The sequence below is a fragment of the Planococcus sp. SSTMD024 genome (assembly GCF_041320495.1).
In the GTDB taxonomy this organism is placed as follows: Bacteria; Bacillota; Bacilli; order Bacillales_A; family Planococcaceae; genus Planococcus.
This window is the reverse complement of record NZ_JBGGNS010000006.1, coordinates 1-97515: the sequence shown is the minus strand read 5'-3', so window position 1 is coordinate 97515 and position 97515 is coordinate 1. Positions and strand designations below refer to the sequence as shown.

Below are 97515 nucleotides of genomic sequence, written 5' to 3'. Positions count from 1 at the left end.
TCGATGTTGTAGCCGACGTATGTAAGGGTATCATCGATGATCGAACTGATCGCCGATTGTGTTGCGACTACACCTTCTAAACCTTTTGATGATGTCATGTAAATCTCTCCTTCTACATTCTACTTCATCATTCCAAAAAAAAAACAGAACAATGAGCCATCTGCTTTCATGCACTTTTCCGTAAATAGACTTACCTAGTCATTATAATCAACTTTGTACAATTTGTGAATGAAAACGCTTGGTAAAATTTAAAAACGATTGCCTATTGATGAATGTACCCGGAATTATCCTACGATAATCCGGGTATTTTTCATCTTCTTCTGAAGCATCCGATAAACGAGCGGCTTGTAGAGCTTCTGTGTCGGTGTGAACAATAAACTGAACCCAACTGCATCCGAAATGAATCCCGGCGTCAGCAGCAAAGTGCCGCCGACCAGGATAAATGCTGCGCCGATCAGGCGGTCGCCCGGCGGCTGCATTTGGCTCATGCTCGACTGAATATCGCGTATTGCTTTAAGCCCTTGGCGTTTTGCTAAGAAAGCACCGAGCAGTCCCGTTGCAACAATCAATGCGAGCGTCCAGAAAAATCCAATCTGCCCGCCAGCCCAGATTAAAATCGCAAGCTCAAGAGTCGGTACGATCACCAATGCCAGAAAAATCCACTTCATCATAGTCAATCGACCTCCAAAATTTCTTTACGATACGCTTGCATGCCCGTGATAAATAACTCCTGCATCCGCATCGATTGTGATTTCCTGGCCGGATTCCACTTTTGTCACCGCATCTTTGACGCCGACGATCACAGGGATTCCAAGGCTCAGCCCAACTACTGCAGCATGGCTGGTCAAACCGCCTTCTTCTGTCACGATGCCTGCGCAGTTGTTGATGGCGTTCATCATATCGCGGTCAGTGCCGTAAGTGACGATGATCTTTCCTTCGGTATCCATCGCCAATGCTTCTTCAGCATTGCGCACGACCACTGCTTCACCAAAGCCGACGTTCTTGCCGATGCCTTGCCCTTTCGCCAAGATGTCACCGATGACGCGCAGTTTCATCAAGTTGGTCGTTCCGGCTTCACCGACTGGAACGCCAGCTGTGATGATAACCAGGTCGCCATGCTTAATCAAACCGTGTTTCAATGCTTCTTCCACTGCCAATTCAAGCATTTCATCCGTCGATTCAACACGTGTCCCGACGATCGGCTGTACGCCCCAGTTCAATGTCAACTTGCGTGCAGTACGGGCCGTGGATGTCACCGCAATGATAGGCGAGCCTGGGCGGTATTTGGAAATCATTTTTGCCGTATGGCCACTTTCGGTCGGCGCCAAAATTGCCTGTACGCGCAAGTTAAGTGCGGTGTAAGCGACTGCTTGGCCGATCGCTTCTGTCATATTCGACTCTTTTTCCTTCCGGCGGTTGGAAACGATTTGTTTATGGTTCAGCGCAGCTTCGGTCGTTTCGGCAATGCGATGCATCGTCTCGACCGACTCAACTGGGTAAAGCCCTGCTGCCGTTTCACCTGACAGCATGATCGCGTCCGTTCCGTCAAAAATGGCATTCGCTACATCGCTTGCTTCTGCGCGCGTCGGGCGCGGGTTGCGTTGCATGGAATCCAGCATTTGGGTCGCTGTAATGACCGGTTTACCCGCACTATTGCATTTGTCGATCATCGATTTTTGCACGATCGGCACTTCTTCCGCAGGAATTTCCACCCCGAGGTCGCCACGCGCAACCATTAGGCCATCTGAAACCATGATGATCTCATCTAGATTGTCGACGCCTTCCTGGTTTTCGATTTTCGGAATGATTTGGATGTGAGATCCACCGTTTTTTTCCAGCAAGCTGCGGATTTCCATCACATCTGAACGTCTGCGGACAAACGATGCAGCGACAAAATCGACGTCCTGCTCAATCCCGAACAATAGGTCAGCCGCATCTTTTTCCGTGATTCCCGGCAATTGAACTGAAACGCCTGGAACGTTGACGCCTTTTTTCGTCTTCAGCGTGCCGGCATTTTCAACGACCGTATGGATCTGGCCGTGTTCTTTATCAATACTCGTAACGCGCAATTCGATCAAGCCATCATCCAATAAAATCATAGAGCCTTCGTGGACGTCTTCAATCAATTTATCATAAGTGATCGAGAACATTTCTTTCGTGCCCAGCACTTCTGTCATGGAAATCGTGATTTCCTGGTCGGTTTCGAGTTCGATGGAATCGTTCTCCATTTTATGGGTTCTGATTTCCGGTCCTTTCGTATCCAGGAGAATCCCCACTGTGATGCCGGTCTTTTCGGACGCTTCGCGGATGCGCTTGATGCGCAAAGCGTGCTCCTCATGGTCTCCGTGCGAGAAATTCAAACGGGCGACATTCATGCCCGCCTTCATCAATTGTTCTAGTACTTCCGGTGATTCACTTGCCGGCCCGATGGTGCAGACGATTTTCGTTTTTCTCAATAGACTCACTCCAATTAACTGTTTAAATTGATAATTCTTTAGAAAGCTTGTACAAACTCATATCGGCATCGTGCTCTTTTTCGAACGCCGTTGTCATATCATAGTCTACCACCTGATGATTTTTCATGCCAATCGCCAAGCCGCCTTTTCCTTCCATCAGCACTTCCACTGCCCGTGCGCCGAACAAGCTGCCGAGCACGCGGTCGCGCGCAGTCGGCGAGCCGCCGCGTTGGATGTGTCCAAGAACCGAAACGCGCGTTTCCACGTTGGTCTTGTCCGCAATCAAATCGGCCAGCTCCCCGCCGCTCATGACACCTTCAGCGACGATGATGATGCTGTGTTTCTTGCCGCGCTTGCGGCCGCTTTCGAGACGTTCAAGCATGTCGTCAATGTCAAAAGGGTCTTCAGGGATGAGAATGGTTTCGGCGCCGCCGGCAAGCCCTGCCCATAAGGCCAAGTCGCCTGCGTCCCTGCCCATGACCTCGACGATGAACGTACGCTCGTGGCTTGTCGCCGTATCGCGTATTTTGTCGATCGCTTCGATGACAGTATTCAATGCCGTATCAAAACCGATCGTATAATCCGTTCCCGGGATATCGTTATCGATCGTTCCAGGAACCCCGACACTCGGGAACCCTTTTTTGGTCAACGCCATCGCCCCGCGGTACGATCCATCTCCGCCGATGACCACCAAGCCCTCGAGCCCTTTTGCCTTCATCTGCTCAATCGCTTTCCATTGCCCTTCGTCTGTGCGGAATTCGTCGCAGCGGGCAGAATAGAGCTTTGTGCCGCCGCGCTGGATGATATCGCCGACATCGCCGGCCTGCAAGTCTTCGATGTTTCCTTCGATCAAGCCTTGATAGCCATAATAGACGCCAGCCACTTCAACGCCATGGTAGATGGCTTTCCGGACCACTGCCCGAACTGCTGCGTTCATCCCGGGCGAATCGCCTCCACTTGTCAACACTCCAATTTTCTTCACGAGAACCGCCTCCTGCACTTCCTTTTTACTCTATTCACCTTACCACGCAAGTTCTGCGCTGTCAGTCCACAACCCCTGTTCAGCACGCGTTTTTTGATGAATCTCAAAAAATAAAAAGACCGCTTTACGCGGCCTGATTTTTATTCTGAAAAAACGCCAATTGCCCGGAATTTTTCATAGCGTTGTGAAATCAATTGTTCTGCGTTCATGCCTTCCAATTCCTTCAATGAATAACGAATGGCGCCGCTGATCAATTGTGCCTGGCGGGCCGTATCGTGATGCGCGCCTCCACGGACTTCGGGAATCATATGCTCGATGATGCCCATATCCAATAGATCGGGTGCCGTGATTTTCATGGCTTCGGCTGCTGTTTTCGCAAGTGCTGCGTCTTTCCAAAGGATTGACGCCGCCCCTTCAGGCGAAATGACCGAGAACGTCGAGTTTTCGAGCATCAAAATCTGGTTGCCGACGCCAAGCGCGAGCGCTCCGCCGCTTCCGCCTTCCCCGATGACAATTGACAGGACCGGCACCTCAAGGCCGGCCATTTCCACAAGGTTGCGGGCGATTGCTTCGCTTTGGCCGCGTTCTTCTGCAGCCTTCCCTGGATAAGCACCTTTCGTATCGATCAGGCAAATGACCGGGCGGCCGAATTTCTCCGCCTGCTTCATCAAGCGCAACGCTTTGCGATAGCCTTCAGGATGCGGCATCCCGAAATTACGGCGGACGTTTTCTTTCGTATCCTTGCCGCGCTGGTGGCCGATGATCGTTACCGGCTGCCCCTCAAAACTCCCGATGCCGCCAATGATCGCCTCGTCATCGCCATAAACGCGGTCTCCGTGCAGTTCAATAAAGTCCTTGAAGATGAGCGGCAGATAATCCAATGTCGTCGGGCGTTCGGGATGGCGCGCTACTTGGACGCGGTCCCACGGTTTCATGTTCTCATAGATTTCCTCTTCGAGCTTCGCGAAACGCTGTTCTAAAGAAGAGATTTCAGAACTGAGATCGACATCTGCCGTTTTCGTATATTCCTTCAGTTCGGAAATCTTTTTTCTCAACTCAATCAATGGTTCTTCAAACGCCATCGTCTTCATTTTCTTTTTAGACATGGGATCCAGCCCCTTTCACGTGCAATTGCACAATGGTCGACAGCGTTTCGCGCATTTTGGAGCGATGCACGACCGCATCGAGTTGGCCATGGGCAAGGAGGAATTCCGCTGTCTGGAAGTCTTCCGGCAATTTTTCGCGCACTGTCTGTTCGATGACACGGCGCCCGGCAAATCCGATCAATGCTTTCGGTTCCGCCAGGTTGATGTCGCCGACAGAAGCAAAGCTGGCTGACACGCCGCCAGTTGTCGGATGCGTCAAGATCGATACGAATAACAAGCCTTCATTCGAATGGCGCTTTAACGCAACACTTGTTTTCGCCATCTGCATGAGCGATAAAACACCTTCTTGCATACGCGCGCCGCCGCTCGCCGTGAAAATCAAAAACGGCACTTTCAGTTTGGTGGCCAGTTCAACGGCACGGGTGATTTTCTCGCCGACTACCGAGCCCATTGAGCCCATCCGGAAATGTGAATCCATCACAGCCACGACCACTTGCTGGCCTTTGATCGATCCGGACCCTGTGAGCACCGCTTCGTTCAAGCCGGTTTTTTCGCTATCGGCCTGGACTTTTTCGCTGTAGCCCGGAAAGTTAAGTGGGTTTTCCGATTTCAAATGATCATCAACCGATTCGAAACTTGAATCGTCCATAAGGTGGACGATTCGTTCACGGGCTGTCATCTTGAAATGATGGTCGCATTTCGGGCACACTTTGCCCAAATTCTCCAGTTCTTTCGTCAAGGTGATGTGTTTGCAGTTCGGGCATTTCGTCATCAAGCCCTCCGGCACATCCTTTGCCGCTTTAGAAGGGATCGTTGCTTCTTTTTCATCTCGTTTTCGCTTGAATATATCGCGTATCATCGCCATTGTTCATTCTCTCCTTTGATTAAGACGCTACTCCAGGCTTTAAAATCCCGGATGGCCGTTTCGGCATCTTGCTGCTCGATCGCCTGCAGAATGTTTTTCAGCAAGGGCCTCTCTTCCGGCATGACTTCGCCATCATAAGGATTGCCCCCGTATTGCTTTAATAAGAACCAAATTTTCAGCGACAGGCGGTTGCCGGACAGCACCATCAATTCACGGACAAAGTCTTCCCTTATGAATTCATGCCCACCTAGCCGCTCGCGTAAACTTTCCCATACTGGAAGTTTGGACGCATCGCTTGCGCAGATGGCCTGGATTGCCGCGGTTTCGTGTATACACATTGTCTCCCGCACATCTTCCAGGGTTTTATTGTCTTGCAAGATAAAGGTCGCCAGCAATTCGACGAGCCGGTGTTTTCTGGGGTCTGCTAAAAATGTCCCTTCCCCTCGCCGGGTTTCGATAAGCCCCAGCAATTCCAGGCTCCGGAGCGCCTCACGGATCGTCGAACGCCCGACCGCCAGCTTTTCAGCCAACTCCCGTTCGGAAGGGATTCGGTCTCCCGGCCGTATATTCTGTTCCCGAATCATGTCCCGCATTTCACTTACAATATTTAAATAGCGTTTAGGCTGATTCATGAAAACTCCTTTTGTTTCCATTTTTTTGAAAGTGGTCTGACCACTAATCTTTCTATACCTTACAAAAAATTTCGGCTGCCGTAAAGAAAAAACTGCATTTCTTTTTAAGAAATGCAGTCCAGCTTGTCTAGAAAGATAAAAAGCCGTATTTTCCGAAGCTTATCGCACGACTCCGTGGGCTCGCGCCCAAGCCTCCTCATCCGCTGCGCGTCTTGCGGGGTCTCGGTCGTCTCGCTGATCCACCGGAGTCGAGCGAACACTTCTCCAAATACTTAAATAACTCATTGATTTTTGAATGTCGAAAAGATCATCCCATTTTAATTCATGACGTATTAATAAACTTCTTTAACACTCTGAACTGCATTTCTTTTTAAGAAATGCAGTCCGTTGCCGATTCACTTATATGAAATTAGCTTATTCCATTGCTTCACAAAATGGTTTTGCAGATGATGGTCGTCTTGCCTTGTCGGGTTTCAGCTGTTCCTTGGATTTCGAGCAAGGCATCTTTATCCAGCAGTTCGTTGTATTGCGCATACTCTTTCGGGAACAGCGTAACCGATGCCACTCCGGTTTCATCCTGCAAGGTGACAAACGCCATCGCATCGCCTTTTTTCGTGCGGATGCGCCGTACGTCTTCCACCAGCCCGAGCACTTCCACACGCTCACGGTCTTTTTTCTTCGGCAACTCGTTAAGCGCTGTATAAGCTTTGTGGCGCTGCTCTTTTTCCCGCTCCACAGGATGTGTGCTCAAATAAAAGCCGAGCGCTTCTTTTTCAAAGTCGAGCTTGAGCCCGTCCGGCATCGGTTCGGCCTTGGTGTATTTCGGTTTCATGAAGCTGGAGCCCATGTCATCAAATAGCCCAGGGTCTTCATTCGGTTTGACCAGTTCTGCATGCTTGATCGCACTATCAAGAGACGCGAGCAGGACGGCCCGGTCTTTTCCAAGTACGTCCAAAGCCCCCGCTTTGATAAGGGGCTCGAAAGCTTTGCGGGTGAAATGGACCGCGGATATCCGTTCAGCGATATTGAACAGGCTTTGGAAAGGCCCGTCCTTTCGCGCCGCGAGAATGGCTTTGACGGTTGTTCCGGGAACGCCTTTTACGGAGCTCAGCCCCGTGCGGACTTGCTGTTCTTCCGATGAAAAACCGTAACGGCTCTTCGCGATGCACGGGGCGGCAAGCTGGATCCCGCGTTCTTTCATTTCACGCATGAACTGTGCCGTTTTCTCATTGTTCCCTTGGCTGTTCGATAACAGCGCGGCATAGAACTGCACCGGATAATGGGTTTTCATATAAGCCAGTTGATAGGAAATCATGCTGTAGGCGACGGCGTGGCTTTTCGGGAAGCCGTAATCGGCAAACCGCACTATCAAGTCATAGACCTCTCCCGCTTCTTTTGCGGTATAGCGTTTTTTTGTAGCGCCGCCGACAAAATGCGCTCGCTCTTCATCGAGGATTTGGCGGTTTTTTTTGCTGACGGCGCGGCGCAATAGATCAGCCTCGCCTAAGCTGAAGCCCGCCATCTCTGCGGCGATTTTCATGATCTGCTCCTGATAGACGATGACGCCGTATGTTTCCGATAAAATCGGCTCCAATACCGGATGGATATAAGCTACCGCTTCTTCGCCGTGCTTGCGGCGCGCATAAAGCGGGATGAACTCCATCGGGCCTGGACGGTACAAAGCATTGACTGCGACAATATCGCCGAATGCGCTCGGTTTGATGAGCATCAAAGCGCGCCGCATCCCCGGTGACTCCAGCTGGAAAATGCCGGCTGTATCGCCCTTCGCCAGTAAGCCGTATGTTTCTTTGTCGTCGAGCGGCAAGTTTCGGTAATCGATCGAGAAATTCAAATCGCGTTTCAGCATATGCGCCATGTTTTCCAGAATCGTCAAATTGCGCAAGCCGAGAAAGTCCATTTTCAATAAACCGATTGCTTCAAGTTCCTGCATCGGCCATTGGGTGATGAAAATATCGTCGTTGCCTTTTTCAATCGGCACATAATCCACCAACGGGCCCGGGCTCAAAATGACGCCGGCTGCATGAATCGAGGAATTTCGTGGCAGCCCTTCCAGCTTCAACGCCGTCTTGAACCAGCGCTCACGGGTTTCATTGCCGATGATCCAGCCCTCGAGCGCCTTCGATTCGCGAAGCGCTTCGCGCAAGGTGATACCCGGCCGGCTCGGGATGAGTTTTGAAACCTTCTCAAGTTCCTCTGCTTCAAAACCGAACACCCTCGCCGTATCTCTCGCAACCGCTTTTGCGGACAAAGTGCCGAAGGTGATGATTTGAGCTGTCTGTAAGGCACCGTATTTTTTTGCCACATACTCGACCACTTCGTGGCGTCGGTGATCTGCGAAGTCGATGTCAATATCCGGCAAAGTGACGCGCTCCGGATTCAGGAAGCGCTCGAACAACAATCCATGTGCAAGCGGATCGACATCCGTAATGCGCAACGCAAAGGCAACGAGCGATCCCGCAGAGGATCCACGGCCCGGACCGGTCAAAATGCCCCTGTTTCTGGCATGAGCCATGAAATCGGAAACGATGAGGAAATAATCGACATAGCCCATGGCCGAAATAACGCCCAATTCGTAATCGAGCCTCTCTGTATAGCTTTGAGCTAATTTGCCGACACGTTCTTCTATCCCTTTCAGGCACAGTGCACGGATGAGCCCACTTTTGTCGGTGCCTTCTTTTACAGGATAGTTCGGCAGCAATTGGCGGTTGAGCGGAATGGTGACGCGGCAGTTCATGAGCAGCGCATGGCTTTGGTCCAGCCATTCCGGATGGTCGGAAAACCATTCCGATAACTGTGCTTTTGTCGGCACGAACGCCGCTGAATGTTCGGGTTTCGGGCGTTCAGGGTCGCTCAGCTTGAAGCCGTCCCCGATCGACCTCGCCACTTCATAGGCAAAGGCATCTTCCTGTTTCACATAACGGCATTCGTGGCTCGCCATGAATTTGAGGCCGAATGTCGAGCAAAACTCCGTAAATGCTTCTTCGGTCTCCTGCACATTCCCTCCAGGCCGCTCAATGCTGGCACATAAGCGCTCGCCGAATAAACGCGACAAGCTGCCGAGCGCTTCGCTGCGGTCTGTCAGCACCCACGACGCATTGTCGGGAATCACGCACAATAAACCTTCTTGGTAAGCTGCCAGCCATTTTTGCGGGATGGCTTCCACATCACGAGTCGACAAGGCACTCGTCAGCTTCAACAACATATGGTAGCCAGTGTTGTTCTGTGCATACAGCACCACAGGCAATGCGGCACCGTCAAAGTCGACGGGCACGGAAAGGCCGAGCACCCCGTGGATGCCGGCCTTTTTGCAGGCGTCCCAAAATGGCAGGACGCCATATAATTTGGAATTGACTAAGGCTGCCGCGCTTGCGCCTTGCTCAGTGAGAACTGCAAACAGTTCTTCGAGGCGAATCGTGCTTTGCAGCGGATCAGCCGCGGTCACAATATGCGGGTAGACCATTTCAACACCTTCTTTCCTTATGCCTTCGCGCAAATTTCCTCCAGGCGCTGGATGACCCGGTCCGCCTCATCCCACGAATAAGCGACTGCGCCGGATGCCATCGGATGCCCTCCGCCCCCGAATTCTTTGGCGAGCGTATTGATGACTGGCCCTTTTGAACGCAGCCGGACGCGTATTTCATCATCTTCTTCTATTAAAATGACCCAGGCTTTGATGCCTTTAACGTTGCCGAGCGAACCGACCAGCAAAGACGTATCCGTCGGGGTCACATCGAATTTCGTCAAAATGTCCTGTGTGATCTTTACAAAAGCGGCGCCATTTTCATCTATTTGGAAATTTTGGTACATATAACCTTGCAAATGAAGTAATTTGCGATCCATCTCATACATGCCGTTATGAAGCTCGTTGCGGTCAAAATCATATTTGATCAATTCACCCGCCACATCAAACGTCTTCTGCGTCGTGCTCGGGAACAGGAAGCGCCCAGTATCCCCGATAATTCCTGCATAGAGCAATCTCGCTCCCGCATCAGGCATGGACCAGTTTTCTTCCACTTGGCCGTATGTAAATAATTCATAGATCATTTCAGAGGAAGAACTCGCTTTTGTATCCACTTGGCAAATATCCCCATAATTGTCATCGTTCGGATGATGGTCGATTTTCACCAATTTTGCCCCGCTGGGATAGCGTTGGTCGTCGATTCGGTCCGTATTCGCGGTGTCCGTCACGATGACCAATGCCCCTTCGAAATCTGCATCTTCGACTGTATCCGGAAAATCGAGAAAATCCATCGTGTAGTCGTGTTCTCCAGCTGCAAGCACGCGCTTGTTCGGGTAGTTGTGGCTCAGTATGTATTTCAGGCCGATTTGTGATCCATATGCATCCGGGTCGGGACGCACATGGCGGTGGATGATGATCGTATCGTATTGTTTAATTGTGTCGATGATTTGACTATACATTGCTTCAATCCTCCAGTGGACAGGGAAATCCATTCGCATTTTCTGATCATCCCCATTACAATGGAAATAGATTTGCATAACAGGAGGTTCCCCATGCTCATATTCGTATTTTTAATTATCATTTCTGCTGTATTTTATCTTTACTATAAAACGAAACAGATTCGCACGCGTCTGCCGGTGCGCAAAAATTGGTATGCGAGCCGCGCACAGATTGCGCTCGGCAGTTTCATCACCTTTTTCGGCATCAATCAGCTGTTCGTTTTCCAAACTGTCGTCACTTATATCATTGCCGGCATCTTTATCGTTCTTGGCTTGGCGCTGATCGTCCATAATTTCAAGGCGAACCGCCATTACCAAGCGTTTCTCGACGAAGAAACCCGCTTGAACCCATAAAACAGCCCCTCCCTTGCGGAGAGGTTGTTTTTTTTGTGGGCGATTATTGCATACCAGAGACCCCTGCCCTGTCAAGGTAGCGCTCGTTAGCGGTCGAGCAATTGGAAGGTCAGCATCGATTTGCCGATGACTTGCTGTTCATACAACACTTCGACATCGACTTTTGCTGATTTCCGGCTGATGTCCAAGATTGTCGGCCGGATGGTCAATGAAGCATCGAGCTGAACCGGTTTCAGGAAATAGACCGTGATGTTTTCCAACACGCTGTCTTTGCGGTTTTTCGTTTTGAGTGCCGTCGCAGCCGCTTCTGTCAGCACCATCGTATAAGCCCCGTATGACAGCGAGCCATACGCATTGGTCATTTGGGGAGTTACACGGAATTCCAGGCTGAGCGCGTCTTCCTGCACCAAGTTCAATTGGCTTTTGATGATGTCATCGATGGTTTCCCCTTGCTGCGGCTGTCGTTGCGCCGTTTGAATCGCTTTCAATACGTCCTGCCGGCTGATGATGCCCATCAAATTGTGATGGTCGTCGGTGATTGGCAGCAAATCGATTCCTTCCCAGATCATTCGGTGTCCTGCTGCCGCGACGCTCGTCTGCAGCGACACGGTGATCGGGTCTTTGGTCATCACTTTATCGATCGATTCCGTATCCGCTGCGCCGATGACATCACGTGACGTGACGATCCCGACCAGCCTGCCGTTGCTGTCGACGACCGGAAATCCGCCATGTGTCGTTTCATTGTTCAGTTCATTATAGCGGCTGATTGGATCTTTAACGTGCAGGAAATGCGTATTTTCCAGTGGAATCAAAATGTCTTCAATCAGCAGGATCTCTTTTTTGATCAATTGGTCGTAAATCGCCCGGTTGATCATTGTGGCTACCGTAAACGTGTCGTAGCTGGTGGAGATGACCGGCAACTCCAGTTCATCGGCCAGCTTTTTCACTTGGTCAGAAGCATCAAAGCCTCCTGTCACGAGCACTGCCGCCCCTGCCTGCAAGGCGTATTCATGGGCTTTGTAGCGGTTGCCGACAATGAGTAAATTGCCCGCTTCCGTATAGCGCATCATGTCTTCGAGCTGCATTGCCCCGATGACGAATTTGTTCAGTGATTTATGGAGCCCCGCACGCCCGCCGAGCACTTGGCCGTCGACGACTTTAACGATTTCCGCATACGTCAGCCGTTCGATATTCTCTTTTTTCTTGCGCTCGATGCGGATCGTGCCGACCCGTTCGATTGTCGAAACCAGCCGCTTGTTTTCCGCTTCTTTAATGGCCCGGTAAGCCGTGCCCTCTGATACTTGAAGCTCCTTGGCAATCCGGCGAACGGAAATTTTCTCCCCAACAGCCAAAGTCTCGATATAATCCAAAATCTGTTCGTGTTTCGTAGCCATTATTTCACCAATCTTTCTGCTATCCTCTATCCCTTAGTTTAGCATAATCCGAATGGAAGTCGACAATCCGTGCGGCCCCCTTTTAAAAAGCAAAGTTTGGCTTGCGGCAATAAAAAACAGGCAAGGGGGATTATTGCCCTCCCTTGCCCGTCTTCTGTTAATAGATTTTATAAATCGATGCTGTCTCCAGGCTCCATGATCTGCACTTCCGCCTGCTTGACCGCTTGCTTGAATTGCTCCGGGTCCTGCTTGATCGGCGGGAAAGTGTTGTAGTGAATCGGCACCGCCGTCTTCGGATTGATCAGCTCGACGGCGTACGCCGCATCTTCTGGCCCCATCGTGAAGAAATCGCCAATGGGGACAAACGCCAAGTCGATCGAATGGCGTTTGCCGATGATTTCCATGTCCCCGAACACCTCCGTATCGCCGGCGTGATACACCGTCTTCCCTTCCGCTTCGAAGAGAATTCCGGCTGGCATGCCGCCGTAGATCACTTCACCGTCTTCTGTCGTATAGGACGAGCTATGGAATGCTTTCGTGAATTTTACTTTCCCGAAGTCGAACTCTTTGGCGCCGCCCAGGTTCATGCCGACTGCATCCAGCCCTTGCCCGCTGAGGTAGTTTGCCAGTTCCACAGGGGCTACCACGACCGCGCCGCTTGATTTGGCGATGTCCACTGTATCGCCGACATGGTCGTTATGCGCATGCGTCAACAGAATCGCGTCCGGCTTTTCTTCGCTTGCTGTCAAGTCCGTCAATTCGTTTCCGGTAATGAATGGATCGATAAGGATCGTTTTGCCGCCGGTTTGGATTTTCACAACCGAATGACCGTGATATGAGATTTTCATGATATCCCTCCAATAGAGTTTTGGCTCCTTGCTTTCTGCTGTTTTATACCCTGATTTTTGATATGCTACACATGAAGGGGAGGAATACATATGAACAAATTGACCAATTTGCAAAGTTTTTTGAAGCAGCAGCAACTCGACGCGGCGCTCATCACCGACCCGCATAATGTCTTTTATTTGACCGGTTTCAATAGCGACCCGAAAGAGCGCTTGCTCGCCGTCATGGTGTTTGCTGATGCTGAGCCGTTCCTCATCTGCCCGGCAATGGAAGCGCCCGATGCGAAAGCAGCCGGCTGGACTGGCGAAATTGCAGGACATGCCGATACGCAAAACGCGATGCAAGTGCTTTACGAAACAGCAGCTACGCGGAATTTGCCGCTGGAGCACATCGCCATCGAAAAAGCGCATATGAACGTCGAGCGCTACGACGCAATCAACCATTATTTCCAGTCACCCAAGATCCATTCGATCGATGCGCAGATGAACGCGATGCGCGTCATCAAAGACGCGGCCGAACTCGACATCCTGCGCCATGCCGCGTCGCTTGCGGATTACGCCATCGAAGTGGCAGCTGACGTAATGCAAGAAGGCATGACGGAAATCGAATTGATGACCGAAATCGAGACAGCGTTGAAGAAACGCGGCATCACCCATATGTCGTTTGACACCACTGTGCTGACAGGGCCAAAAGCCGCTTCCCCGCACGGCAAAACAGGGCAACGCAAAATTGAACGCGGCGATCTCGTGCTGATGGACCTCGGCGTAATTTATGAGGGATATTGCTCGGACATCACCCGGACGCTGGCTTTCGGCGAACCGAGCGCGCAAGCGAAAGAAGTTTACGATATCGTTAAGCGTGCTGAACAAGCGGCACTTGATGCGGTGCGCCCTGGCGTTACAGCGGCTGAGCTTGATGGAATTGCCCGCAAGACCATCGAAGACGCAGGCTACGGCGAATATTTCACACACCGCCTGGGCCATGGCCTCGGAATTTCCGTCCATGAATTCCCATCGATCCACGGGGGCAACGATATGCCGCTCGAGGCGGGCATGGTCTTTACGATCGAACCTGGCATTTACGTCACGGATCAAGTCGGCGTGCGCATTGAAGACGATCTCGCCGTCACCGAAGACGGCTACGAAGTGCTGACCAAATACCCGAAAGAATTGACGATCATCAATCGATAACGAAAAAGGAGCTGTCCCGGAAATCCACATAGCGGATTTTCCTGGGACAGCTCTTTTGCATTATTATTGCAGCAATTCGTCGACTGATTTGTATTCAAGGCCTTGATCGTCAGCAACGGCTTTATACGTGACATGGCCGTCCATCGTGTTGACGCCTTTTTTCAATGCTTCGTTGTCGAGGACTGCTTGCTTGAGCCCTTTATTGGCGATTTGCACTGCGTAAGGGACCGTCACATTCGTCAAGCCGATTGTCGAGGTGCGCGGAACTGCACCCGGCATGTTCGCTACGGCATAATGGACAACATCATGTTTCACATAAGTCGGTGCATCGTGAGTCGTGATGCGGTCGCTTGTCTCGAAGATGCCGCCCTGGTCGATGGCGATATCGACTACGACAGAACCGGGTTTCATGGATTTGATCATGTCTTCAGTGATCAATTTCGGCGCTTTCGCTCCTGGAATCAATACCGCTCCGATGACTAGATCCGAATCTTTTACCGATTGCGCAATGTTAAGCGGATTAGAAACCAAGGTTTGCACATCTTTGCCGAACAGGTCGTCCAATTGGCGCAAGCGTTCTGGGTTCAAATCAAGAATTGTTACATCAGCACCCATCCCGATCGCCACTTTCGCAGCGTTCGTCCCGGCAACACCACCGCCGACGATCGTCACTTTCCCACGCGAAACGCCAGGGATGCCGCCGAGCAGAATTCCGCCGCCCCCGTGGATTTTCTCGAGGAACTGAGCACCGATCTGTGTCGACATGCGGCCGGCCACTTCGCTCATCGGCGTAAGGAGCGGCAAGGAATTATTCGGAAGTTGAACCGTTTCATAAGCCACGCCTGTCACTTTCGACTTAAGCAAAGCATTCGTCAATTCCACTTCGGGTGCCAAATGCAAGTAAGTGAAAAGCACTTGGCCTTCACGGAAATGCTTGTACTCGCTAGCTACCGGCTCTTTTACTTTCATGACCATGTCCTGTGCCCACGCTTGGTCAGCATCGGCGACGATGACAGCGCCGGCTGCTTCATAATCGGCATCCGTAAAGCCTGACCCTAGCCCTGCGCCTGATTGGATGAAAACTTCATGGCCGAAAAGTGCCAGGTTCACTACTCCCGCCGGTGTCATTGCCACGCGGTTTTCATTGTTCTTAACTTCTGTAGGTACCCCAATACGCATTACAAAACCCTCCATTATATTGTGTCTGAAATAATAAAATGAATCAAACTATCAGTATTTGAAACCAAATCCATTCTAACAGATATTGTTTAATATTGCTCCTTTATTTTGTCTTTCCAAAAGATATTTTTTGACTGGGTAAAATGCGTTATAAAAGCGCTTACGGAAAGAACGAAAGGTATATCGGAATAGTGAAAGAAAAAGAAATAGGAAATTAATCGATAAATTTCACTCTTTAAGGAGGAACAATTTGCCTATGCCTCGAAAGATACAGTATAGACAAAGGAGGAATGTACAGATGACATTAAAGTATAATCAAATCATGGTAGCTGTCGACGGATCGAAAGAAGCGGAGTGGGCTTTTAAAAAGTCCATCGGCATCGCAACACGGAACAACGCGACGTTGAATTTGGTGAACGTAATTGATACTCGTTCCTTCGCTGCAATCGAAGCCTATGACCGCTCAATTGCTGACCGTGCCCAGAAATTCGCTGAAGACTTGCTTGGGGACTATAAAAAAGAAGCCGAAGCCGGCGGTGTGGAAAAGGTCAATATCGTGGTCGATTACGGTTCCCCTAAAACGATGATTCCCCGCGAACTCGCAGAAAGGGTCGAAGCTGACTTGATCATCTGTGGCGCGACTGGTTTGAATGCAGTCGAACGTTTCCTCATCGGCAGTGTTTCCGAGCATATCGTCCGCTCAGCGAAATGCGATGTGCTTGTTGTCCGTACAGCTGAAGCACAGAGTGACGCTCCAGACGATTATTATTCGGAAGAACGCTCCGGAAAACCGGAGTAGCAAACATAAAAGCACACGGCTTGGATGGATGCCGTGTGCTTTTTCTATTTTCATTGCTTCACTTTAATGACGATTTTTCCTCTGGCATGGTGGGATTCGCTTAGTTCATGCGCGTCCCGTACCCCTTCCTCCGTTAGCGGATAGATATGGCCGACTTCCGGTTTCACTTCCCCGCTGACGAATAAATCGCCCAATTTCTTCAATTGCTGCCCGTTCGGCTCCAGCCAGAAACTGCTCACAGTGATGCCCAGTTTTTCTGCCTTCTCCTCATCCGGTTGGCCGGCTATGCTGACGAGCCTGCCGCCGCGCTTCAAAACACCGTAACTTTTTTCAAGCGTTTCTCCGCCCAAGGTATCCAATACGAAATCGAAATTCTCCAAAACTTCCGAGAAATCCTCTTCGTGGTAATCGATTACGCGATTCGCGCCGAGAGACGTGACCAGTTCGTCGTTTTTATCGCTCGCTGTCGTCGCTACATAGCAGCCGATGCTGTTGGCAATCTGGATGGCCATGCTCCCGACACCGCCAGCCCCAGCATGGATGAGTACGCGATCGCCTTTTTTGATATGGCCGATCTCCACCAGGCATTGCCATGCGGTTAGCCCGGTCAACGGAATCGCCGCACCTTGCTCGAAACTCATGCTTTCGGGCATACGCGCCAACAAATTCTCATCTACCGGGACGAATTCCGCATACGTCCCTTGGCGTGTCGTGGCGGGGCGAGCAAAAACCCGGTCGCCGGGGTGGTAATGCTTGACCCCTTCGCCTACTTCCTTGACGACTCCTGCAACATCCCATCCGAGGATGATCGGGAATTCCCACGGCAGCATTTCCTTCAAATAGCCTTCCCTCAGCTTCCAATCAATCGGGTTGACTGAAGTCGCATGGACTTCCACCAATACTTGATGCGCTGAAATGGCCGGCGTCTCCACTTCACGTTCTTTCAATTGCTCTTTACCCCCATACTGGTCAATGACGATCGCTTTCATCTTCACCCACTCCTCCCTTTTACCATCTATATACCCTGACACCATTTCGCTACACATGAAAAAGCACAGGAACTTGCCTATTTATGCTATTATGGGAACTGTTTCATCAAAGAGGTTCGCAAACTCCCTCTCTAAAAAACTAAGGAGCTGTATATTAATGAAAAATGAAAAAGCAGTCGTGGTCTTCAGCGGCGGGCAAGACAGCACCACTTGCCTATTTTGGGCGCTCGAACAATTCAGCGAAGTGAAGGCCGTCACTTTCGATTACGGCCAGCGCCACTCCCAGGAAATCGACCACGCAAAACACATCGCCGAGACGCTCGGCGTACCATTGCAAGTGCTCGATATGGGGCTCATCAATCAATTATCCGCCAACGCTTTGACACGCGATTCGATCGAAGTGGAAGAACAACAGGACGGCCCGCCTTCCACATTCGTTCCCGGGCGCAATTTATTGTTCCTGTCTTTTGCCGCGATTTACGCCGATGCATTCGGCGCACGCCATCTCGTGACCGGTGTTAGCGAGACGGATTTCAGCGGCTATCCGGATTGCCGGGATACGTTTATCCGTTCGCTCAATGTCAGCCTCAACTTATCGATGGACAAGCAATTCGTCATCCACACCCCGCTCATGTGGCTTGATAAAGCAGGTGTCTGGGAATTGTCCGACGAACTCGGCGCATTCGATTTCGTCCAGACCGAAACCTTGACCTGCTACCACGGCATTCCGGCAGCAGGCTGCGGCACATGCCCGTCTTGTGTGCTGCGAAATGAAGGCTTGCAGACGTATTTGTCCCACAAGGCAGGTGCGAAATCTTGATGCAGCAATTCTATCCTTCTGTCCCGCATCCTTATAGCTTCGAATTGAATAAAGATATGCATTTTTCCGCGGCGCATTATATTCCTGCCGAGGAAGCGGGCAAATGCGCGAAAATGCATGGCCATACCTATCATTTGAATATTACGATTGCCGGCGACCGATTGAATGGCACCGGTTTTCTCATCGATTTTAAACAATTGAAAGACCTGATCCACAAACGCTACGATCACAGCGTCTTGAATGACCATCCGGAATTTGCTGACACGTTCCCGACAACCGAACAGCTCGCACAGCAAATACACAAGCTGATCCAGGACACACTCGACCGTTCGGACAACCAGCCGACATGCATTCAAGTCATCGTCCGGGAAACCCCGACAAGCTATGTCGTCTACCGGCCGAAAGAGGTGTCTTCATGAAGATTCCCGTGATGGAAGTATTCGGCCCGACGATCCAAGGCGAAGGCATGGTCATGGGCCAGAAAACGATGTTCGTCCGGACCGCTGGCTGCGACTATTCCTGTTCATGGTGCGATTCCAAATTCACTTGGGACGGTACCGGAAAAAGCGTCATGATGACCGCAGATGACATTGCCCAGCAGCTTGAAGAGCTCGGAAACGACGCTTTTTCACACGTCACCATTTCCGGAGGCAACCCCGCACTTCATAAAGGCATCGCGGAATTGGTCGCATTATGCCAAGGAAAAGGATGGCGCACAGCTGTCGAAACGCAAGGCAGCATCTGGCAGGATTGGCTCTTGGAAATCGATGAAGTCACCGTCTCCCCGAAGCCTCCGAGTTCTGGCATGATTTTGGACTACTCCAAGCTGGATGCAATGCTTGGCAAACTGTCGTCAGCTCAAGCCAGCCTGAAAGTTGTCATTTTTGATGATTCCGATTTCTTTTTCGCAGAACAGCTTCATCTGCGCTATCCGTCCTTCCCGTTCTTTTTGCAAGTCGGCAATGACGACACCCAGACGGCCGACGACGAAAAACTGGTCCAACATCTGCTCTCGCGCTACCAATGGCTGATCGATAGGCATTTATCGTCCGTCCCTCTCAACGACGCAAAAGTGCTGCCGCAGCTCCACACACTGTTATGGGGCAATAAGCGCGGCGTATAAATGGCAAAAAAAACCGGCCATTCCGCCAATAACTGGGGAATGGCCGGTTTTTCTATTGGATTCCTACAATATTCAAAGGCTCACGCTTTTTTCACAAATTCCGATTTCAGCTGCATCGCGCCGAAGCCATCGATCTTGCAATCGATATTATGGTCTCCGTCCACGAGCCGGATGCTTTTGACTTTCGTTCCGATTTTTAAAGTATTGGAACTGCCTTTCACTTTTAAATCCTTGATGACCGTAACAGCGTCCCCGTCCTGCAAAATATTCCCGACGGCATCGCGCACTTCTTCTTGCTGTTGTTCAGCCGGGTCCCATTCATGTGTACATTCCGGGCAGACCACCATTCCCGCATCTTCATACGTATACTCAGAACCGCATATCGGGCAATTCGGCAACTCCATCATCGATCTACTCATCTCCCATAATTCACGATGCTTCTTGCACCGACAGATATCTACAGTATACCAAAGCCTTGCGCGGCACGGTGGTCAATTTTCACTTGACCACCAGAACCGGGCATTCTGCGTGATTGACGACTTTATGGCTGACACTGCCGAGCATCACTTCGCGGATCGGCGACAACCCGCGGCTGCCGAGGACTACAAGATCATACGCCTTTTCCTTGGTCATCTTGACGATAGCAGGGCCCGGAATGCCATGCAGCACTTCAACATGATGAAATATTTTCTCCCTATCGAGCATTTCGGTTACCGGCTGGATTTTCTTCCGCCTGGCCAGATCGAATTCCATCGCCGATGCGTCATGGATTACTTCATTCTCATCTTCCTTATAGTCGGAAACATAGACAACCGTCACTTCCGCCCCATCGACCAAACTGGCAATCTTCATTGCTTCTCTGGCTGCACGGATCGAGTTTTCCGAACCGTCGACTGCCAATAAGATTTGCTGATACATACTCCCACTCCTTTCAAGCTGATCGGTCTCCTGTCTCTTTACGCTATTCGCCGTTAGCTTGAAAGTTCCTGCCTTTTCACAGAAACCAAAAAACCGGCCCTTTTTAAAAGGGCCGGTTGTTGTCATGCTTTGTTTTCTTTGAACCATCCGTTGACTTGCGTGAAAAATTTCGCCATCGTTTCAGGCTTCGACATATTCGGGACACGCGCAAGAAGCACTTCTTTCGGCGCTTTCAATCCGTCTTGTTTCTTTTGCAACACCAAAACGGCTTTGGCATGCTGGGCATTTTTGAAGATGTTCTCCGGCAGTTCCATCACCGCCTGTATGTGGGCCTGCTGTTTCAGGAAGCTGTGCAATTGCCCGGCAAGCGGCGACTCGAAGATATTCCGAGGAATGACAAAGAACAAATAGCCGCCTTCTTTTGTATGCTTCAAGGATTGCTCGATAAACAAGTGATGGGCATAGGACATGCCTTCTTCCGCTTTTAATTCGTAATTCGAGGCAGTCGCTTCGTCCGGGTAATAACCGACCGGCAAATCGGAAACGACGCAATCGACCGGATCGATCAATAGCGGCTGCAGGGCATCCTGCAAATAAAACCTTACCGGCTGTTCGATCAAATTGCCTATGTTCGAAGCCAGGCGGATCAACAGGTCGTCCAGTTCGACGGCTGTGCCGCTCATACGCCCGTCCAGATAATTCATCACCGTAAATAAAAGATTGCCTGTACCCGCTGCCGGGTCGAGAACCGTCGCCTGCTTTTCCTTGACGAATAGCTCCACCAGATAGCCGATCAACAAGCCAAGGGCATCCGGCGTCATTTGGTGATGGGGCTGGACATGCTCTTTCATGCCTTTCAAGATCGACAACTGGATCGCTTTTCGCATATCTTCTTTCGTTGCGCCTTGTGCGATAGGCAATTGCCCGTCCAGCCAGCGTTCGGTTGTCGTGAGCAAACTTTCCAGATAGGAAGTTTCTTCCTGTTTTTGGATCGATACGGTTTCGTTGTCGATCGCCGTAAAAATGGTTTCCATCGATGAATTCATAAATCTCCGTCCTCAATAAGGAAACCCACTCGGCTAGAGTGGGTTCCTGGTATTAGTTTGTCAGCTCTTTTACTGCTGCTAGTGCTTTGTCGTAATCCGGGTGGTCGGTGCCTTCTGCCACATATTCCACATAACTAACTTTCCCGTCTTTGTCGACAACGAAAATGGAACGTGCCAACAAGCGCAGCTCCTGCATCGTCAAGCCGTACGCTTCACCAAACGAAAGATCGCGGTGGTCGGACAAAGTCGTGATCGATTCGACACCGTTGATTTCTGTCCAGCGCTTTTGCGCAAATGGCAAGTCGCAGGAAACCGTCAGCACTTCGACGTCTTCTCCAAGAGATGCCGCTTCTTCGCTGAAACGTTTTGTCTGGTCGGAACAAACTCCTGTATCGAGTGATGGAACAACACTGACCAAAAGCACTTTGCCTTTAAAATCATGCAGGGTTTTCGGTTCCAGGCTGTTCGATAACGCCGTGAAATCCGGTGCCTCGTCGCCCACTTTCACTTCATTGCCTGGCAATGTTACAGGGTTTTGCTTGAATGTGATTTGTACCAAATTGCAACGCCTCCCTTTCAGATTACCTTTATCATACTAAATGGTTTCACTCTCTTGCAACCGAGACCCTTCCAGCCGTTTTCTCGCCATCTGCTGTTTGCGATAGGCTTCCTCATGCACAACGGTCGTATCCGCGATGAAATCATGCACGCCTTGCTTCAAAGGCGTGAAGCCGACAATCCAGTACAAAGGCAAGATTGTCACCGAAATAAAGCGGCCGATCCATTCGCGGAACAATAAAGTGGACCAGGATAAACGCTCCGTTTTCAGCGAAACGACCCGCAAGCCGAAAATCATCTTGCCGACCGTTTGCGCGAAAAATTTGGTCATCAGCACAAAATAGCCGTAAAAGACAATGGCTGTCAAAATCGCATAAGGCGCATACCATGCCGTTTCAGCCGTGTCCCAGCCAAATAACGCAAAAACGGGACGGATCAAGATAGAAGAAACTGCCGAAATAACCAGGACATCGATCAAATACGCCCAAAAGCGCATCCAGAAACCAGCCGGCTTGCGTTCGTAGAACAGGACTTTATCGTTTTCCGGCCGGGCCGGCGGAGTTGCAGCCGCTTGCTCCACCGCATCATTATTGACGTGATCAGTCATGCTTCTCCACCTCCTTAATTTTCACCGTAAAGATACATCATGCGCGGCCCGCTATTTTGGGACAGCATATCCGAGATGAACTTCGTTTCCATATCCATGCCAAAGAGTGAGCCAGCCTTCATCGCAAATAGTGAAGACCAGTTATCGCCAGCACCGTATTCAAAGACTTCGCCATCCGCTAGATCGAAATCATCGCGCATCGCTTGGATAACGTCTTCTGCAAATCCGAAATCATCAGCAAGGTTCGCTTCTACTGCTTGGCGGCCGTTCATGATGCGCCCATCTGCGTATTCCTTCACTTCCGCTTCCGTCATATCGCGCCCTTCTTCGATAACATCGACAAATTGCTCATAAGAACTGTCGAGCATGTCTTGCAAAAGCGCCCGTTCTTCTTCTGTCATTTCACGTGTCGGGCTCATGATGTCTTTGTATGGCCCTGATTTGATGGTGACAAAATCCACGCCGTAGCGTTCTGCCAATTCTCCATAATTGACGCTTTGCATGATGACGCCGATCGACCCTGTCAAAGTTTCTTCACTGACAAAGATCTTTTCAGCTGGGGCGGCAATATAATAACCGCCTGATGCAGCCATCGCTCCCATTGAAACATAGAGCGGCTTGCCGGTTTCTTCCTGGATTTCCTTAATCTTGTCGTGGATCTGCGCGGACTCGACGACCCCTCCACCAGGGGAGTTGACTTGCAAGACGACGCCTTTGACGCTGCTGTCTTCTTTAACTGCTTGCAATTGTTCCATGAACAAATCATGGTTATAGCCGGCAGCGGCAAAAACGGAAGATTCTCCTGTATCCTGGATCGCCCCGTCCACATTCAATACGGCAATGCGGTTGGATGCATCGCCCGGTTCAACCACCTGTTCGCTCAAGGCTGTTTGTTCCATTCCCGTCCAATCATCAAATCCTGAAGTGAAATCCGACTGCAGCACCGTGAACGCCGAGTTTATGACCAGAGATATTACCAGCAACGCAGCAGCGGCGACTAAAGCAATCCATCGTTTTGTGTTCATCATGTTTCAGTTCCCTCCTTAAGTATTCCATTTAACTATACGGCACAGCATTCAATATGTTTCACTTTCCGCTAAATTCGGCACCAACTATATGGCGGTTTTTTCTCATCCGCCTTGCTTCCATTATTTTCGAGCCGGTGAACAAGATCAAGGCGCTCCAGATAAACGAGAAGGAAATGACCGACACCAAGCCGAACTCCTCACCGTAGAGGAAAACGCCAATCAACAGCATTAAGCTCGGGGCAATATACTGAAGGAAGCCGATCATATACAACGGAATGAGCGGCGCTCCCATGGCAAATAATAACAGCGGCAAGGCGGTCAGAAAACCGCTAAGGATGACGAGCAAATCAGTCGATACGCCGCTGTGCCAAAATGCCGCGCGGTCGATCGAAAACAAATAGACATAATAAGCAGTCGCAAACGGCAGCACGAAAAGCGTCTCGATCGCAAGGCCCCTGAGCGCATTCAATTGAATGGTCTTTTTGATCAACCCGTAGAACGCAAAGCTGAACGCCATGCCAAGCGCGAGCCAAGGCAAAGTCCCATAGGAAATCGTGATGACCGACACGCCGATTGCGGCAAGCACGAACGCAATCTTTACGGCTGGTGACAGCTTTTCCTTTAAAAAGAACGAGCCGAGCAAAACGGAAATCAGCGGGTTGATGTAATAGCCGAGGCTCGTTTCGACGATCCGGTCGTTGGTCACGGCATAAATATAGAAAAACCAGTTGGCCGAAATCAGGAACGAAGCAAGCATAAGCAGGAAGAAAGTTTTCTTCGATTTCCATAAAGACCTGACATCTTCCATAAACCGCTTGCCGCCTCCTGTCAGCACGATAAAGCCGAGCGTCAGCCAAAACGCCCAAAAAATACGGCCGGCCAATAATTCATCGGCAGGCACATGGTCGACTTGCTTCCAGAATATCGGAAGGAATCCCCATATTGTATAGGTTAAAATCGTCAATAATGTTCCTTTTTTCTCTTCACTCATCTTCGCATCGCGCACCATTCCTAAAGTATTTTTATTCACGAAATAATAGACCCATTATATGCCTGCCCTAATGGAAAGTAAATACAGCAAAAGCCCCCGGTATGAGCGGGGGCTTTTGGATAACTTATTACTTTTTTGCGCTTTCGGCTTGCCGCAGTTCGACACGGCGGATCTTTCCGGATGCGGTTTTCGGCAACTCCGTACGGAACTCGATTGCACGCGGATATTTGTATGGTGCCGTCAATTCCTTGACGTGGTTCTGAAGTTCCGTGATGAGCTCTTCTCCGCCATCATTGCCTTCAGTCAAGACGACGAACGCCTTGACGATCGTCCCGCGGATTTCATCCGGCGAACCCACGACGGCGCATTCCTGGACGGCAGGATGCTTGACGAGCGCATCTTCCACTTCGAACGGCCCGATTGTATAGCCGGAGGAAATGATGATGTCATCACCGCGCCCTTCAAACCAGAAAAAACCGTCTTCATCTTTTGACGCTTTGTCGCCCGTGACATAATAATCGCCGCGGAACTGCATTTGCGTCCGCTCCGCGTCTTTGAAATATTCCTTAAAGAGCGCCGGCGTCTCGACGTGCACAGCGATGTCCCCGACTTCTCCAACTGCACAAGGTTCGCCGTTATCGTCGATGATTTCCACCCGGTTGCCCGGCGTCGGTTTGCCCATCGAGCCTGTGCGCCCTTTTGTGCCTTTCATCGTGCCGACAAGCAATGTGTTTTCGGTCTGCCCATAGCCGTCGCGCACATCCAACTCGAAATGCTTGCGGAACACATCGATCACTTCAGCATTCAACGGCTCACCTGCCGACACGGCACTGTGAAGCGCGCTTAAATCGTATTTCGCCAAATCTTTCTGCTTTGCCATCAGGCGGTATTCCGTCGGCGTGCAGCACAGCACGTTGATTTTACGCTCTTGCAAAAGCTCCAGGTATACTGCCGGGTCAAATTTGCCGTTGTAGACAAATGCCGTCGCCCCGCTTCCAAGCGTCGCGAGGAACGGGCTCCAAATCCACTTTTGCCAGCCTGGACTCGCCGTCGCCCAAACTAAATCGCCTTTTTCTGCACCGAGCCAATGCTCCGCAGAGGTGCGCAAATGGGCATAAGCCCAGCCGTGGCTGTGGACGACGCCTTTTGGATTTCCGGTCGTCCCCGACGTGTAGGATAGAAACGCCATATCGTCATTCTTGGTCGGTGCCGCGTCGTAACGATCAGAAGCTGAAGCCATTTCGTCCGTCAACGAAATCCAGGAATCCGATCCTTGGCCGATGACGAAATTCGTCAGCCCGTCCATTTTTGCGACTCCCTCGAATTGGCCCAGAAACGGTTCATATGCGATGACCGCTTTGGCTTCGCTATGGTTCAGGCGGTAAGAGATGTCTTTTGCCCGCAGCATTTCAGAACTTGGAATAACAACAAGCCCCGCTTTCAATGCCCCGACATAGACTATGTAGGCTTCGATAAGGCGAGGCACCATGACCAATACGACATCGCCTTTTTCCAGGCCTGCTTTCTCAAAGCTGTTCGCTGCCCGGTTTGCCTGTTGGATCAATTCATCGTATGTAACTTCTTTCTCTTCCCCTTTGTCATTCTCCCAAATGATCGCTTTGCGCCCATCCCCTGTTGCAAAGCGTTCGAATTCCTCCACCAAATTATAATTTTCAGGTGCCAGCAATTGTTCCCGTTTCATTCCAATCTCCCCTTTGCCAATGAACTGATATTATTCTTATATTATTATACAATAGATATTTCATTATTCAAAATAATTATTCAAAACAAACCGGTCATAAATTCAATTGATTTTCTCACTTAACCCTTTTGACAATACTGATTTCTTTCTAAAACCAATACCAATATTTCAAGTGATTGTTCTAATAGAATAACAAATTCACCTCATAACAAAAGCCCGGCGGAGAACAGGATACTTGTACTCCGCCAGGCTTTTCAGTTGGATCAAGTTATAGCAAATCTTCGAAACGCTGTTGTTTGTTTCTCGGGAATTCGATGATCTCGCGCGCTGCCACCGCTTGATCGATCATTTCGTCGAACGACACGAAGCTCTCATAATGCTCCACTTTGTCCGTTTTCGGTTTCGTTTTCGGGTTGGCCGGCGTGAAGATCGTGCAGCAATCCTCATAAGGCCGGATGGAAATGTCGTATGTGCCGATGACTTGTGCCGTTTCGATGATTTCAAGTTTGTCCTGTGCGATCAAGGGGCGCAAAATCGGCGTGTTAGTCACGGCATTAATCGCCTGCAGGCTCTCAAGCGTCTGGCTGGCGACTTGGCCGAGGCTTTCGCCGGTGATGATCGCTTTGGCATCCGTTTTTGCGCGCACCGCATCCGCTATGCGCATCATCATGCGGCGGGTGGATGTCATCGTAATATTATCCGGCACTTGCTTATGGACTTCTTGCTGGATTTCAGTGAACGGGATAATGTGCAAAGTGACGGGGGACCCGAAGCCGCTCAACTTCTCCGCGAGATCGAGCACTTTCTCTTTTGCGCGCTCGGTCGTAAACGGCGGGCTGAAGAAATGGATCAATTCAAGGCGTACCCCGCGCTTCAGCATATGATATCCCGCGACGGGGCTGTCGATTCCGCCTGACAGCATCAATAGCGCCCTGCCGCCTGCGCCGATCGGCAAGCCGGCTGCGCCTTGGATGGTTTCAGCCATCATATAAGCTGCGTCTTGGCGGATTTCGACATTCAAGTCGATGTCCGGGTTTTTCATCGCGACTGTTAACTCAGGTGTATTGCCAAGTACATATCCGCCGATTGTGCGCATGATTTCCGGTTTTTCGTAGGGAAATTCCTTATTCGGCCGTTTGACGGAAACTTTAAAGCTTTTGTCTTTAATGTCCATCTTGCTGACAATCGACAAAGCGGTATGCTTCATATCATCCAATTCCAGGCTGGTCTGTGTTACCGGGCTGAAAGACTGGATGCCGAACACATAAGGCAGGCGAGACAAGATATCTTCCATCCCTTGTTCGTCGTCGCAGAACAGGAACATCCGGTCGCGTTCCGCTTTGATGCGCAATGTCGGCGTGCCTGCGAATAAAGTCTGGATATTATTGCGGAGCCGCGAGATGAACGCTTTTCGGTTGCGGCCTTTTGTCGACAGCTCGCCGTAGCGGATAAGAATTTGGTTGGTTTTCATGATGGTTCGACTCCTTTGATCAATTGATGCGCTTTATGGAAACGTTTCTTCAATTCGATGATGTCTTCGTGGCCGGTCATGGCGCCAAAGCTGAGGCGGATCGTACCGTCCCGATATTCGCGCGGCAAGCCGATCGCTTCAATGACATGGCTTGCCTGCTTGTTCTTGGAAGAACAGGCGCTCGACGTGGAAACGATGACGCCTTGTTGCTGCAATGCGCCGACCAAGGTCTCGCCGCGCACGTCCTTGATCGCCACGGCCAGGATATGCGGGGCGCCGCCGGATGGGCTGACGATGTAAATATCTTTGTAGCCAGAGAAAAAGCTGCGCAATTCCGCATTCCATTCTAGATGATTGGGGTTTGGTGTTGCAAGGCGCAACGCTTTTGCCAGTGCTGCAGCATTTGGAACCGAGACCGTCCCGCTGCGAAGCCCGCCTTCTTGGCCGCCCCCAAACAGGATCGGCTCGAGTTCCCCTTTATTGACGGCCAAGATCCCGCTATTTTTCAACCCATGCAGCTTGTGTGCAGAGATGGTCAATAAATCGGGCATCTCCTGTTCGCCAAGCGGCAGTTTGCCGGCGCCTTGCACGGCATCGACATGAAGCAGCGCGCGGTGGTTGTTAAGTATGCGCCGAATATTCGCAAGCGGATGGATCGTGCCGATTTCGTTATTGACCTGCATCAGGCTCACCAAGATTGTATCTTCCCGAAGCGCCTGCTGCAGCTCAGCGAGATCGATTGCGCCTTTCCGGTCGACTGGAAGCAAGGTGATTTCAAATCCTTCTTTTTTGAGTTGCTTCAGCGGTTCCAAAACCGATGGGTGTTCGGTTTTGCACGAGATGATGTGACGCCCTTTCTCTTGATTGGCAAGAGCCGCGCCGCGAATCGCCAGGTTATTCGCTTCAGTGCCTCCCGATGTGAAGATGATCCGCTCATAGCCGAGCAGCTCCTTGATCTGGCTGCGCGCCGACTCGAGCAAATCTTCCGCTTCATTTCCTAAGCGATGCAGCGAAGCCGGATTTGCGAAATAGCGGCTGCTCGCCTTTAAGTAGGTTTCGAGCACTTGCGGGTCGGGTTCGGTCGTTGCGCTATTATCCAAATAAATCATTGCAATCCCTCCGAAAAGAAAACCACCAGCTCGTTTGCTGGTGGTTTCGTTATTTTCTTAGTCCTTATCTTTTACGAGCACTTCAATGCGTTTCATCGAACCGGGTTCGAAATTCTCGACAGCCGTCGCCGCTTCTTCGAGCGCTTTCGTATAGCGCATTTGGCGGAATGATTCTTCCGCTTCCAAGAGAGAGGCGTGAAGCTGTGGGTTCGTTTTCCGGTAACGGTTTCCGTACTGGATGATGCGTTCCACAAGCAAGACGTTTTCGACCATTTCTTTCGCTTTGATCTCCACGTCCGTAATGCTGGTTTCTGCTTGCTCCATATAATTATCGACTAGCTTCATATTAAGGGGCACTTCGCGGAGCGCGCGCATCGCAACAAACAAATGCTCTTCCGCTTCCTCAAGGCGGACATCCATGTCTTCCGGAATGCCCGGGATGTTCGCTTTATGCAGCATGCGGTCCGTTTCCTGAAGGCGGCGCCTCAATTCTTCCACATGAATGCGGGCTTTGTTCTCCTCGACGCGCAAGTTTTTCAACGCATCGGTAAAGTCCATCTGCGTGGAATCGACGATCGTTAGATCTTCACGGATGTGCATCAATTCGTCCTGAAGGCTTGAATAAGCGGATTGGTCTTCTTCCAATCGGCTCGCCAATAATTCGAAGCGCTTGGCAAGCTGTTCCACTTTTTCCAAGCAAGTCTTCGGAATGGCCGCTTCCTGGTCTGTAATTTTGTAGCTGTGCTGCACATAACGGCTTTCTTCTTCCAATTCCTGGGTGTCGCGTGCCACAACTTGCAGATGGCGTTCCGTCTCCATCAAGTGCTGGTCGATGTAATGCTTTGCCGCTACTTCTTTTTCCAGCAAATCGTACATCGCATCGATGCGGTCTTTGATTTCGTCGACTTGGTTTTTGCTGTCGGCTACTTCGAGTGTTTCCAATTGCTTTTTCAATGCCGCAAGTTCTTGTTCGATTTCGTCAATTTTTTCAGTCAATCCAAGGTGGTTGAGGTAATACGACTGCTCTTCCATCTCTTGCTTGCCTTGGCGCAATTGCGCAAGGTCCTGTGGAATCTTGTCGTCGATTTCCGTCAACATCATCGGGATATCGTCCACCAGCATGAAAGCTTGCGTGCTGTCAGCGGATAAATTGATGACCGTCTCACGCGCTCTAAGGTAATTGCCTTCATCCGTCAGTTGATCGTATTCCTCAAAGCGCTGGACGAATGACTCCAAGCGTTTTTCAAGCGGCCCGGCCGCTGCGCCGTAAGATGACTTGTGCGCGAGCAGGTTTTTTCGTGCGCGGACGTATTTGTCCTGGATCAGATCCATTTCGCTGCGATTTTTCTCTTCACTGCCGATCAACTCATCGAGTTCCGAGAAAATGACTGCGATTTGCTGGTCTGTATCGTCAATTTTTGCTTCGGCTTGCTTTTCGAGTTTGGAAGCTTTCGGGAAATTAAAGCGTTTGATCGATTCTTCTGCGTCATAGAGTGTTGCGTCTATTTTCGGGATGTCGACATCCATGATTTCGGTCCATTTATTGCGCCAGCGTTCGAACATTTCCTCTGTCTGGCCGTTCAAGTTCAATTGTTTCACTTTAGTAAGTTCTTCCATAATTGGTTTCTCTTTTAGTTGCAGTTTCAGTTGTTCCAGGCGCTCGATTTCCGCATTGTGTTTTTTTCGAAACACCATGCCGATGATAAGCAGCGCCAATAGAATGATGACCGCAATGATGATATACTCCATCATAAGTCATTTAGCCCCCTGTTCCAAATACATTACCGGTTACATAAGTATATTCATGATTCTTTTATTTTAACATGTATTCTACTCTTTTGTTTGCCAAATTAGAAGAAAACAGGGAATAATTTTATCAAATTGAAAAGATGGTGAACTTTATGAATAAACGCGACGGCCATATCCACACCCCGTTCTGCCCTCACGGAACCAGCGACCCGTTCCGTGCCTATATCGAAAAAGCGGAAAAAAACGGATTTACGGACATCAGCTTTACTGAGCATGCGCCTTTGCCAGAAGGCTTTACGGATACGACGCCGGATCAAGACAGCGGCATGGAGATGGGCGAATTGCCCGCTTATTTCAAGGCCCTCGATGAGGCGAAAGCGCAAACACCGGGCATGCTGATCCGCAGTGGCCTGGAAGTGGATTTTATCCAAGGCTTTGAACAACAGACAGCCCAATTGCTCGAATATGCCGGGCCTAAACTGGAGGACGCCATCCTGTCGGTCCATTTCCTGCGCTATCGGGACCGCTGGATCTGCTGCGATTTCAGCGCGGAAGTGTTTATGGAGCTTGCCAAAGAGATGGGTTCGGTACAAGCCGTCTACGATCTATATTATGATACGGTCGAAGCTTCGATATTGGCGGACCTTGGCCCCCATAAACCGAAGCGCATCGGCCATCCGACCTTATGCCATAAATTCCAGCACGTCCATAACGAAACCGTCGATGACGATGCGCGCATCCGCAAAGTCCTCAGGATGATAAAAGAACACGGCTACGAACTGGATGTCAATTCCGCGGGAATGTCAAAACCAGGCTGTCTGGAATTCTATCCGCCGGAGCCTTATATCGCGTATGCCCGCGAACTCGGCATCCCGCTCGTCTTCGGCTCGGATGCCCATAGTGCTGAAGGCTTGCACAAATACGCGGATCGCTTTTATACTGAACACTATTAAATAGAAACTATTAGAAATGAGATGATTCCATGTTTGCTACATCTACTTACAGCGGCACACGCGAAGAGCAATACAATTTGCTCAATAAACAACTGGACGCTTTGCTTGCAGGCGAGCCGAACCGCATCGCCAACTTGTCGAACGCCTCAGCACTGCTTGGCCAGTTCCTCGACCGCATCAACTGGGTCGGATTCTATTTGATGGAAGAGGGCGAACTCGTCCTTGGCCCATTCCAGGGAATGCCGGCTTGTGTCCGCATCCCGGTCGGAAAAGGGGTATGCGGCACCGCTATCGACAAAAATGAAACGATGCTCATCGATGATGTCCATGCATTTCCTGGCCATATCGCCTGTGACGCTGCATCGCGCTCGGAGATTGTAGTGCCTCTGTTTAAAAACGGCGAAGCATACGGCGTGCTCGACATCGACAGCCCGGAACTTGCCCGTTTTACGGAAGAAGACCGCATCGGGCTTGAAAAATTTGCAGAAACATTATTGAAGCACATCTAAACACAAAAGATCCCGGCAGACGGTCTGCCGGGATCTTTTTTTAGATTTCCTGCAAATTGGATTTGATTTGAGCGAAAGCCTGCTCAAGGTCAGCCATTAAATCCTCGACGTTCTCAAGCCCGACCGACAAGCGCACAAGTGAATCGCTGATGCCCATCTTTTTCCGCTCTTCCGGAGGGACGACCGCATGCGTCATCGTTGCCGGATGCTGGATTAAGGTTTCGGCATCCCCGAGACTGACGGCAATCTTGATGAGCGACAGGGCATTCAGAAATTCCTGCGCCTGCTTCTTCCCGCCTTCGAGCTCGAATGAGATCAATCCGCCGCCGCGGCGCATCTGGTCTTTGGCAATCGACACTTGCGGGTGCCCGGCATCGAATGGATACAAAATGCGCTTGACCGACTGCTCACCGCGGAGAAAGGCGACAATCTTTTCGGCATTGTCGATATGGCGGTCCATCCGCACATGCAAAGTCTTCAATCCACGGATCAACAGCCAGGCATCGAACGGCGACATGATGCCCCCGAAATCTTTCTGGACAGTCATGCGAATCAACTGCATCTCTTCTGCATCCGCGCCGACCAGCACCCCGCCGATAACATCACCATGGCCGTTCAAGTATTTGGTGGCGCTATGGAGCACAAAATCAGCGCCGAACTCAAGCGGATTCTGCAAATACGGCGAACTGAACGTGTTATCAACGACTACCTTCAACCCATGTTTTTTAGCGGCCGTTTCAACCGCACGCAAATTGACCAATTCCATGGTCGGATTGATTGGCGTTTCGACATAAATCACTTTCGTCTCCGGCCGGATCGCCTGTTCAATCTGTTCTTCCGTCGTCATCGCAATGAGTGAATGCGTAATGCCGTATTTTTCCTCCATGATTTCCAGTAAACCGAATGTGCACCCATAGATTCCGCGTGAACACAGCACGTGGTCGCCTGCTTTTGTCAGATGGACAAGGATTGCACTGACAGCGGCCATCCCCGACCCGAACGCCAATGCAGCTTCCCCGCCTTCGATTTCCGCCATGCGCTGTTCCAAGACGCGCACTGTCGGATTGCCGAGACGCGAATAAATATTTCCGTCTTGTTCCCCCGCAAAACGGGCTTCTCCCTGCTCGGCATTCGCGAAAGAATACGTAGATGTTTGATAAAGCGGCGTAGCCAAGCTGTCATGATGCACAGAACTGTCGTAGCCCTCATGGATCACGGCCGTTTCAAACTTGTGCTTTTGTTTCATCATCAATACACCCCTTAAGAAAAATAGAAAGCGCTTACATTTCAACTATCTCCATTTTACTCTGTGTATGATAAAAAGGAAAGCTTCATTTTCCGTGCTATTTGCCAGTTATCCATTGACTGGCCTAACCGCTATCGGTTATACTAGCCTTTGTGTAAAATAATCGCAGCAGTTGTATGTGCGGGTTTGCCCATTTTGTTCCTCTGCGGAGGTGTATCGCGTAACTCTTGGCTGCTGAGCGAAGGTACATGAAAACAAAATGGCTTGCAGCATGAATACATCTGGTTTTTATTTTACTCTAAAAACCAAATTAGAGGAGGAGACTCATTATGTCTCGTTATACAGGTCCAGCATGGAAACTGTCACGTCGCCTTGGAATTTCTTTGAGCGGCACAGGTAAAGAACTCGAAAAACGCCCTTACGCACCAGGTCAACACGGTGCTAACCAACGCCGTAAAGTTTCTGAATACGGTTTGCAATTGCAAGAAAAACAAAAACTACGCTTCATGTACGGAGTTAACGAACGCCAGTTCAAAACAATGTTCAACAAAGCTGGTAAAATGGAAGGCAAACACGGCGAGAACTTCATGATCTTGCTTGAAACACGCCTTGACAACGTCGTTTACCGCCTCGGCCTTGCGCGCACTCGCCGCCAAGCCCGCCAATTGGTAAACCACGGCCACATCCTTGTTGATGGCAAACGCGTAGACATCCCGTCTTACGGCGTGAAACCAGGACAAACAATCGCGTTCCGCGAAAAGTCAAACAACCTTGATGTTGTCAACGAAGCGATCGAAGTAAACAGCTTCGTTCCAGAATACGTTTCAATCGACGCTGACAAAAAAGAAGGCACATTCGTCCGTCTCCCAGAGCGCAGCGAATTGTCTGCTGAAATCAACGAACAATTGATCGTTGAGTTCTACTCACGTTAATCGATTGATTAAAAACCCTCCAGGTTCGCCGGGAGGGTTTTTTCATGGTTTTTTACTAACGACTTTCACTCCACCTTTCCCCGAAACTCACCCATCCGGCATTGGCTTTCCTTTCCTTCATTCTGGTGATGATTTTTTCAGCTGCCGCTTCAAGAGAGGTCTCCGTTGTATGGACTTCAATGTCATAACTTTCATTTTGGCAATGGACGAACTTCATTTGAGCCCTGCCCTGTCCTATTGTTCGGTCACCCCTGGCTTTTTCCCGCCTATCGATTTCCTCTGCAGCGCAATGGATGCCGACAAATAACACCGGATAGTCTTTCAATGTGGTGACAAGATGATAAATCGTTTCTTCATCATGAAGGATTTGATCGACAATCAAGTTTACGCCTTTATCCGAAAACAGCTTCACAGTCTCGTGGAAAAATACTTCTGTCGGAATCGGAATCAATTTTTCCGTGTTGCGGTTTTCCATTCTTTCGATAACTAGATCAAAGTCATCGATGCTCAAATGGAAATAATCCTCCAAGTCAGATGCCAATCGCTTCGCTATAGACGATTTTCCTGAGCTGGAAACGCCATTTAATAAAATAATCTTTCCCTTGTTTGTCATTCCTCATCCTCTTTCTTGATCTCACCGGCGCCATATTATGAACTTGCTTCCGGTATCCATTCTATATAATGGATTTTAAACTTTCCGTCAAAAAAGCGCCAGCTTATTCGTTTCGTCGATTCCTCTGCCGGGCTATGCTACACTGTAGCCATATAAAGGAGGCGTCTTTATGCGAATCGTATCCATTTGCCCAAGCAATACCGAATTGCTCGCTTTTTTGAACGCCGATCATTTGCTGGTCGGTGTCGATGATTATTCTGACTGGCCGAAGAGCATTGAACAGCTTCCGCGTCTCGGACCGGACCTATCCATCCGCATGGACGAAGTGGAAGCCCTTGCGCCAGATCTCGTACTGGCATCGCTCAGCGTGCCCGGCATGGAGAAAAACATCGAAGAGCTCGAAAAACGCAAGATACCGCACCTAGTCCTGGACCCGCAATCGCTCAGGGACATCCGCAATGATCTGGAGACGGTCGCAGAAGCTATCCATTTCGACAGCACGCCGGTTCTCGCGGAATACGACGCAGCACTTGCCGAACTGAAAAAACGCGGCGACAGCGCCGCGTCCTCCCCATCCCTGTACTGGGAATGGTGGCCAAAACCCGTGTTCACTCCAGGAGGCGTCAATTGGCTCAGCGAAATCAGCCGGCTAGTCGGCGCCCGCAATTGTTTTGAAGACGAGGAAACCGCAAACATCCAGACAGACTGGGAAGCTGTGAGAGAACGCAATCCAGATTTTATTTTGCTTGCTTGGGTCGGCATCATGACCTCGAAAGTCAAACCGGAACTCGTCTTGAAACGCCCGGACTGGCAATCGATGAAAGCGATCGAACATATCCATGTCATGGAAGAGGCTTTGTTCTGCCGGCCGTCCCCAAGGTTGATTGAAGGAGCCATTAAGCTCGGCCAACTGGTCCATCCACAAGCATTCGCGGATTTCCCGCTCCCTTCTTTCATTAAGGAAAAACAATCGCACGTGTAAATCCAGGACCTAAAAAACCCCGGGGCGCTATTTAAGCGCCCCGGGGTTTTTGGGTCTCAAATCATAGCCGGTCGCGTCCCGGCCCGGCATCTCCGCGAATATTCGTTGAGCGCTCTGTGCCGACCAACGGATCATCATTTCCTGTAAACCGCTCCACATCATTGCGGTCGGGTTGCTTCGTTTCATCCTCTTCCACTAGCACGAGAATGTTCCCTTCTTTGAACTGCTCTTCGTAGCTTTTGGCTTCGTCTTCAGGAACGCCGAGGCCGATCAAGGCACCGGCAATCCCGCCGACGCCCGCTCCCGCCGCTGCGCCTGCAAGACCTGCTGCGATCGGACCGGCTGCAACGATCGGGCCGATTCCTGGAATCGCTAGCGCGCCGAGCCCGGCCAAGACACCGCCGAGCCCCCCGAGCGCACCGCCAGTAGCAGCGCCGGCAGCGGCTCCTTCACCGGCCTGTGTTCCGGTTTCTTCCGTTACACGCTCCACGTCTCTTTTATCTTTGCTGAGAACCGAAATATCTTCATCCCGATAGCCTTGTCGTTGAAGATCTTCTATGACTTCCACTGCTTCCATTTCCGTACCGTATGATCCGACAACACGTGACATATTATTCGTCCTCCATTTCGTGTATTGAAATCCTGTTCATCTCTCTAGTGATTGTGTTTCCCCGGCGCAGCGGCGTTAAACATTCGAACACATGCAAAAAGCCGCTTGCATGTGCAAGCGGCTTTCGGGTTTAGACAAAATGAATCATATGATATTTCTTCTTGCCTCGACGGACGATCGCAAATTCATCATCTAAACGGTCTTTATCATCGACGACGTATTCAAGGTCACGGATTTTCTCGCCGTTGATGGAAATGGCGCCGTTCGTGATATCTTCACGCGCTTGCCGTTTTGAAGGGGATACTTTGCTGTCCACGATCAAGTCGACGATCGGCTTCGCTTGTTTCGGCATCTCGACCGAAGGGACGTCTTTGAAAGCCGCCTTCATTTCGTCGGCGCTCAGACTTTTCAGATCACCGCTGAATAATGCCTTTGTAATACGCTGTGCATCACGAAGCGCTTCTTCCCCGTGGATCAGCTTGGTCATTTCTTCGGCGAGAACGGTTTGCGCTTTTCTGAGATGTGCTTCCGTTTCAACACTTTTCTCAAGCGCTTCGATTTCTTGTCTTTCGATGAACGTGAAAATCTTCAAGTATTTCACGACATCCGCATCCGCCGTGTTGATCCAGAACTGGTAAAATTCGTAAGGCGAAGTCTTTTTCGCATCGAGCCAGACTGCGCCGCCCGCCGTCTTGCCGAATTTCGTTCCGTCCGCTTTCGTCACAAGCGGTATGGTGATGCCGAACGCTTTCGCTTCTTCTTCGTGTGTCTTGCGGATTACTTCAAGGCCTGATGTGATATTGCCCCATTGGTCCGATCCGCCGATCTGCACACGGCAATTGTATTCATTATACAGATGGTTGAAATCGATCGCCTGGATCAATGTGTAGGAGAATTCGGTGAACGAAATCCCACCCTCGAGACGCGAGGCCACCGAATCTTTCGCCAGCATGTAATTGACGGAAATCAATTTGCCGAAATCACGCAGGAATTCGATGACGCTCATGCCGCCGATCCAGTCGCGGTTGTTGACCATTTTTGCCCCGTTTTCCGTCTGGAAATCAAAAATCTGTTCCATTTGCTTTTTGATCGAGTCGACATTGCGGTCAATCTGTTCCGTCGACTGCAATTGGCGTTCCTCATTGCGGCCGGATGGATCCCCGATCATGCCAGTTGCCCCGCCGACAAGCAAGATCGGCCGATGCCCATGAAGCTGGAAACGCCGCAAAGTTAATAACGGGACAATATGCCCGATATGCATGCTGTCAGCTGTTGGGTCGACGCCGCAGTATAATGAAATTTTTTCCCGGTCCAGTACTTCAGCCATTCCTTCTTCGTCTGTTTGCTGGTACAGAAGCCCGCGCCAGTTTAAGTCTTCGATCAATGCATTCGTCATGTAAATTTCCTCCCTTGTTCTGCTTCGCCTGATTGCCGGGTCACAAAAAAGCCCCTGCATGAATTTCATGCAGGGACGCATATGCGCGGTACCACCCAGCTTGGAGGACGCATCCTCCCACTCTAATGTGCCAGACGGGGCACTTCCGCAAACTCCAGGCCTGTAATTCAGCGCATGCATTTTGGCCGGTTCGCACCTTCCACCGGCTCTCTGGTTTCAAAATTGCATGCCCTACTGCGGGCCGTTCTTCGTTTGATTATAAAGATTCTATTATGTAGTGTACTCGAATCCTAAAGATTGTCAATATCTTTCGTTTCAATTATCGGATTATGCTATAATGGAAAAGATTTTTAGGAGGGGGATAATGTGCAAGATAAATTAAGAAGATGGTTATTGAAGGCAGAGGAAACAACCGATAGATGGACTTCCCATAAGTGGTTTAAGCGGTTCAAAGTCACAACGGGAGTCATTTGGAATTTGGCAATCATTCTAGCTATTATACTGATGGCAGGCGGCGTATTTGCCGCATCGGCAGGAGCCGGCTATTTCGCTTCCCTGGTGGACGAAGAACAGCTGCGGACCGAAGACGAGATGCTGTCGGACATTTATAGCTATGAAGAGACTTCCCAATTGTACTTCGCCGACAATACGTATCTCGGCAAATTGCAGACCGACATTGACCGCGAGGAAACAACTTTGGAAGATGTCTCCGATGTGGCCATCGATGCAGTACTGGCCACAGAAGATGAGTATTTTTATGAACACGAAGGAATCGTCCCGAAAGCGATTATGCGCGGCTTGTTACAGGATGTTTCCAATTCGGACAGCCAAACCGGCGGATCGACTTTGACGCAGCAATTGATTAAGAACCAGATTTTGACAAACGAAGTGTCTTATGAACGAAAAGCGAAAGAAATCCTTTTGGCCATGCGCCTTGAGAAATTCATGAACAAAGAAGACATCATGGAAGCTTATCTGAACATCATTCCCTATGGCAGAAATTCAGCCGGAATGAACATCGCGGGAATCGAAACGGCAGCGAAAGGCATATTCAATGTATCTGCGAACGAGTTGAACTTGCCGCAAGCAGCATTCATTGCGGGAATCCCTAAAGCACCATACAGCTATACGCCGTATGCATCTGGCGGCAAATTGAAAGACGAAGACGGTCTGGAACCGGGGCTCAACCGCATGAGAACGGTGCTTTACCGCATGCTTGAAACAGGCTATATTACGGAAACTGAGTATGAAGAGGCTATAGCATACGATATTGTTTCCGATTTCAGGGAAGGCGAAACCCGCTCCTATGATGATTATCCGTTTGTGACTGCAGAGTTGGAGAAACGCGCGACCCGCATCATCATGGACGTCTTAGCGGAGCAAAACGGCGTAGATCCTGAAACGCTCGACCAAGATCAAAACCTATACGAGGAATATGCGATCCTGGCAGACCGCGCCGTGCGGTCGAACGGCTACCGCATCCATTCCAGCATCAACAAAGATTTATACGAAGCACAAGAAGAAACCCAAAAAGCCTACCAAGGGTATGGCACGACTTTATCTGAGGATTATATCGATGAAGACGGCGAAACACAAACCCGCCAATTGCCTGTCCAAGTCGGCAGTGTCACCTTGGAAAACGATACCGGCCGGATCTTGAGCTTTATCGGCGGGCGTGACCACGAAATCGAGAACTTGAACCACGCAACACAAGCCTACCGGTCGATCGGATCGACGGTGAAGCCATTGCTGGTTTACGGCCCAGCTTTGGAAAATGGTGTCATCGGCGCCGGCAGCCCGGTAGTCGATGTGAAATTCACTATGAATGACAACGGCAATAGCTATGAGCCGGCAAACTTTGTCCCGACAAGCGAGCAAGGCATCATGCCGGCACGCGATGCACTCGCGCAATCACAGAACCTTCCCGCTTTGCGCTTGTTTGCGCAAATGCGCGATGACATGCCGATCCAATATATGATCGACAACGGCTTCTCGCGTGTGGATGAAAGCGACGGCGTTGTGTCCGCAGCACTCGGCGGCGGCATCGAAGGTTCGGTCGAAGAAGTCGCTAATGCGTATGCATCCCTTGCCAATGGCGGAAAGCATATGGAGACGACGATGATCGATAAAATCGAAGACGCAGATGGCAATGTCATCTATGAACATGAAGCCGAAGCAAAAGACGTGTTCACGCCTCAAGTTTCCTACGTCTTGACCGATATGCTGCGCGACGTCTTCAAAACAGACCGCGGAACGGCGAACCGTGCAAACGGCATGCTGAAGTTTAATGCAGATTTTGCGGGCAAGACGGGAACGACCCAGGAAACACGCGACGTCTGGCTCGTCGGCTATAACCCGAACATCACGATGGGCGTATGGCTTGGCTATGACAAAGAGCGTTATTCACTGGATAATTTCAGAAACCAGAACTTGCAGCCATCCGTCCGTGTAAACCAATTATGGGCGAACTTGATGAATACAACATATGACGTAGCACCCGACGCTATCGGCTCTGGAGACAAATTCCAGGAACCCGAAGGCGTCGTCAGCCGCTCATTCTGCGGCATCTCCGGATTCGCTCCGAACGAGGCTTGTAAAAAAGCGGGCTTGGTCCGCTCCGACTTGTTCATCGCTGATATCATGACGCCAAAAGATGGAGATGATAGCTTGAGCAGCGGATCGTATACGACAATCAACGGCAAACGCTATGCCGCTTTGTCGAGTACGCCAAGTGAATTCGTATCAGGCGGCGGCCTCGGCGTATCGGAAGAATACGTCGATCGCATGCTCGCACCGTTCGGCGGAGACGCTGGCAAACTATTCCCTGGCAGCTCCAGGTTCAGCAATGTCGTTTCCAGCGCCAAGTTCGACGCAGACAGCGCGGCCCCTGCACCAGTCGGAACATCGATCAATGGGCGCACGATCACGTGGAGCGATTCCGCTTCAAATGACGTCGTCGGTTACCGCGTATTCCGCGGCGGCAGCAGAGTCGCTTCCGTTTCCGAATCGAGCAGCAACTCCTATAGCGCGTCTGGACCTGGAACGTATACAGTCGTCGCAGTGGACATTACAGGGCGGCAATCCGCAGCGTCCAATAGCGTGACGATTGAAGCGCCAAAACCAGAACCGACACCGGAACCTGACCCGGAACCGGAAAGAGAAGAAACTCCGGCCCCAGCGCAAGAAACTGAAAGACCGGAGCCGGAAGACGAGCCTGAAGAAGAACCAGCCGAGGAAGAACCGGCTGAAGAAACTCCAGCTCCAGAAGAACCGGAAGACGAGGAAGAAGAACCGGAGGAACCGGAAGAGCCGTCAGAACCTGACACCGAAACTCCGGAAAGTGAAGAAGACGCAGCATAACGAAAGCCCTTCTGCTAAATGCAGAAGGGCTTTTTTTAATCTTCCATGGTGGACAAATCGCCAGTCGGCAGGTCCAATTCCCAAGCTTTCAGGACGCGGCGCATGATTTTGCCGCTTCGCGTTTTCGGAAGCTTGTCCTTGAACTCAATTTCGCGCGGCGCTGCATGAGCGGCCAGTTCTTTCTTGACGAACTGCCGAATGTCCTCGATCAGTTCATCAGATGGCTCATGGCCTTCTACAAGTGCGACGAACGCCTTGATGATCTCCCCGCGCACCGGGTCAGGTTTACCGATGACACCCGCTTCAGCAACTGCCGGATGCTCGAGTAGTTTGCTTTCCACTTCGAACGGCCCGACACGCTCACCTGAAGTCATGATGACATCGTCCACTCTTCCCTGGAACCAGAAATACCCATCCTCGTCCATATAAGCCGAGTCTCCGGAAACATACCACTCGTCATTCAAGAAGTAGGAATCGTACTTTTGCGGGTTGTTCCAGATCTGGCGCATCATGGATGGCCAGCCTTTTTTAATCGCCAGGTTGCCCATTTGGTTTGCCGGCAATTCATTGCCTTGATCATCGACGATTGCCGCTTTGATGCCTGGGATCGGTTTGCCCATCGAGCCCGGCTTGATTGCCATCGATGGGTAATTGCAAATGACTTGCGCTCCTGTTTCCGTCATCCACCATGTATCATGAATCCGTTTATCGAACACTTGCGCGCCCCACTTGACGACTTCCGGGTTCAACGGTTCACCAACGGATAAAACGTGGCGCAATGTCGAAAGGTCGTATTCTTTCACTAATGCATCCCCAGCCCCCATCAACATGCGAAACGCAGTCGGGGCGCTGTACCAAACAGTGACGCCAAAATCTTCAATCGCTTGGTACCAGGCATCCGGAGAAAAGCGCCCGCCGAGAATGACAGTCGTGACGCCATTCAGCCACGGCGAGAACACGCCGTACGCCGTTCCCGTTACCCAGCCCGGGTCAGCTGTGCACCAGTAAATATCCTGCTCCTGGAAATCCAGCACCCATTTGCCTGTCTGGTATTGCTGCACCATGGCATATTGCGCATGCAGGACGCCTTTCGGTTTCCCTGTAGAACCGGATGTATAATGAAGAACCAATCCGTCTTCTTTATCGAGCCATTCGACATCGAATTTATCCGAGCAGGAGTCAAGATGCTTGAGCACATCGACATGGCCCCCGCTTTCTTCTGCCCCTTCCGCCCCGACGAGGAAGATCGTCTTCAAATTCGGAAGGCGGTCTTTCGGGATGCGCGGCAGCAATTCCGGCGTCGTGATGATCGATTTTGCGTCGCTGTCATCCAGTCGGTCATAGATCGCTCCTTCCATGAACGCTTCAAACAGCGGACCGACGATCAAGCCCATCTTCAATGCGCCGAACATGAGGAAATAAAGTTCAGGAGAACGCGGCATGAAGATAAAGATACGGTCTCCTTTCTCCAAGTCGGAATGTGCTTTCAACAAGTTCGCCGCACGATTCGTCATGCGTTTCATCTCGTAGAATGTATAGGTTTCATGACGGTGCTGGTCTTTATAATAGAGAGCGACTTTGTTTTTGCGGTCCGATTCAGCATGTCGGTCAATCGCCTCATGAGCCATATTGATTTTTCCAGTTTGGGACCAGCTGAACTCTTTTTCAACTTCCGACCAATCGAAATTCGCCGACTGCTCTTCGTAATTATGTAAATTGTGCTCCCCTGGTTTTGCTGGTAACGCTTCCACTTTCACATAAATCACCCTTTCCCTTTGTTTCTCTATATTCTACATCAACCTGGAAGGGAAATGCTAATAATTTTAATTCTTTAGAAAATACGGAGTATTTACCCGAGCAACTTTCTTTTCCTATTGCCCTTCATGTATAATGGAGCTAATTGCAACCACAGGCGGTGAAATGATGGAACATAAGAAGACATATAATGCGATGGAATTGAAAACGAAACACGGGCCACTGATCATCGAAGGCCCGGTCCCTTCAAGGGAACTGAAAGAACTGGATTTCCACGAGGACTTAATCGCTTTCCGCCCACCCGAACAGCAGCATAAAGCCATCACGGAAATTGCGGATTTGCCGGAAGGGCGCATATTGATTGCGCGCGACCAGAACACCATTGTCGGGTATGTTACATACCTCTATCCTGACCCGCTGGAGCGCTGGTCCGAAGGGAAGATGGAAAACCTGATTGAGCTCGGGGCGATCGAAGTCATTCCGAAATACCGTGGCGCCGGTGTCGGTAAAGCACTTCTCCAAGTATCGATGATGGATGATGCCTTCAATGATTTCATCGTCATCACGACAGAATACTACTGGCATTGGGATTTAAAAGGAACCGGGCTGAATGTCTGGGAATACCGCAAGATCATGGAAAAGATGATGCAGGCGGGCGGGCTGGAATATTTCGCGACGGATGACCCGGAAATCAGCTCGCATCCAGCCAACACATTAATGGCACGTATCGGTTCACGCGTCGATCCAGAATCGATCCAAAAGTTCGACCAGCTGCGTTTCATGAACCGTTATATGTACTGATTACCAAAGGGGTGTTTGCATGTTAGTAGAAGAAATCATGAAGAAGGATGTTTTCACGCTGCGCTCAGACCAGACCGTCCAAGACGTGCTGGATTTGTTCGAAGAAAAACGGATTCGCCATGCGCCCATCGTCGATGACGGGAAAGTGGTCGGCATCGTCACCGACCGCGATTTGAAAGATGCGCTGCCATCGATGTTCACGGTGACGCCAAAAGTGAATCCATATGAGAAGAAAGTCGCGGAAATCATGACGGCAAACCCGATCATCGCCCATCCGCTCGATTTTGTTGAAGAAATCGCGTTGGTGTTCTATGAGCATAAAATCGGTTGCCTGCCAGTCGTCAGCCAAAATGAACTCGTCGGCTTTCTGACCGAAACCGACCTTTTGTATACTTATATCGAATTGACCGGCGCGCACCAGCCCGGTTCCCAGATCGAAATTAAAGTGCCGAACCGTTCAGGCGCACTCTATGAAGTGAGCAAGGTGTTCTACGACCACAAAGTCAATGTATTGAGCGTCCTTGTCTATCCCGATCGGGAGGACAGCTCCAATAAGATTCTGGCTTTCCGCATCAAAACGATGAACCCCATTTCCATCATTGAAGATCTGCGCAAAGAAGGTTTCGATGTCTTATGGCCGAATCTCATGCAGGAATGAAAAAACATGCTGTCTTCATCTATTCAGAAGATCAATTGGGGTATAAATTTTCTGAAACGCATCCGTTCAACCAAAAACGGCTCATACTAACGATAGACTTGCTCCGGGAAATGGACGCCCTTCCAGAGGATTTGATTGTGCCTGCACGGACTGCAACAGATGAAGAGCTATTGCTTGCGCACGACCAGCGCTATATCGACATCGTCAAAAAAGCGAGCCGCGGCGAAATTACACCGGAGGCCGGAGAAGGATATGGCATCGGAACAGAAGATACACCGATTTTCGAAAATATGCATGAAGCGAGCGCCCGCCTGGTCGGCGGCACGTTGACCGCAGTCGACCAAGTGATGGAAGGCAAAGCCGAGCATGCCTTGAACCTCGGCGGCGGTTTGCACCACGGTTTCCGCGGGAAGGCATCCGGCTTTTGCATCTATAACGACAGCTCGGTCGCCATCCATTATTTGAAAGAGAAATACGGCGCGCGCGTATTGTACATCGACACGGATGCCCATCACGGCGACGGCGTGCAGTGGTGCTTTTATGATGATCCGGAAGTGTGCACAGTGTCGATCCATGAAACGGGCCGCTACTTATTCCCTGGCACCGGCAATATCAATGAACGCGGAAGTGGCCAAGGCTATGGCACTTCGTTCAACTTCCCGATCGATGCCTTCACGGAAGATGAATCGTTCCTGTCAATATACCGGACCGCCATGCGTGAAATTGTCGAACATTTTAAGCCGGATGTCATTTTAAGCCAGAACGGGGCCGATGCGCATTATTTGGATCCCTTGACCCATTTGAGCAGCACGATGGAAATCTACCGCGAAATCCCGAAAATCGCGCATGAATTGGCGCATGAGTTTTGCGATGGCAAATGGGTAGCGGTCGGCGGCGGCGGTTATGACATTTGGCGGGTCGTGCCGCGTGCCTGGGCACTCCTCTGGATGGAAATGAACAGCCATCCATTGCCGCATGGAAAGCTGCCTGAAGCATGGCTCAAACGCTGGCAGCCTGAATCCCCTGTTCCTTTAATCGAGACATGGGAAGATCCGGAGAATATGTATAAGCCGATTCCAAGAAAATCGGAAATCACTGAAAAAAATCAGCAAATGCTCGATAAAGCGCTGTACATGATCCGCAACCAATAAGGCGCGCTTCATTTAGTCGGAATATTCCGCAGTCGACATGAAAAAACCGCCCTTGCTTCAGGATTGGATACAATCCCGTCGCAAGGGCGGTTTTCTGCTGGTTAAAAGTTGCCGGTTAAGGCCTATTCGTGTTTCGTTGACTGCCGCTCTTCGAGGCGGTAAGGCAGCACGACTTGGTTTTCTTCGATTTCCTCGTTGTTCATGTATTTCGTCAGCAAGCGCATCGACACCGCCCCGATATCGTAAAGCGGCAATGCTACGGCCGTCAACATCGGGCGTGCCATGCGGGCGAGCTTTGAATTTTCATAAGTAATGACTTCTACATCTTCAGGAATCTGTTTGCCGAGAGCTTCCACTGCATGGATAACACCAATGGACATTTCATCGTTGCTGACGAAATATGCCGTCGGTTCAATCGATTCCAACTCACGAACAGCTTCCAGTCCTTCTTCGTAGGTGTTATTGCATTCGATGACCAGGCGTTCGTCGTAGCCGAGGCCAGCTTCCTGCAAAGCATCTTGATAGGCTTTCAGCTTATATTCGCGGTTGATCTCAGACGATAAGGGGCCTGAAATATAAGCGATTTTCTTATGCCCACTGTCGATGAATTTTTTGACCGCTTCATAGGCAGCGGCATAATAATCGATATTGACGGAAGCGATTGATGCTGTATCATCGATCGAACCCGCTAATACGATCGGTGTCGGGGAACGCTCCATCTCCTTGCGCAATTCATCCGAAATGACATCGCTCATGAAGACAATCCCATCCACTTGCTTGCCGAGCATCGTTTCAAGCAATTGGAGCTCTTTGTTCGGATTCTGGTCGGAATTGGACAAGATGATATTGTAGCGGTACATCGTCGCAATATCCTCAATGCCCCTTGCCAGTTCAGAATAAGTACTATTGGATATATCCGGTAAAACGACGCCGACCGTTGTAGTTTTCTTGCTCGCCAACCCACGAGCCACGGCATTCGGACGATAGCCGAGTTCTTCGATCACTTTCAGCACTTTTTTTCTTGTGGCTGGTTTTACATTCTGGTTTCCATTCACTACGCGGGATACGGTAGCCATGGAAACATTTGCCTCACGTGCCACATCATAAATCGTAACGGTCATTTTGCGCCCTCCTGTTCCATTCTTTCATTCAATGATACGATAACCGCTTTATGAATATCAACTCTTATTATGTATTGCAGCATCGCTTGCACGGAAAGTTCATGAAAATGTCCATCTTTAGGGGTTTTTCCATGCTCCCGCACAGTTTCCTGCCTTTGAAAAAAATAAAAAAGCCGGAACACGTCCGGCTTTTGCTTATACTTTCAACTCGTACTGCTTCATGAATTTCATCAATGAATCGTAGTATTCATCGAATTGCGGTAAGCTCATTTGCTGCTGCGCATCGGATAGTGCGACTGCAGGGTCCGGGTGCACCTCTGCCATGACGCCGTCAGCTCCGATAGCGATTGCCGCTTTGGCAGCAGGCAATAACAAGTCGCGGCGGCCAGTAGAATGTGTGACATCTACGAAGACCGGTAAATGCGTTTCTTGTTTCAAGATCGGCACTGCAGAAATATCAAGTGTGTTGCGCGTTGCCTTCTCGTATGTGCGAATGCCGCGCTCGCAAAGGATAATCTGGTCATTTCCATTAGCGATAATGTATTCAGCCGCTTTGATGAACTCATCAACAGTAGCAGACATGCCGCGCTTCAAAAGCACCGGCTTGTTGATCTGACCAACAGCTTTCAATAATTCAAAGTTTTGCATGTTGCGGGCACCGACTTGAACGACATCCAGGTGATCCAATGCTTCTTCGAGATGGTGCGGTGTCACGATTTCCGTCACAACGCCAAGCTTATATTGATCAGCTGCTTTTTTCAGCATCTTCAATCCTTCTAAACCTAGTCCTTGGAAATCATATGGCGACGTACGCGGCTTGTAAGCCCCACCGCGGATCAATTTCAATCCTTTGTCGCTGATGGCTTGCGCTACTTGGTCAACTTGCTCTTGCGACTCAACAGCGCAAGGCCCAAAGATGAATGATGGTGCGCCTTCGCCGATATTCTCGCCATTGACGGAAACGATCGTATCTTCCGCCTTTTTCTTACGGGAAACGAGAAGTGCTTTACGGCTATCCTCTTCCTGCATATCGAGTGCGGATTTGAATATTTCCTTGAAGATATGGTCAACTGTCTTCTGATCAAGGGGACCATTGTTATTGTCTTTCAATAGGTTCAGCATGTGACGCTCGCGCAAAGGATCGTATTTCGTAGCGCCTTGCTTTTCCTTGATTTTCCCGATCTCCTGGATCACGGAAGCTCTCTCGTTGATAAGAGAAAGAATTTGCAGGTTTACTGCATCCACTTGTTCTCTAAGCTGTTCCAATTCTGTATGACTCATTCTCCACTTCCCCTTTCAAGAGTGACGCTTTTAATAGGTGTCATATTAACACGATATGACTATTATAAGCAAACTATTCAGCAAAGTCACGAAATTTGTTTAGCGATTCAACGCGCTAAAGCGTTTTCATAACGAATATCAGAGACAGAATGTACACATGGCGCGGCGCAGGGCTTGAGCAAGAAATATTTTTTCCCATAGAAAAACGGATGGAATGGCTCCATCCGCATGTTCTTTTGACGTTTATGGGCTAAGCAATGAATTCCTTCATCGCTTCGCTTTTGATTTTATTATGGCTCGCATGCCAGTCGACTTGTTCGCTGGCAAAATGGAAAAGTTGAGGCGATTCATGGCGGACACCTGTTATTTCCTCGATTGCCGACGAAAGCTCTTTGTCTTCCTGGACGACTAGATAAAGGAATAATTGATGGGGATGCAATGATGCATACTCTGAGTATTCTTTCCATGCGCCTGCTGAGACCGGGCAAGTGCTGCTGTGCTTGAACAACCAATAATGCTGTTCATTGCCGACCGCCTGCTTAAGCTCATCCAAGTTTCTCACATGTACAAAGTTTTCCATTTCAACCGCTCCCAAAATTAATTCTTTTTGTTTTGATTGCCTTGCGGGTTTGACGACCCTTTAGTGTTTGAAGATCCTTGGGAATTAGAGGACCCTTTCGTATTCGTAGACCCTTGCGAGTTTGATGATCCTTTCGCAGTTGAAGATCCCTGGGAATTCGAAGAACCTTTTGCAGTTGAAGATCCTTGCGATGCAGAAGAACCTTTAGCGCTAGAGGAAGATTTCGAGTCAGCCGAACCTTGCAAGCTTGCAGAAGCATTCGTTCCTGCTGATGTCTTCGAGTCGTTATGGCTTGATTTGTTTTCTTCCTTCACTTCTTCAACCGCCTCTTTCAAAGCATTGGCTGTAGATGTGAACGCATCGTTTCCGGCTTTGTCGCCGTTATCGACTTTGTTTTGTACTGTCTCCAGCAATTCTACGCTTTCTTCGCCTTCAGATGAGGCAGTGCCGTCATCCATCGGTGAATTGCTACCTTTCATGTTCTTCACTTTATCGACCACTTTCGTCGATTGCTCTTTCAATTGCTGCGTGAAGCCGGTGCCGTCATTTGAATCGCTTGAGTCTTTCGACTGCTGCGCTTTTTCCTTGAAGGTACTGGCTTGTGTCTTTAAGTCTGCCTGTAGCTCTTTCCCTGCTTTAGGCGCGAAGAACAATGCTGCCGCAGCTCCGACAAGGCCGCCGACAATCATGCCTGTCAGGAAGCCGGATCCGCCGTTTGATTCTTCGTAATCGTATAGGTCGTCATAGCGGCTTGATGAACCGTAGGATTGCGGTACATATTGGCTTTGTTCGTATTGACCGCCTTGGTCGCTGTACTTGCCGCCTTGCGTATAATACTCGCCGTTGTACTGGGATTCATTATAATCAGGTTTCGAATAAGTATTTTTGTTTTTTCCCATTGTCCATTCCTCCATTATATTCGTTGTTTGATGATATCAATACTGGTCGCTGCTGCCTGGCAATTTCTTTTGGCCAGGGACCGGCGTGTATTGTTCTGTGCTGCGTGTTTGGTAAACTTTGCGCTCTTTCCATTTATCCGCGATTCCCATTGCAACATTGCTCCACTGGACAACTTGAGCAATTTTATCTTCGTTCTGCTCAACCTGCACCCCAACACGCGAGGTGATGTGGCGCACTGTAGTGTTCAGGTCCGTCACTGAATTTCCAACGCCTTTGACTGCATCGACGACACCGTTCAATTTTTCTGATTTGACCGTGATGTCTTCAGCGAGCTCGTTCGTCTTATGCAATAGGTTCGTTGTTTCCAACGTGACCCCTTGCAATTGGTTTTCCAGCCCTGAGACAGTTCCGGAAACCTCTTTTAATGTGTTCTTGAGTGAGTTCAAGGTCATCGCCAGCGCTACGCATAGTATTAAAAATCCAACAGCGGCGACAATCGCGGCAATGTAAAGCAAGATTGACCAATCCATTCCGTTTCCTCCTTCGGTTTAATTAAATTTCGTATACCTGTTTTCTACCCTGCGCTATATGGGTTTAAACACGCCTCTATTTATTATTCGGCAAAAGCTTTTAAATGCCTGCCAGTAACCCAGAACATTTTGTAATTTCTAACGCCTGTTTTGTGCCCAATAAAAAAAGCCTGACCATATGTAATGGTTAGGCTTTTTTCGGCATTGTTAAAACTTCTTCGTATGCTTGCTGGAATTTCGTTACATCTCCAGCTCCCATGAAAAGATATACTGCATTATTGTGGATAGCCAGTTTTTCGACATCTTCCAATTGGAGGAGCTGGCTGCCGTCGATTTTTTCCTGAAGGTCCCGAATCGTCAAGGTGCCCGCCTCTTCTCTAGCAGACCCGAAGATATCGCATAAATACACATGATCCGCTTCTTGCAGGCAATCGGCAAATTCCTGGAGGAAGGTTTGTGTGCGGCTGAATGTATGCGGCTGGAAAATCGCTACCAGCTCGCGCTCTGGATACTTCTGGCTCGCCGATTGCAAGGTAGCACGGATCTCCGTCGGATGATGGGCATAATCATCGATCAATACGCGATCATCGATGACCGTCTCCGTAAAGCGGCGTTTGACGCCTTCATAGCTTTCGAATTGGCGCTGGATGATATCCGCCGGAATGCTTTCGTATTGGCACAGCGAAATGACAGCGAGTGCATTCAATACAGCATGGTCCCCGTACATCGGAATGGTGAATGTATGGAAGAATTCGTTGCGGATAACGACATCGAAAGTCGTGCCTTCTGTCGTTTTGACGATATTGCGCGCCTGGAAATCGTTTTCTTCGCCAAAACCGTAATAGACGACCGGTACCGGCGCCTGGATTTGCTGCAAGTATTCGTCGTCTCCACACGCGATGATGCATTTCTTCACTTGCTGCGCCATTTCCTGGAACGCCTTGAAGACATCGTCGATGCTGCCGAAGTAATCGGGATGGTCGAAATCGATATTGGTCATGATCGCATAATCGGGGTGATACGCCAAGAAGTGGCGGCGGTATTCACATGCTTCCGCTACAAAGAAATGGGAGTCTTCCTGGCCCGAACCCGTTCCGTCACCAATTAGGTAAGAAACGGGCTTATAGCCGTTCAGCACATGCGCCATCAGGCCAGTTGTCGACGTTTTGCCGTGTGCGCCAGTAATCGCGACCGATACGTATTGCTTCATCAAATCGCCAAGGAACTGATGGTACCGGATGATGGTTGCGCCGCTTTCACGGGCTTTGACAAGCTCTGGATGTTTGTCGTTAAATGCATTCCCGGCAATGATCGTCATATCCGGCGAAATGTTTTCGGGATCGAAAGGCAAAATGGTGATGCCTCTCTCACGCAGCCTTTCTTCAGTGAAAAAGTGCTGCGCGATATCAGAGCCTTGCACCGACTCACCCATATCGTGCATGATTTGGGCCAGCGCGCTCATGCCAGAGCCTTTAATGCCCGTAAAATGTAATACTGTCATAAATGAACCTCCTGTGGGAGTGGAAAATTAGTCTAGTCAAACCGCCTGTGCGGAATCAATAGCTGGGTGGTTTTTACAATGCTCCGATTATATCACAAAGTGCGGAGGCACTGAAATAATCAATAATTCCTGTAATTCTGGCGGCGCCTAGGTTCAACGGAACACTTCTTCGATATCACTTTCCGTAATTAGCACCGTTCTCGCTTTGCTGCCATTCTGTTCGCTGATGAATCCGTACTCTTCGATCAAGTCCATCAAGCGCGCGGCGCGGTTATAGCCGATATGGAATTTCCGCTGCAAAAGCGAAGTCGATGCGCTCCCTTGCGACATGATGAACCGGCAGGCTTCCTCGAACAAATCATCCTGTTCTGCAGGCGACTGGCTGCGCTGGATCAATTCCTCTTCCTTGAAAATGTAATCAGGCTCCCCTTGCGTACGGACATGGGCGATGACTTTTTCAATTTCATCATCTGTCACGAAAGTTCCCTGCAAGCGGTTCGGTGCAGCCATCCCGTTTCCTAAATACAGCATGTCTCCTCGCCCAAGCAACCGTTCCGCTCCTTGGGTATCGAGAATTGTCCGGCTGTCGACTTGAGACGAGACGGAAAAAGCGATGCGCGTTGGAATATTGGACTTGATCAAGCCCGTAATGACGTCCACTGACGGGCGCTGCGTGGCGATCACTAAATGGATCCCGCAGGCACGCGCTTTTTGGGCGATGCGGCAAATGGAATCTTCCACATCTGAAGGCGACATCATCATCAAATCGGCCAATTCGTCGATGACGATCAGGATATACGGCAGATGCTGTGCCGGCTGCCCTTTGTCATTGACCATTTTATTGTAACGATCCAAATCACGGACACCGGTATGGGCAAAGAGCTGATAACGGCGTTCCATTTCTTCCACTGCCCATTTCAAGGAAGCTGTTGCTGCCTTGACATCTGTGATGACCGGGCTGATCAAATGCGGAATATGGTTATAAGGCGCCAGTTCAACCATTTTGGGGTCGATCAACAGCATTTTCAAGTCGCGCGGCGATGATTGGTAAAGCAAGCTGACGAGCAGCGAATTGATGCATACGCTTTTCCCGGATCCTGTAGCTCCCGCAATCAAGCCATGCGGCATCTTACGCAAATCGAGCGTCACCGGATTCCCCGCCAGGTCGAGCCCGAGAGCTGCCTCAAGCGGTGAATCGGAAGCCTTGAAGTTCGGGCTTCCGATGACCTCCGACAAGCGCACTGCGCGGCTTTGACGGTTCGGGATCTCGATGCCAATTGAGCTTTTCCCAGGAATCGGGGCTTGTATGCGGATATCCCGTGCCGCAAGCGCCAATTTCAAATCGTCGGCCAAGTTGCGGATTTTGCTCACTTTGATCCCTTGGGCGACACGCAGCTCAAAACGGGTGACGGCCGGACCTTGGACCGTTCCGACAATCTCCGCCTTGATCTGGAAATGGGACAAGGCTTCGACAAGGCGCTGGCCTTGTTCTTCCATCCACGTTTCATCTTTTAAATCGTTTTCAGGCTCAAGCAAATATTCCTGGCCTGGCAATTGATAGCCAGCATAGTTTTTTTCCTCATGATCAGCAGGTTCAGCTGCGGTTTCCTCTATTAATGCCGTTTTTTTTTCCGCTGTTGGCGTTTGCGGCTGTTTCGGCAAACGTTCTTTATCCGATTTCAGCATCAACACATTGAATGGCACGGTTCGTTCCTTTTTGCTTTTGTCCTGTGTTTTCACTTGCGGCAATACCGGTTTCGGCACCGGGTTATGTACATGGTCTTCACGCTCGGATTCTGGCTGTGCGCTTTGCGGTGTTTCCATGAGGGTTTCTGGTTCTGTTACAGGCTGTTCAGCAACTGACGGCGAGCCGCCCTTTCCAGTATCCCCTTGGGCAATTTTTCCATCCGTTTCGGCACCGCCAGCATCCGCCGCCTTGTTCGATGGCTGCTCTTGATCTGTTGTGCGGAAAACGGTCACTTCCGCTTGTTCAGGTTGTTGTTCAGGTTTTTTTTCGGCTTTTTGATTTTTCGGCAATAAGTCCTGGAGGCTGCGATCGGCCCATTCATAATGAGGTTCAGGCTTTTTTTCCGGTTGCTGGTCTTCTCCGGCTTCCGCATTTCCATTTGCTGTTTCAACATCAGATGCAGTTTCCAAAGCTTGCTCTTTCGGTTCTACAGGCTTATACACCGTTGTCTCCATGATAGACTGCGGTTTTTTCGCCTGTGGCAAGCGGTCGTCACTTTTTTTGTACAATTCTTGCAAACTGCGTTGCGACCAGTCGTTTTTGCGTTCAAGTTCTGCCTTCTTTTTCGCTTCCTGTTCCAATAATTCATCAATTGGCGTCGGACGGTCTGTAAATCCGTGCACAGGGGAAGCTACACGCGTCGGCTGAAAGCGCCGCGTCGTGTTGCCTGGAAGGTCAAGGCCTTGCGGTTCAGCCGTTTTCGGTACATGAGGGCGTTTTTTCTTATTGCGCCCTGCATTCGGTTTCGGCAATTTCCCGCTCGGTTCCAATGCATCGAGTTCGTATGCTTTTTCTTCCGAAGCTTTTAAAGGCGCATCAACACGCGGCTTTTCTTCCCGCCGTTCAGGTTTGTGGCTTTCTGCAGGCAAGCCTTTCGCTTCTTCATCTGAAATGAGCGGAAAACGGAACGGAGCCGGTTTGCTTTCCTGCGGTTTCGGCTCGACATGCTGAGTTCCCTCGCTGCGCACGAACGGCTTTTCTTCTGTTTCCGTGTCTTCTGCAAACATTTTATTCCACATATTTTTCATCCAGCTCATCGTTACACCTTCATTTCAAATGGAGATCCTGTTTGCGCATCTTCCGGCAATACCAAAATCCCTTTTTCCGCCGGTGCATCCGGCAAGTCCAATTCTTTCGCTGAGCAAATCATGCCGCTAGAAGCGACGCCGCGCAGTTCTGCATCACGGATGACCATCCCTGAAGGCATGACCGCACCTACTTTGGCGACAACCACTTTTTGGCCCGCTTCGATATTCGGCGCGCCGCAAACGATCTGCAAAGTTTCTTCGCCCACTGCCACTTGGCACACATTCAATTTGTCCGCATTCGGGTGCTTGTCTTTCGATTCCACATAGCCGACAACAAATTTAGGCGTCAAATCGACTTCCAGGGTATACGATACACCGTTTTTCTCCAATGCATTTTGAAGCGCTGTCACCAATGCTTCCGTCACTTCCACAGGTTGGCCTTCCGGCAAATCTGCATAATCGCTTGCCTGGAACAAGTTGAAACCGGCGATTTCCTGCCGGTCGTTCTTGATCAAGGTTACATCCCCAAATTGTTCCGTGTGGATTTTTTCCGGTTTTTCCAATGTCAATTGGACGAGCAGCACATCGCCGACGCCTTGTTTGTTATAGAATGCATTCATTTTTTATCGTTCTCCTTCTCGGGTCTGTTTTTCGCTAAGATGAATATCGGTTCAAGCGTCTCGTTTTCATAGACGAACGACAAGGACGTAATCGGCACTTTGCCATTCGTGAAGAAATGCATCGCCATCTGGGCCAGCACATCGTATCCCGTCTCATTGCGGATATCCCCGATGATCAAGACGTCCTGATGGGGAACTGAGACCGTCATGTCCCCTTGCACTTTCTTTTTCATGTCTTTTAAAAATGTTTCATTCAAGATGCGCGTAGCATCATAACCATCATTTTCATTCAGGAAGTAGAAGACGTTTCCTGCCACATGGTCTTCCTTGACAGCCGTCTTCAGTTTTTTCACTTGGAATTTAGCGATTTCCTGCACTTGATCGGCCGTCAGCGCTAAACTTTCCAACACCTTGTCATCAATCAGCCGATAAGTCGTCCCGGCATCGAGCGCGTAATAAATACGCGTCTCAGCCGTATGTGGGGCCGTCAGGAATCGATGGCCTTCACGCGATTCTTCCGGGAATGACGTGGAACGGATGACCGGGTAAATATGCTGTTCGCCCGGCAGTTCTCCTGCTGACTCGCGTTCCATCGCCTGGAAAGTCTCTGAAATCGTATAGGCGATTTCTTCGATCGCTGCATCGCCCTTCGTTTCGAAACGGTTGATCACTTGCGGCAAGGAAATGGTCATGCCTTTCCCCAGCTTAGTATGCCTTACATTTGCGATATCTTTTTGGCGGTCCAATGTCCAGCTCAACTGGTCATTTGCAACCCGCTCTTTTAGTATAGTAAATAACTCGGCGGATTTCATTCCTAATTTCCTCCTTTTCACAAACAAACGGTTCATCCTGCAGACAGGAGAACCGTTTTCCCTTTTATTTCGACAGGTTGGAGATAAACGATTCAATTTCCCCCTGCGTCTTGCGGTCGCGGCTGACAAAGCGCCCTTGCTCTTCACCTGCCCGGAATCCGAGAAAGCTTGGAATCCCATAAATGTCTTTTTCAATGCATAGGTCGATGAATTCGTCCCGGTCGACCGAGACAAAAGTATAATCGCTGAATTTCTTTTCAATGTCAGGCATGATGGGATCGATCACCCGGCAATCGGGGCACCATCCAGCCGTAAACATGAAGATGACGTTCCCTGAGTTTGCCAGTTGCGTAAATTGCTGGACAGACTGCAATTTTTCCATGTTGTTCACTCCTCTTGTGCCGCTTCGATGGAACGCGTGGTTTTCATCATCCATTCCATATGGTTGCGAAGCGCTGCTTGCTCTGTAATCGTTGAAAGTTTCGCTCCCCCGGAACTGACCACCAATTCATAGCGGTCTTCTGCAATCATCCGGACCGTAACAAATCCGAACCGGCCATGCCGGCTGAATTTCTCATCAGCAAGCCATGCCTCTTCCGGACTCGCTTTTTGCAGATCATAGAAGAACGTGCTGTCTGGTGCTTCGTTTGGGTTGAGGAACAACGCAAACGCTTGGCTGCCGCGGGTGATCAATACATTATGATCATCTGAAGGCTGTTCCACTTCATAGCCCCCGGGAACATAGAGCTCCGTTTCGCCGGCCGTTTCGTTCGGTTCCGGCGCTTCCTCTTCAAATGCCGCCCTGGCGCTTGATAAGCCTTCCACCAGATCGTCCTCGGGACTGACGCAGCCGGCGAGAACCAGGACTGACGAAAACAACATCATTTGTAAACCCTTTCGAAGCACAGCATTTCCCCCTCTTTTTCTCCATCGGCTGCCCGTCTCCTGAGTAAAACAGTGAAACAGGCTTGGTCGAATAAGCTTTTCTTTTCTAGCTACATTTTAAAGATGTTTATGGGCACATGCAACTTAATCGCTGTTTGCCTGCCATTGCCCGAACAATAAGACGATGATTTGGGAAAACATCTCGACACGGTTCAGCTTTCCGGCAGTCAAAATGCCGATCGCTCCTTTATGATGGCGGATGCCGGTTTCTTGTGCATAGCGGTCCATGACGGGGCCGAGCTCTTCGCCAGCACGCAACAGCGTAGCGATTTCCGCAGGCAACGGCACTTGCGCACCGCCTGCAACATAAACGGCTCCAGTGGACGTTACGAGGGCTCCCCAATTGCACAGATACAATGTCCCGTCGAGTTCAAAGACGCCGCCTTCCAACCCGATTGCCGCGTCACAATCGGCAAGCACATGATGCGCCCGGTTGATCGCCCCGGCTTTGGTTTCTTCAATGGAGAAAGGCTGTGCCGAAACTCCTGATTGTGCCGCTTGTTGTGTAATCTCTGCCTGAATGCCTAATTTCTCAAGAGCTGATGCGACTGCCCCGGTTTTAGCCGGATTGGTTGATGCTACACATAATTTCATATTTCCTTCTCCTTTGCATCAAGTTAAATTTTTTTCGCAACCAGATGAAAAGCGGCCCGGGGGCCGCTTTTCATCAGACGTTTTGTTTGATTGTCTCAAGCGCCGACTGGTCTGTTGCCTTCACCAGTTTTACGAGCAGCTCTTTGGCCGCTGCGTAATCGTCTGTATGGATGACCGAAGCGGACGTGTGGATATAGCGTGAGCAGATGCCGATGACGGAACTCGGGATCCCTTCGTTGGCGATGTGGACTTTCCCAGCATCGGTCCCGCCTTGCGAAACGAAATACTGATAAGGGATGTTATGCGTTTCAGCCGTATCCAAAATGAATTCGCGCATGCCGCGATGGGTGACCATCGTGCGGTCGAGAATGCGCAATAGCGCCCCTTTTCCTAGTTGGCCGAATTCGTTCTTATCCCCAGTTGCATCATTCGCCGGGCTTGCGTCCAGCGCATAGAAAATATCCGGTTGGATCAAATTGGCTGCTGTCTGCGCACCGCGAAGGCCGACTTCTTCCATGACCGTCGCACCCGAGAACAATTGGTTCGGCAAAGAATCGCCTTGCAATTCTTTCAACAATTCAATCGATAAGCCGCAGCCATAGCGGTTGTCCCACGCTTTAGCCATGATTTTCTTGTCATTGGCCATCGGCGTGAACGGGCTGAATGGGACGATTTGCTGTCCTGGGCGGACGCCCATGGACAGTGCATCTTCTTTATCATCCGCGCCGATATCAATCAGCATGTTCTTGATGTCCATCGGCTTTTGGCGCGTTGCCTCATCCAATAGATGCGGCGGAATCGACCCGACGACCCCCGGAATGATGCGGTCTCCTGCAACAACATCTACCCGCATGGCGAGCATGACCTGGTTCCACCAACCGCCGAGCGGCTGAAAGCGCAGCATGCCATTATCGGTGATCTGCGTTACCATGAAGCCGACTTCGTCCATATGTCCCGCCACCATGACGCGCGGACCATCCTGTGCGCCTTTTTTGACGCCGAAAATGCTGCCGAGGTTATCCGAGATAATGCCATCCGAATATTTTTCGAGCTCGCTGCGCATGAACTTTCGCACGGCGTATTCATTGCCGGGTGCTCCCGGAAGCTCGGTTAAAGTTTTAAACAACGCTCTTGTATCTTGGTTCATATGAATTCCCCCTTGATAAATTATGTATGTGCATCCTTTATCAGTTTAGAGCTTTTTCCTTGTGAATGCCAGTTCAGGTAATTCGATTAACGAAATATTTTGATTGCTTGCCGTTCGTTGCGTGTATTTTTTCGCTTTGTGGTACAATTTAGCCAGAATGCAAAGGAGGGTTTTCATGAAAAATCGTGATTTGCTCATTGGGTTTGCTGCCGGCGCAGCCGCAGCTTATATCGCAAAAGAAGTTTACGAAAACAAACAGACGCTCTACCCAGCCGATGATGTGTTGAAGAAGGTTAAGCAGTCTTTCAAAGAGGAAGGGCCGATCGACGGCTCATGGATCTTTATGAAAACCGAGCCTTACAACCAACATGCGGTCAAGACCGAAGTGTATAAAGGCGGCATCACGCGCCATCGTGACGATGAACTCGAGCAATACGAGTTTCTCGCTGATGCCTATACAGGCGCCGTCCTGGAAGTTACCAAATCATAATACTGCCCAAATCAAAACGCCCTGCGGCTAATGCGCAGGGCGTTTTGATTTTTTCTATTCAAACACTTTTTCTTTGCGTTCTAATGCATCGACAACTTCTTTTCCGTCTTCGTTCCACTTAATAAGGCGGTAAAACGCGTCATGGTAAAAGCTGAAATAGAAATTGCCAGGCAGCGCTTCTTTCATCAGCTTGTCCTTCGCATAAATCGAGTCCATCGGATAATCGTCAAACGCCAATACCCATAATGGATTTTGATGGGCATGGGTTGGCATGATGTCACCCATATGGAGAATCGTCTCCCCATTCTGTTCAAATTTGATGACGCTATGGCCGTTCGAATGGCCTCCCGTATGAATCATGGTGATTGCATCGAAAACCGTCATTTTGTCGGTAAAGGTTTCGACCTGTCCAGTGATCGGCTCCCAATTTTCTTTCCAATACGTATTGCGTGAGCGAATGTTCGGGTTTTGCATTTCCTCCCATTCCACAGCCGATACGCAAATTTTTGCGTTCGGGAACGCAGACACGTACGCCTCGCCCTGCTGTTTCGTCAGGCCAGCCGCGTGATCGCCGTGTAAATGTGTCATCAAGACCGTGTCGATATCTTCTGCAGACAAGCCAAGCTCTTCCAACTGCTCTTCTACACGTGATTCTGAGGAAACACCCAGATTGCGCTTTTGGCGATCGGTCAATTTGCCATGACCGAGGCCGCTGTCGACGAGAATATTATGCCCATCGAATTGCACCAAAATCGGATGTGTCGGCAATTCAATCTGGTTCTGCTCATTTGCAGGATAGCGTTTTGACCACACCACTTTCGGGACGACGCCGAACATCGTGCCTCCGTCGAGCCAAGTCGTCCCCCCATCAAGCCAAGTTAATAACATGTCGTGAAATTGAAATTTCTGCATACAAACTCCCCCTTATCGAGTTGATGTTACGCTTGGAATTTCGCCTCCAACCGGTAGATCGGCTGCCCTTTTTTCAAAAACTTCTCTTCATACTCTGTCATGATGTTCCATTCCGGTTCGTTGGCATGAAGATCCAGCGATACATCCTTCAATAACATACCATATTCGGAAATGCTCGTGAGCGAATATTCAAAAAGCCCGCGGTTATCGGTCTTGAAATGGATTTCGCCTTGTTCCGGCAATACACGCTCATACAACTTCAGGAAACTCTCGTGTGTCAAACGCCGTTTCGCGTGTCGCGTTTTCGGCCAAGGATCCGAAAAATTCAAGTAGACGCGGTCGATTTCGCCTGCTTCAAAAAACGATTCCAGCTCCTGTGCGTTCACTTGCAAGAGGCGCAAGTTCGGAATGCCGCCTTCCGGCTCTAATGCTCCTTGAAGCGCCGTTACGATCACACTTTCAAATAATTCGATGCCGATGTAATTGATATCCGGATTGGCTTGTGCCATACCGGTAATGAAACGGCCTTTCCCGCTTCCCGCCTCAATGTGGATCGGCTGGTCATTGCCGAACTCTTCGTGCCATTTGCCTTTTAACGCTTCTGGATTCGGAATGACGATTTCCGGATGGGCTTCGATCAAATCTGCCGCCCATGGTTTATATCTTGCTCTCATGTATAGACATCCTCTTTCTAGTTATAGTTTTGCTTGTTGCCATTGTTTTGAAGACACACGGAACTCAAGAGTTTCGTGTGCATTCGCCATTCCCGCGTCGTCCCCGTCCACGTGGCGCGGCACTGGGCGGTCCATGGTGAGCGAAAAATGATTCCCGCTGAACTGTATGACTTCCGGAAACTTTGTATGGCTTCCGCTAAATACCGTACCAAAAACGGCCAGTAGTTTCAATCTCGGCAGGCGGTGGACGACCGTCAATTCAAGCTTGCCGTCATGGACTGAGGAGTGTGGCGAAATTTTCATGCCGCCTCCGAAATACGGCTGATTGCTGACGGTGGCGAGCCATACGTCCTCGTAATGGAACAGTGCTTCATCCGATTCGACTGTCAGGTGGAACTTCTTGAAACTAAACAATGTCGTGACGACGAAAATCAAATACGCCAATCTGCCGAGCCCGACTTTATTCAGCCATAGCTTCATTCGTGAACGGTTGACGCCGCGAGCCACGGCGGCGTCAAAGCCGATGCCGGAACTGCTGGCAAACAATTGCCCCGGTATCCCCCCTACTTGCCCGATATCGGTCGGCAATCCTGCAGGGCATGCCAAAAAATGGCTGATTTCCTCCGCCATGGAAAAACAGCTGAAGCAACGGGCAAAATCATTGCCCGACCCGGCCGGGACTACCGCGATGAATAAAAGCTCATCCCCGGCCCCAGCCGCAGCAATTTCACGCATGGTTCCGTCTCCGCCGAAGCCGACCACCAAAGTTTTCCGTTGCCTCTCTTTCAATTGTTCGACCAATTGAAACGCATGTCCTGAAGAAGCGGTGACGAATTGTTCGTACGGAAAATCAATCGTTTCGGAGAACTGGCGCCATTTCCTGAGCGCTGCCCCGTTGCCGGCTGTTGGATTGATGATAAAGACAATGTCCATAGTATTTTCCACGACGCTCAATTGCCGCCTTTCAGCTGATAGTTTTGGATTTCCTTGTATCGCGGGATTTCCCGCGGGTGGATCTCGAACAAAGAGAACGAATCGACCGGAAAGTCCAATTCTTCCAGCTCCAACTTTTCCGGCAAGCTCCCGCCTTTCCAGCGGCTGGCAAGCGTGATATGGGGCACGAACGGCTTGGGATCGGTTGAGAGCTCCAACTCACCCAATTGCTGATGCACAGCCTGTTGAAGCGCCATCAACTCGGGGCTGTCAGCGAGCGCTGCATAGACGATGCGCGGAGTTTCGGAATTGCCGAACGTCTTCACGCCGGCAAGCCGCAAGTGAAACGGTGCTTGGTCGATTTGGCCGAGCCGTTCGGCAATCTCTTCCAATTCGCCGAAACGGTCTTCGCCGATAAAGACCAATGTAATGTGCATATCCGCAGGAGGCGTTAGACGCTTGTGGGTCGACAACTCCCAGGAATCTCTCGCTTGCCCAATCTTTTCTGCTGTTTGTCGCGGGATCCGGATTCCGATAAAATAATGTGTGCTCATTGTCATCACCTCACTTCATTATAACTGACGGGCATCAAAAAAGGACCGGCTCTTTGCCGGTCCCGTGATTGCATAATAAGTGCAGGAATCAGGAAATGACGCCCATTTTAATCCGCGCTTCAAAAGCCTTTTGCAGTTTGCGAGTCGTGGCGCCAGGCGTGCCATCCGCAATTTTCTGTCCCGAAATCTCGATTACCGGCATCACTTCGGAAGTGGTCGACGATAGGAAAAATTCATCCATCTCGAGCGCTTCCTGTTTCGTGAACGCCGTTTCTACCACCTCGATGCCCAGTTCCTTGCATAGCTCGAAGATGACGCGTCTCGTAATGCCGTTCAAAATCAGGTTGGTCGCCGGATGGGTATAAAGAATACCGTCTTTGATGCCGTACATATTCGATGACGAACCTTCCGTTACCGTGTCGCCGCGGTGAAGAATCGCTTCGAAATACCCTTCTTCGTAAGCCTGCTGTTTCGCCAGCACATTGCCGAGCAAATTCAAGCTCTTGATGTCGCAGCGCAGCCAGCGCACATCTTCGATCATGACCGCTTTCACGCCGTTTTCCAGAAATTCCACAGGCCGCTCCACCGATTTCGTGTAGCCGACAACAACCGGCTCAGCCTGTTCAGGGAATTGATGGTTTCGCGGAGCCGCTCCGCGTGTAATCTGGACATATACTTGGCCGTTGTCGATTTGATTCAATTCGACCAAATCGTAGAGCAGTTTATGGAACACGTCTTTCGTGTAAGGGACCGTAATCCGGATTTTCTCTGCGCTGGCATAGAAACGGTCGATGTGTTCCGTTGCCGTGAACAAATCTCCTTCATACACGCGGATGACTTCGTAAATGCCATCACCGAATTGATACCCGCGGTCTTCTTTTGAAATCTCCAAATCCTGTTCTTTTACAATCTCGCCATTAGACAAAATCCATTCCATTGCCATTCCTTCTTTCCTGTAATTATTTGCACGCCAGTTGATAAATGGCTTCTGCATAAATTGCCGTTGCTTTTACCAAATTGTCGATATCGACGAATTCATCGGCTTGATGCGCGACATCCGGTTCTCCCGGAAACAGCATGCCAAAAGCGACGCCTTTATCGAGCACGCGGGCATAGGTGCCTCCGCCGATTGCCAGTAAGTCTGCCGGTTCGCCGGTCTGCTTCTCGTACGCTTTTTGCAAGGTTTGGATGAACGGGTCGGCGGCATCGACGTGATGCGGCTTGGAGTTCGATAGTATATCCACTCCCACTCCATCTAATCGATGAGTAGCCATCATGTCCTCGAATGGGCAGCTGACCGAATAGCGCATGCTGACGCGCACATTGCCACGTTCCCCCGCCTTGAAGCGCATAATCCCGGCATTGAATGTCGTATCTCCGGACGCCTCATCGGAAAACGACAGCCCAAGCTTGCGCCCCCTGGAATCGCCGCTGAAATATTGAACGATAAAGCGGACGAAATTTGCTCCGTCGCCTGTAACTTTATCCTGCAGAAACTTCGCGAGCAAAATGCCGGCATTGACGCCTGCGTCCGGTTCCATCGCATGGGCCGATTTGCCGTATACGGTCAACACGGCGCCATCAGCATCCTGTGTGCAGTCGCCTGACACCTTTTCCTTTTCGCAAAATTCCCGGAATGCCGCGTCGATCCCGCCGCTTTCCAGAGCTACTCTTGCCACCGCACGGTCCGGCACCATATTCGTCCGTTCTCCTGAAGTGAATTCCAGCAATTCGCCTTGTCCTGTAGAATCAAGCGTATACTCAATGTCCGCGATGCCTTTTTCTGCATTGATGATCGGGAAATCCGCATCCGGCGCAAATCCGATGTCCGGCATTTCCTCTGTCTGGAAATAACGCTCCACACAGCGGAAGCCGCTTTCCTCATCCGTGCCGATGATCAATCTCACCCGGCGCTTGAATTCAAATCCTGCATCTTTAACCATTTTAAGCGCCAGCCATGCAGCAATTGTCGGGCCTTTATCGTCGATGGCTCCGCGCCCGAACAATTTCCCGTCAGCGACCTCGCCGCCAAACGGGTCTTTTGTCCAACCGTCGCCAGCCGGCACGACATCGACGTGCCCGAGGATGCCAAGAAGTTCCGGCCCTTCGCCTATCTCCAAATGCCCTGCAACATTGGCGATGTTTTTCGCTTCAAACCCTGCACGCTCCCCTTTTGCCAAAAACCACTCCAGCGCTTGCCGAACTTCTTTTCCGTAAGGAGCGTCAGGATTTCCGTCTTCGCTTAATACGCTCGGAATTGCGATCAACTCCTGCAATTCACTGAGCAATTCTTCTTTACGCCGCTCTGCTTCCTGCTGCCAATCCATGCCTCACACTCCTTTTTGTTATGGCTATTGTACACCTTTTTCAAATAATTTAAAGAACAGCCGGTTATTTTTGGGGATTTTTTTCTATTTCATTCATATTAAGTTCTAGTAAAGAAACCCAAAATCATGGAAGTCAAGACGTTTTTTCGATATAATCAAATTGTCAGACAAGTCAAATTGACGGATTTTCTAAAAAAGGAGCTGTCTACCGCTATTATTCCTTAATTGCTGTATACACCATACTCACGCGTCCGCTAGTCTTTGCCATTGGTACTAAAGATGAAGGAGTGGTTCTTAACTTATGAAACCCACAACTGACCGCATGCTCATTCGAATCAAAGACATGTACAAGTACATTCTCGAGAACGGGACTGTGACCACACAGGATCTGGTCGATGAATTCGGCATCACTCCTCGCACCATTCAAAGGGATTTGAATGTGTTGGCCTTTAACGAACTGGTAGAAAGTCCAGTCCGGGGCAAATGGACAACGACGGAGAAGAAAGTCAAAATGACCTCCTGAAAACAAAGAAAATGACCGCCTAGGCGGTCATTTTTTTTGTTTTAATTTAGTTAATTCATCTTCTGTCAATTCGCGGTATTCCCCGAGTTCGAGCGTTTCGTCCAATTGGAGCGGTCCCATCGACAATCGCTTCAAAAACACCACGTGCTTATTCACGCTTTCGAACATGCGCTTGACTTGGTGGAATTTCCCTTCCGTAATGGTCAATTCGATTTCGGACTCATTCCCGCTTCGCAGAATATGCAGCTGAGCAGGCTTTGTTTCGTAGCCATCATCGAGCACAACGCCTTGCGTGAATGCCTGTATATCTTCATCCGTCACCGGGCTGTCGATTTTCGCATAGTAGGTTTTATCAACATGCTTTTTCGGCGACAATAGCTCATGGGCCAATTTGCCGTCATTTGTGATCAGCAGCAGCCCTTCTGTATCTTTATCGAGGCGCCCGACCGGAAACGGCTCGAAGCGCTGCTCGTCTTCCGTCAGCAAATCGATGACGGTTTCGTCGAAGCGGTCTTCTGTCGCTGAAATAACGCCTTGCGGTTTGTTCATCATCAAGTAAATGAACTCGCGGTAGACGACAGGTTCCCCGGCAACCGACACGTCGTCCGTTTTCTCATCGACATGAAACTTCGGGTCGCGCACCGTTTCGCCGTTCACTTCCACCGCTTTCGATTTCAGTAAGATCTTCACTTCTTTTCTTGAGCCGAATCCCGAATTCGACAATAATTTATCGATTCTCATAACATTTCCTCCTAGAAGCCGAAGCGTCTTGTAATGCGCGTAATTCTCGCGCCGAGCAGCTTCTGGGCAAGCCCTGTCTTCAAGCTGAGGTATCCATAAACAATGGCGCCGACCCCACCGATTAAGATGATGCGGATCATCGACAAGAATTTATTATCCATGCCGATAATGAAGTCCAGGCCATTCATTGCAAAATACACCGCAAACGCCATGACGGCATTCAAGATAAGAATAAGCAAAATACGGCGGAACACCATTTTCGAGCGGTAGTTCATCGTCTTCGAAATGACGATCATGTTCATCGTAATCGCAACGACATAACCGATGATCGTTGCAGCAATCGCGCCGTCTGTTTCGAACCACATGATCAGCGGCGTATTCAGCAAGGCTTTCAGCCCGAGACCGATCAGCAAGTTGATGATGATCCATTTTTGTTTGTTGATCCCCTGCAAGATAGAAGCTGTCACCGGGAATGCGGCAAACAAGATCGCGACCGGCAGATAATGAGCCAGGATCTCTGAACCCGTTTCACTGACTTTATAGAAGACGTGATACAGCTCATCCGACAGCATCGTCATGCCGATCACTGCTGGCAAGGTCAAAAACAAGATCAACTGGAACGACTGGTCCAATGTTTTGGTCACTTGCAGGTGTTCGTTTCGCGTGAAATGTTTCGTGATGAGCGGAATGAGCGCCATCGAGAAGCCTGTTGCGAGCATGACCGGAATCATGACCAATTTATGGGCAGTCAAATTCAAGATCCCAAGAAGGTCTGTCTCCATGATGTTATTGCCGGCTGCCATCGCCCGGTTGAAAGTCATCAAATCGACAAATTGGAATAACGGGTTGGCGATTCCAAGGAAAATGACCGGCACGGCATACAACAGGATTTCGCGGTACATATCCCGCAACCGGACATCATAGGATTCAACGGATGTGGCGAGTAAGTGATTGTATTCCGGCTTCTTTTTGCGCCAGAAATAATACAAAGTGACGAGCCCGCCGAGCGCCCCGACTGCAGCGGATAAGACGGCGAACTGGATAGCGGTTTTCGGCGTGCCATCAAATATGTAGATAACTGCAAATGCGCCGCCGAGCAAGAAGATGATGCGGACGATCTGTTCAATCAACTGCGACACAGCGGTCGGCATCATATAATTATACCCTTGGAAAAAGCCGCGCCACAGGCTCATGAACGGAACGACGATCAATGCGAAACTGACCCAGCGGATGGCGTCCGCGATATCATCCACAGAGTAGATGAGTTCATCTTCTGAAATGGTGATGCGCGCGAGAGGCTCAGCCAGCACATAAAGCGCCAAAAACGACACGAAGCCGGTAATCATCATCGTCAGCAAGCCTGACCGCAACAGCCGCCTCCCGGTTTCGTAATCTCCGAGTGAATTGTATTTAGCCGTGAACTTGGAAAACGCGATCGGCGCACCGGATATCGCCAGTGCCAGCATCAAGTTATACGGGATGTAGGCATACTGATAAAGCCCGATATTATCTGCCCCCACCATGCTGTAGAACGGGATGATGTAGATGACGCCGAGCACTTTCGACAGAAATAAACCTAAAGTTAAAATGGCTGTACCTTTAATTAATGAGGACATTTTGCACTCCCTGACTTTGTTCAAAATAAAAAGCAATCTACACGATAGTTTACACCTATAGACAAAATTACTCAACGTGTTTTGCCTCATCGTGTATACTGAAAAGAAAAACGAAAGTGAGTTTTTATTATATGTATGACATCATCATCATCGGCGGAGGCCCATCCGGCTTAATGGCTTCCATCGCTGCCGCATCGAACGGCAAGCGCGTGCTGCTCGTCGAAAAAGGCAAAAAGCTCGGAAAGAAATTGATCATCTCCGGCGGCGGCCGCTGCAACGTGACCAACCGCCTGCCTTTGGAAGAAATCGTCCACCACATTCCGGGGAATGGCCGCTTCATGTACAGCCCGTTTTCGGTTTTCAATAACGAAGACATCATCGAGTTTTTCGAGAATCTCGGCGTGGCGTTAAAAGAAGAAGACCACGGCCGCATGTTCCCGGTGTCAAACCGCGCCCAAGACGTCGCGGATGCGATGTTTGGCGAGATGGACCGTCTTGGCGTCGAGCGAAAACTCGATTCCCCCGTCAAAAGCCTATTGATGGACGACGACAAAGTGACCGGCATCCGCCTGCACTCTGGCGAGGAATTCAAGTCGCACGCAGTCGTGGTCGCAGTCGGCGGCAAAGCGGTGCCCCAAACGGGATCGACCGGAGACGGCTATCCGTGGGCGGAAAAAGCGGGGCACACCGTCACCGACTTATATCCGACGGAAGTTCCCTTGTTATCGAACGAACCGTTCATTAAATCACGTGACTTGCAAGGGCTCGCCTTGCGTGATGTCGCCGTCACGGTGCTCAATAAAAAAGGCAAAGCGCTCGTCACGCATCAGATGGACATGCTGTTCACTCATTTCGGGCTGAGCGGGCCGGCCATCCTGCGCTGCAGCCAGTACGTCGTCAAGGAAATGAAGAAAAACGGCGGACAAGCGGTCACCGTCCGCATCAATTCCATGCCGGATGACAATGCGGAATCGGCGTTCCAGCTGCTTAACAAGCTGATGAAAGACGAGCCGAAAAAAGCATTGAAGAACGTCTGGAAAAGCCTGGCGCAAGAACGCTGGCTGTTGTTCCTGTTGGATCGTGCAGGCATCGACCCGCAGCTGACCGGCGCAGAACTGCCGGCCGATAAAGTCCGTGCGCTGGCAACTGAAATGACGGCGTTTTCGATGACCGTCTCCGGCACACAGCCGATTGAAAAAGCGTTCGTCACAGGCGGCGGCGTGTCGATCAAGGAAATCGAGCCAAAGACGATGCATTCGAAGAAAAAACCCGGCTTGTTCTTCTGTGGCGAGATCCTCGACATCCACGGCTACACCGGCGGCTATAATATCACTTCCGCCCTTGTCACCGGACACGTGGCAGGAAAAAACGCAGCCGAGTTCGCTGCTTCTTATCAAACCGAAAGTCCGATTGCATAGGCAATCGGGCTTTTTTCTTTGGAATGAAGCGAAAGAGAAAATGAGGCTTTACTTCTTAAAGTACACAGAATCAAAATTAGCGAGAGTTTTCTTGTAAAGATGTTGCTGAACATTGAAGTAAGTTTCTTCTTGGTATCCGCCACCTTGCTTTGGGTTGGCCTCTTGCAATAAGCCAGAAAGTACGCCTGTCTTAATGCGTCGGCTCACCCTTGACGCTCGGCGGCTGAGCGATTTCATTGTTTGACGACTTTTTAAAAAGGTCTGCTACTGTATCCAGTTGCCGGCTAGTGGGGGAATCGCTTCCCGATATGAAGCATCTGACTGGCCAGTCCTTGAATTGGAACGATTGTTATTTAATTTAGCGGTTGAAGACCGACGTCACTTCATTCTCTGACCTGGTTGAGCAAGCTCCAGAATATGATGCATCTCCACACCTTCTGCTGAGTGGGATAAATAACTTACCTTCCACTCTAAAACTAGGAGACGGAGTGAAAGGGGCGACGCCTGGGGGACCGAGCGGGCTGGCGAGACAAAGGTGGCGCGCTTTTTGCCACCTTGGCTCAACACCCGCCCCCCGGCAAGCGTCCCCTGAAACGCAGTCGAAAAGCAGAAGCCTTTACACTCATTTTTTTAATTCACTCTTGTCGCAACGATCTCTAAAACTTAACTTCCCCATTAATATTTAATACATAAAAAGCCGCCAGGGAAATTTCCCTGGCGGCTTTCATCTTTTATCCTACAACAATATTGACCAATTTCCCTGGAATGGCGATGACTTTGCGCACTTGCTTGCCTTCTGCCGCCTTTTGGACGTGTTCGTCGGCGAGTGCCGCTTCTTCCAGCTGTTCTTTCGTGCTGTCTTTTGCAACTGTCAGCTTGCTTCGTACTTTGCCGTTCACTTGGACGACGATCTCGATTTCATCGTCGACCAGTTTCGACTCGTCAAATGTCGGCCATGCTTCATACGTTACCGTTTCGCTATGCCCCAGTTTGTTCCAAAGTTCTTCGGCCAGATGCGGCGCGATCGGCGACAGCATCTTCACGAAACCTTCGATGTATTCTTTTGGCAAGTTGTCGGCTTTATACGCCTCATTGATGAATACCATCAATTGCGAAATCGCCGTATTGAAACGGAGGCCATCAAAGTCTTCGGTTACTTTCTTAACGGTCTGATGATACACTTTCTCCAGTTTCCCGTCATTTTGTTCAATGACTTTGCCGGAGATCGCCCCGTCTTCGATCAGCAAACGCCACACGCGGTCAAGGAAACGGCGCGATCCGTCGAGCCCGTTCGTCGACCAGGCGATCGACGCTTCGAGCGGCCCCATGAACATTTCGTACATGCGCAGCGTATCCGCGCCGTGGCTTTCGATGATTTGGTCCGGGTTGACGACATTGCCTTTGGATTTCGACATTTTTTCATTGCCTTCCCCGAGGATCATCCCTTGGTTGAACAATTTCTGGAATGGTTCTTTTGTCGGCACGACGCCAAGGTCGTACAATACTTTATGCCAGAAACGCGCATACAATAAGTGAAGGACGGCGTGTTCCGCACCGCCGATGTAGACGTCCACTGGCAGCCAGCGTTTCAACAGGTCCGGATCCGCGATTGCTTCGTCATTGGTCGGATCGATAAAACGCAAATAATACCAGCAGCTGCCTGCCCATTGCGGCATTGTATTCGTTTCGCGGCGGCCTTTCATGCCGGTTTCAGGATGCGTAACATTTACCCATTCTTCAATATTGGCAAGCGGTGATTCACCTGTCCCGCTCGGCTTGATATCCGTTGTGATTGGAAGTTCCAGCGGCAAGTCCGCTTCGTCAACAGGCGACATTGTGCCATCTTCCCAGTGGATGATTGGGATCGGCTCGCCCCAATAGCGCTGGCGGCTGAACAGCCAGTCGCGCAAACGATAGGTGATTTTTTTCTCGCCGACACCTTGTTGCTCGAGCCAGTCGATCGCTTTTTTGATCGCTTCGTTTTTAGTCAAACCATTCAAGAAATCGGAGTTGACGAGTTCGCCGTCGCCTGCATAGGCTTCTTCGTCAACGTTGCCGCCTGAGACGACTTCGACGATTGGCAAGTCGAATTGTTTCGCGAATTCATAATCGCGTTCGTCGTGTGCCGGTACGGCCATGATCGCGCCTGTCCCGTAAGTCGCGAGGACATAATCGGCAATCCAGATCGGCATTTTCTCGTCGCTTGCCGGATTGATCGCATAAGCTCCCGTGAAGACGCCTGTCTTGTCTTTTGCAAGATCCGTACGCTCCAAATCGCTTTTCGTTTTCACTTTATCAATATAGCTCTCGACAGCTTCGCGCTGTTCATCCGTTGTAATATCAAGCACCAATTTATGTTCAGGCGCCAAAACGGCATATGTTGCACCGAAAATCGTATCCGGGCGCGTCGTGAATGCGCGGAATGAATGCCCAGTACCATCGATCTTGAATTCAAGCTCTGCGCCTTCGGATTTGCCGATCCAGTTGCGCTGCATGTCCTTCAAACTCTCCGGCCAGTCAAGTTCATCCAAGTCTTCAAGCAGGCGGTCTGCATATTCCGTGATCCGCAACACCCACTGGCGCATCGGGCGGCGTTCGACCGGATGGCCCCCGCGTTCAGAAACCCCTTCGACTACTTCTTCGTTGGCAAGGACGGTGCCAAGAGCCGGGCACCAGTTAACCGCTACTTCATCGACATATGCCAAGCCTTTGTTGTAAAGCTGGATGAAGATCCATTGCGTCCATTTATAGTAATTCGGGTCGGTCGTGTTGATTTCACGGTCCCAATCATAGGAGAAGCCCAGTTCCTGGATTTGGCGCTTGAAGGTCTCGATGTTTTTCGCCGTGAATTCTGCCGGGTCGTTTCCGGTATCAAGCGCGTATTGCTCTGCCGGCAAACCGAATGCATCCCAGCCCATCGGATGAAGCACATCAAAGCCTTGCATGCGTTTTTGGCGACTCAAAATATCGGTCGCCGTGTAGCCTTCCGGATGCCCGACGTGAAGCCCGGCACCTGATGGATACGGGAACATGTCGAGTGCATAGAATTTTTCCTTGCCCGGCGTGTTCTCCGTTTTAAAGGTTTTGTTTTCCTGCCAGTGCATTTGCCATTTCTTTTCAATTTCCTTGTGGTTAAAAGACATTTCCGATTTTCCTCCTCTAAATACAAGCGGATGCCCGCATGCCTTGCATAGTTTTCAGCAAAATAAAAAATCCCGCCCCTTAAAACTAAGGGACGGGATCTTTCCCGCGGTACCACCCAAATTAGCGCTCATACGCTCAACTTGATTCCTTAACGCGGAAAACGGCGCAATCATTGCGCAGACTCCAAGGCGAGTTCAAACGTTCTGCATGCCGGCTCGCACCATCCGCCGGCTCTCTTTGCTGCATCCACGTTCTACTATTCCTCTTCACGGCCATTTGCTATTGATTTCATTTTAGCTGAGCGCTCATCTTTATGCAATAGCTCAATGTACTTTGACGCTATCGGTGTTCAGCTCGACATCGGTTGCAGAAACGACTTCGTCCACTGTATGGCCTTCGAACACTTCTTTTAAAACCAATCCGGAATCCGTCACTTCGATCACTGCGCGTTCCGTGATGATCAAATTGACGACCGCTTTACCGGTCAGCGGCAATTCGCACGCTTTCTTGATTTTCGCAGAGCCGTCTTTCGATACATGGTCCATGATGACGATGACTTTCTTCGCGCCGTGCACGAGATCCATCGCGCCGCCCATGCCTTTGATCATTTTCCCTGGGATCATCCAGTTGGCCAGGTCGCCGTTTTCTGCAACTTCCATGCCACCGAGTATCGCGACATCGATATGCCCGCCGCGGATCATTGCGAATGACTCAGCGCTGGTGAAAAATGCGGAGCCCGGGATCGTTGTGACGGTTTCTTTCCCGGCATTGATCAAATCGGGATCGACTTGATCTTCTGTCGGGTACGGCCCGATGCCGAGCAATCCGTTTTCGGACTGCAAGACGACTTGCTTATTGTCGGAAATGAAGTTCGCGACCAAGGTCGGCATGCCGATGCCGAGGTTGACGTAATCTCCGTCGTTGATTTCTTTTTCTGCACGCTTTGCGATGCGTTCTCTAATAGCCTGTTTGTCCACTGTTGTCCCCGCCCTTTCTTAACGCGTCGTCAAACGCTCGATTCGTTTTTCCTGGTCTGCTTGCAATAAGCCTTGCACATAGATGCTCGGCGTCTGTACATGGTTCGGGTCGATGTCGCCGATTTCCACCAAATGCTCGACTTCCGCAATCGTCACTTTACCGGCAGCTGCTGCCAACGGGTTGAAGTTCTGTGCGGTTTTGTTGTAGACAAGATTGCCCAATTTATCGGCTGTATGCGCACGTACCAGTGAGAAATCCGCTGTCAATGCCATTTCGAGCACATGTTCCTTGCCGCCGAACTCGCGTATTTCCTTGCCTTCCGCGACTAGCGTGCCGACGCCTGCCGGTGTGAAGAATGCCGGGATGCCGGCTCCGCCTGCGCGCATTTTTTCAGCGAGCGTGCCTTGAGGCGTGAGTTCCACTTCGATCTCGCCGGACAGCACTTGGCGTTCGAATTCCTTGTTTTCGCCCACATATGAGCCGATCATTTTTTTGATTTGCTTGTTTTTCAGCAATAACCCGAGGCCCCATTCATCGACTCCGCAGTTATTGGAAATGACGGTAAGGTCTTTTACCCCTTTATCGACGAGCGCCAGGATCAGCTGTTCTGGAATCCCGACCAGCCCGAATCCTCCCACCATGATGGTGGCGCCGTCTTGTATCGGTTCGACTGCCTCTTTGGCAGAATTGTAAATTGGTTTCATCGCGCGTTTCCCCCTCTGCAACATTAACTGAATTTTGATTCAATAAAACGCTTCCATTAACAATTTAACCAAAAGTCCATGGGAAACGCAACAAGGACAATGGACACACGATTTTTGGCGGCTTTTCGGCCGGCAGCAGCATGTTATAATGACAGCTAAGGAGTGGTTTGATAATGAACAATGAATTCCCCTTCCCGAGTGACGGGAAGCGCTACTATACATGGAACCGCCATTTACGCGGGCAATTCGGAGAAAAGATCATGAAAATCTCGCTCGATGCCGGATTCGATTGCCCAAACCGCGACGGCACCGTGGCATTCGGCGGCTGCACATTTTGTTCGGTTGCCGGATCCGGTGATTTCGCGGGAGACCGCGTCGACCCGATCCCTGTGCAATTCGAGCAAGTGAAAGCGAAAATGCACCGCAAATGGAAAGACGCCAAATACATCGCCTATTTTCAAGCCTATACAAATACCCATGCGCCGATCGAGGTCATTAAGAGACAGTTCGAAGCGGCACTCGCGCAGGAAAATGTGGTCGGCATCAGCATCGGCACACGCCCTGACTGTTTGCCGGATGAAGTCGTTGACTATTTAGGCGAACTCAACGAACGGACATATTTATGGGTGGAACTCGGCTTGCAGACTGTCCATGAGCGCACTGCGCAGCTCATCAACCGTGCGCATGATTTTGATACTTATAAAAATGGTGTCGACAAACTGCGCGCATACGGCATCAATATATGCAGCCACATCATCAACGGCTTGCCGCTTGAAGATAGAGACATGATGATGGAAACCGCCCGGACAGTCGCAAAGCTCGATGTCCAAGGCATCAAAATTCATCTGCTGCATTTACTGAACGGCACGCCGATGGTCAAACAATACGAAAGAGGCTTAGTCGAATTCATGGAAAAGGATGCTTATATCCAACTCGTCGCCGACCAGCTGGAAATCATCCCGCCCGACATGGTCGTCCAGCGCATCACTGGCGATGGCCCGATCGATTTGATGATCGGCCCGATGTGGAGCACGAATAAATGGGAAGTGCTGAACGGCATCGATAAAGAACTCGAAACCCGAGGCAGCTGGCAAGGGAAGCATTATGCCGGGAGTGTGGCATTATGACTTTGCAGCGCGTACTGCCTTTCACCAAATCGTTACTCACTGAAATCGTCCATGGAGGCGACAGTGTAGTGGACGCCACTGCCGGAAACGGCCACGATACCCATTTTCTGGCTGGACTTACCGGTGCCTCCGGAAAAGTCTACGCATTCGATATCCAACAACAAGCCATCGAAGCGACCAGTCAGCGCACAGAAGCGTTTTCCCATGTGGAATTGATCTGCGACAGCCATGCGAAAATCGATCAATATGTCATGGAGCCGATCGCAGCCGCCGTTTTCAATCTCGGCTATTTGCCGAAAGGCGACCATACAATCATTACAAAAGCTGACAGCACCTTGCAGGCGATCGAACAATGCTTGGAGCTCTTGAAAGCTGGCGGATTGGTGCTGGTGGTCATTTATTCGGGACACGATGGCGGCAGTGAAGAGCGCGACGCTGTGATGGATTACGTCAAGCGCTTGCCGCAAACCCGCTACGACGTCATGAAATACGAATTCATCAATCAGCAGCACTCTCCCCCGTTTTTAGTCGCAATCGAGAAAAAACAACAGCGCCGAAAGAAATAATCGTTAAATCAAAAGAGCAGCGTGCACATGCACGCTGCTCTTTCCTTTATTTCTCGACAGGGCCCTTGAGAACAATTTTCCCGATGGTCTTGCCGGACATCAATTTTCCGTAAGCTTCTTTCAAGTTTGCCGGATTGACTGGCGCCATTGTCTCATTGAGCGTCGTCTGGACCTTGCCGCTGTCTGCCCATTCCGACAGCTCATTCAATAACTGATGCTGCTCGATCATGTCCTCGGTTTGATACATCGAGCGCGTGTACATCAATTCGTAGACGAAGGTGACGCTTTTGCCAAACAAGGACGGCTCAAGCGGCTCGAACGCTGGCAAGATCGAACAGATTTTTCCTTGCGGCCGGATTGCTTCAGCCATGCCTTCCATATGGTCATCGACATTTGTCAGGCAGAAGATATAGTCTACTCCGTCGATTTCCAGTTCCTTCAATTGAGGCAGCAATTCCTGGTGATGATTGATCGTGTGATGGGCGCCGTGGTTTTTTGCCCACTCAACCGTTTCTGGCCTAGATGCCGTCCCGATTACGGTAAGCCCTGCCAAATTGGCAATTTGCGTAGCGATTGAACCGACGCCGCCTGCAGCGCCGATAATCAGGATGGTCTTGCCTTCATTGTCCTGCGGGTTTTTCGAAATGCCCAAACGCACAAACATGGCTTCCATCGCCGTCAATCCCGTCAATGGCAAGGCGGCCGCCTGTGCGAAGTCCAAGTTTTTCGGCTTGTTCCCGACGATGCGCTCGTCGACCAAATGAAATTGGCTATGGCCGCCTGCCCGGACATTGGTTCCTGCATAAAACACTTCATCGCCTTCTTTGAACAATGAACAATCACTTCCGGTCGATACCACAACACCCGCGACATCCCTTCCGACGATTGTCAAGGAATCATCGTCCGGTTTTTTCGAATCGCGCGTTTTGTAATCGGTCGGATTCACCGATACCGCCTTCACTTCGACAAGCAAATCGTGCCCTTTTGGTTCAGGTTTGTCCAACTCCACCGCTTCGAACTCAGGCGGTTGTTCCGTATTCCCCGGTTTGTAAAATCCTAGTGCTGTCATTTTCGAAGTCAATCCATTTCGCCTTCCTTTCATTTACATCAAATGTCTCATAGCCATTCCTTTTAGAATACAGCCGAGATGTCTTCCACGTATGCGTCGATGACGACGGGCTGTTTGCTTGCTTTCGCTTTTGATAAAGCATCTTGCAATTCAGCGCGCGTTTTTACCGTATAGCCTCCACCGCCGCACGCAATAGCGAACGCAGCAAAGTCGATATTGGCCAGCTCGACATTGGTCGGCTTATTGCCTGCCATTTTCTGTTCGTCTTCTATCAATTGAAGTTTCTGGTTATTGAAGACGACGATGATCATTGGCAGCTCGTATTTAACCGCAGTGACAAAATCCTGCATGCCCATGGAAAATCCGCCGTCCCCAACGATGGCGATCGCCTGTCTTTCCGGATACGCCAGTTTCGCTGCCATCGCTCCCGGCAAACCGCAGCCCATCGTGCCGAGCCAAGAAGACAAGACCAGCTTTTGGCCGGCTAACTGCAAATATTTCGCCGTCCAGATGGTGATGCTTCCGACATCGAGTGAGACGACAGCGTCCTGCTCCATGATGTGCTGGATTTCACCCAGGACTTGCTGGGGTTGAAGCCTATCGGTTTGTTTATCGACATCAGCACGCAATTTGTCATGCCAATCGCTTCTTTTTTCTTTGAATTCATCCAAGAAACCTGGATCTTTTTCACCTAATTGACCTGTCAACCAAGAAAGCGCCGGTCCAAGTTCACCGACTACCCCCACTGTCGCTGGGTAATACTTTCCAATCACGCGCGGATCAATATCGATCTGTATTGCCTGCGCCTTATCCGGCAGATACTCACGGTACGGATATGCGGTGCCTGCCAGAATAACCAGGTCCGCCTGTTTCATCGCCTGTTCAGCCGGTTCCGTTCCGAGTTGCCCGAGCTGCCCGAGGTTATTCGGGTGATTATCAGGAATCAATCCTTTTGCCGGAAGCGATGCAATCAGTGGGGCTTTCAGTTTTTCCGACAATGCCAACACTTCGCCGGATGCCTGCTGCGCGCCTTTGCCTGCCAGGATGACCGGCTTTTTGGCGGATTCCAATAGCTTTAACGCTTCCTTCAAATCTTCTTCCGCCGCCCGGACATGCGGCACGGAATATTCAGGAGAGGTCATCTCCTTCTCTCTTTTGATTTTGGTGCTGAATAGGTCGTCCGACACAACGAGCACAGCCGGGCCTTTTTCGGCATACGCTGCGCGCACCGCCTGATTGAGCATATCCGGCAATTGTTCGGCATTTTGCACGCGGCGGTTATAAACCGACACGTCTTCAAACATCGATTCCAATTTCAATTCCTGGAACGTATCGGTCCCGACAGAACTGCTGGTCACTTGCCCGACGATCGCGAGCACCGGTGTTTTGTCTTTCTTTGCATCATACAACCCGTTCTGCAAATGGATCGCCCCTGGCCCTGCAATTGACAGGCACACGCCGATGCGCCCGGTTAGTTTCGAATAAGCCGAAGCAGCAAGCGCCCCTGTTTCCTCGTGGCGGATCTGGATAAAACGAATGTCCACTTTGCGCAGTTCCTCCATCAATTCATTGATAGAGTCCCCGGGCATTCCGTAAATATGGTCTACATTCCATTGCTTCAATAGCTCGACAACGTGGCTGCCTGCGGTGCGTTCAAACATATCCATTCCTTCTTTCTTTATTTCTGTCGTTCCAACTCTTTATCCCCCCAGCCCATCTCTAAACCTTTTTTTGCAAACACGCAAAAAAGCAGCTGGCTGTTTATTCAACCTGCTGCTTCTTTTCGGACGTTCTTTTAACCATTTCTTCAGCGATCAATCGGAACGTCGTTAACTTATCATTGAAATCGTGGGCGACGGAAACGATCATCACTTCATCGGCGCCATATTCCGCGCCGAGCACTTCCAATTGATCCACCACTTGCACAGGGTCGCCGACGACCATGCGCCGGCGGTTTTCTGCGACGAGCAGCTTTTCGAACTTCGAATACTCGTAAGCAACGGCCTGTTCCGGAGGCGGCGTCCCGTCAGACGGCATGCCCTGCGCACCCATCGCAAGCGACAGGTCAAGTGAAGACGCGACATCTTCAGCCTGCTCCTGAGTTTCCTGGCATACGGCAAAAATCGCAAAGCCGGTATACGGTCTATTGCCGTTATGGGGAATGAAATTTTTTCTGTAGTTGGCTGCAAACTCCTGCCCGCCTTCGCCGTTGATGAAATGGGCGAACATATACGGCAAGCCTTTTTGGGCGGCTAATTGGGAGGACCCCTCGCCAGAGCCGAGCATCCAGATCGGCGGCGCTTTCGGCGGCACCGGAGTTGCGTTCATTCCGTAATAATCATGCGACTCGGGGATGCTGTTTTCCAAATACATGCGCAGCTCATCCAATTGTTCAGGAAAGCGCCCCGCATCCCGCAAGCGGCCATTCGATAAAGCGAACGATGCTCTCGGCATGCCGCCTGGCGCGCGGCCGACACCGGCATCGATGCGCCCTGGGTATAGGTTCTCCAGTAAATTGAAGTTCTCTGCCACTTTAAACGCCGAATAATGCGGCAACATGACGCCGCCAGAACCCAGGCGAATCGATGAAGTTTTTGCGCCGATATGGCTGATCAAGATTTCCGGTGAAGAGCCCGCCAAAGTTTTCGCATCGTGATGCTCCGACACCCAAAAGCGCGTATAGCCCCAAGCTTCTGCGTGAGTCGCCAGCTGGACCGTATCGGCAAGCGCTTCGCGGGCTGTCTGGCCTTGTGAGATCGGGGATTGGTCTAATATGCTGAAACGAAGTGACATGTTGATCTTTCCTTTCTATTCTTTAGTACAGGTGCTAGTGTAATGATGTTTTATTGGCTGCGGCGCATTTTTTCGGATTCCGCTGCCGCTTCAGCAAAGCGCAGCGCTGCCTGGAAGATCTCTTCCCGTTCCGGTTCCTGCAGCAAGTCGTGGTAGCAAAACGGCCATTCCTTGAATTGGAATTCAGCCATGGCTTGCTTAGACAGCCAAGTGCGCGCAGCAGCGGTTTGCGTAATCAAATCGCGCTGGCCTACGTGGAGCATGACCGGCAGATCGGGAAGCCGTGTTTGTGCTGCCTGCTCCAAATAGCCTTGCAATTCCTTCCACCAAGCCGGTGAACTGAACGCTTGGATCGTTTGATCGGTCTCCGCTGAATCGTCCTGGAACTTGCGTCTCGTCAAATGGCGCAATTCGATGCCATGGTCGATCTTTCCTTTTCCGGTAAGCTTGCTGATGCCCGACAAGGCAAGTGTTGGCTTGCTCGGCACTTTTTGCAATTCAAACCATGGCGATGTGAGAATAAGCGCTGCTATGGGATGGCGGCTTTCAGCAAGGGCATGGATGGCAACCGCTGCTCCGAGGCCGTGTCCGGCGAGCACGATCGGCAAATCATTTCCCGCTGCCAAACGCAGCAGTTCAGCAGCCGTTTTATCATACTCGAAAAATTGTTCACGGTGCACCGAATCATCTGCAGCTTGCGTCCCATGCCCCGGCAGGTCGCCCATGTAGACATGAAACCCGCTCCTGCGCCATTTTTCGATTTGCCATGCGTAACGCTTATGCTCTTCGTATGCACTATGGATCAACACGATAACGCCTTTTGCATCGCCTTCCGCTTGCCATTTCCACATAATCCGCGCCTCCCCTATGCAGCTTGATCGATTGACCTTTTCCGTTGTTTTGATACGATTAGAACTAATTACATCTTATCAAGGATAAAGGAGCTTTGCCATGATCTATCCATATAAAGACAAATCACCAAATATTGACAAATCGGCATTCATTGCTGATTACGCGACCATCACCGGCGACGTGACGATCGGCGAAAACTCCTCTGTCTGGTTTAACACAGTCATCCGCGGCGACGTGGCACCGACCATTATCGGAAAAAACACCAATATCCAAGATCTGTCGATGCTCCACCAAAGCCCGGACAACCCGCTGATTCTAGAAGACAATGTCACGATCGGCCATCAAGTGACCCTTCACAGCTGCAAAATCAAAAAAGGCGCTCTGGTCGGCATGGGCTCGATCATTCTGGACGGCGCTGAAATTGGCGAAGGGGCATTCATCGGCGCCGGAAGTCTCGTCCCGCAAGGAAAGAAAATCCCGCCAGGCACACTGGCGTTCGGACGCCCGGCAAAAGTGGTACGTGAACTGAACGAAGCGGACAAAAAGGACATGGAACGCATTGTCCGGGAGTATGCGGAAAAAGCCGCCTATTATAAATCACTCCAATAGAAAAAGCAGGCGGGAAAAATCCGCCTGCTTTTTATTATGCGTTTGCTTGTTGTTTCAAAGCATCCGCTTTGTCTGTGCGTTCCCACGGAAGGTCGACATCCGTGCGTCCGAAATGGCCATAAGCCGCTGTCTGTTTGTAGATCGGGCGGCGCAGGTCGAGCATCTTGATGATGCCGGCCGGGCGCAAATCAAAGTTTGCGCGCACGAGTTCGATCAATTTGTCTTCGCTGACTTTCCCTGTGCCGAACGTATCGACCGCAATCGATACCGGATGTGCCACGCCGATTGCATAGGCTAGCTGCACTTCACATTTATCGGCAAGGCCAGACGCGACGATATTCTTCGCCACATAACGGGCTGCATACGCGCCGGAACGGTCGACTTTTGTCGCATCTTTACCGGAGAATGCGCCACCGCCATGTCGTGCATAACCACCGTACGTATCAACGATGATTTTGCGGCCTGTAAGCCCTGCATCACCTTGAGGCCCGCCGATGACAAAGCGTCCTGTCGGGTTGATGAAGTATTTCGTTTCGGCGTCAAGCAGTTCGGCCGGCACGACTTCGTTGATGACGTATTCTTTCAAGTTGCGTTGGATTTGCTCCAACGATACTTCAGGATGGTGCTGCGTCGAAATGACGATCGTATCGACACGCACTGGTTTATTGTTCTCATCATATTCAATCGTTACTTGCGTTTTGCCATCAGGGCGCAAATACGGCAAGATTTCTTCTTTGCGCACTTCTGCCAAGCGGCGTGCGAGTTTGTGCGCCAGGCTGATCGGCAATGGCATCAATTCCTCTGTTTCGTTTGACGCATACCCGAACATCAAGCCTTGGTCGCCTGCTCCGATCTCATCCAACTCTTTGTCGGTCATCTGGCCTTCACGCGCTTCAAGTGCCACGTTGACGCCGGCAGCGATATCCGCCGACTGCTCATCAATCGCTGTCAACACTGCGCTCGTCTCGGAATCGAATCCGTATTTCGCACGTGTATAGCCGATCTCTTTGACGGTCTGGCGGACGACTTTCGGAATGTCTACATATGTGGATGTCGTGATTTCACCTGCGACAAGGACGAGCCCTGTCGTTACAGTCGTCTCGCATGCGACACGCGCATTCGGGTCTTCTGTTAGGATCGCATCCAGGATTGCGTCTGAAATTTGGTCGCAAATTTTATCCGGATGCCCTTCTGTTACTGATTCTGATGTGAATAATCGACGGTTTGTCAAAAAAAGTTCCTCCTTATATCCTGCGAGATTGCTCTCGAAATTGATACGGTACTCATTTTCCCATGTCAAGTCCGTTTCCACCTATGGAATTGAACTTCCAGCTTTTTCAGCCTGCACACGAGGATTAAGGGCATTCCATAAAAAAATCCCTTCACTCATCTTAATACATGAGGAAAGGAATAATCATCATAAGCACCTTTCACTCTTATCGTCCAAGGCATTCGCCTTGCTTCAGGTTGGGCACCATCGCTGCAATTGCAGCAGGTTGCCGGGTTTCATCGGGCCTGCACCCTCCACCAGCTCGGAATAAGAGTATCCGTTCAATTTCCCATCATACGGAATGCGGCCCCAGCTGTCAACGTTTTTACCGGAAACGGTTGCCAGACGTTTAAGCATGCAGCTTTTTCTACTATTAAAAATTCACAAATCATGAACATTGATAGATTTCTAGTTATTAGTATAGACTAATCGCGTTAATGTGTTATACTAATGTTCGAATATACATCTTCCCCATTCATTTGGGAATAAACGAAAAGGAAGGTACATATATATGACTTCAGTGAATCTAGCAAATGATTTGAAAGAGCTTTTGAACGGCTCCAATGTCAATATCCAACTATCCGTCCCCCAATTGGTAGAGGCAGCAACATCCCGCGGGGAGGCAGTATTGACGCGTGAAGGCGCAGTCAAAGCGGAAACAGGCAAATACACTGGCCGTTCGCCTAAAGACAAGTATATGGTAGAAGAGGCGATTTCGAAAGACAAAATTGACTGGGGCAGCGTCAATCGCCCGATTTCCTCTGAAATCTTCGAAAACCTATATGCTAAAGTCCTCAATCATTTGAAAGAAAAAGACGCTTTGTACGTCTTCAAAGGCTTTGCCGGCGCGGATCCCGAGTCCCGCCTTGCGATTCAGACGATTAACGAATATGCGTGGCATAACCTGTTCGCCCATCAATTGTTCATCCGCCCGACTGCGGAAGAACTGAAGGCGCATGAAGCTGAATTCACTGTCGTTTACGCCCCGACTTTCCACGCAGACCCTGCAGTGGACGGAACGGATTCCGAAACCTTCATCATCGTTTCGATGGAAAAGAAAATCATTTTGATCGGCGGTACGGAATACGCAGGCGAAATGAAGAAATCCATCTTCTCGATCATGAACTACATCCTTCCTGAAAAAGGCATCCTGCCGATGCACTGCTCGGCGAATGTCGGAAAAAATGACGATGTCGCCTTGTTCTTCGGACTTTCCGGTACAGGGAAAACGACTTTGTCGGCTGACCAAGACCGCAAATTAATCGGCGACGATGAGCACGGCTGGTCCGATAACGGCGTCTTTAACATCGAAGGCGGCTGCTACGCAAAAACGATCAACTTGTCGCGTGAAAACGAGCCGCAAATCTTTGACGCTATCCGTTTCGGCTCGGTCCTTGAAAACGTAGTCGTTGACGAAGATACGCGCATCCCGGATTACGACAACGGATCGCTGACAGAAAACACGCGTGCAGCATACCCGATCGATGCCATCGATAACATCGTCGTCCCTTCTGTCGCAGGTCACCCGAAGACGATCGTCTTCTTGACGGCGGACGCGTTCGGCGTATTGCCTCCAATCAGCAAATTGACCAAAGAACAAGCAATGTACCACTTCCTAAGCGGCTATACATCGAAACTTGCCGGCACAGAACGCGGCATCACATCACCAGAAGCGACATTCTCGACGTGCTTCGGCTCACCATTCCTCCCGCTTCACGCGACCGTCTATGCGGAAATGCTCGGCGACAAAATCGATGAGCACGGTGCAGATGTTTACCTCGTGAACACAGGATGGACTGGCGGCATCTACGGAGTTGGAAGCCGGATGAAATTGTCCTACACACGCACGATGGTTCGCGCAGCGATCCGCGGCGACTTGAACGGCGTGGAAATGGAACATGAATCCGTCTTCGGCTTGAATATGCCGAAAGAAATCCCAGGCGTTCCGACTGAAGTATTGAACCCGCGCAATGCATGGGCTGATAAAGAAGCTTATGACCAAAAAGCACAGGAATTGGCGAAGAAGTTCAAAGACAACTTTGAAAAATTCGGCACTGTGGATGCTGGCATCAGCCAAAAAGGCGGCCCTACCCATAACTGATCCAATCATAAAAGGACGAAGAGAAATGGTCATTTCTCTTCGTCCTTTTTTAGTTTCGCCCTTAATCGTCGCATTAAGCCTGTGCGTTATCAGGAATAGTCTCTGCTGTACCCTCTTTGCGCTTCTCCTGCTCTTTCATCCACAGCGTCAGCGCTTTCGCGGTCTTGCGGTTTGCCAATGGCGGGAAAAAATGTGTGTACTCCGGGAAATACCAGGTTTCGCATGGCTGATCGTTGAGCTGCAAAGCTTCTTCCAACAAGAAGGCTTGCTGGGGTGAAACATTGTCGTCTTTCAAGCCGTGGATAATCAAGTAAGCGGCGTCGCTTTCCCCGATGCGCATCAGTGGATTGCGCTCCTCAAATGCCGGAAGCGCGGTATTCGGCGTGCCGCCGTAAAGCCGTTTCATCATGCGGCGCATATCGAGCCGTTCTTTGTACGTCAGTACCGTATCCGTAACACCTGCCCAAGTCACAACAGAACATATATCGCTTCTCAGCACAGCCGTCCAAAGCGCCATGATGCCGCCTCTTGAAAAAGCCAGCAAATGCACAGGGCCTGTACTGAACTTTTTCAGCACATCCACGGCATTGACGGCATCATAGCGATCTTCTCCGGCAAACTCATCTTTCCCTTCGCCGCCCCGGTTGCCGCGGTAATATGGCGCAAAAACAGTAAAGCCCATCCCCGCAAATTGCGCGATCCGTGCCGGCCGCACCATCCCGATGGACTGGATGCCCCCGCGCAAGTATAAGATGGCGCTTTTGGCGTCGCTTGTTTTCGGCTGTGCCAATAAACCTTTAATGCGCAAGCCCTCAGACCAATACGTCACTTCCCGCAAGCGCACCTTAGGATTCGGCGACGGATACCATCTCATCGATTCAATATCCCCATTTTTCAATAGTCTTCACCTTCTTTATAATTGCTTCCATGCCCGCGTCACGCATGAGAAAGCTGTAATTTTCATCGATTATAAGATTCGGAACCAGCACCGGCCCGTCCGTCTCCATCCACTTCACTTGCTTCATGTCCTCAATAACGGCTGTAAATACCGTTTTGCTGAAAGGTTTACCGGTATAAACTGTATATTCGGCAAGCCATTCCAAGTCATTGACGATAGCTCCCGTTTCTTCGTATACTTCCCGCTTCGCCGCCTGATCCAGCGATTCGCATGGCTCGGCTTTTCCCCCGGGAAATTCAAGGCCACGCACGGAATGCCTCGTCAACAGCCAATTCCCGTTACATTTTCCTATTACCAGCACATGCCGGCTTTCAAATTGCGACTGCCCTTTTTCAAAAAACAAACGGCAAGTGCAGCCATTCAAGTCTTTATATTCCATAAAATAATCCTCCCGGCTTCAGAAAAGGCGCACAACCGGCTAACGGTCGTACGCCCATTTCCTCTATTCTACTTCTTTTCGCCGAGAAATGCAGACAGCATCCAAGAATGCTTCTCTAGGTTTTGATGGATGGCATTCAGCATGTCCTCTGTCATATCATCGCCGTCTTCTGCGGCAAGTCCCATCCCTTTTTTCAAGGATTTCATGATCTTGTCGTAATCGGAAACAAGTGCGTCGACCATTTGCTCCGCGCTCTCGCTGCTTGTCGCTTCATCCACGACAGACAATTCGAGCTGTTCTTTCATTGTCGCGACGGGTTTTCCGCCAAGTGCCAGGAGACGCTCAGCAATTTCATCCATATGAAGCGTCGCTTCGTTATATAATTCTTCAAACTTCACATGCAAGGTAAAGAAAGATGGCCCTTTGACATACCAGTGGAAATTATGTAATTTTGTATAGACCACCGACCATGTAGCGACTTGTACGTTCAATTCTTCGTTTAATGCTGTTGACACAATTCATCACTCTCCATTTTTTTGATAAGCTCTTCTGCTTTATAAATACCTTTAAAACCCCTACAATAAACATCAACGAACCGCAACCAAACAAGAAAAGAGTGGAATCACGATGAAAACCGCATTAGTGAAGCTGTTCCGTTTCTATCAACGCTTTATCTCCCCGTTGTCGCCGCCGAGCTGCAGATTCTATCCGACTTGCTCCCATTACGGCATCGAAGCGGTGGAAAAACATGGCGCATTAAAAGGCGGCTACCTCGCCACCCGCCGCATATTGAGCTGCCACCCGTTCCATAAAGGCGGAGTGGATTTTGTCCCAGAAGAATGGCCCCCTAAAAAATAGGCGGGTTTTTTTCTTGTGTTCACGAAGATTCTATTGTATGATTCTAAGAGTCAATAAAACGTAACGATTACATTTTATGAACACGCATCAAATTTGGAGGGACATTTCATGAAGAAACTGGCATTATTTGCAGGTATAGCACTTATTTTATTATTGGCCGCATGCGGCAGCGATACAGAAACCGACAGCGGGGCTGAAGGTGAAACGGCAGAAGGAAAACTCGATGTTTATGCGACCGTTTACCCGCTCGTCTATTTTGCAGAACGCATCGGCGGCGAGCGTGTTGACGTCAAATCGGTATACCCGGCTGGCGCTAATGAACACAGCTTTGAGCCGACCCAAAAGGACATGATCAATATGGCAGATGCCGACTTGCTCTTTTATGTCGGTTTAGGGCTTGAAGGCTTTATCGACAGCGCACAGGATACGCTTCAAAACGAAGACCTCGAATTTGTCGCTACGGCAGATGGAATCACCGATGAACAGCTCGAAGCTGCCGCAGGTGCACAAGCCGACACACACACTGAAGACGATCACGGGCATGAAGAAGATGAACATGGCCACGAAGAAGATGCACACGGCCATGAGGGCGAAGATGACAGCCACGAGGAAGAAAGCGGCCACGAAGGCCATGACCACGGCTCCACTGATCCGCACGTCTGGATCTCCCCTGTCTTAAGCCAAGAACTCGCCGCTTCTGTCCGCGATGCTTTAACGGAAAAAGACCCGGAAGGTGCAGAGGAATTCAACAAGAATTATGAAGAACTCGTTTCCGAACTAGAAGCACTTGACGAATCGTTCCAAAACTTGGATGAAAAAGTCGAACGCGACACCTTTTTCGTATCCCACGCAGCATTCGGCTACCTGGCAGCGCCTTATGGGTTTGAACAAGTGGCCGTCGCAGGCTTGAACAGCCAAGACGAACCATCCCAAAAGGAACTCACGGAAATTGTCGACATGGCGCGTGACAAAGACATTCAATACATCGTCTTCGAGCAAAACGTCTCGTCGAATTTGACGGAAGTCATCCAAAACGAAGTCGGCGCCGAAGCGATTGAAATGCATAACTTGGGTGTCCTGACACAAGAAGACATCGATAACGACGAAACTTATTTCACTTTAATGGAAAGAAATCTTCAAGCACTGGAAACGGTCTTGAAATAACAAAAACTCGCCGATCACTCGGCGAGTTTTTTTATATTTTCAGTTCATACCCGATGCCTGGGCTGTCGCTTAGCTTGATTTCCCCATGCTCCACACAGATTTCCGGAGAGACGATATCTGTCTGCCAAAAATGATTCGAGTCTGAAAAATCACCTGTCAATTTCACTTCCGGCAGTGACGCCAGGGCCAGATTATGCGCTTTCGATACGCCAAACTCGATCATGCCGCCGACCCACATGGCGATCTGCTCATTTCTGCAGAACTCGACGACTTTTAAAGTTTCTGCCCAACCACCGAGCCGGCCCATCTTCAAAACAATAATGTCCCCTGCTTGCTGCTCCGCCATCCGCTTCACATCTTCGAGGCTATGGATGCTTTCATCCAGGCAGACTGGCGTTGTCATTTTTGACCGGGCAATCCGGTGGGCGTCCCACTCTTGTTCTCCGTAAGGCTGTTCGATCAGCGTGAAACCCGCCTGGTCAAATGCCAGCAACTCTTCCAAAGCGCGTCCCGAAAAACTGCCATTGGCATCGGCATAGAAAGAAATCTCTGGATGAGATGCAACAAGCTTTTTCAATAAAGCCGCATCCGAATCAGGCGAAACCTTCAGTTTGATGCGCCGGTAACCGCTGCCGATTGCCATCTCGACATTCCGGGACAGTTCATCGCTCTTTCCTGCGACGACCACGCCTGCTGGAATCGAAGCAGAGACTCCCCCCACAAATTCATACAACGGTACCCCTTGGCGCTTGGCAAATAAATCCCATACTGCCATTTCGATAGCCGCTTTTGCCATATGATTGCCTTTGACCATTGAGAATAAACGCGCCACCTCAGCCGGATGCTCCAACTGCTCCTCCAGCAAAAGCGGGGCCAGCACCTGATCCATCACAAAGCGGCTGCCTGTCACAGTTTCTTCGGTATACCATGGCGTATCAAATGCGACACATTCTCCGTAGCCCTCTCGCCCTTCAGCGTCCCGGACAATTACCACCGTCACTTCCCGTTTTTCGACTTTTTGCAATACGGTGATGAAAGGCTGCTTTAAAGGCTGTTTCACTTTGTGGAATTCAATGCCGGCAATTACAGCCATGTCTTCAATTCCCTTCTGAGCAGTTTATTCGATGCATTCCGCGGCAGCGCATCCACCATACGGAACAACTTTGGCACTTTATAACCGGCCAGCTGTTCCCGGCAAAATTGCGAAAGCTCATCCAACACTTTGGGATCATCGAGCACGACAAACGCCGCCGGCACTTCTCCCCACGTGCTGTCTGCCATCGCGCAAACCCCCGCTTCCCGGACGGATGGATGGGCCATCAACACTTTCTCGATTTCTGCCGGGTACACGTTCTCCCCGCCAGAAACAAGCAAATCCGAGCGCCTGTCGACGACGAATAAAAATCCTTCTGCATCCAAATAACCGATATCTCCTGTTGCAAGCCAGCCGTCTTTCTGCACAGGCCGGTCCTTGAACTTGCCGATATAGCCAGGGGTCACTTGAGGCCCTTTAATAAGAATCTCACCCGCTTCCCCGGTTTTCGCCCCCTCAATTTTTACTTGATATAAAAATAAAGGTTTTCCAGCAGAACCGATTTTTGTTTTCGCATCAGCCGGCTGCAAAGTCGTCGTCTGCGAAGATGTTTCGGTCATGCCGTAAGTTTGAAGCACTTGAATACCATGCGCTTCTGCCCGCTGCAAATAAGACACCGGTACCGGGCCGCCGCCTGCAAGAACTTGCTTAAAGCGTGGGGACACGCATAGTTGCCGCTGCTCGATCTCTCGCAATACTTGGTCCAGCGTGACAGCGACCACCGAACTGTGCGTCACTTGCCCTTTGCATAATTCATCCGCACACGCCGCAGCATCGAATTTGTCGTAAAGCCGGACGCCCATCCCGTAGACGAGCGACCGCATCAAAATCGAGAAACCGCTGATATGGAATAACGGCATCGTGCACAGCCAGACATCACCAGGAGACACGCCCAAATTCAGCGCAGAAGACACCGCACTGGAAAAATGGTTTTCAGCGGTCTGCCGTACCCCTTTCGGATTGCCCGTCGTGCCGGATGTATACATGATGGATACAGTGCGGTCTTTCGCCCATTCCGCTTTTAATGTAAAGTCCGTGCATGGCGCCTGCCTCAATTGCTCAAAAGAAACCGGCTGCACTGCCGCCACTTTTTCGAATAATTCAGCCCCTACAAATACTCGGTCCACCTTTGCGTCTTCAATTTGATAAGCCAGTTCCGCTCCCGCCAACCTTTCATTAAGCATGACCATTTCACAGCCGAGATGCAGGCAGCCATACATGACAAACACAGCTTCAGCATTCGATTTAGCGAGCAAAGCCATACGCGAATGCTCCGTAATGCCATAATGTGCCAGCTTCCCGGCATAATCGAGGGCGATCTTGTTTACTTCTGCAAAAGTCCATTCATTCTCGCCGAATGATAAAGCCATTTGATTTCCCGTCAAATAAGCGCGCTGCGATAGCCAATTCGGATAAGTCATTTTCAAAATCCTTTCTTTTACAATTAATCGATTGAAAAAAAGCTGCCTCCGAAGAAGACAGCTCTTTCAAATTCATATGATCATGGGAAACGCGGGAATTGGCCGAAGTCCGGTTTGCGTTTTTCTTTGAACGCATCGCGGCCTTCTTTCGCTTCATCCGTTGTGTAATAAAGCAAAGTCGCGTCGCCAGCCATTTGCTGAAGTCCAGCAAGGCCGTCCGTATCCGCATTCATTGCCGCTTTGACGAAACGCAATGCAGTCGGGCTCATTTCAAGCATTTCTTCGCACCATTTCACGGTTTCATCTTCCAATTGCTCGTAAGGTACCACTGTGTTGACAAGGCCCATATCAAGCGCTTCCTGTGCATCGTATTGGCGGCACAAGTACCAGATTTCACGAGCTTTCTTATGTCCGATGATGCGTGCCAAATAGCCAGAGCCGTAGCCTGCATCAAATGAACCGACGCGCGGTCCCGTTTGGCCGAAGCGTGCGTTGTCTGCAGCAATCGTCAAATCACAAACAACGTGGAGTACGTGTCCGCCGCCAATTGCGAATCCAGCAACCATCGCGACAACCGGTTTCGGAATAACGCGGATCAAGCGCTGCAAGTCCAAGACATTAAGGCGTGGAATTTCATCTTCCCCGACATAGCCGCCGTGTCCGCGAACGGATTGGTCGCCGCCTGAACAAAATGCTTTTTCCCCTTCGCCTGTCAAGACGATGACGCCGACATCCGAGTTGTCGCGCGCACGTGAAAATGCGTCGATCAACTCATGAACCGTTTTCGGACGGAACGCATTGCGCACTTCCGGACGGTTAATGGTGATTTTGGCAATCCCATTGTATGTTTCGTATTTGATGTCTTCATATGTAAGTTCTGTAACCCATTGACGTGTTGACATACTAGTCCTCCTCATTTATTCCATTTAATCGTTCCATAACCATTGTAGCAAATTCAGCCGGTTTTTCCACATGAATCGCATGTCCTGCCGAAATGATGCAGTGTTCCGCGTTCGGCAAGAGCTCCTGCATCTCACGCGCGATAGCGCAAAACTTTGGATCCAACTCACCGGTGATCAGTAAAACCGGCATCTCCAATTCCGAAAGGCAGTTCCAATACGATCGCTGTGAACCTGTGCCCATGCTCTTCAAGCTGTTCGCCAAGCCTACTGCAGATTGTGCCAGCCGCTCTTGCTTCACTTGCTTGCGCACAGATTCCGGCAAGGATTTCTGGCTGTCGAACAACGGGATATTCTCCCACTTCTCAACAAATTGCTCTAGTCCACCATCAACAATATTAGTAGCTAGCTGAGCATCCCGATCTCGCCGCTCTTCTCTTGCACCTTCTGATTTCAAGCCGGGTGAAGCACTCTCCAATACAAGCCGGTCAATGCGATCCGGAAATTCACACGCATACGCAAGCGCCGTGCGACCGCCCATCGAATAGCCGAGCAAATTGAATTTCTCCAACTTCATTGCCTTAAAAATGAAGTCAAGGTCATCCAGCTGCCGCTCCATTGTATAACGGCTTTCATCTGGCGGGCTTTCTGTCTGGCCATGCCCAATCAAGTCAATCGCCACAATCCGGTAGTCGCGCCAGTTTTCAATGGCCATTTTCCAAGTAGCGGTGCTGCCCGTAAAGCCGTGGAGCAAGACCAGGACAGGGCGAGCTTCCTCCCCCGTCACCTCAATGTGGTAGCGAACTCCATCTGCCATCAATTCCATGGGTTTAGACCCTCATCCAGCCGGCTCCACAATTTTCGGTGAACCTTTACATTATTGGCACGGTCCGTCGCCACTTCAATGATGCGCACCGGCTTTTCTTTCGGTGTTCTAAGCGCCGACTGCAATTCTTCCACAGTCTCCGCAGAGAAATATTCCGCATTGTACATTTCAGCTGCCGCTTTGAATTGGATTCCAGTCGGCGTGCCAAACAGTTCCTCGTAATAGCGCTCTTCTTTCGACTGCGGCAAATAAGAGAATATCCCGCCACCGTCATTATTCATCACGACAATGGTCATATCGGCAGCTTGCAGTTTCGAAGCAAGCAAGCCGTTCAGATCATGCAACAAAGCCAAATCACCAATCAATAAATAGCCGGGCCGTTTATTCGCTGCCTGGATTCCAAAGGCGGTCGATACCACTCCGTCAATCCCATTTGCACCGCGGTTGGCATAAACCCGCACATCCCGCTGCGTCGCCTGGAAATACGTATCCGCATCTCGGATCGGCATGCTGCTGCTGACGGTCAAATCACAGCCATCGAGTTCATCGAAAAAGACTTTAGCCAACACGCCTTCATCCAACTCTTGCTGGCAATGTGCGGACATGGTCTGCCCCACCAATTCCCCTGCTTTTATCCATTTCCGCAAGTATGGGTTTGGAGCTTTTATATCCAAGCTTAACTCCCATAAAACAGAAGCATGTTGTTGGATATGATGCGTGATGGCTGATAGCGGATCCCTGAACAACGGGCTTTCATCGATGACGACATAGCGCATAGGCTTGTTTTTCGCCAAAAACTGGCTTAGCGGTTTGGAAACCGGCTGCGGCCCGATCCGTACGACCACATCCGGCGCTACACTATCAGCAAATTTTTCGGTTTTCAACAAAGCATCATATGAATCGACGATTACCTCCATGAGATCCTCTGGTACATTCGACCGTAAATTCGATAACGGATCGGCAAGCACAGGCCATCCGAGACGGCGGATAAACTCCCATTGCTCCGATGAAACCTGTGCAGTATTTTCCCCAGCAATCAACAAGCCGCGAGAATGACTGAATACTTCTCGTAAAAATGCCGCAGCTTCATCAGTCAGCTGCTGGCCGCTTTCAAAACGGTACGGTTCTCCGTCGCTCTCGTAAGGCTGCTCGAAATCGATGCCCAGCGGTTCGCGGAACGGCACATTCAAATGAACCGGACCTTTTGGCGCTGTTTCAGCCATGGCTGCAGCACGTCCCAAATGGCGCTTCAAAAAGTCCAGACGGTTGTTTTGTTCGGGCAACGGCAGGTCGGCTGACCATTTGACATGGGAGCCGAACAAATTGATTTGGTTGATCGCTTGCGGAGCCCCGACTTCACGAAGCTCATGCGGGCGATCCGCTGTGACTACGAGAAGTGGCACACGCGCATAATAGGCTTCCACAATCGCAGGAAAATAATTGGCTGCCGCGGTGCCTGATGTACAAATCAAAACAACCGGGCTGTTCGAAGCTTTTGCCAAGCCAAGCGCGTAAAACCCAGCCGAACGTTCATCTATTTGACGATACGTCTCCATACCCTCTTGTTTCATAAAAGCATAAGCAAGAGGCGTTGAACGAGAGCCTGGGCTGATGACCACTTTTTTTACTCCGGCATGCACCAATGAATGTGTAAATGCCGAAACATATTCAGTTAGAAACTCACGATTCGTCATGTAAATTTCCTCCCAGTACACGAAGCATCGGGCGGAACTTTACCCATGTCTCATCGTATTCAGCTTCTGGCGTAGAATCTGCCACAATGCCGCCGCCCGCAAATAAATAGGCTTTATCTCCATCAAGCAAAGCCGAACGAATCGCTACGGCGAATTCACCGTCGCCTTTTGCATCAATCCAACCGATTGGCGCTGCATAATACCCTCTATTCAATGGTTCATATGAGCGGATTAAGCTCAATGCTTGCTGTTTCGGCTCCCCGCCAAGCGCCGGCGTCGGATGGAGCGCCTCGACCAGATCCAATAGTGAACTGCCATTTTTCAGCTCGCCTTCCACTGGCGTATACAAATGTTGTATATCACGAATTTTCATTAGCTTAGGATTTTGCGGAATGCGCGGATTCGAACAATGTTCCTGAAACACGTCGCCGATCATCTGCACAACATACTGATGCTCGGAACGGTTTTTCGCATCATTCAATAAGGCTTGCCCCAGCGCTTCGTCCTGTTCAACCGATTGGCCGCGGGGTGTAGAACCTGCCAAACACGTAGACAAGGCTTTTTGCTGTTCTACTTTAACGAGGCGCTCTGGAGTCGCCCCGAAGAAGAATTGTTCGCCGGCTTCCAGCCCAAACAAAAAGCTTTCAGGCTGTTCATTGGCTGCTTGGTAAAGGGCAGATGCCGGGGCTAAAGCTTCCTCAAAACCAAGTTCCAGCGCTCTTGCGATAACCACCTTATCGACTTCGCCTGCACGGATTACATCCGTTACTTTTTCGATGGACCGCATATACTCGTCTTTTTTCAGTTCCTTTTTATCGGAAACTCGGGGTTTTTGATACGCTTTTGGCTCCGAAACTTGCGCGCCATGAATCAATCGGTCACGTTCTTTCCGCAGCGCTTCAAAATCCATAAAGCTATTTGGCTGCTTAGTGATCAAATGAACGCTAACGTATGCCTGCTCACCTTTGATAATAAGCTGAAACGTTGGCACAGCGAAATAAGCCTGCGGGAAGTTTCGCCACTCGCTCGGCTGATCGTTCAAAGGATCAAATGAAAAGCCTCCAAATAGAACTGGCTGCACTGCCGTCTCTTCGTTCACCAATTGGGCACTCAAGGCTTTCCAATCCTTCTGAATGCTGCTGAAACGCCCTTTATAATCATCTGCCGTCAACACATAGGCATGTCCAAGACCGACCATAGTAAAGGACTTTTCACGGTTCTGCCAAAACATGCGCTTGCCTTCATATTGTTCTTGCCCAGCTTCAAAAAATGCCAGAGCAGACATGGTCGATACTTCAATAGTTTCTGTATAAAAGCGATAGCCGCTAAAGCGATTCGCTTCCATCTGTTCAGTTGATGAATACGATTGTGAATTCACCGGATTACCTCCGTTTACTGCAGCTTCAATTTGCTGCGATACATTTTAATCTCTACCTTCTATCATACCCCTTTCTCTGGAATTCAGCACAACATATGCTGTAAATCTCTGCGTTTTGAAGTACAATATAGGTTGGAAAGAAATGAATAGGAGAGATAGAAATGACACATTCTATACAAGCTGATAGTGGATGGCGCGTCTGGTGGCAGCTTACACGGCCACATACTTTAACCGCATCTTTCGCCCCAGTGTTTCTTGGGACAATGATCGCAATCCATTATACAGCTTTAGATTGGACGCTGTTCTTGGCCATGCTTATCGCCAGTTTGCTGATTCAAGCAGCAACCAATATGTTCAATGAATATTATGATTATGCGAGAGGGCTTGATACTGAAGAATCCGTTGGCATCGGAGGCGCAATTGTCCGAAATGGTGTTTCGCCTAAAACCGTTTTGGCACTGGCATTCCTGCTCTACGCCATCTCCGCGGTATTGGGACTTTATATTGCAGCCTCTACCAGTTGGTGGCTATTGGCAGTCGGAGGCATTGGCATGCTAGTTGGTTATTTTTACACCGGAGGCCCATATCCGATAGCTTACACGCCACTAGGTGAATTGTTTTCAGGATTGTTCATGGGCTTCCTTATTGTGATTGTCGCTTTTTATATTCAAACAGAAACGATCACCTCTACCGCTGTTATGTTAGCTGTCCCCAGCACCTTGCTCGTAGCGGCAATTATGATGGCCAATAACATCCGCGACATGGTCGGAGATAAAAAAAGTGGGCGGCGCACTTTGGCGATCTTAGCTGGCAGGCCGGCTGCAGTTACCATCTTCATGTGGTTCTTTATTTTATCTTATACTTGGATTATCTTATTAGTGGTAATCGGAATTGTTACGCCTTGGGCTTTATTGGTGCTACTGAGTGTTATTAAGCCACTAAAGGTAATTATGACTTTTAAGCGCTACACTGAACCTCTACAAGTAATGCCTGCCATGAAAGATACAGGAATCACAAATACTTTATTCAATTTCCTGTTGGCAATCGGTTTACTAGTAGATTACTTTTTATCTTAATACCTAAGAGCTGATGGCAATACGCCCATCAGCTTTTTATTATAGAAACAGCTATCGAATGTCCAATTAAAAATAAGAGTGGTGAAATTTTTTTAGTTACGATATATTGTATCTAATATATTTTAAAGGGGATTTCCTATGAAACCAATTTTATTAGGTATTGGAGGGGCATTGTTTTTTGCAGTCACTTTTGTTGTTAATGCTTTAATGGAAGCACAAGGAGGCCATTGGGTTTGGAGTGCGTCCTTGCGCTATCTATTTATGATTCCCTTCCTTTTATTGATTGTGATGCTTAGGGGCAATTTGCTTCCGCTCCTCCAAGAAATGAAAAAACATAAAATAAAGTGGTTGTTGTGGAGTTTTATAGGATTTGGCCTTTTTTACGTCCCCTTGTGTTTTGCAGCAGCATACTCTCCAGGATGGCTAATAGCCGGAACTTGGCAATTTACAATCATTGCTGGAACTTTACTGGCTCCTCTTTTTTTCGTTAAAATTCATATATCCGGCCAAATCGTAATGCACAGACAACGCATACCGGTTAAAGGCCTATTATTTTCAACTTTTATCTTGGCTGGAATAGCTCTTCTTCAACTTGATCACCTAACTAATGTCAGTACTTTTACGTTACTGCTTGGATTAGTACCCGTTTTAATTGCAGCTTTCGCTTATCCACTTGGAAATAGAAAAATGATGGAAGTTTGTGAAGGTCGGTTAGACGCATTTCAACGCGTGCTTGGAATGACGATTGCTAGTCTTCCCCTTTGGTTGATTCTTTCAATTTATGGTTTCTCGACAACTGGACCACCTTCTAATTCTCAACTTTATCAATCTTTGATAGTTGCCATCAGTTCAGGAGTAGTAGCAACTGTTCTATTTTTTATGGCAACCGATATGGTCAGAAACAACATGTCAAAGCTTGCCGCGGTTGAAGCCACACAATCTATGGAAGTTATATTTGCGTTAATAGGTGAATTTTTTCTTCTAAGCATCGCATTTCCTTCTCCAATAGCATTAATTGGCTTAACCATGGTAATACTAGGAATGGCAATACACAGTTTCACTTCACGCAACCAACAAAATATAGAAAATGAAAAAAGCGTCATGCATATGAATGCATGACGCTTTTAATATGACCCCTACGGGATTCGAACCCGTGTTACCGCCGTGAAAGGGCGGTGTCTTAACCGCTTGACCAAGGGGCCAAATACTGGCGGAGAAGGAGGGATTTGAACCCTCGCGCCGGTGTTACCGACCTACACCCTTAGCAGGGGCGCCTCTTCAGCCACTTGAGTACTTCCCCAGTATGGCTCCGAAGGTAGGACTCGAACCTACGACCATCGCATTAACAGTGCGGTGCTCTACCACTGAGCTACTTCGGAATAATGGTGGGCCTAAGTGGACTCGAACCACCGACCTCACGCTTATCAGGCGTGCGCTCTAACCAGCTGAGCTATAGGCCCATTATTGGAGCGGGTGAAGGGAATCGAACCCTCATCATCAGCTTGGAAGGCTGAGGTTTTACCACTAAACTACACCCGCAATATGGTGGGTCAGGACGGAATCGAACCGCCGACACTTAGAGCTTCAATCTAATGCTCTACCGACTGAGCTACTGACCCACATATTTATAAAATGGCGGTCCCGACCGGGATCGAACCGGCGATCTCCTGCGTGACAGGCAGGCATGTTAACCGCTACACCACGGGACCATTTGGTTGCGGGGGCAGGATTTGAACCTGCGACCTTTGGGTTATGAGCCCAACGAGCTACCGAACTGCTCCACCCCGCGATAATTATATCAAAAAAATTTGTCCACTCATTTTTTAAAAATGGAGGAGGAAGAGGGATTCGAACCCCCGCGGGATTTGACTCCCCTGTCGGTTTTCAAGACCGATCCCTTCAGCCAAACTTGGGTATTCCTCCGTGATAAATATTAAATGGTGGACCTTGCAGGACTCGAACCTGCGACCGGACGGTTATGAGCCGTCTGCTCTAACCAACTGAGCTAAAGGTCCTAAAAAAGTGGCGGCAGAGGGGATCGAACCCCCGACCTTACGGGTATGAACCGTACGCTCTAGCCAGCTGAGCTACGCCGCCAGGATCTTTAAATTGTATAGTTGGTGGAGCCTAGCGGGATCGAACCGCTGACCTCCTGCGTGCAAGGCAGGCGCTCTCCCAGCTGAGCTAAGGCCCCATAAAGTGG

Annotated in this window: 91 protein-coding genes, 12 tRNA genes, 2 riboswitches and 1 other annotated feature; of the genes, 25 read left to right on the top strand and 78 right to left on the bottom strand. The window is 50.0% G+C overall.

Annotated features, from left to right (window positions below):
- Positions 1-284 precede the first annotated feature (284 nt).
- The 8 genes from AB9R92_RS01650 to AB9R92_RS01615 form a co-directional block, all read right to left on the bottom strand.
- A complete protein-coding gene (locus AB9R92_RS01650) occupies positions 285-671 on the bottom strand; it encodes an FxsA family protein (protein WP_370667805.1) in 387 nt (128 codons plus the stop codon).
- 24 nt (positions 672-695) lie between these two features.
- A complete protein-coding gene (gene pyk / locus AB9R92_RS01645) occupies positions 696-2456 on the bottom strand; it encodes a pyruvate kinase (RefSeq protein ID WP_370667804.1) in 1761 nt (586 codons plus the stop codon).
- 22 nt (positions 2457-2478) lie between these two features.
- Positions 2479-3438 carry a 6-phosphofructokinase gene (gene pfkA, locus AB9R92_RS01640; protein WP_370667803.1) on the bottom strand — a complete coding sequence of 320 codons (960 nt, stop codon included), beginning with the start codon at positions 3436-3438 and terminating at the stop codon, positions 2479-2481.
- Between the two features lie 140 nt (positions 3439-3578).
- Positions 3579-4544 carry an acetyl-CoA carboxylase carboxyltransferase subunit alpha gene (locus tag AB9R92_RS01635; RefSeq protein ID WP_370667802.1) on the bottom strand — a complete coding sequence of 322 codons (966 nt, stop codon included), beginning with the start codon at positions 4542-4544 and terminating at the stop codon, positions 3579-3581.
- Positions 4537-5409: an acetyl-CoA carboxylase, carboxyltransferase subunit beta gene (gene accD / locus AB9R92_RS01630; protein ID WP_370667801.1), complete on the bottom strand. Its 873-nt coding sequence runs from the start codon at positions 5407-5409 to the stop codon at positions 4537-4539. Before accD ends, AB9R92_RS01635 begins: the two co-directional genes overlap by 8 nt.
- The gene (locus AB9R92_RS01625; RefSeq protein ID WP_370667800.1) at positions 5400-6041 is read right to left on the bottom strand and encodes a FadR/GntR family transcriptional regulator; all 642 of its coding nucleotides are present in this window, start codon (positions 6039-6041) and stop codon (positions 5400-5402) included. The genes accD and AB9R92_RS01625 overlap by 10 nt, the downstream gene beginning before the upstream one ends.
- 427 nt (positions 6042-6468) lie before the next feature.
- Entirely contained in the window at positions 6469-9522 is a 3054-nt protein-coding gene (dnaE, locus tag AB9R92_RS01620) for a DNA polymerase III subunit alpha (protein WP_370667799.1), read from the bottom strand.
- A gap of 17 nt (positions 9523-9539) precedes the next feature.
- A complete protein-coding gene (locus tag AB9R92_RS01615; RefSeq protein ID WP_370667798.1) occupies positions 9540-10481 on the bottom strand; it encodes a DHH family phosphoesterase in 942 nt (313 codons plus the stop codon).
- A gap of 93 nt (positions 10482-10574) precedes the next feature.
- Here AB9R92_RS01615 and AB9R92_RS01610 point away from each other — a divergent pair, with 93 nt between their 5' ends.
- A complete protein-coding gene (locus AB9R92_RS01610; RefSeq protein ID WP_101190095.1) occupies positions 10575-10874 on the top strand; it encodes a YtpI family protein in 300 nt (99 codons plus the stop codon).
- 86 nt (positions 10875-10960) lie between these two features.
- Here the strand turns inward: AB9R92_RS01610 and AB9R92_RS01605 are convergent, their stop codons facing one another.
- Together AB9R92_RS01605 and AB9R92_RS01600 are read right to left on the bottom strand one after the other, a co-directional pair.
- Positions 10961-12268: a DRTGG domain-containing protein gene (locus AB9R92_RS01605; RefSeq protein WP_370667796.1), complete on the bottom strand. Its 1308-nt coding sequence runs from the start codon at positions 12266-12268 to the stop codon at positions 10961-10963.
- A gap of 167 nt (positions 12269-12435) precedes the next feature.
- Positions 12436-13116 carry a metal-dependent hydrolase gene (locus AB9R92_RS01600; RefSeq protein ID WP_370667795.1) on the bottom strand — a complete coding sequence of 227 codons (681 nt, stop codon included), beginning with the start codon at positions 13114-13116 and terminating at the stop codon, positions 12436-12438.
- 90 nt (positions 13117-13206) lie between these two features.
- Between AB9R92_RS01600 and AB9R92_RS01595 the strand changes: the two genes are divergently transcribed.
- A complete protein-coding gene (locus AB9R92_RS01595) occupies positions 13207-14304 on the top strand; it encodes a M24 family metallopeptidase (protein WP_370667794.1) in 1098 nt (365 codons plus the stop codon).
- 63 nt (positions 14305-14367) lie between these two features.
- Here the strand turns inward: AB9R92_RS01595 and ald are convergent, their stop codons facing one another.
- A complete protein-coding gene (gene ald / locus AB9R92_RS01590) occupies positions 14368-15483 on the bottom strand; it encodes an alanine dehydrogenase (RefSeq protein WP_370667793.1) in 1116 nt (371 codons plus the stop codon).
- A gap of 298 nt (positions 15484-15781) precedes the next feature.
- On the opposite strand from ald, the gene AB9R92_RS01585 reads away from it, so the two are divergent.
- Positions 15782-16282, top strand: a complete 501-nt coding sequence (locus AB9R92_RS01585) for a universal stress protein (RefSeq protein WP_370667792.1) — start codon at positions 15782-15784, stop codon at positions 16280-16282.
- Positions 16283-16332: 50 nt separating this feature from the next.
- Here the strand turns inward: AB9R92_RS01585 and AB9R92_RS01580 are convergent, their stop codons facing one another.
- Entirely contained in the window at positions 16333-17271 is a 939-nt protein-coding gene (locus AB9R92_RS01580; protein ID WP_370667791.1) for an NADP-dependent oxidoreductase, read from the bottom strand.
- A 105-nt stretch (positions 17272-17376) separates the two neighbouring features.
- Positions 17377-17420, top strand: a riboswitch (PreQ1 riboswitch).
- Between the two features lie 8 nt (positions 17421-17428).
- Between AB9R92_RS01580 and queC the strand changes: the two genes are divergently transcribed.
- The 3 genes from queC to queE are packed head-to-tail and all read left to right on the top strand — an operon-like array spanning position 17429 to position 19214.
- On the top strand, positions 17429-18091 hold the full coding sequence (queC, locus tag AB9R92_RS01575) for a 7-cyano-7-deazaguanine synthase QueC (RefSeq protein ID WP_370667790.1): 663 nt from the start codon (positions 17429-17431) through the stop codon (positions 18089-18091).
- Positions 18088-18510, top strand: coding sequence for a 6-carboxytetrahydropterin synthase QueD (gene queD / locus AB9R92_RS01570; protein WP_370667789.1), 423 nt, complete (start codon positions 18088-18090; stop codon positions 18508-18510). The genes queC and queD overlap by 4 nt, the downstream gene beginning before the upstream one ends.
- Positions 18507-19214 (top strand): 7-carboxy-7-deazaguanine synthase QueE, encoded by a 708-nt coding sequence (gene queE, locus AB9R92_RS01565; protein ID WP_370667788.1) that lies wholly within the window; start codon positions 18507-18509, stop codon positions 19212-19214. Before queD ends, queE begins: the two co-directional genes overlap by 4 nt.
- Before the next feature lie 80 nt (positions 19215-19294).
- On the opposite strand, the gene AB9R92_RS01560 is transcribed toward queE, so the two are convergent.
- From AB9R92_RS01560 to ezrA, 11 genes are all read right to left on the bottom strand, one after another.
- Positions 19295-19621: a zinc ribbon domain-containing protein YjdM gene (locus AB9R92_RS01560; protein WP_370667787.1), complete on the bottom strand. Its 327-nt coding sequence runs from the start codon at positions 19619-19621 to the stop codon at positions 19295-19297.
- A gap of 91 nt (positions 19622-19712) precedes the next feature.
- Positions 19713-20132 carry a universal stress protein gene (locus AB9R92_RS01555; protein ID WP_370667786.1) on the bottom strand — a complete coding sequence of 140 codons (420 nt, stop codon included), beginning with the start codon at positions 20130-20132 and terminating at the stop codon, positions 19713-19715.
- 122 nt (positions 20133-20254) lie between these two features.
- The gene (locus AB9R92_RS01550) at positions 20255-21178 is read right to left on the bottom strand and encodes a class I SAM-dependent methyltransferase (RefSeq protein WP_370667785.1); all 924 of its coding nucleotides are present in this window, start codon (positions 21176-21178) and stop codon (positions 20255-20257) included.
- A gap of 52 nt (positions 21179-21230) precedes the next feature.
- Complete coding sequence (gene tpx / locus AB9R92_RS01545; protein WP_370667784.1) at positions 21231-21737, bottom strand: thiol peroxidase; 507 nt, start codon at positions 21735-21737, stop codon at positions 21231-21233.
- Positions 21738-21773: 36 nt separating this feature from the next.
- A complete protein-coding gene (locus AB9R92_RS01540; RefSeq protein ID WP_370667783.1) occupies positions 21774-22343 on the bottom strand; it encodes an RDD family protein in 570 nt (189 codons plus the stop codon).
- A gap of 14 nt (positions 22344-22357) precedes the next feature.
- On the bottom strand, positions 22358-23368 hold the full coding sequence (gene sppA / locus AB9R92_RS01535) for a signal peptide peptidase SppA (RefSeq protein ID WP_370667810.1): 1011 nt from the start codon (positions 23366-23368) through the stop codon (positions 22358-22360).
- Between the two features lie 61 nt (positions 23369-23429).
- Positions 23430-24362 carry an EamA family transporter RarD gene (rarD, locus tag AB9R92_RS01530; protein WP_370667809.1) on the bottom strand — a complete coding sequence of 311 codons (933 nt, stop codon included), beginning with the start codon at positions 24360-24362 and terminating at the stop codon, positions 23430-23432.
- A gap of 127 nt (positions 24363-24489) precedes the next feature.
- On the bottom strand, positions 24490-26064 hold the full coding sequence (gene mbcS / locus AB9R92_RS01525) for an acyl-CoA synthetase MbcS (protein ID WP_370667782.1): 1575 nt from the start codon (positions 26062-26064) through the stop codon (positions 24490-24492).
- Between the two features lie 268 nt (positions 26065-26332).
- Positions 26333-27535, bottom strand: a complete 1203-nt coding sequence (gene thiI, locus AB9R92_RS01520) for a tRNA uracil 4-sulfurtransferase ThiI (protein WP_370667781.1) — start codon at positions 27533-27535, stop codon at positions 26333-26335.
- Positions 27532-28644: a cysteine desulfurase family protein gene (locus AB9R92_RS01515; RefSeq protein ID WP_370667780.1), complete on the bottom strand. Its 1113-nt coding sequence runs from the start codon at positions 28642-28644 to the stop codon at positions 27532-27534. Before AB9R92_RS01515 ends, thiI begins: the two co-directional genes overlap by 4 nt.
- A gap of 57 nt (positions 28645-28701) precedes the next feature.
- The gene (ezrA, locus tag AB9R92_RS01510; RefSeq protein WP_370667779.1) at positions 28702-30396 is read right to left on the bottom strand and encodes a septation ring formation regulator EzrA; all 1695 of its coding nucleotides are present in this window, start codon (positions 30394-30396) and stop codon (positions 28702-28704) included.
- A gap of 149 nt (positions 30397-30545) precedes the next feature.
- On the opposite strand from ezrA, the gene hisJ reads away from it, so the two are divergent.
- Entirely contained in the window at positions 30546-31346 is an 801-nt protein-coding gene (gene hisJ, locus AB9R92_RS01505) for a histidinol-phosphatase HisJ (RefSeq protein ID WP_370667778.1), read from the top strand.
- A gap of 29 nt (positions 31347-31375) precedes the next feature.
- Positions 31376-31855, top strand: coding sequence for a GAF domain-containing protein (locus tag AB9R92_RS01500; RefSeq protein ID WP_370667777.1), 480 nt, complete (start codon positions 31376-31378; stop codon positions 31853-31855).
- Between the two features lie 40 nt (positions 31856-31895).
- Here the strand turns inward: AB9R92_RS01500 and megL are convergent, their stop codons facing one another.
- Positions 31896-33101, bottom strand: coding sequence for a methionine gamma-lyase (gene megL / locus AB9R92_RS01495; RefSeq protein ID WP_370667808.1), 1206 nt, complete (start codon positions 33099-33101; stop codon positions 31896-31898).
- 329 nt (positions 33102-33430) lie between these two features.
- On the opposite strand from megL, the gene rpsD reads away from it, so the two are divergent.
- On the top strand, positions 33431-34033 hold the full coding sequence (gene rpsD, locus AB9R92_RS01490) for a 30S ribosomal protein S4 (RefSeq protein WP_058381113.1): 603 nt from the start codon (positions 33431-33433) through the stop codon (positions 34031-34033).
- Positions 34034-34088: 55 nt separating this feature from the next.
- On the opposite strand, the gene AB9R92_RS01485 is transcribed toward rpsD, so the two are convergent.
- Positions 34089-34646, bottom strand: coding sequence for a chloramphenicol phosphotransferase CPT family protein (locus AB9R92_RS01485; protein ID WP_370667776.1), 558 nt, complete (start codon positions 34644-34646; stop codon positions 34089-34091).
- Positions 34647-34815: 169 nt separating this feature from the next.
- Between AB9R92_RS01485 and AB9R92_RS01480 the strand changes: the two genes are divergently transcribed.
- The gene (locus tag AB9R92_RS01480; protein WP_370667775.1) at positions 34816-35628 is read left to right on the top strand and encodes a cobalamin-binding protein; all 813 of its coding nucleotides are present in this window, start codon (positions 34816-34818) and stop codon (positions 35626-35628) included.
- A 61-nt stretch (positions 35629-35689) separates the two neighbouring features.
- Here the strand turns inward: AB9R92_RS01480 and AB9R92_RS01475 are convergent, their stop codons facing one another.
- Both AB9R92_RS01475 and tyrS read right to left on the bottom strand, forming a co-directional pair.
- On the bottom strand, positions 35690-36238 hold the full coding sequence (locus AB9R92_RS01475; RefSeq protein ID WP_370667774.1) for a general stress protein: 549 nt from the start codon (positions 36236-36238) through the stop codon (positions 35690-35692).
- 130 nt (positions 36239-36368) lie between these two features.
- A complete protein-coding gene (tyrS, locus tag AB9R92_RS01470; RefSeq protein WP_370667773.1) occupies positions 36369-37634 on the bottom strand; it encodes a tyrosine--tRNA ligase in 1266 nt (421 codons plus the stop codon).
- A gap of 366 nt (positions 37635-38000) precedes the next feature.
- Between tyrS and AB9R92_RS01465 the strand changes: the two genes are divergently transcribed.
- On the top strand, positions 38001-40994 hold the full coding sequence (locus tag AB9R92_RS01465; RefSeq protein ID WP_370667772.1) for a transglycosylase domain-containing protein: 2994 nt from the start codon (positions 38001-38003) through the stop codon (positions 40992-40994).
- 35 nt (positions 40995-41029) lie between these two features.
- Here AB9R92_RS01465 and acsA read toward each other — a convergent pair whose 3' ends face one another.
- Positions 41030-42751 (bottom strand): acetate--CoA ligase, encoded by a 1722-nt coding sequence (gene acsA, locus AB9R92_RS01460; RefSeq protein WP_370667771.1) that lies wholly within the window; start codon positions 42749-42751, stop codon positions 41030-41032.
- Positions 42752-42917: 166 nt separating this feature from the next.
- On the opposite strand from acsA, the gene AB9R92_RS01455 reads away from it, so the two are divergent.
- From AB9R92_RS01455 to AB9R92_RS01445, 3 genes are read left to right on the top strand one after another with little or no spacing between them, the layout of a single operon-like run.
- Positions 42918-43550 (top strand): GNAT family N-acetyltransferase, encoded by a 633-nt coding sequence (locus AB9R92_RS01455; protein ID WP_370667770.1) that lies wholly within the window; start codon positions 42918-42920, stop codon positions 43548-43550.
- 19 nt (positions 43551-43569) lie between these two features.
- Positions 43570-44208, top strand: a complete 639-nt coding sequence (locus AB9R92_RS01450) for an acetoin utilization AcuB family protein (protein WP_370667769.1) — start codon at positions 43570-43572, stop codon at positions 44206-44208.
- Positions 44184-45359, top strand: a complete 1176-nt coding sequence (locus AB9R92_RS01445; RefSeq protein WP_370667768.1) for an acetoin utilization protein AcuC — start codon at positions 44184-44186, stop codon at positions 45357-45359. The genes AB9R92_RS01450 and AB9R92_RS01445 overlap by 25 nt, the downstream gene beginning before the upstream one ends.
- Before the next feature lie 122 nt (positions 45360-45481).
- Here the strand turns inward: AB9R92_RS01445 and ccpA are convergent, their stop codons facing one another.
- The 13 genes from ccpA to AB9R92_RS01380 all read right to left on the bottom strand — a co-directional run bounded on the left by ccpA (position 45482) and on the right by AB9R92_RS01380 (position 58165).
- The gene (gene ccpA / locus AB9R92_RS01440) at positions 45482-46480 is read right to left on the bottom strand and encodes a catabolite control protein A (RefSeq protein WP_370667767.1); all 999 of its coding nucleotides are present in this window, start codon (positions 46478-46480) and stop codon (positions 45482-45484) included.
- A 195-nt stretch (positions 46481-46675) separates the two neighbouring features.
- On the bottom strand, positions 46676-47761 hold the full coding sequence (locus tag AB9R92_RS01435) for a bifunctional 3-deoxy-7-phosphoheptulonate synthase/chorismate mutase (protein ID WP_370667766.1): 1086 nt from the start codon (positions 47759-47761) through the stop codon (positions 46676-46678).
- 250 nt (positions 47762-48011) lie between these two features.
- Positions 48012-48341, bottom strand: coding sequence for a bacillithiol system redox-active protein YtxJ (ytxJ, locus tag AB9R92_RS01430; RefSeq protein ID WP_370667765.1), 330 nt, complete (start codon positions 48339-48341; stop codon positions 48012-48014).
- 17 nt (positions 48342-48358) lie between these two features.
- A complete protein-coding gene (locus tag AB9R92_RS01425) occupies positions 48359-49240 on the bottom strand; it encodes a YtxH domain-containing protein (RefSeq protein ID WP_370667764.1) in 882 nt (293 codons plus the stop codon).
- 36 nt (positions 49241-49276) lie between these two features.
- On the bottom strand, positions 49277-49771 hold the full coding sequence (locus tag AB9R92_RS01420) for a DUF948 domain-containing protein (protein ID WP_370667763.1): 495 nt from the start codon (positions 49769-49771) through the stop codon (positions 49277-49279).
- A 187-nt stretch (positions 49772-49958) separates the two neighbouring features.
- Positions 49959-51272, bottom strand: coding sequence for a UDP-N-acetylmuramate--L-alanine ligase (murC, locus tag AB9R92_RS01415; protein ID WP_370667762.1), 1314 nt, complete (start codon positions 51270-51272; stop codon positions 49959-49961).
- Positions 51273-51425: 153 nt separating this feature from the next.
- Positions 51426-54056 carry a DNA translocase FtsK gene (locus AB9R92_RS01410; protein WP_370667760.1) on the bottom strand — a complete coding sequence of 877 codons (2631 nt, stop codon included), beginning with the start codon at positions 54054-54056 and terminating at the stop codon, positions 51426-51428.
- Positions 54057-54058: 2 nt separating this feature from the next.
- Positions 54059-54667, bottom strand: a complete 609-nt coding sequence (gene ytpR, locus AB9R92_RS01405) for a YtpR family tRNA-binding protein (protein WP_370667759.1) — start codon at positions 54665-54667, stop codon at positions 54059-54061.
- Positions 54664-55479 (bottom strand): DUF1444 family protein, encoded by an 816-nt coding sequence (locus tag AB9R92_RS01400; protein ID WP_370667758.1) that lies wholly within the window; start codon positions 55477-55479, stop codon positions 54664-54666. Before AB9R92_RS01400 ends, ytpR begins: the two co-directional genes overlap by 4 nt.
- Positions 55480-55543: 64 nt before the next feature.
- A complete protein-coding gene (locus AB9R92_RS01395) occupies positions 55544-55861 on the bottom strand; it encodes a thioredoxin family protein (protein ID WP_370667757.1) in 318 nt (105 codons plus the stop codon).
- Positions 55862-55866: 5 nt separating this feature from the next.
- Positions 55867-56364: a hypothetical protein gene (locus AB9R92_RS01390; protein WP_370667756.1), complete on the bottom strand. Its 498-nt coding sequence runs from the start codon at positions 56362-56364 to the stop codon at positions 55867-55869.
- A 144-nt stretch (positions 56365-56508) separates the two neighbouring features.
- Positions 56509-57018 carry a DUF84 family protein gene (locus AB9R92_RS01385; protein WP_370667755.1) on the bottom strand — a complete coding sequence of 170 codons (510 nt, stop codon included), beginning with the start codon at positions 57016-57018 and terminating at the stop codon, positions 56509-56511.
- Between the two features lie 73 nt (positions 57019-57091).
- Positions 57092-58165, bottom strand: coding sequence for a M42 family metallopeptidase (locus AB9R92_RS01380; protein ID WP_370667754.1), 1074 nt, complete (start codon positions 58163-58165; stop codon positions 57092-57094).
- A gap of 175 nt (positions 58166-58340) precedes the next feature.
- On the opposite strand from AB9R92_RS01380, the gene AB9R92_RS01375 reads away from it, so the two are divergent.
- Entirely contained in the window at positions 58341-58655 is a 315-nt protein-coding gene (locus tag AB9R92_RS01375; protein WP_058381133.1) for a PepSY domain-containing protein, read from the top strand.
- Positions 58656-58709: 54 nt separating this feature from the next.
- On the opposite strand, the gene AB9R92_RS01370 is transcribed toward AB9R92_RS01375, so the two are convergent.
- The 6 genes from AB9R92_RS01370 to pepV all read right to left on the bottom strand — a co-directional run bounded on the left by AB9R92_RS01370 (position 58710) and on the right by pepV (position 64055).
- Complete coding sequence (locus tag AB9R92_RS01370; protein ID WP_370667753.1) at positions 58710-59567, bottom strand: YtnP family quorum-quenching lactonase; 858 nt, start codon at positions 59565-59567, stop codon at positions 58710-58712.
- A 26-nt stretch (positions 59568-59593) separates the two neighbouring features.
- A complete protein-coding gene (gene trmB / locus AB9R92_RS01365; RefSeq protein WP_370667752.1) occupies positions 59594-60241 on the bottom strand; it encodes a tRNA (guanosine(46)-N7)-methyltransferase TrmB in 648 nt (215 codons plus the stop codon).
- A 21-nt stretch (positions 60242-60262) separates the two neighbouring features.
- A complete protein-coding gene (locus AB9R92_RS01360; RefSeq protein WP_370667751.1) occupies positions 60263-61186 on the bottom strand; it encodes a diacylglycerol/lipid kinase family protein in 924 nt (307 codons plus the stop codon).
- 5 nt (positions 61187-61191) lie between these two features.
- Positions 61192-61728: an RNA 2',3'-cyclic phosphodiesterase gene (gene thpR, locus AB9R92_RS01355; RefSeq protein ID WP_370667750.1), complete on the bottom strand. Its 537-nt coding sequence runs from the start codon at positions 61726-61728 to the stop codon at positions 61192-61194.
- A gap of 88 nt (positions 61729-61816) precedes the next feature.
- Positions 61817-62665, bottom strand: coding sequence for a D-amino-acid transaminase (gene dat / locus AB9R92_RS01350; RefSeq protein ID WP_370667749.1), 849 nt, complete (start codon positions 62663-62665; stop codon positions 61817-61819).
- A 22-nt stretch (positions 62666-62687) separates the two neighbouring features.
- Positions 62688-64055: a dipeptidase PepV gene (pepV, locus tag AB9R92_RS01345; protein ID WP_370667748.1), complete on the bottom strand. Its 1368-nt coding sequence runs from the start codon at positions 64053-64055 to the stop codon at positions 62688-62690.
- A gap of 301 nt (positions 64056-64356) precedes the next feature.
- Here pepV and AB9R92_RS01340 point away from each other — a divergent pair, with 301 nt between their 5' ends.
- Positions 64357-64578, top strand: a complete 222-nt coding sequence (locus AB9R92_RS01340) for a DeoR family transcriptional regulator (protein WP_068868816.1) — start codon at positions 64357-64359, stop codon at positions 64576-64578.
- A gap of 27 nt (positions 64579-64605) precedes the next feature.
- On the opposite strand, the gene AB9R92_RS01335 is transcribed toward AB9R92_RS01340, so the two are convergent.
- Positions 64606-65319: a pseudouridine synthase gene (locus AB9R92_RS01335; protein ID WP_370667747.1), complete on the bottom strand. Its 714-nt coding sequence runs from the start codon at positions 65317-65319 to the stop codon at positions 64606-64608.
- Positions 65320-65330: 11 nt separating this feature from the next.
- The gene (locus AB9R92_RS01330; RefSeq protein WP_370667746.1) at positions 65331-66935 is read right to left on the bottom strand and encodes a putative polysaccharide biosynthesis protein; all 1605 of its coding nucleotides are present in this window, start codon (positions 66933-66935) and stop codon (positions 65331-65333) included.
- Positions 66936-67066: 131 nt separating this feature from the next.
- Between AB9R92_RS01330 and AB9R92_RS01325 the strand changes: the two genes are divergently transcribed.
- The gene (locus tag AB9R92_RS01325) at positions 67067-68353 is read left to right on the top strand and encodes a BaiN/RdsA family NAD(P)/FAD-dependent oxidoreductase (protein ID WP_370667807.1); all 1287 of its coding nucleotides are present in this window, start codon (positions 67067-67069) and stop codon (positions 68351-68353) included.
- A gap of 731 nt (positions 68354-69084) precedes the next feature.
- On the opposite strand, the gene leuS is transcribed toward AB9R92_RS01325, so the two are convergent.
- The 3 genes from leuS to AB9R92_RS01310 all read right to left on the bottom strand — a co-directional run bounded on the left by leuS (position 69085) and on the right by AB9R92_RS01310 (position 73179).
- Complete coding sequence (leuS, locus tag AB9R92_RS01320) at positions 69085-71496, bottom strand: leucine--tRNA ligase (protein WP_370667745.1); 2412 nt, start codon at positions 71494-71496, stop codon at positions 69085-69087.
- 85 nt (positions 71497-71581) lie between these two features.
- Positions 71582-71776: a binding site (T-box leader), on the bottom strand.
- Between the two features lie 44 nt (positions 71777-71820).
- Complete coding sequence (locus AB9R92_RS01315; RefSeq protein WP_370667744.1) at positions 71821-72474, bottom strand: 3-oxoacid CoA-transferase subunit B; 654 nt, start codon at positions 72472-72474, stop codon at positions 71821-71823.
- Positions 72475-72492: 18 nt separating this feature from the next.
- Positions 72493-73179 (bottom strand): CoA transferase subunit A, encoded by a 687-nt coding sequence (locus AB9R92_RS01310; RefSeq protein WP_370667743.1) that lies wholly within the window; start codon positions 73177-73179, stop codon positions 72493-72495.
- 173 nt (positions 73180-73352) lie between these two features.
- Between AB9R92_RS01310 and mnmL the strand changes: the two genes are divergently transcribed.
- Both mnmL and mnmM read left to right on the top strand, forming a co-directional pair.
- A complete protein-coding gene (mnmL, locus tag AB9R92_RS01305) occupies positions 73353-74306 on the top strand; it encodes a tRNA modification radical SAM protein MnmL/YtqA (RefSeq protein WP_370667742.1) in 954 nt (317 codons plus the stop codon).
- On the top strand, positions 74303-74872 hold the full coding sequence (gene mnmM / locus AB9R92_RS01300; RefSeq protein WP_370667741.1) for a tRNA 5-(aminomethyl)-2-thiouridylate-methyltransferase MnmM: 570 nt from the start codon (positions 74303-74305) through the stop codon (positions 74870-74872). The genes mnmL and mnmM overlap by 4 nt, the downstream gene beginning before the upstream one ends.
- Positions 74873-74918: 46 nt before the next feature.
- Here mnmM and AB9R92_RS01295 read toward each other — a convergent pair whose 3' ends face one another.
- From AB9R92_RS01295 to AB9R92_RS01280, 4 genes are all read right to left on the bottom strand, one after another.
- A complete protein-coding gene (locus tag AB9R92_RS01295) occupies positions 74919-75941 on the bottom strand; it encodes a zinc-binding alcohol dehydrogenase family protein (RefSeq protein ID WP_370667806.1) in 1023 nt (340 codons plus the stop codon).
- A 62-nt stretch (positions 75942-76003) separates the two neighbouring features.
- Entirely contained in the window at positions 76004-77602 is a 1599-nt protein-coding gene (locus AB9R92_RS01290; RefSeq protein WP_370667740.1) for a pyruvate oxidase, read from the bottom strand.
- 100 nt (positions 77603-77702) lie between these two features.
- On the bottom strand, positions 77703-78734 hold the full coding sequence (locus AB9R92_RS01285) for an LLM class flavin-dependent oxidoreductase (RefSeq protein WP_370667738.1): 1032 nt from the start codon (positions 78732-78734) through the stop codon (positions 77703-77705).
- Between the two features lie 50 nt (positions 78735-78784).
- Positions 78785-79585, bottom strand: coding sequence for an alpha/beta hydrolase (locus tag AB9R92_RS01280; protein WP_370667737.1), 801 nt, complete (start codon positions 79583-79585; stop codon positions 78785-78787).
- A 100-nt stretch (positions 79586-79685) separates the two neighbouring features.
- Between AB9R92_RS01280 and AB9R92_RS01275 the strand changes: the two genes are divergently transcribed.
- Positions 79686-80195 (top strand): gamma carbonic anhydrase, encoded by a 510-nt coding sequence (locus tag AB9R92_RS01275; RefSeq protein ID WP_370667736.1) that lies wholly within the window; start codon positions 79686-79688, stop codon positions 80193-80195.
- A gap of 34 nt (positions 80196-80229) precedes the next feature.
- On the opposite strand, the gene metK is transcribed toward AB9R92_RS01275, so the two are convergent.
- Positions 80230-81426, bottom strand: coding sequence for a methionine adenosyltransferase (gene metK / locus AB9R92_RS01270; protein WP_370667735.1), 1197 nt, complete (start codon positions 81424-81426; stop codon positions 80230-80232).
- Positions 81427-81628: 202 nt separating this feature from the next.
- A riboswitch (SAM riboswitch) is annotated at positions 81629-81739 on the bottom strand.
- Positions 81740-81976: 237 nt separating this feature from the next.
- Here metK and pckA point away from each other — a divergent pair.
- Positions 81977-83566 (top strand): phosphoenolpyruvate carboxykinase (ATP), encoded by a 1590-nt coding sequence (gene pckA, locus AB9R92_RS01265; RefSeq protein ID WP_370667734.1) that lies wholly within the window; start codon positions 81977-81979, stop codon positions 83564-83566.
- A 73-nt stretch (positions 83567-83639) separates the two neighbouring features.
- Here the strand turns inward: pckA and AB9R92_RS01260 are convergent, their stop codons facing one another.
- The 3 genes from AB9R92_RS01260 to AB9R92_RS01250 all read right to left on the bottom strand — a co-directional run bounded on the left by AB9R92_RS01260 (position 83640) and on the right by AB9R92_RS01250 (position 85418).
- The gene (locus AB9R92_RS01260; protein ID WP_370667733.1) at positions 83640-84440 is read right to left on the bottom strand and encodes an alpha/beta hydrolase family protein; all 801 of its coding nucleotides are present in this window, start codon (positions 84438-84440) and stop codon (positions 83640-83642) included.
- A gap of 4 nt (positions 84441-84444) precedes the next feature.
- A complete protein-coding gene (locus AB9R92_RS01255) occupies positions 84445-84903 on the bottom strand; it encodes an NUDIX domain-containing protein (protein WP_370667732.1) in 459 nt (152 codons plus the stop codon).
- 68 nt (positions 84904-84971) lie between these two features.
- The gene (locus AB9R92_RS01250; RefSeq protein ID WP_370667731.1) at positions 84972-85418 is read right to left on the bottom strand and encodes a Dps family protein; all 447 of its coding nucleotides are present in this window, start codon (positions 85416-85418) and stop codon (positions 84972-84974) included.
- A 112-nt stretch (positions 85419-85530) separates the two neighbouring features.
- Here AB9R92_RS01250 and yidD point away from each other — a divergent pair, with 112 nt between their 5' ends.
- Positions 85531-85761, top strand: a complete 231-nt coding sequence (gene yidD, locus AB9R92_RS01245) for a membrane protein insertion efficiency factor YidD (protein ID WP_370667730.1) — start codon at positions 85531-85533, stop codon at positions 85759-85761.
- Positions 85762-85869: 108 nt separating this feature from the next.
- Positions 85870-86925, top strand: a complete 1056-nt coding sequence (locus AB9R92_RS01240; RefSeq protein ID WP_370667729.1) for a metal ABC transporter solute-binding protein, Zn/Mn family — start codon at positions 85870-85872, stop codon at positions 86923-86925.
- A gap of 31 nt (positions 86926-86956) precedes the next feature.
- On the opposite strand, the gene menC is transcribed toward AB9R92_RS01240, so the two are convergent.
- The 6 genes from menC to AB9R92_RS01210 all read right to left on the bottom strand — a co-directional run bounded on the left by menC (position 86957) and on the right by AB9R92_RS01210 (position 94236).
- Positions 86957-88018: an o-succinylbenzoate synthase gene (menC, locus tag AB9R92_RS01235; RefSeq protein WP_370667728.1), complete on the bottom strand. Its 1062-nt coding sequence runs from the start codon at positions 88016-88018 to the stop codon at positions 86957-86959.
- Complete coding sequence (locus tag AB9R92_RS01230) at positions 88009-89439, bottom strand: o-succinylbenzoate--CoA ligase (RefSeq protein WP_370667727.1); 1431 nt, start codon at positions 89437-89439, stop codon at positions 88009-88011. Before AB9R92_RS01230 ends, menC begins: the two co-directional genes overlap by 10 nt.
- Positions 89440-89519: 80 nt before the next feature.
- Entirely contained in the window at positions 89520-90341 is an 822-nt protein-coding gene (gene menB / locus AB9R92_RS01225) for a 1,4-dihydroxy-2-naphthoyl-CoA synthase (protein ID WP_058381162.1), read from the bottom strand.
- A gap of 1 nt (position 90342) precedes the next feature.
- Positions 90343-91164, bottom strand: a complete 822-nt coding sequence (gene menH / locus AB9R92_RS01220) for a 2-succinyl-6-hydroxy-2,4-cyclohexadiene-1-carboxylate synthase (protein WP_370667726.1) — start codon at positions 91162-91164, stop codon at positions 90343-90345.
- Positions 91155-92858 (bottom strand): 2-succinyl-5-enolpyruvyl-6-hydroxy-3-cyclohexene-1-carboxylic-acid synthase, encoded by a 1704-nt coding sequence (gene menD / locus AB9R92_RS01215; protein WP_370667725.1) that lies wholly within the window; start codon positions 92856-92858, stop codon positions 91155-91157. Before menD ends, menH begins: the two co-directional genes overlap by 10 nt.
- The gene (locus AB9R92_RS01210) at positions 92845-94236 is read right to left on the bottom strand and encodes an isochorismate synthase (RefSeq protein ID WP_370667724.1); all 1392 of its coding nucleotides are present in this window, start codon (positions 94234-94236) and stop codon (positions 92845-92847) included. The genes menD and AB9R92_RS01210 overlap by 14 nt, the downstream gene beginning before the upstream one ends.
- Before the next feature lie 161 nt (positions 94237-94397).
- Between AB9R92_RS01210 and AB9R92_RS01205 the strand changes: the two genes are divergently transcribed.
- A complete protein-coding gene (locus tag AB9R92_RS01205; RefSeq protein WP_370667722.1) occupies positions 94398-95312 on the top strand; it encodes a 1,4-dihydroxy-2-naphthoate polyprenyltransferase in 915 nt (304 codons plus the stop codon).
- A gap of 138 nt (positions 95313-95450) precedes the next feature.
- On the top strand, positions 95451-96431 hold the full coding sequence (locus tag AB9R92_RS01200; protein WP_370667721.1) for a DMT family transporter: 981 nt from the start codon (positions 95451-95453) through the stop codon (positions 96429-96431).
- An 11-nt stretch (positions 96432-96442) separates the two neighbouring features.
- Here AB9R92_RS01200 and AB9R92_RS01195 read toward each other — a convergent pair.
- The 12 genes from AB9R92_RS01195 to AB9R92_RS01140 form a co-directional block, all read right to left on the bottom strand.
- Positions 96443-96514 (bottom strand) — tRNA-Glu (locus AB9R92_RS01195).
- 6 nt (positions 96515-96520) lie between these two features.
- Positions 96521-96612: transfer RNA gene (locus tag AB9R92_RS01190), tRNA-Ser, on the bottom strand.
- Positions 96613-96616: 4 nt separating this feature from the next.
- Positions 96617-96691 (bottom strand) — tRNA-Asn (locus tag AB9R92_RS01185).
- Between the two features lie 4 nt (positions 96692-96695).
- Positions 96696-96772: transfer RNA gene (locus AB9R92_RS01180), tRNA-Ile, on the bottom strand.
- 5 nt (positions 96773-96777) lie between these two features.
- Positions 96778-96851, bottom strand: a tRNA-Gly gene (locus tag AB9R92_RS01175).
- A gap of 4 nt (positions 96852-96855) precedes the next feature.
- Positions 96856-96931: transfer RNA gene (locus AB9R92_RS01170), tRNA-Phe, on the bottom strand.
- Positions 96932-96945: 14 nt separating this feature from the next.
- Positions 96946-97021: transfer RNA gene (locus AB9R92_RS01165), tRNA-Asp, on the bottom strand.
- Between the two features lie 3 nt (positions 97022-97024).
- Positions 97025-97101: transfer RNA gene (locus tag AB9R92_RS01160), tRNA-Met, on the bottom strand.
- A 41-nt stretch (positions 97102-97142) separates the two neighbouring features.
- A tRNA-Ser gene (locus tag AB9R92_RS01155) sits at positions 97143-97235 on the bottom strand.
- Positions 97236-97250: 15 nt separating this feature from the next.
- Positions 97251-97327: transfer RNA gene (locus AB9R92_RS01150), tRNA-Ile, on the bottom strand.
- A gap of 8 nt (positions 97328-97335) precedes the next feature.
- A tRNA-Met gene (locus tag AB9R92_RS01145) sits at positions 97336-97409 on the bottom strand.
- 21 nt (positions 97410-97430) lie between these two features.
- Positions 97431-97506, bottom strand: a tRNA-Ala gene (locus AB9R92_RS01140).
- Between the last annotated feature and the right edge of the window lie 9 nt (positions 97507-97515).

Excerpts from the sequence above, each read along its gene's own strand:
- AB9R92_RS01580 (WP_370667791.1), bottom strand. The coding sequence starts at position 17,271 with ATGAAAGCGATCGTCATTGACCAGTATGGGGGTAAAGAGCAATTGAAA.
- AB9R92_RS01555 (WP_370667786.1), bottom strand. The coding sequence starts at position 20,132 with ATGTATCAGCAAATCTTATTGGCAGTCGACGGTTCGGAAAACTCGATC.
- AB9R92_RS01410 (WP_370667760.1), bottom strand. The coding sequence starts at position 54,056 with ATGAGCTGGATGAAAAATATGTGGAATAAAATGTTTGCAGAAGACACG.
- pepV (WP_370667748.1), bottom strand. The coding sequence starts at position 64,055 with ATGGATTGGCAGCAGGAAGCAGAGCGGCGTAAAGAAGAATTGCTCAGT.
- menD (WP_370667725.1), bottom strand. The coding sequence starts at position 92,858 with ATGACGAATCGTGAGTTTCTAACTGAATATGTTTCGGCATTTACACAT.
- thpR (WP_370667750.1), bottom strand. The coding sequence starts at position 61,728 with ATGAGCACACATTATTTTATCGGAATCCGGATCCCGCGACAAACAGCA.
- accD (WP_370667801.1), bottom strand. The coding sequence starts at position 5,409 with ATGGCGATGATACGCGATATATTCAAGCGAAAACGAGATGAAAAAGAA.
- AB9R92_RS01230 (WP_370667727.1), bottom strand. The coding sequence starts at position 89,439 with ATGACTTATCCGAATTGGCTATCGCAGCGCGCTTATTTGACGGGAAAT.
- AB9R92_RS01650 (WP_370667805.1), bottom strand. The coding sequence starts at position 671 with ATGATGAAGTGGATTTTTCTGGCATTGGTGATCGTACCGACTCTTGAG.
- tyrS (WP_370667773.1), bottom strand. The coding sequence starts at position 37,634 with ATGACGAATGCATTGATCGAAGACTTAAACTGGCGCGGGCTTCTGTAC.
- rpsD (WP_058381113.1), top strand. The coding sequence starts at position 33,431 with ATGTCTCGTTATACAGGTCCAGCATGGAAACTGTCACGTCGCCTTGGA.
- menC (WP_370667728.1), bottom strand. The coding sequence starts at position 88,018 with ATGGCTGTAATTGCCGGCATTGAATTCCACAAAGTGAAACAGCCTTTA.
- AB9R92_RS01605 (WP_370667796.1), bottom strand. The coding sequence starts at position 12,268 with ATGGCTACGAAACACGAACAGATTTTGGATTATATCGAGACTTTGGCT.
- AB9R92_RS01375 (WP_058381133.1), top strand. The coding sequence starts at position 58,341 with ATGAAAAATCGTGATTTGCTCATTGGGTTTGCTGCCGGCGCAGCCGCA.
- AB9R92_RS01500 (WP_370667777.1), top strand. The coding sequence starts at position 31,376 with ATGTTTGCTACATCTACTTACAGCGGCACACGCGAAGAGCAATACAAT.
- mbcS (WP_370667782.1), bottom strand. The coding sequence starts at position 26,064 with ATGAAACGGGAACAATTGCTGGCACCTGAAAATTATAATTTGGTGGAG.
- AB9R92_RS01330 (WP_370667746.1), bottom strand. The coding sequence starts at position 66,935 with ATGTCCTCATTAATTAAAGGTACAGCCATTTTAACTTTAGGTTTATTT.
- mnmL (WP_370667742.1), top strand. The coding sequence starts at position 73,353 with ATGAACAATGAATTCCCCTTCCCGAGTGACGGGAAGCGCTACTATACA.
- AB9R92_RS01455 (WP_370667770.1), top strand. The coding sequence starts at position 42,918 with ATGGAACATAAGAAGACATATAATGCGATGGAATTGAAAACGAAACAC.
- AB9R92_RS01280 (WP_370667737.1), bottom strand. The coding sequence starts at position 79,585 with ATGTGGAAATGGCAAGCGGAAGGCGATGCAAAAGGCGTTATCGTGTTG.
- dnaE (WP_370667799.1), bottom strand. The coding sequence starts at position 9,522 with ATGGTCTACCCGCATATTGTGACCGCGGCTGATCCGCTGCAAAGCACG.
- queE (WP_370667788.1), top strand. The coding sequence starts at position 18,507 with ATGAAGATTCCCGTGATGGAAGTATTCGGCCCGACGATCCAAGGCGAA.
- hisJ (WP_370667778.1), top strand. The coding sequence starts at position 30,546 with ATGAATAAACGCGACGGCCATATCCACACCCCGTTCTGCCCTCACGGA.
- AB9R92_RS01380 (WP_370667754.1), bottom strand. The coding sequence starts at position 58,165 with ATGAACCAAGATACAAGAGCGTTGTTTAAAACTTTAACCGAGCTTCCG.
- AB9R92_RS01560 (WP_370667787.1), bottom strand. The coding sequence starts at position 19,621 with ATGATGGAGTTGCCGAATTGCCCGATATGCGGTTCTGAGTATACGTAT.
- AB9R92_RS01420 (WP_370667763.1), bottom strand. The coding sequence starts at position 49,771 with ATGGATTGGTCAATCTTGCTTTACATTGCCGCGATTGTCGCCGCTGTT.
- AB9R92_RS01585 (WP_370667792.1), top strand. The coding sequence starts at position 15,782 with ATGACATTAAAGTATAATCAAATCATGGTAGCTGTCGACGGATCGAAA.
- AB9R92_RS01340 (WP_068868816.1), top strand. The coding sequence starts at position 64,357 with ATGAAACCCACAACTGACCGCATGCTCATTCGAATCAAAGACATGTAC.
- AB9R92_RS01325 (WP_370667807.1), top strand. The coding sequence starts at position 67,067 with ATGTATGACATCATCATCATCGGCGGAGGCCCATCCGGCTTAATGGCT.
- ald (WP_370667793.1), bottom strand. The coding sequence starts at position 15,483 with ATGCGTATTGGGGTACCTACAGAAGTTAAGAACAATGAAAACCGCGTG.
- AB9R92_RS01395 (WP_370667757.1), bottom strand. The coding sequence starts at position 55,861 with ATGGAAAAATTGCAGTCTGTCCAGCAATTTACGCAACTGGCAAACTCA.
- AB9R92_RS01445 (WP_370667768.1), top strand. The coding sequence starts at position 44,184 with ATGGCCGAATCTCATGCAGGAATGAAAAAACATGCTGTCTTCATCTAT.
- AB9R92_RS01385 (WP_370667755.1), bottom strand. The coding sequence starts at position 57,018 with ATGAAATTATGTGTAGCATCAACCAATCCGGCTAAAACCGGGGCAGTC.
- AB9R92_RS01310 (WP_370667743.1), bottom strand. The coding sequence starts at position 73,179 with ATGAAACCAATTTACAATTCTGCCAAAGAGGCAGTCGAACCGATACAA.
- queC (WP_370667790.1), top strand. The coding sequence starts at position 17,429 with ATGAAAAATGAAAAAGCAGTCGTGGTCTTCAGCGGCGGGCAAGACAGC.
- AB9R92_RS01260 (WP_370667733.1), bottom strand. The coding sequence starts at position 84,440 with ATGAGATGGTATCCGTCGCCGAATCCTAAGGTGCGCTTGCGGGAAGTG.
- AB9R92_RS01370 (WP_370667753.1), bottom strand. The coding sequence starts at position 59,567 with ATGCAGAAATTTCAATTTCACGACATGTTATTAACTTGGCTTGATGGG.
- AB9R92_RS01400 (WP_370667758.1), bottom strand. The coding sequence starts at position 55,479 with ATGAAATCCGCCGAGTTATTTACTATACTAAAAGAGCGGGTTGCAAAT.
- AB9R92_RS01205 (WP_370667722.1), top strand. The coding sequence starts at position 94,398 with ATGACACATTCTATACAAGCTGATAGTGGATGGCGCGTCTGGTGGCAG.
- AB9R92_RS01335 (WP_370667747.1), bottom strand. The coding sequence starts at position 65,319 with ATGAGAATCGATAAATTATTGTCGAATTCGGGATTCGGCTCAAGAAAA.
- AB9R92_RS01290 (WP_370667740.1), bottom strand. The coding sequence starts at position 77,602 with ATGTTTGAACGCACCGCAGGCAGCCACGTTGTCGAGCTATTGAAGCAA.
- dat (WP_370667749.1), bottom strand. The coding sequence starts at position 62,665 with ATGGAATGGATTTTGTCTAATGGCGAGATTGTAAAAGAACAGGATTTG.
- menH (WP_370667726.1), bottom strand. The coding sequence starts at position 91,164 with ATGGAATTGATGGCAGATGGAGTTCGCTACCACATTGAGGTGACGGGG.
- AB9R92_RS01550 (WP_370667785.1), bottom strand. The coding sequence starts at position 21,178 with ATGAATTCATCGATGGAAACCATTTTTACGGCGATCGACAACGAAACC.
- sppA (WP_370667810.1), bottom strand. The coding sequence starts at position 23,368 with ATGAACACAAAACGATGGATTGCTTTAGTCGCCGCTGCTGCGTTGCTG.
- yidD (WP_370667730.1), top strand. The coding sequence starts at position 85,531 with ATGAAAACCGCATTAGTGAAGCTGTTCCGTTTCTATCAACGCTTTATC.
- AB9R92_RS01475 (WP_370667774.1), bottom strand. The coding sequence starts at position 36,238 with ATGTCACGTGTTGTCGGATCATACGGTACGGAAATGGAAGCAGTGGAA.
- ccpA (WP_370667767.1), bottom strand. The coding sequence starts at position 46,480 with ATGACCGTTACGATTTATGATGTGGCACGTGAGGCAAATGTTTCCATG.
- AB9R92_RS01485 (WP_370667776.1), bottom strand. The coding sequence starts at position 34,646 with ATGACAAACAAGGGAAAGATTATTTTATTAAATGGCGTTTCCAGCTCA.
- AB9R92_RS01595 (WP_370667794.1), top strand. The coding sequence starts at position 13,207 with ATGAACAAATTGACCAATTTGCAAAGTTTTTTGAAGCAGCAGCAACTC.
- megL (WP_370667808.1), bottom strand. The coding sequence starts at position 33,101 with ATGAAACAAAAGCACAAGTTTGAAACGGCCGTGATCCATGAGGGCTAC.
- AB9R92_RS01635 (WP_370667802.1), bottom strand. The coding sequence starts at position 4,544 with ATGTCTAAAAAGAAAATGAAGACGATGGCGTTTGAAGAACCATTGATT.
- AB9R92_RS01600 (WP_370667795.1), bottom strand. The coding sequence starts at position 13,116 with ATGAAAATCTCATATCACGGTCATTCGGTTGTGAAAATCCAAACCGGC.
- AB9R92_RS01610 (WP_101190095.1), top strand. The coding sequence starts at position 10,575 with ATGCTCATATTCGTATTTTTAATTATCATTTCTGCTGTATTTTATCTT.
- mnmM (WP_370667741.1), top strand. The coding sequence starts at position 74,303 with ATGACTTTGCAGCGCGTACTGCCTTTCACCAAATCGTTACTCACTGAA.
- AB9R92_RS01390 (WP_370667756.1), bottom strand. The coding sequence starts at position 56,364 with ATGATGTTGTTTTCGTCAGTCCTGGTTCTCGCCGGCTGCGTCAGTCCC.
- AB9R92_RS01515 (WP_370667780.1), bottom strand. The coding sequence starts at position 28,644 with ATGATTTATTTGGATAATAGCGCAACGACCGAACCCGACCCGCAAGTG.
- AB9R92_RS01450 (WP_370667769.1), top strand. The coding sequence starts at position 43,570 with ATGTTAGTAGAAGAAATCATGAAGAAGGATGTTTTCACGCTGCGCTCA.
- AB9R92_RS01255 (WP_370667732.1), bottom strand. The coding sequence starts at position 84,903 with ATGGAATATAAAGACTTGAATGGCTGCACTTGCCGTTTGTTTTTTGAA.
- leuS (WP_370667745.1), bottom strand. The coding sequence starts at position 71,496 with ATGTCTTTTAACCACAAGGAAATTGAAAAGAAATGGCAAATGCACTGG.
- AB9R92_RS01625 (WP_370667800.1), bottom strand. The coding sequence starts at position 6,041 with ATGAATCAGCCTAAACGCTATTTAAATATTGTAAGTGAAATGCGGGAC.
- AB9R92_RS01275 (WP_370667736.1), top strand. The coding sequence starts at position 79,686 with ATGATCTATCCATATAAAGACAAATCACCAAATATTGACAAATCGGCA.
- ytxJ (WP_370667765.1), bottom strand. The coding sequence starts at position 48,341 with ATGGAAAACTTTGTACATGTGAGAAACTTGGATGAGCTTAAGCAGGCG.
- AB9R92_RS01240 (WP_370667729.1), top strand. The coding sequence starts at position 85,870 with ATGAAGAAACTGGCATTATTTGCAGGTATAGCACTTATTTTATTATTG.
- pckA (WP_370667734.1), top strand. The coding sequence starts at position 81,977 with ATGACTTCAGTGAATCTAGCAAATGATTTGAAAGAGCTTTTGAACGGC.
- AB9R92_RS01295 (WP_370667806.1), bottom strand. The coding sequence starts at position 75,941 with ATGACAGCACTAGGATTTTACAAACCGGGGAATACGGAACAACCGCCT.
- AB9R92_RS01200 (WP_370667721.1), top strand. The coding sequence starts at position 95,451 with ATGAAACCAATTTTATTAGGTATTGGAGGGGCATTGTTTTTTGCAGTC.
- AB9R92_RS01435 (WP_370667766.1), bottom strand. The coding sequence starts at position 47,761 with ATGAGTCATACAGAATTGGAACAGCTTAGAGAACAAGTGGATGCAGTA.
- ezrA (WP_370667779.1), bottom strand. The coding sequence starts at position 30,396 with ATGATGGAGTATATCATCATTGCGGTCATCATTCTATTGGCGCTGCTT.
- AB9R92_RS01285 (WP_370667738.1), bottom strand. The coding sequence starts at position 78,734 with ATGTCACTTCGTTTCAGCATATTAGACCAATCCCCGATCTCACAAGGC.
- trmB (WP_370667752.1), bottom strand. The coding sequence starts at position 60,241 with ATGAGAGCAAGATATAAACCATGGGCGGCAGATTTGATCGAAGCCCAT.
- AB9R92_RS01425 (WP_370667764.1), bottom strand. The coding sequence starts at position 49,240 with ATGGGAAAAAACAAAAATACTTATTCGAAACCTGATTATAATGAATCC.
- menB (WP_058381162.1), bottom strand. The coding sequence starts at position 90,341 with ATGTCAACACGTCAATGGGTTACAGAACTTACATATGAAGACATCAAA.
- murC (WP_370667762.1), bottom strand. The coding sequence starts at position 51,272 with ATGACAGTATTACATTTTACGGGCATTAAAGGCTCTGGCATGAGCGCG.
- ytpR (WP_370667759.1), bottom strand. The coding sequence starts at position 54,667 with ATGAATGCATTCTATAACAAACAAGGCGTCGGCGATGTGCTGCTCGTC.
- AB9R92_RS01615 (WP_370667798.1), bottom strand. The coding sequence starts at position 10,481 with ATGTATAGTCAAATCATCGACACAATTAAACAATACGATACGATCATC.
- rarD (WP_370667809.1), bottom strand. The coding sequence starts at position 24,362 with ATGAGTGAAGAGAAAAAAGGAACATTATTGACGATTTTAACCTATACA.
- AB9R92_RS01540 (WP_370667783.1), bottom strand. The coding sequence starts at position 22,343 with ATGACTGATCACGTCAATAATGATGCGGTGGAGCAAGCGGCTGCAACT.
- AB9R92_RS01480 (WP_370667775.1), top strand. The coding sequence starts at position 34,816 with ATGCGAATCGTATCCATTTGCCCAAGCAATACCGAATTGCTCGCTTTT.
- thiI (WP_370667781.1), bottom strand. The coding sequence starts at position 27,535 with ATGAAAACCAACCAAATTCTTATCCGCTACGGCGAGCTGTCGACAAAA.